We start from the raw sequence: 115,343 nt of genomic DNA on the forward strand, positions 1-115,343 counted from the left end.
ATAATGGAACTGCACTGCAGAAAGCTGGAGCTGGAGGTCGCCCTGGCGCTGTCAATAATCGCGGTACGCTGCGCCTCGGTTATCGGCTCATCGGTGAAGTGGCGAATGGAGCGGTGGGACTGGAGCAGGTCAATCGTTGGTGTCATCTTGTCTCTCTTTGTCTTGCTAAATACGTATGGCAGCCAGTATAGGCAATGATTTGCGCGGTGTAATTGGCGAAACATAGCCTGACTGTATCAAAGCGACAGGCGAAACCTTCTTTAATGGCGGCTGGTTATCGGGCACTATATGTCCTATTCGCCGTCAGGCTTGTTTTTTGAGGAGAGAGAAATGTTTGCAGTAATTTTTGGTCGTCCAGGGTGCCCTTACTGTGTGCGCGCGAAAGAGCTGGCTGAGAAACTGACCGAAGAGCGCGATGACTTCAACTTCCGCTACGTGGATATCCACGCGGAAGGCATAACCAAAGCGGATCTCGAAAAAACCGTCGGCAAGCCGGTTGAAACCGTACCGCAGATCTTCCTCGATCAGAAACACATCGGCGGCTGCACTGACTTTGAAGCTTACGCCAAAGAGCATCTGGGCCTGTTTGCCGCCCAGTAATGCGAAGACGCCCTCACCCTGAGGGCGTTTTTATTTGGGGTGCCGTCGGTGTAGAAGCAGGCTGCGCACAAATAAGTAGCAGAGCGCGCCAAGAGCGCACCAGAATACGGCGCTCATCAACCACGCCAGCTCCTGCCAGAAACTTCTCGTCGACACATACAGCAAGCGCATCAGCAGCAGACACAGCGGCGCAGCCAGTATGGCACCCAGCAGCGGTTTTGCCACCTCCCCTTTACGGGAGAGAAAACTGGCTGCGGCACCCGGTAGCGTAAAAAAGAGCAGCCCCAACTCCGGATGACCGGACGCCCTGAATGCCCCTTTCACATTAAAAGCGAGCGACATGCACACGACGGTGAACAGCAAAAAGCAGCTGATCACCCCTGCCCAGTTTCGTTTAATGTTCAAACTATCCTCCTGACTTATCTCTATCAAATATACCTTCGTCGGGTAGACGCCCAGTCAGATAAAGCAGTGCGGCAATCCTTGCCAAAGTACGCACAGGGTGATGCGATAATCAGTAGCTGTCAGTAGCTAATGCGATTAAACTACACGCCAGCTAATGTTTTAGGGAATAAAGCAGGAAACAGGGAGCGTTAACGCCTTTCCCTGACCCAGAAAACAGTAGCCCAAAAAGTCCTTTCATTCAACAACTTACTGGTAAACAAGAAGTTAGCCTCCGTGAATATAAACGTCGCAGACTTGTTAAATGGGAATTACATCCTGTTATTATTTGTGGTACTGGCGCTGGGCCTTTGCCTGGGTAAATTGCGCCTGGGTTCGGTTCAACTTGGTAATTCCATTGGCGTTTTAGTCGTCTCCTTATTATTAGGCCAGCAGCACTTCAGCATTAACACGGACGCGCTCAACTTAGGTTTTATGCTGTTTATTTTTTGTGTTGGCGTGGAAGCAGGGCCGAACTTTTTTTCAATTTTCTTCCGCGACGGCAAAAATTATCTGATGCTGGCGCTGGTGATGGTCGGCAGCGCGCTGCTGATCGCGTTAGGGCTGGGTAAACTGTTTGGCTGGGATATCGGGTTAACGGCCGGTATGCTGGCAGGCTCCATGACCTCCACCCCCGTGCTGGTGGGTGCCGGCGATACCCTGCGCCATTCCGGCATGGCCGGCACGCAGCTCTCTACCGCCCTCGACCACCTGAGCCTGGGCTACGCCCTGACCTATCTGATTGGTCTGGTGAGCCTGATCGTTGGCGCACGCTACCTGCCAAAACTGCAGCACCAGGATCTGCAGACCAGCGCACAGCAAATCGCGCGCGAGCGCGGTCTCGATACCGATTCCAAACGTAAAGTCTATCTCCCGGTGATCCGCGCCTATCGCGTCGGGCCAGAACTGGTGGCATGGGCTGACGGCAAAAACCTGCGCGAGCTGGGGATTTACCGCCAGACGGGCTGCTACATCGAACGCATCCGCCGCAACGGCATTCTGGCGAACCCGGACGGCGACGCGGTACTGCAGATGGGCGACGACATCGCGCTGGTGGGTTACCCGGACGCCCACGCCCGTCTCGACCCGAGCTTCCGTAACGGCAAAGAGGTGTTCGACCGCGACCTGCTCGACATGCGTATCGTTACCGAAGAGATCGTGGTGAAAAACCATAACGCCGTAGGCCGCCGACTGGCCCAGCTGAAGCTGACCGACCACGGCTGCTTCCTCAACCGCGTGATCCGCAGCCAGATTGAGATGCCTATCGACGACAACGTCGTGCTCAACAAAGGCGACGTACTGCAAGTTAGCGGCGACGCGCGACGCGTGAAAACCGTTGCCGACCGCATCGGCTTTATCTCCATTCACAGCCAGGTCACCGACCTGCTGGCCTTCTGCGCCTTCTTTATCGTTGGCCTGATGATCGGGATGATCACCTTCCAGTTCAGCAACTTTAGCTTCGGCATCGGTAACGCCGCCGGGCTGCTCTTCGCCGGGATCATGCTGGGCTTCCTGCGAGCCAACCACCCGACCTTCGGCTACATTCCGCAGGGCGCACTGAACATGGTGAAAGAGTTCGGTCTGATGGTCTTTATGGCGGGCGTCGGCTTGAGCGCGGGTAGCGGCATTGGCCACAGCCTGGGCGCCGTCGGCTGGCAGATGTTGGTTTCCGGACTTATCGTCAGCCTGGTGCCGGTCGTTATCTGCTTCCTGTTCGGCGCCTACGTGCTGCGCATGAACCGCGCCCTGCTCTTTGGGGCAATGATGGGCGCGCGTACCTGTGCGCCTGCTATGGAAATCATCAGCGATACCGCGCGCAGCAACATCCCGGCGCTGGGCTATGCGGGCACGTATGCTATCGCTAACGTGCTGCTGACGCTGGCGGGTACGCTGATTATCATCATCTGGCCGGGACTCGGATAACTCCTAAGAATGCGCGTGGCGGAAAATATTTTCGTTACGCGCAGAACTTTTTTATCAGGGGGCAGTCATAACTAGTGCCACTGCTTTTCTTTGATGTCCCCAATTTGTGGAGCCCATCAACCCCGCCGTTTTGGTTCAAGGTTGATGGGTTTTTTGTTGCCTGAAATAAACTGCTTTCAGGCCGTTGCTCTGGACTGGCTGTTACATCACGAACGGAGCTTACCATTGCCGCCAGTTTCACCAGTTCAATAGTACGATTGATTATCGGAAGATTTGCCGGACCGTTCATATTATCAGGCGGCAGAACTATCCCGCGTTCAGGACGTTGTTTAGGGCTGGCCGGTTCCGTCCGGGAAGGATTGAGTGTTGCCGCCACCCTTGCCAGATCAGCAGTCCGTTTCCTGCCGGTGACATTGGCAGGCCCATTAACAACCTCAGGGCCATTCTCGCCCACAACGCCGGACTGGCCGCGCGGAATGGTACCGCCGCTGTCGTACATGCAAGCAGAACCGCCTGCGTGTCGTGCCCTGGCACGCCAATAATACGCGGCTTAACACCAAGCCGTGACTGCGCAGGCAAGGATGAGTTTCTGAACATCAAGAACGTGAGCCGAGATGACATGATGGCAGCACACCGTGTTCCGCCACAGATGATGGGGATCATGCCGAGTAATGTTGGTGGGTTTGGGGATATGGAAAAAGCCAGCCGTGACTTTGTCCGCAACGAACTAAATCCACTACAAATAGGTTTGAGCAGTTGAACAAATGGGTTGTTTAGATTTTAATTCGTTTCGAGAAATATGTAATGGATGATTAGATTTAATATTAATCACATTGCATTATGCATCTCAAAATAGAACATTTAATACCTAAGCGTAACTGGTCAAGGATGACTTTCCTTGCTATAGCGGTCAGACCAAAAATTTAAACTCCAAATCATTTCTCAAGTGAGTCATTTAATGGCGGGCTCGAATCCAAGAATGTTTGGCATATAGGAGCAAGATCACTATCTGAATGTACTATTCCTTTCGAAGTTGCATTCAACATTTTTTTGATATAGACGACACATCTTGTATTACGTTCTAATGAATCCCCACCTCCTGTTTGACCAATACACGCAAGAGAGGGCCATATTGAACGTATTTCTCTGTGCTTCCAAGAAAATGTCCTTATCACTATTCGCCTAGAATCAATTATTGTAAAGTCATTTTCATTCCCAACAATATTAAAAATCACTCTCGATAGTTTTCCAGAGTAAGAAGGCCAAGCACTCTTCGCTTTAGCAACAGCCCCTAATTCCACGTCATAAAAACAAATAGGATACTCTACCGCTCTTTTATACGATACAGGTGATTTTTTTTCACAACCACATTTTTCTTTCGAGCCAACCACATCATCATCCGCGTATAGTTGGAATGTAATTAAAAGGCTTATAAAAAAAATAAATAATCTTTTCATTACTAACTCTTTTTAATAGATGAAAGGATTGTGAATGATCCTTTATTACGCCATAATTCAATAAGTTCAAGACCTAGAGTAGATTGGTCTAGCAATTTCATTTCGAATGCAATTTTATTAAGATCAATGTCGATAATGGGAGATACCCTCAATGCAATTAAGCGACAAACATCGTTGCCATCAAAGAATGTTACTGAGTTTTCAGTTGTATCGACGATATGATCATACGAATTTCCTGATGTCCCCCCACTGACAGAACCGAAATCGACTCCAAACGCCCCATATCCTCCACCGCCGCTATAGTTATATGAGGACCATATAGCAGTATCTTCAACTTTCTTGAACTTGTATTTAACCTTCAAACCTCTGACTATAATCATTGAGGATATACAAAGCGCAAGCCTATACGAATATGAAGGATTTTTCTTTAATGCTTCAACTACATATTTATTATTCAAAATAGTGGAACTGAACCAATCTCTTCTACCTACCCAATACTCGCCCATAAAATCACAAGAAATTGAGATACTCTCTAAATTCTGCAATGACTGGCGAAAATGGTGCTCCTCTGATGCATTTGCATTAGCGTGCCACAATCCCCAACCTCCACTTGCGTTACCATGCCATTCTGAATCATGATTGTGTGTTTCTTTAACATCGTGCTTAAAGGTTTCACCTCTTACACCTTTCATGTCAAGTATTTTTGTTAGTGTCCCGCTAGGTAATAATCCCAACTCAGTTTCAAAAGCAAAAATTCCAGAATCCGCCGCCGCACCGATTGTTATAGGATCTAAGCCATATTTCGTTTCTATATTTATGTCTGTAGGTAAAGCTTGTTGGTTATCCTCCGCAATAGTTCGTTCATAAACCTCAGCCAATTCACGCCCAGGAATATCATTCTTAAATACCGAGAGCCATATTGCTTTCTTTTTAGCTTGCGCAGTAATTATTTTCTGCCTTTGATCTTTAATTAGCGATATGTAGGGTTGATAATATTTCGCTCGCTCCAATTCATACGAAGGTGTACCTGGCTGTAGACCTGCTTGTTTAGCATATTCTTGCCAATTGCGATTAGACTCCTGTCGAATACTTTTAATTTCCTCAACTGCTTCCGTAATATTCCCAGAGAAATAATCAATATCCTGCTGTTGTTTAGATGTTAGAGTAGCTTTAGCATAAAGTTCTGAGGCAGCAATATCAATTATCTGCCTATAAACTCTAGAATATCTATCATTTGTATTACCAGCTCCAAAATCTTCCGGCGACACGCTAACCGTACGGTCTGCAAATTGTCTAAAAACATAATTAGTATATAGAGGAGCATCTTTTATGATGTCATGAGTTACGATCGTACTTAGTAATGCTATTTTGTCATTTCCCTTTGGACCAAGCATTTGGATTAACCAGCTATAGTAAAGATCCATAACATTTTTCATTGTGGACTCAGTTGCTGTAACATCCATAACCCCTCCGATGTACAAAAATAATAATGAACTCTTGCCTAAATATAATCACAATACTCCTACAATAAATCACCCATATTTATCATTAAAAAAACACTGATAATATATTTGGTTTAGTCAAATTAGTTCGCCTGCTAGAATGTAAGCCCCTATTTTTTATAATACAAAATCCCCCTCAATAAAATCTATGTTTTCATCTAGTTTTAAGTGTTTCCGCGCGCTCATATCCCCGCCACGCCTGACCGCTTTGTGTAGTGGTTTTCAAGTAGGTTCATGACGGGACGGAAAGCGCGCCAGTTCTAGCGGCCCCACCCGTTGCAATCTTATTTGGATCATGCGAATCCATGCACCATAGACATGCGCAGCACCGTCATGCCGCTGAATACCGTACGGGAGGGAGTTTCCCACGGTGCAAAATCACTAATGCGTACTTTCATACTGCCTTACTCCGTATTCATTTAACTGAGTTGACGCTTTCAACAACCTGACGGTGGGTAATAGCATTCAGCTGAACACCCGAAACAACGCTGGCAGCTACACGTCCGATCTTGGCGATGACTTTCATGACGTACTGAGGCATTTTCACCCGTGCGACTTCATTGGTTGGCACACACGGCAGGCAATGGATCTGCGCCAGAAAACCATCAACCAGCGTTGAGTCTTCGGTGAGATCGGTCAGCAACCAAATATCTGGCGCTGTGAGCTGGTGAGGTTGCTCCGGATTGAGCTTATTACGCAGGGTTTGAACGTTCATGCCTGCACGTTCAGCCAGCTTCGCCATATTGTGGCGCAGCGCGAAAGCACGGCAGGCCTCATTGAAATGGGGATGTTTTGATATGCGATAGTCAAACATAGTCAGTTGCTCCGTGAAGTCTCAAAATGGAACTAATTGATAGTCACGTTGCAATCTGAGAGTGCATCAACGGTTAAAGCAACGATGTTAATCATTACCTTTTCACGCTTCTTATCTTTGCGCAGGCGGTGACGAGGCAACCGACCATCTGCAAGCATGTCGTTGATGGTGTCAACAGGCAGCCCAGTTAGCTCGCTATAACGCTCAATTGTGACGTGTGGCGTATTCAGAGTGATTGAAATATTAGGGGTCATGATGCAACATCTCCTATTGGCTTGTGGTGAGCCGTTTGTAATCGTGACAAGTACCCAATTGGGAACGAAGAAGATACTAGGATTGCATTAGAGATATGTCAACATCAAAGTACCCAAGTGAGATCAAAATAAATCCCAATCAGGGTGGCAAAGCTGCTATCGAGCGTTTAGTCGAAGCTTACGGATTTACGACAAGACAAGCCTTAGCTGACCATCTTGGTGTTTCGAAAAGCACGTTAGCTAATCGATATATGAGAGATACCTTTCCAGCTGACTGGATAATCCAGTGTGCATTAGATACTGGAGTATCCCTTCGTTGGCTGTCGACTGCTGAAGGTCCGATGCGGGTAGATGCAAAAGCTCAAATCATAAGCCTTGTTAAACAGAAAATAAGTGGTGGGAAACTTTTTGAGACCGGGTATCTTTTATTCGATTTAACGTTATTGCCAAAAGATCTTGAAGGTATTTCAGCTATTGAAACAGAGGATGCAACATATCTGGTAAAAAGTAATTTAAATGAAGTAAATGATGGCTTATGGCTAATTTCTATTGATGGCATTCATTCTATACGCAAACTAGTAAGATTACCCAACAATTGCGTAATGCTTGAATCAAAGTCAAGTAAAATAGAATGTAATATCAATGATATCAGTATCATTGCTAAGGTGATCATGACCTGCAAATAATCAACTATTTTTAATGGACGAAAAAAATGATTGTTGGTGTGATTTTAAGAAACTTTAAAAATTTTAGAAATCAACATTACATTCCATTAACCATCAATGGAAATTCTTCATGGCTAATTGGTGAAAATGGAGTAGGTAAAAGTTCTACTCTCCAAGCCATTGATACCGTACTGAATAGAGCCGATATCAATAGATTGGACATTAACAATGATGCTCGTAGTCAAGGGTTTGATACTAGAGAGCCTTTCATTGTTCCAGTTTTTCTTATCCGAAAAGAAAGGGTTAAAGGTAACACTTCAAATTTCAAAACATTAGAAGCTATTAGTGATATAACATGGCAAGTAGAAATTGAGGACTTTCACTCCTCGCAAAGAGCATTAGCAGAAAAATTTATTAATCATAGAACCTATCTTGAATCTCAATATCAAGATCGCGATTATTTTCTGGTGCCCATTGGAATTATAAAAAAAACCGCAGGTGATGCTCCCGTTCCATTCATGTCAATTTTTGAATCAATTGATGATTATAAAAATGAAATTGATGATTTAATACCTGAATCAACTGCATCAAACTCTGCGCAACGAAAGAATTTCTTTCAAACCACTCTATATAAATTACTGGAGTACGTGAGAGAGACTTATAATTATATTTACTTACCAGCAGAAATAACCACATCCGAATATTCTAAAATTGAGAGTGAACTGTTACAATCTCTTCTTGGTGAGAATCTTCAGCAGAGAATCAGTAAAATAATCAAGAAGAAAGACATTACTGAAATAAATCAATATCTAAATGAATTCGTTGAACAATTATCTGAAAAACTAAGTGGGAAATATCATTTCAAAAGACCGACCCAGCGACAAAACTCTTTTACTCAGCGCCATATGATTGCAAAAATAATCGAGTCGTATTTTAGTGATAAAATTCTACATTACATAGATAGTATAAATAGAGATACACCTGTCCACAATCTTAGCTCTGGTGAAAAAAGAAAAGCTCTTCTCGATTTATCTATGGGGTTCTTGAAAGGAAACCCAAAAAAAAACCAGCAATCAACCATCCTAGCCGTAGACGAACCAGAATTATCTTTACATGCGACATCTTGCTTCAAGCAGTTCGAGAAAATTAGAGAGATAAGCGAGTTAGGCATACAGACGATTTGCACTACCCACTGGTATGGTTTTCTTCCAGCTGCTATGAGTGGCAGTGCAACTTATGTATCCCCGAATCAAACATTTATCAAGTGCATAAATCTTGAATACTATAGAGATGAATTATCTGCACTTGTAAAAGAATCTCGTGGTTCATACCTAGATACTTTAGAAGTAAAAAGTAACCATGATTTGGTGCAATCTATAATAACATCAATAACTTCTTCCAATAATTATAATTGGATACTATGTGAGGGGCGAACTGATAAAAAATACATTGAATCTCATTTGGAATTTGAAGAGCTAGATGAAAAAAACATAGTAATTTTGAGTGTCGGTGGCTCATTTGCATTGAAGGATATTTATTCATATCTAGTTTTAGCGCTAAAAGACAGAAGACCGGCCATTAAAGGCAAAGTATTTTGTTTATTAGATACTGACTTAGCGTATGATAAATTTGAGTCTGTAGATAACATCCCGCAAATAAAAATAAGACGTTTACTATTACGTGAAAATTTAAGTGATGTCGATTTACTAAAAACAACTGATAATAGGGTATCTCCGCCAACTGAGATTGAAGATGCTTTAGATGGACTATTTTTCTATGAGACAATCTATCGTATCTACATGAATGGAGAGAAAAGATTTTCATTCATAGAAGATGTTGAAACACTTTCCTCAAACGTAGCAGCTGGAATATTAGATCTAACCACCAGTCAAAAACAAACCATTAAAAATTATTTTGATGAACCAGGAAATAAAAATCTCTTTTGTGACCAATACATAGATGTAATCTATGAGAGTGATGAGGTGCATACTCCAACATGGCTATGCGACATAATCGATTTTTTTGATGAAGAATGAATGTATTTCTGACAAAAATCATACATTGACCACTGTTCAAATATACAGTTAAATTTAGCCCTCAGACATGAGGGCTTTTTTTATGGCAGTACGAAAACTCGACACAGGAAAATGGATTTGTGAATGCTACCCCGCCGGGCGCAGCGGGCGTCGTGTACGCAAGCAGTTCGCCACCAAAGGCGAAGCATTGTCCTTTGAGCGTCACACGATGGATGAGGCAGAGGCTAAGCCTTGGCTGGGTGAATCGGTAGACCGTCGAACTCTGAAAGACGTGGTTGAACTCTGGTTCAAACTGCATGGCAAATCCCTTACCGCTGGCGAGCATGTTTACGACAAGCTGGTCCTGATGGTCGATGCACTCGGAAACCCTCTTGCTACTGATCTCAGCTCGAAATTATTCGCGCATTATCGTGACAAACGCCTGACGGGTGAAATCTATTTCAGTGAGAAGTGGAAGAAAGGAGCCAGCCCGGTAACTATTAACCTTGAGCAAAGCTATCTGAGCGGGGTCTTTAGCGAGCTGGCCCGACTTGGAGAATGGACAGCACCGAACCCGCTGGAGAACATGCGCAAATTCACCATTGCCGAGAAAGAAATGGCCTGGCTGACGCATGAACAGATCACCGAGCTTCTTTATGACTGCCAGCGCCAAAGCGCCCTGCTCGCTCTGGTGGTTAAAATCTGCCTGAGCACCGGTGCACGCTGGCGCGAAGCAGTGAACCTCACTCGCTCCCAGGTCACAAAGTACCGAATCACGTTCGTCAGGACCAAAGGCAAAAAGAACCGAAGCATTCCGATTAGCAAAGAGCTTTACGAGGAAATCATTGCCCTGGACGGGTTCAGGTTCTTTACGGATTGCTACTTCCAGTTTTTGTCTGTAATGGACAAAACCTCCATCGTGCTTCCTCGCGGCCAGCTTACCCACGTTCTGCGCCATACGTTTGCAGCTCACTTTATGATGTCGGGCGGAAACATTCTTGCACTACAAAAAATTCTAGGGCATCACGATATAAAAATGACTATGCGCTATGCTCACCTGGCCCCCGATCACCTTGAAACAGCTTTGAGATTCAACCCTCTTGCAACACTAGAAATGTGATCTGCTTATGCAAAATAACATCATCTCCGCTACCTGAGCTATATAAGTCAGAGTAAACTCTTGTCAATAAATCAGTTCATTTTATTCAATATTTTAAGGAGTTACATGGCTATCGTTAACGTAAAAAAACATACTGTCAAAAGAGCATTATCAATGGGATTTGAAAAAGTGCTTGATGATCGTGGGTATGATTCAGGGGCGTATTACGTCAAAGATGGCAAAAAGTGGATTTTTGATATTGTTGCGCTTAAGCAAAAACAAGGGGTAACTTCAGATGATGAGTTAAAAAACCTTGGATATGATGTTGATACATATAATTTATTAGAAAATGAACCTAATGAGATGGCTCAACTTTATCAAGACATTGCAGTTGAAGACGGTGAACCAATGTATCTTGAAGGTGGAGTGTATTTGTATCCTGATGGTTCAATCCGTTAGCGTGGCGCAAACCGAGTTGTTCCGATGGCGACAAAGTGGCGGCAGCGGTTGGCATTGCCCCGTAATCACCACTCCTTATCACTGACCTAACTCATTGATTATATTGCAAGTCATTGTTTTCACTAACCCATTTACTTAAATGGGTTTTTTGTTGCCTGAAATTCACCTTCCTCTAATCTTTTCTTCTCTCTTGCCACCAAAACACATATGATTAAACATATATAAAATCACATCTACAGGAACACCCATGCTCCACCCGCTCCAGCTCTTCAAAACCCTCTCCGACGAAACGCGGCTGGCCATCGTCATGCTGCTCCGCGAAGCGGAAGAACTGTGCGTTTGCGATCTCTGCTCCGCGACCGCCGAGTCGCAGCCGAAGGTCTCCCGCCACATGGCCCTGCTGCGCGAGTCCGGGCTGGTTATCGATCGTCGCGAGGGGAAATGGGTCCATTACCGTCTCTCTCCCAACATGCCTGCCTGGGCGGCAGTCGTTATCGACAACAGCTGGAACTGCCTGCGGGAAGAGACGCGCATGAAGCTGAAAAACCGACTCTCAGGCTCGTGCTAGGCAAAATACATTCACAAAAACAGATATAACGGAGTAAGCAATGTTTCTGGCAGGGGCTATTTTTCTGTTTACGCTGGTACTGGTCATCTGGCAGCCCAAAGGGCTCAGTATCGGCTGGAGCGCGACGATTGGCGCCGTACTGGCGCTCGCCAGCGGCGTGATTCATGTTAACGATATTCCGGTCGTGTGGAATATCGTCTGGAACGCCACGGCAACGTTCATCGCCGTCATCATCATCAGCCTGCTGCTTGATGAGTCCGGCTTTTTCGAGTGGGCGGCGCTGCACGTTGCCCGCTGGGGGAACGGTCGAGGGCGATTGCTGTTTACTTATATTGTGCTGCTGGGCGCAGCCGTGGCGGCGCTGTTTGCCAATGACGGTGCGGCGCTGATCCTGACGCCTATCGTTATCGCCATGCTGCTGGCGCTGGGGTTCAGCAAGCAGGCCACACTGGCGTTTGTGATGGCAGCAGGTTTTATCGCCGATACCGCCAGCCTGCCGCTGATTGTGTCTAACCTGGTCAACATTGTGTCGGCAGACTTCTTTAAGCTGGGGTTCAGCGAATACGCTTCGGTAATGATCCCGGTTGATATCGCCGCGATTGCCGCAACGCTGGTGATGCTCCATCTCTTCTTCCGCAAGGAAATTCCCCCGAAATATGACCTGGCAAAACTCCGCGAGCCCGCTCGGGCCATTCACGATCTCCCCACGTTCAGAACGGGCTGGATCGTCCTGCTGCTTCTGCTCGTCGGTTTCTTCGTGCTGGAGCCTCTGGGTATTCCGGTCAGCGCCATTGCGACCGCCGGCGCGCTGATTTTGTTCGCTGTCGCAAAACGCGGACATGCAATAAACACCGGAAAAGTGCTGCGCGGCGCACCGTGGCAGATCGTCATCTTCTCGCTGGGAATGTATCTGGTGGTGTATGGCCTGCGCAATGCCGGGCTGACGGAATATCTCTCAGGCGTACTGAACAGCCTGGCCGGGAACGGATTGTGGGCCGCCACGCTGGGAACCGGGTTCATCACCGCGTTCCTGTCATCCATAATGAACAATATGCCCACGGTGCTGATTGGCGCGCTCTCCATTGACGGCAGCACGGCAACTGGGTTGATCAAGGACGCGATGATTTACGCCAACGTGATTGGCTGCGATCTGGGGCCGAAAATCACGCCTATCGGCAGCCTCGCCACCCTGCTCTGGCTCCACGTGCTGGCGCAGAAAAACATGACGATTACCTGGGGCTACTATTTCCGGACGGGCATCATCATGACGCTGCCGGTCCTGTTTGTGACGCTCGCCGCGCTGGCGCTACGTCTCTCCTTCACACTGTAATGAGCCACTGATATGAGCCACATCACCATTTACCACAACCCCGCCTGCGGCACCTCGCGCAACACGCTGGAGATGATCCGCAACAGCGGCACGGAGCCAGAGATTATCCTCTATCTGGAAACCCCGCCATCGCGCGATAAGCTGACCGCCCTGATTGCCGAGATGGGCATTTCGGTGCGGGACCTGCTGCGTAAAAACGTGGAGCCCTATGAACAGTTCGGCCTTGCTGAAGATAACTTCACCGACGACCAGCTTATTGATTTTATGCTGCAACACCCGATCCTGATTAACCGTCCGATCGTGGTGACGCCGCTGGGCACCCGCCTGTGCCGCCCGTCTGAAGTCGTCCTCGACATCCTGCCGGATGCGCAGAAAGGGGCGTTTACGAAAGAGGATGGCGAAGCCGTCGTGGACGCCAGCGGCAAAAAAATCTCGCCAAAGTAACCCGTTGATAATGACGCAGTAAGGCCTTGCAACCGCATACCCCACCCACCAGCCGGGTTGCATCAGCCGAAACCCGGCACATACTTCTGAGGGTTAATCCTGGTGAGGGTATGCAGGTATGGGCTTTAAGAACAAAACCGCCGTCATCTTCGGCGGCAGCGGCGCCATCGGCAGTTCAGTGGCGCACGCTCTGGCGCGTGAAGGGGCGGATGTATACCTCGCCGCGCGTGACCACGCGAGGCTGGAGCAGGTCGCCAGCCGTATTCGCGCCGCCGGAGGGTCTGCCAGCACGTTTGTTTTCGATGCGCTCGATGATTCCTCGCAGCTACCAGACCTTGCCCGCATTGATGTCGTCGTCAACGCTACGGGCTTTATGCACAATCAGGGCAAACGCCTTGAGGCGTTAACGCTTGATGAGTTCAGGCAGGGTTTTGATCCCTTCCTGGCCGCCTACTTTAACGTTGCGAAAGCCGTGTCGCCCCGTATGAGCGGCGAGCATGGCGGGACCATAATTACCCTCGTCGCGCCCGCTGCGAACATGACGATGGCGGGCCACCTCGGGCATATCGTCGGCTGCGCGGGAACGGAAGCCTTGACCCGGGCGCTTGCGGCTGAGCTGGGGACACAAAATATTCGCGTGCTGTGCGTGCGTTCCCACGCGATAGCCGACGCGGTGCAGGCTGGGTCATATGTGGGAGCCATTTTCGCCGACAAGGCGCAGGCGATGGGAATTACGGTTGAGCAGTTTCTCGGCGGTGCCGCGCAAAGCACCCTGACGCATCGTCTGCCGACGCTGGCACAGGTGGCAGACACGATTACGTTTCTGGCCTCAGATGCGGCAGGCGCTATGACGGGAACCACCGTCAATATGACCGCGGGTGTAACCTAGCAGCCGCCCTCGCCCGCAATTCTCCCTACCATCGCCCGAATCTCCTCCCGGCTTAACGGTGCCCGGTCAGTGACATAGTGCAGCGTCATCCCTTCGATAAACGCGTCCAGCGCGCGGGTAGTAACCGGGTCGAACCACTGCTCCAGCGTGGTCTGGCTCATCTTCATCCAGTCCTGCATCACCGTTTTGAGCGCCGCGCTGCGGTGCATAAAGGCGTAAAGCTGATACATCAGCGCCATGTTGTGCGGCGTGGTCACCTGCGAGCTGTGTATCAGCGTGGTGATGGCTTCGCACGCCATTTCCGGCCCGGTGACGCCCGCAAAGAAATCCCGATACTGCTGCGACATCTGCCGGGTGAACCACGTGAAGGCCTCCTCCAGCAGCGGCTCCATGCCGTCGAAATAGTAGGTCATCGACCCCAGCGGCACGCCCGCGCAGGTGGCGATTTTACGGTGCGTGACGGCGTGAATGCCGTGCTCGGCGATGGTATCGAGCGTTGCCTGCAGGATCTTCTCCCGGCGGTGCGGATCGTTCGGTGGTCTGCTCATAAATTCCTCACGTGGTTTGTGTACAAATGTACACAAACTTGCTAGTGTTGTCGCTATTGTTGTACTTCTGGTGCTACCCCAATGACGCTAACCTCTCCCCGTAAAGCCCTGCAGCGACGCCTGTGGGCGCTGTTTATGTTCTTCTTTATTCCCGGCCTGCTGATGGCCTCCTGGGCCACGCGCACCCCCGCCATTCGCGATATTTTGTCCGTTTCTACCGCAGAGATGGGCATCGTGCTGTTCGGCCTGTCGATAGGCTCCATGAGCGGCATTCTCTGCTCCGCGTGGCTGGTAAAGCGCTTTGGTACACGAGCGGTGATCCGCACCACCATGTGCTTTGCCGTGTTCGGGATGGGAATATTAAGCGTGGCGCTGTGGTTTGCCTCGCCGGTGCTGTTCGCCCTGGGCCTGACGGTATTTGGTGGCAGCTTCGGTTCGGCGGAAGTTGCCATCAACGTTGAAGGGGCGGCGGTCGAACGTGAGATGAATAAAACCGTGCTGCCGATGATGCACGGTTTTTACAGCCTCGGCACGCTGGCCGGTGCGGGCGTGGGGATGGCGCTGACGGCCACCGGCGTGAGCGCGAATCTGCATATCCTGCTGGCGGCGCTGGTGTGCATCATTCCGATTCTGACCGGCATACGGGCCATCCCGGACGGCACCGGTAAAAACTCCGCTGACGAACAGCACTCGGCTGAAAAAGGGCTGCCCTTCTACCGCGACTTCCAGCTGATGCTGATCGGCGTGGTGGTGCTGGCGATGGCGTTCGCGGAAGGTTCCGCCAACGACTGGCTGCCGCTGCTGATGGTGGACGGTCACGGCTTTAGCCCGACCTCCGGCTCGCTGATTTACGCCGGGTTTACGCTGGGGATGACCGTGGGTCGCTTCACCGGCGGCTGGTTTATCGACCGCTACAGCCGCGTGGCGGTGGTACGCGCCAGCGCCCTGCTGGGCGGCCTGGGTATAGCGATGATCATCTTTGTCGACGTGGACTGGATTGCCGGGGTCTCGGTGATCCTCTGGGGACTGGGCGCGTCGCTCGGCTTCCCGCTGACCATTTCAGCCGCCAGCGATACCGGCCCGGATGCCCCGACGCGCGTCAGCGTGGTGGCGACCACGGGCTATCTCGCCTTCCTGGTCGGGCCGCCGCTGCTCGGCTTCCTCGGCGAGCACTACGGGCTGCGCAGCGCCATGCTGGTGGTGTTAGGGTTAGTCATTATCGCGGCGCTGGTGGCGCGCGCGGTGGCAAAGCCGGAAACAAATCAAACGACACTGGAGAAGGGATATGAGCGTTAAACTGATCGCCGTCGACATGGATGGTACTTTTCTGAGCGATGCCAAGACCTATAACCGCCCGCGCTTTCTGGCGCAGTATGCCCGCATGAAGGCGCAAGGCATTCGGTTTGTGGTCGCCAGCGGCAACCAGTACTACCAGCTGATCTCCTTTTTCCCGGAGATTGCGCATGAAATTGCCTTCGTCGCCGAAAACGGCGGCTGGGTCGTGAGCGAAGGTGAAGACGTCTTTAACGGCGAACTGTCGAAAGCCCATTTCGAGACCGTCGCGAACGTGCTAAACGAGGTTCCGGGCATTGAGATTATCGCCTGCGGGAAAAGCAGCGCGTACACGCTGAAATGCTATGACGAGGGCTTTAAGGATATCGCGGCGAAGTATTACCACCGCCTCGAAATGGTCAGCGATTTCGACAACCTGAACGATATTTTCTTCAAGTTCGGGCTTAACGTTTCTGACGATGAAATTCCCCGGATTCAGGCGCTGCTGCATGAAAAGCTGAGCGACATCATGGTGCCCGTCACGACCGGCCACGGCAGTATCGATCTGATCATCCCCGGCGTGCATAAAGCCAACGGCCTGCGGATCCTGCAAAAGCGCTGGGGCATTGACGACAGCGAAGTGGTGGCTTTCGGCGACAGCGGCAACGACGTGGAGATGCTGCGTCAGTCCGGGTTCAGCTTTGCGATGGCGAATGCCAGACCGCATATTAAAGCGGCCGCGCGTTTTGAAGCGCCGCACAATAACGATGAAGGCGTTTTAAACGTGATTGAGAAGGTGTTGAACGGGGAGGCACCGTTTAATTGACCGGTGCGGTCTGGTGCCCTCACCCTAGCCCTCTCCCACAGGGAGAGGGGAATGTTCCGTGCTCGCCAACAGGAAGAGGGAATAAACAGCTTAAGGTTGCAGGGCGTTTCCGACGCGTTTGTCTTTCAGGAACACCACCATCAGGCCAACCCACAGCGCGCCGTTGGCGAGGTTAAACAGGCTGAACAGCCCGTTGCCACCCAGCGCGTAGGCATGCTTGCTTACTTCGATACCGACGGTAAAAATCAGCATCTGCAGCATGCCCATCGCCGCGGAGACCGTGCCTTTACTCATCTCGCTGGCAAACAGCGTCAGGCGCACCAGCCCGGCGTTGGCCACGCCAATCCCGAAGGCATAGAGGCTGAGCCCCGCCGTCATCCACAGGTAGGCGTGGGATGACGCGACGGTCGCCACCGCAGCCAGAATCAGCCCTGCCGCAATCGGCCAGCCGCCCATGATAATCAGTGAACGCACGGTGCGTCGTGACGTCAAACGTGCCAGCACCAGGTTGCCGATAATCAGCGCGCCAAAGATCGGCACCTGCAGCAGGCCATACTCGTAGCTGCTGAGCTTTTCACCGCTGATGATTATGACCGGCGACTGCGCGATCCACGCCAGCAGCGGCAGGCTAACGAACCCGGTCGCCAGCGCGCCCGCCACAAAGCGGCCATTCTTCAGCACCTCTTTGTAATCCCGACCCAGCTCTTTCAGCGAGAGTTTCTCACCGATGCGGGTGGCCGTTTCCGGCATCGCCCGGTGCAGCCCAAAGAACGCGAAGGCGGCGAGAACCGCAAAGAGCACAAACATCCCTTCCCACGGCGCAACGTGCACCCACGCGGCACCCACCAGCGGCCCGAGTAAGGGGGCGATCAGCGCGACGTTCGCCATCAGCGCGGTAATCTTGATACACACCGCCTCCTCAAACGACTCCTGAATGGCGGCATACCCCACGGCGCCGATAAAGCACAGGCTCACCCCCTGCAGGAAGCGCAGCAGGGTAAATTGTTCAATGTTTTGCGCCAGCAGCGTGGCGAGACAGGTGACGATAAACCACACCACGCCCGTGAGCATCACCGGACGACGGCCAATACGATCCGACAGCGGGCCTAACAGCCACTGTAAAAACATGCCGCCGGCCAGATAGGCGGTCATTGAGGTCGGCACCCACTCAATACCCGCGTTGTACTGCGCCACAACGGCCAGCATACCGGGCTGGATCATATCGTTGCCGATATAGGTAGAGAATTCGTAGAGCACCAGACACAGGGGGAAAAGCAACGCCTGACGACCCAGACGTGAACCAGAAGAAGAACGGTTTAACATGCAATCTCTTTATAATGACAAAATCGCGACGAGTTTAATGAAATGCCGCAGCCCGAGATAGTGATTTATCGTGGATAAACAGAAATAAAGCACATATCGTCTTCGTTTAAGGTTTCCTTAAGTTGACGCTTTTATGATAGCCCGATTACTCGTCAACGATCCCAAATTATGGCACTCACCTCCAGCCGTTCAGAATTGTCTAACTTACAGACAAATAAGACAAAACGACTTTACCGCTTACCGACCCGCTTTTATGGTTATCAGCTTTTCGTACTGATCGCCCTTGCCGTGGTGTTTACATGGCTATCGCGCAATGAAGCGCTCGACAGGTGGATCATCGGCTTTTGGTATGACGCGGCAACGCAGAGCTTCCCGCTGCAGAAGGACCACCTGCTGGATCTGCTGAACCACCGCCTGGCGAAGTACATCGCCATCGGCTTAGGTGCCGTAGCGCTGTTTTACGGCGCTTACAAGCGCAACGCAAGGCTGGTCACGGCGGCGCTGCTGATGGGCGTTGGCGCGCTGGTGGTAGGCGTGCTGAAAAGCGTGAGCCATCACAGCTGCCCGTGGGATCTGGTGGAATATGGCAGTAAGGCTGTGTCTTATCCCCTGTTCAGCGCCGTCCCTGCCGACAGCGGTCCGGGGCGCTGTTTCCCCGGCGGTCACGCCTCCAGCGGCTTTATGGTGATGGGGCTGTTTTTTGCCTTCTGGCGCGAACGTCCGCGTCTCGCCTGGTGCTTCGTCGCGCTGGGCGTGGTGTTAGGTCTGGCGATGGGCTACGGCCAGGTCATGCGCGGGGCGCATTTTTTCTCTCACAACCTGTGGGCCGGGTGGTGGGTCTGGTTTTCCCAGGTGGTTGTCTACGGACTCATTTCCACCCGGTTTGCTAAAGAGTGATAACGCTATGTTAGAGAATCTGAATTATCAGCTGTTTTATCTGATCAACGCCACGCCAGCCTCGCCTGAGTGGACGATCGATTTTGCCACCTTTCTGGCAAAAGATCTGATCAGTATCGTGCCTGCACTGGCTGCGATTCTCTGGCTGTGGGGTCCCCGCAGCCAGGTGAAGGCGCAGCGCCAGCTGGTGATTAAAGTCGCGATGGCGCTCGGGGTAAGCGTCCTGGTCAGCTACATTCTCGGCCATGCGTTCCCGCACGATCGTCCTTTTGTCGATCACGTCGGCTATACCTTCCTGCACCACGCGCCGGATGACTCGTTCCCGAGCGATCACGGAACGGTGATCTTCACCTTCGCGCTGGCTTTCCTGTTCTGGCATCGCCTGTGGTCCGGCGCGGTCCTGATGGTGGCGGCCCTGGCAATCGCCTGGTCTCGCGTTTACCTGGGCGTTCACTGGCCGCTGGATATGGTGGGCGGTTTCCTGGTCGGGATGATTGGCTGCGTGAGCGCGGCTATCCTGTGGAGCCTCTTCGGTGAAGCGCTTTACCGCACGCTGTCTTCGCTCTATCGCGCCATTTTCGCTATCCCGATCCGCAAAGGCTGGATACGTGACTAACCCCAACCTGACAGGTTACACTTGAACCCCCGCCCTGCGGGGGTTCACTTTTTTATCCCGAGGAACTATGGAAACACGTCGCGATGACCGCATTGCTCAGCTGCTACAGGCGCTGAAGCGCAGCGATAAGCTGCATCTTAAGGAAGCCGCCAACCTCCTCGGCGTCTCAGAGATGACCATTCGTCGGGATCTGAACAGCGAAAGCGCGCCCGTCGTGCTGCTGGGCGGTTATATTGTGCTTGAGCCGCGTAGCGCCAGCCATTATCTGATCAGCGACCAGAAGACGCGCCTGGTGGAAGAGAAGCGCAAAGCCGCCCGGCTTGCGGCCTCACTGGTACAGCCGCACCAGACGCTGTTTTTTGACTGCGGAACCACCACGCCGTGGATTATCGAAGCCATCGACAGCAGCATCCCTTTTACCGCCGTGTGCTACTCCCTGAACACCTTTCTGGCGCTGCAGGAGAAACCCGAGTGCCGGGTGATCCTCTGCGGCGGCGAGTTTCACGCCAGCAACGCTATCTTTAAGCCGCTTAACCTGCAGGATACGCTCAGCAATCTCTGCCCGGATATCGCGTTTTATTCCGCCGCAGGCGTCAACGTGCGTCAGGGTGCGACCTGCTTTAACCTGGAAGAGCTGCCGGTGAAACACTGGGCGTTAAGCGCAGCGCAGTATCATGTGCTGGTGGTCGATCACAGCAAGTTTGGCAAGGTGCGTTCGGCAAGAATGGGCGAGCTGGCGCAGTTTGACGCCATCGTCAGCGACTGCCGCCCGGACGATGAGATTGTGGCCCACGCGAAGGCGCAGCAGGTGAAGTTGATGTATTAAGAGGGGTGCGGTCTGATGCCCGCACCCCGGCACTCTCCCACAGGGAGAGGGAGAAAAACGTAGGCCGGGTAAGCGCAGCGCCACCCGGCAAAAAACTTAGCTAAACCAGCTGCCAAACCACCCGTGGAATTTCATCATCACGAAATCCCACATCCGGCTGAAGAAGCCGCCCTCTTCCACCGCTTCCATCACAATCAGCGGACGCTGTTCAATCGACTTCCCGTTTAGCTGGAAATCAATCGTCCCGACCACCTGGCCTTTTTTCAGCGGAGCCGTGAGCTGCGGGTCGGTCAGGGTATAGCTGGCCTTCAGGTTTTTCAGTTGACCGCGCGGAATGGTCACCGAGCCGCCTTCACCCGCCCCGAGATTGACTTCACTCTTGTCGCCAAACCAGACGCGCTGGCTGACGAACGTGGCATCCGGTTTAATCGGCGTCACGGTTTCATAGAAGCGGAAGCCCCAGGTCAGCAGTTTTTCTGACTCATTAAAGCGAATACGGTCGGTTTTGGTGCCCAGCACCACCGAAATCAGACGCATGTCGCCCTGGGTCGCGGAGGCCACCAGGTTATAGCCCGCGCCCGCCGTGGTGCCGGTTTTCATTCCGTCCACGTTAACGTTGCTGCTCCAAAGCAGGCGGTTGCGGTTCGGCTGGCGGATTTTGTTGAAGGTAAACTCTTTCTCTTTATGGATGGCGTATTCATCCGGCACGTCGTGGATCAGCGCTTTTCCCAGCAGCGCCATGTCGCGCGCGGTACTGAACTGTCCCGGCGAATCCAGACCGTGAACCGTTTTGAACGTAGTGTTGGTTAAGCCCAGTTTCTGCGCGTAGCCATTCATCAGGCCAATGAAAGAATCCTGGCTGCCGGCAACGTAGTCGGCCAGCGCGATGCACGCATCATTTCCCGACTGAATAATTACCCCTTTGTTCAGATCGGAAACGGAGACCTGATCCCCCGGCTTCAGGAACATCACCGAAGAGCCCCGCAGCGCCGGGTTACCGGTCGCCCAGGCATCTTTCCCGATGGTGACCATATCGTCCAGCTTGATCTTGCCCGCTTTCAACGCCTGGCCGACCACATAGCTGGTCATGATTTTGGTCAGGCTTGCCGGATCGAGTTTCTCATCCGCATTCCCTTCCGCCAGCACTTTACCGCTGGAGTAGTCCATCAGGATCCAGGCGCGCGCATCCACAGGCGGCGCTTCGGGCGCAGCCTGTTCAGCTGCGTAGAGCGTTGGTGCAAACAGGAAAAGGAGCGCAGAGCCTGTCGCAAGGCTGCGCAGAGAAGTCATTTTACGCGTCATAAATGCCACCCGAGTGTCCATTCAAAAATTACGTCACATCACCGTGTCGCAAGAAGCGATGAGTAATAGCGCACTAAAACGGTTAAAGAAACCCAACGAGGGTAAAGTTATTAAAGTTTATGCAATAACATTCAGATACGCTTTGATTCAGACGATTTTTTTGTCTTCTGTTGCGTAATTGTTAGGTTTATCTCACCATGGCGAAAGCTGACCCGGATTCACAACTCATCAGGAGTAAATATGATTACGCTTTGGGGCAGGAACAACTCGACCAACGTTAAGAAAGTGCTCTGGACGCTCGAGGAGCTGGATTTACCGTTCAATCAAATCATGGCCGGCATGTCGTTTGGCGTGAACAAAGAGGCCGACTATCTGGCCATGAACCCGAACGGCCTGGTGCCGCTGCTGCGCGATGATGAAACCGACGCAACGCTTTGGGAATCTAACACCATTGTGCGTTACCTCGCCGCCCAGTACGGTCAAGGGCGTCTGTGGGTAGAAAACCCGGCGCAGCGCGCCCAGGGCGAAAAGTGGATGGACTGGGCGAACCAGACGCTTTCGCCAACCCACCGCGTGATCCTGATGGGGTTAGTCAGAACCCCTGAAGCCGAGCGCGACTACCCTGCCATTCATGCCGCTCAGGATGCATGTGAAAATCTGTTCGCCATGATGGATGAAGAACTGGCGAAGCACGCCTGGTTCTCCGGTGAGGCGTTCGGCGTGGGCGATATTGCCGTGGCGCCGTTCGTCTGGAACCTGACCAACCTCGGCCTGAAGTGGACGCCGCGCCCTCACCTTGAGCGCTGGCTTAAACAGCTGAGCGATCGCCCGGCGTACCGCAATGTGGTAATGATCCCGGTCACCTGATTACGCACCGGACGGGCTGACTTTTAACAGCTGCCCGTCCGTCTCGTCGGTCAGCACATATAAATAGCCGTCCGGCCCCACCCGCACATCGCGAATACGTTTATCCCGGTCGCCCAGAATTCGCCCGTCCTCCGTTACTTTATTGCCCTCCACGCTCAGCACGATAACGTCCTTTTCCTTCAGCGCGCCGATAAACAGCTTGTTTTTCCACTGCGGGAAAACGTCGCTGTTGTAGAACGCCATGCCGCTCACGGCGGGCGACACTTTCCAGACGAACAGCGGTTTTTCGGTTCCCTCAACGTGCTCGCCTTTGGCTTCCGGAATTTTCAGACCGCTGTAGTTAATGCCGTGCGTCGCCAGCGGCCAGCCGTAGTTCTTTCCTTTCTCCGGGATGTTGATCTCATCCCCGCCGCGCGGGCCGTGCTCGTTCAGCCACAGCGCGTCGCTCCAGGGATTCATCGCCATCCCCTGCGGGTTGCGAATGCCGTAAGACCAGATTTCGGGTCTCGCGCCGGGGGTATTCACAAACGGGTTATCCGGCGGCACTTTTCCGTCTTCGGTGAGGCGCACCACTTTACCCTGCAATTTATCCAGATCCTGCGCCGTCGGACGCTGGTTATTCTCGCCGAGTCCGATAAAGAGCGAGCCTTTGCCGTCGAACACCAGCCGCCCACCAAAATGGTTACCGGTGGAGAGTTTCGGCATCTGGCGGAACACCACCTGGAAGGCTTCAATGCGCGTAAAATCATCGCTTAACCGGCCATAGCCCACCGCCGTTCCGGCTTTGCCGTCACTTCCTGCTTCGGCGAAGCTCAGCCAGATGCGGCGCGATTTTTCAAAATCCGGGGCGAGGACCACGTCCAGCAATCCTCCCTGACCGTTTGCCCAGACCTTCGGCATGCCGACAATCGGATCGGACAGCCCTTTTCCGGCCTGCCAGCGTTTGAGCTGACCGCCCTTCAGGGTCACCAGCAGGCCTTTATTGTCCGGCAGAAACGCCAGAGACCAGGGATGATCGAGTTTGTTTTGCAGCACCTCGACCTTGACCGTCTCTGGGGCAGCAAGAAGCGAAAACGGAATGAACAGCGCAGGCAGGGAAATTAGCGAGGATCGAGGCATAACGCGCTCCTTTATCGGCATATGGCATAAAGGTTAGCCACTGCATCCGGGCGCGTTACCACTTTTACAAAAGCTTAATCAGAAGGGGGAGTTGCCTCCCCCTGGGTCAGTGCTGTTCAAGCTTCTCGTGCTCGTTCAGGCACATGATGCATAGAGAGAGCGTGGTCAGGCAGTTTTCAAGCTTCTCCGCGTTAACAGCGATAAAATTCGGGCAGTCGTGGCGTCCGTTCATCAAACATACCCCAGCGATGGAAAGCACCTCAGCGGCGCGGCGCAGGGCGATCAGCTCACTTTCGCCGTATTTCACCTTCAGGGTCGGTGCTTTTTCACGCATGAAATTGCAAAGTTCAAACAGGTTATCACGCAGATGTTCGCTTTCGCTGACTGACATATACCCTTTCGCCTTCCTCAACTGCAGGTACGCGGCCAGGTCGATTCGGGCGTTGATCAGCTTGTTAAGCAGATCGCGTTTTAGTCTGTCAACGGTCATGCTCTTTCCTCCTCTGTCAGCCATTGTGCATAGTCAGGATAAGTTCATTTTTTGTACAGTTTAATGCCTGGGATCAATTTTTATTAACTGATTAACATTATTTACAATGTTACAACGTCTGCCCGGCGCATCCGCCTTGCAAAGAGTGTATAAATCCCCCGCGATACGCTGTAAAATCCCGCCCTGACAACTCCATAATTGATGAATTTTTAACCTATGAGCAATGTTACGCACCAGCCGAAAATCGGCTTCGTCTCCCTGGGCTGCCCGAAAAACCTCGTGGATTCCGAACGCATCCTGACCGAACTGCGCACCGAGGGCTATGACGTGGTGCCAAGCTACGACAACGCCGATATGGTGATCGTGAACACCTGCGGCTTTATCGACAGCGCGGTTCAGGAGTCACTGGAAGCCATCGGTGAAGCCCTGACGGAAAACGGCAAAGTGATTGTTACCGGCTGTCTTGGCGCGAAAGAAGATCAGATCCGCGAAGTGCATCCGAAGGTGCTGGAGATCACCGGCCCGCACAGCTACGAGCAGGTGCTGGAACATGTTCATCACTACGTGCCAAAACCAAAGCACAACCCGTTCCTGAGCCTGGTGCCAGAGCAGGGCGTGAAGCTGACGCCGCGCCACTACGCGTACCTGAAAATTTCCGAAGGCTGCAACCATCGCTGCACTTTCTGCATCATCCCGTCCATGCGTGGCGATCTGGTAAGTCGTCCGATTGGCGAAGTGCTGGCGGAAGCTAAACGTCTGGCCGACGCGGGCGTGAAGGAGCTGCTGGTCATCTCCCAGGACACCTCGGCTTACGGCGTGGACGTTAAACACCGCTCCGGTTTCCACAACGGCGAGCCGGTGAAAACCAGCATGGTCGGCCTGTGCGAGCAGCTGTCTAAACTCGGTATCTGGACGCGTCTGCACTACGTCTACCCGTATCCGCACGTTGACGACGTGATCCCGCTGATGGCGGAAGGCAAAATTCTGCCGTACCTGGATATCCCGCTGCAGCACGCCAGCCCGCGGATCCTGAAGCTGATGAAGCGTCCTGGCTCCGTTGATCGCCAGCTGGCGCGCATCAAGCAGTGGCGTGAAATCTGCCCGGATCTGACCCTGCGCTCCACATTCATCGTCGGCTTCCCGGGTGAAACCGAAGAAGACTTCCAGATGCTGCTCGATTTCCTGAAAGAAGCGCGTCTGGACCGCGTAGGCTGCTTCAAGTACAGCCCGGTAGAAGGCGCAACCGCCAACGAGCTGGCGGACCAGGTGCCGGAAGAGGTGAAAGAAGAGCGCTGGAACCGCTTCATGCAGCTGCAGCAGCAGATCTCTGCCGAGCGTCTGCAGGAAAAAGTGGGCCGCGAGATCATGGTGATCGTTGACGAAGTGGACGAAGAAGGCGCGATTGGCCGCAGCATGGCGGACGCCCCTGAAATCGACGGCGCGGTGTACCTGAACGGCGAAACCAACGTTAAGCCGGGTGATATTATTCGCGTGAAGGTTGAAAACGCTGACGAGTATGACCTGTGGGGTAGCCGGGTTTAAACGCCCAGCTTCCCTTTTGTAGGCCGGGTAAGGCGTCGCCGCCACCCGGCACATTCCACTCCCCTACCCCTTAATCCTCGGATCCAGCGCGTCGCGCAGCCCGTCCCCCAGCAGGTTAAACGCCAGCACGGTCAGGAAAATCGCCAGACTCGGGAAGATCGCCACGTGCGGTGCAATCACCATATCCGCCCTCGCCTCGTTCAGCATCGCGCCCCACTCCGGCGTCGGAGGCTGCGCGCCTAGCCCCAGAAACGACAGGCTGGCCGCCGAGATAATCGACACGCCGATACGCATGGTGAAATAGACCACGATGGACGACACCGTACCCGGCAGAATATGACTGAACAGGATGGTGGCATCGCTGGCACCCATGCTGCGGGCGGACTCGATAAAGGTCTGCTGTTTCAGCACCAGCGTGTTGCCGCGCACCAGCCGCGCGAACGCCGGAATCGAAAACACCGCGACCGCAATGATGACGTTCGCCATGCCGCTGCCCATGATCGCCACCACGGCAATCGCCAGCAGAATGCCGGGAAAAGCAAACAGCACGTCGCAGATGCGCATGATGATGCGGTCCCACCAGCCTTCGTAATACCCGGCAACGAGACCCAGCACGGTACCGATGGCCGCGCCGATCAGCACAGCGAACACCCCGGCGGCAAGCGAGATCTGCGCCCCGACCAGCACGCGGCTAAAGATATCGCGCCCGAGTGAGTCCACGCCGAACCAGTGCAGCATCGACGGTCCGTCGTTCAGACGGTCGTAGTCAAAATAGTTTTCCGCATCAAACGGCGCCACCCACGGCGCAATCACCGCCACCGCAATCAGCAGCAGCACAAACAGCCCCGCGGTCATCGCGACCGGCTGACGGCGAAAACGACGCCAGAATTCAGACCACGGGGTGCGGACGTGGTCCGGTTTTAGCCCCGGCATCGCGTTTAAAACGGCCTGGCGTCGCCAGTTCAACAATCGCATCTTACTTGTACCTGATGGCCGGGTTAATGGCGGCGTAGAGCACGTCCACCACTAAGTTGATAAGAATAAACTCCAGCGAGAAAAGCAGGACCTCCGCCTGGATCACCGGGTAGTCGCGCATCTCGACGGAATCGACCAGCAGGCGTCCCAGCCCCGGCCAGTTGAAGACCTTTTCCACGACGATCGAGCCGCCGAGCAGAAAGCCAAACTGCAGCCCCATCATCGTCACCACCGGGATCATCGCATTGCGAAAGCCGTGTTTCAGAATGACCCACTTCTCGCTGACCCCTTTCGCCCGCGCGGTGCGAATATAATCTTCGCTCAGCACGTCAACGAACGAGGCGCGGGTAAAGCGGGCCATTACCGCCGACACGGCAGCGCCCAGCGTCATGGAGGGCAGGATGTAATGCTTCCAGGTATCGGCCCCGACGGTCGGTAGCCAGCCCAGTTCGACGGAGAAGATCTGCATCAGCAGCATGCCCAGTGCGAACGCCGGGAAGGAGATGCCGGTCACCGCCAGCGCCATGCCGAGCTTGTCCGGCCAGCGGTTGCGCCAGACGGCCGCGATAATCCCGGCGCCAAGCCCAAACACGACCGCCCAGCTCATACTGGCAATCGTCAACCAGAACGTCGGCATAAAGCGGCTGGCAATTTCCTCCGACACAGGACGGCGCGACACCATCGAAATACCAAAATCGCCCTGCAGAACGTTACAGATATAGTGGATAAACTGCATATACAGCGGCTGGTCGAGGCCAAGCTGCTTACGCACCATGTCAATGACGGTGGCATCCGCTTCAGGCCCGGCAACCAGACGCGCCGGATCGCCCGGCAGCATATGGACAAACAGAAATACCAGGACCGCCACAATCAGCAGCGTCGGAATAAGCCCCAGCAGGCGTTTACAAACATAATTCAGCATGAGGTTTATTTTAAATCCGCATCGTCAAAGCTAAAGCCCGTGTCCGGCATGATGTAGAACCCGGTCAACGCTTTGTTATGGGCTGACACCAGTTTCTCCACCACCAGCGGCACCCACGGTGACTCTTTCCAGATAATATCCTGCGCGTCTTTGTAGAGGCGCGCCTTCTCTTCCGGTTTGGTGGTTTTCAGGGCATCGGCCAGGTCTTTGTCCACCTGCGGGTTGCTGTAAAACGCGGTGTTGAACAGGGTTGGCGGCCAGTTCTGTGAGGCAAACAGCGGCGACAGCGCCCAGTCGGCTTCACCGGTCGACGCCGTCCAGCCGGTATAGAACATCCGCACGCCGCTCTCTTTCTGCCCTTTCCCCTCTACTTCTGCCGCACGCTGTCCGGCATCCATTGCGGTGACCTGTACCTTGATACCCACCTGCGCCAGCTGCTGCTGGGTAAACTGCAGCACCTTCTGGGCGGTACTGTGATTATGCGAGGACCACAGCGTGGTGCTGAAACCGTTCGGGAAGCCCGCCTCTTTCAGTAGCTCGCGCGCTTTAGCCGGATCGTACGGCCACGGCTGATAGCTTTGCGCATAGGCAATCGCCGGCGGCAGCACGCCGGTGGCCGGAGTGGCATAGCCGGCAAAGGCGACCTTCACCAGCGCCTGACGGTTAATGGCGTAGTTGATGGCTTCACGCACCTTCGGGTTATCGAACGGCTTTTGCGTGACGTTCATGCTGACGTAGCGCTGCATGATCGACGGGCTGGCAACCAGCTCCAGCTTGCTGTTTTTCTGCAAAATGGCGGCCTGCTCATACGGGATCGGGAAGGCAAACTGCGCCTCGCCGGTTTGCAGCATCGCCGCGCGGGTGTTGTTGTCCACCACCGGGCGCCAGGTGATGGTGTCGAGCTTCGGCAGCCCCTGCTGCCAGTAGCCGCTGAATTTCTTCACCTTCACAAAGTCGGTCTGATTCCAGGTCACCAGTTCATACGGGCCGGTACCCACCGGGTGGAAACCAATCTCTTTACCGTATTTTTTCAGCGCGGCAGGAGAAATCATCGCCGTTGCCGGATGCGCCAGAATATTGATAAACGCGGAGAACGGCTCTTTCAGGGTGATTTTTACCGTCGTCGGGTCGACCACCTCGGTGCTGGCGATATTTTTATACAGGTTATAGCGCTTGAGGCTATTTTCCGGATTGCTGGCGCGATCGAGGTTAACCTTCACCGCTTCCGCGTTGAAATCGGTACCGTCCTGGAACTTCACGCCGGTTCTGAGCTTAATGGTATACACCAGCCCGTCGTCGGAGACGGTGTATCCCTCCGCCAGCACGTTTTTGAGCTTCATCTCTTTATCCAGGCCAAAAAGCCCCTGGTAGAAAGATTTCGCCACCGCCTGCGACAGCGTGTCGTTGGCGTCATACGGATCGAGCGTGGTGAAATTAGAGCCGACGGCGACCACCACATCTTTGGCAGCGAACGCGGGGGCAGCGGCCAGGGCTGCCGTCACGCTCGCGGCTAACAACCATCTACGCGCTACAAATGTAACCATTGTGTTCTCCTGCCTGTTGTAAGTTATAACCGCGAAAAAGCGTTGTCCTGACGCGGGGGAGCGACGAAATGACCCGGCTCGACCTCGCGCAGCGTCACGCGCTCCACGGCCTCGCCGCGTTTATGAATATTGCTCGGCATTTCATCCTGCAGCAGCACGCGTTGGCCGTGACGATGCGCGGGGTCGGCTACCGGGACCGCCGCGATAAGCTTGCGGGTGTACGGATGCTGCGGGTTTTCAAACACCGCCCTTCGCGGCCCAACCTCCACGATCTGCCCCATAAACATCACCGCCACGCGATGGCTGATGCGCTCGACCACGGCCATATCGTGCGAGATAAACAGGAAGGCAATGCCCATATCCCGCTGTAAATCCAGCAGTAAGTTGATGATTTGCGCCCGGATAGAGACATCCAGCGCCGAGACGGACTCATCGGCAATCACCACTTTCGGGTTTAGCGCCAGCGCACGGGCGATGCAGATACGCTGCCGCTGTCCGCCGGAAAACTCGTGCGGATAACGCCAGGCGTGCTCCGGCTTCAGGCCGACGCGCTCCAGCAGCCAGGCCACGCGACGCTGGGCCGCTTCGCCGTCGAGCAGGTTATGCACCCGCATCGGCTCCATGATCGAATACCCCACCGTATGGCGCGGATCGAGAGAGGCATACGGGTCCTGGAAAATAAACTGAATATCCCGCCGCACCGCCTGCAGCTTGCTGTCCGGAAGGGTATCAATGCGCTCGCCGTTAAAGGTAATGCTGCCTTCCTGTGATTCCACCAGACGGAGCAACGCGCGCCCGGTGGTGGATTTACCGCAGCCGGACTCTCCCACCAGCGCCAGCGTTTCGCCCGGCCAGAGATCGAAGCTGACGTTTTCCACCGCGTGCACTTCGCGCTTAACGCGGTTCAGTATGCCGCTGCGCAGCGGAAAACGGGTGACCAGATCGCGCACTTCCAGAATGGGCTTACCCGGCACCACGGTGTCCTGCTCGCGCTCATCCTCCTGCTGCTCAGACGCCTCAAGAGAAATCAGGGGGAAGCGGCGCGGCAAATCGCTGCCGTTCATCGCCCCCAGGCGCGGAACCGCCGCCAGCAGCGCTTTGGTGTAAGGATGCACGGGCGCGTGAAAAATCTGCTCGACCGGGCCGGTTTCCACCGCGCTGCCTTTGTGCATCACCAGCACCCGATCGGCGATATCGGCGACTACGCCCATATCGTGGGTGATGAAAATCACCCCCATCTCCATCTCCTGCTGCAGCACTTTAATGAGCTGCAGGATCTGCGCCTGAATCGTCACGTCCAGCGCCGTCGTCGGTTCATCGGCAATCAGCACCGCCGGACGGCAGGAGAGCGCCATGGCAATCATCACCCGCTGGCGCATGCCGCCGGAAAGCTGATGAGGGTAGCGACCCAGAATGGCCTGCGCCTCCGGAATGCGCACCAGCTCCAGCATCCGTCGGGCCTCTTTGAGCGCTTCATCGCCGCTCAGCCCCTGATGCAGGCGGATGGACTCGGCGATTTGCTCCCCGACCGGGAAAACCGGGTTCAGGGAGGTCATCGGCTCCTGGAAGATCATCGCAATATCCGCCCCGCGCACGCCCTGCATCTGCGAACCGCTCAGCTCATTTAAATCAATGACCTGACGGTTACGGCGGCGCAGGAGCATTTTCTCGCTGCTGATTTGCCCGCCCGTCTGTTCCAGCAGGCGCATCAGCGCCAGCGCGGTGACCGATTTACCGGAGCCGGACTCGCCAACAATCGCCAGCGTCTCGCCGCGCCTGAGCGTGAACGATAAATTCTGTACTGCGGGGATGAACTGCCGCTCTTCCTGAAACGCAATATTGAGCTGATGGACAGCCAGCACTTCGCGGTTGTCCAGTTCTTCACTGTGCGGCACGCGCTGCCCCCTTATTCACGATAGATGCCCGTGCTCGGTTCATCACCGGCATAACCCCAGGCGCGATACATGCCTTCGCTGTTGAACGGCAGAGCCACATTGCCCTCACGATCCACCGCAATGAGCCCGCCGACGCCGCCAAGCGCGGGGAGTTTTTCCATTACCACGCGCTCGCAGGCTTCGCTGAGGCTTAAACCGCCGTAATCCATCAGCGCGGTGATGTCGTAGGCCGCGAGGGCGCGGATAAACACTTCCCCGGTTCCGGTACACGACACCGCCGCCGTCGCGTTATTGGCGTAGCAGCCGGCGCCCGGCAGCGGGCTATCGCCGACGCGCCCGGGCAGCTTGTTGGTCATCCCGCCCGTTGAGGTCGCCGCCGCGAGGTTTCCGGCCTTATCCAGCGCCACCGCGCCGACCGTGCCCATTTTGGTGGTTTCATCGAGCGGCGCTGCATGGTCAAGCTGCGTCATGCCCGCCGAACGGGCTTCCAGCAGCTGCTGATAGCGCTCCTCCGTGGAAAACAGATCCGCCGATACCGGTTCCATCCCGTGCTCGAAGGCAAACGCCTCCGCCCCGGCCCCTGTGAGCAGCACGTGCGGACTCGCCTCCATCACCAGACGCGCGGCCAGCACCGGATTGCGCAGATGACTCACGCCCGCCACGGCGCCCGCTTTCAGGGTGACGCCGTCCATCACGCAGGCATCCAGCTCGTGCGTTTCATCCCGGGTAAAAACCGAACCGATCCCCGCATTAAACAACGGGCACTCTTCCAGCAGGCGCACCGCCTCGGTGACCACGTCCAGCGAGCTTTCGCCCGCTTCGAGCATTTTCTGACCCGTTTCCACAATGGCGTACAGCGCGTCGATATAGCGCTTTTCCTGCTCGGGACTGAGCTGTGCTCGGGTGATTGCCCCGGCGCCACCATGAATTGCGATTACCGCATTAACCATTCTCATCACCCGTTAGCCTGATTTGCGGCTTTTTCTATAAATATCATTATCGTCGATGAAACTTCAGATGATTTTTGAATATAGAAAGACGTAACTGTGATGTAAAGCGTACACCCATCGGGTCATACAGTTAGCCGCACTTTTCTGCCATAATGAGCGCTTTCGTTGTTACTCCGCAGGAGCCCACCATGGATTTTACCGCCGGACTGATGCCGCTTGAGACGGCACTCACGCAGATGCTTGACCGAGTTTCCCCGCTGCATGACGTTGAGACGCTGCCCCTCGTGCGCTGTTTTGGCCGTATTGCCGCGCGCGATATCGTCTCTCCGCTTAACGTGCCGGGGTTTGATAATTCCGCGATGGACGGTTACGCGGTACGCCTGGCGGATCTCCTGACGGGTAACGCCCTGCCGGTGGCGGGTAAAGCCTTTGCGGGCCAGCCGTTTAGCGGTGAATGGCCTGCGGGCACCTGCGTGCGCATCATGACCGGCGCGCCGGCTCCGGCCGGCTGCGACGCCGTTGTGATGCAGGAAGAGACAGAACAGACCGACGGCGGCGTGCGTTTTACCGCGAACGTTAAAGCGGGCCAGAACATCCGCCGCACGGGCGAAGATATCACCCTTGGCGCGACGGTCTTTTCTGCCGGGCAGAAGCTGACGGCAGGTGAGCTGCCGGTGCTGGCGTCGCTCGGGGTTGCTGAAATCGACGTTATCCGTAAAGTGCGCGTGGCCGTCTTCTCCACCGGTGACGAACTTCAGCTTCCGGGCCAGCCGCTGCAGGACGGTCAGATTTACGACACCAACCGCCTGGCGGTACACCTGATGCTGGAGCAGCTGGGCTGCGAGGTGATTAACCTCGGCATTATTCCTGACGATCCGGAAAAACTGCGCGCCGCGTTTATCGAGGCGGATAACGCTGCCGACGTGGTCATCAGCTCCGGCGGCGTCTCCGTAGGCGAAGCGGATTACACCAAAACCATCCTCGAAGAGCTGGGCGAAATCGCCTTCTGGAAGCTGGCCATCAAGCCGGGCAAACCGTTCGCGTTTGGCAAACTCCAGCACAGCTGGTTCTGCGGCCTGCCGGGTAATCCGGTCTCGGCGGCTCTCACCTTCTACCAGCTGGTGATCCCGCTGCTGGCGAAGCTTTCCGGCAACAGCGCCAGCCCGCTGCCGGAACGCCAGCGCGTGCGCGCCGCCACGGGCCTGAAAAAATCGCCGGGTCGTCTCGATTTCCAGCGCGGCATTCTGGCGCTCAACGCGGACGGCGAGCTCGAAGTGAGCACCACCGGGCACCAGGGCTCACACATTTTCAGCTCCTTCAGCCAGGGCAACTGCTTTATCGTCCTGGAGCGCGAGCGCGGCAATGTGGAAGCAGGCGAGTGGGTTGAGATCGAGCGTTTTAACCACCTGTTCGGAGGCTGACATGACGGTGGAGCTGAGCGACCCGGAGATGATGCGCTACAACCGCCAGATTGTGCTGCGCGGGTTTGACTTTGAGGGCCAGGAAGCGCTTAAAGCAGCAAGCGTGCTGGTTGTCGGGCTCGGCGGTCTTGGCTGCGCCGCCGCGCAGTATCTTGCGGCGGCGGGCGTGGGCAGGATGACGCTGCTGGATTTTGATACCGTGTCGGTGTCCAACCTGCAGCGCCAGACGCTGCACAGCGACGCGACGGTTGGCCAGCCGAAGGTGGAATCCGCCAGGGCTGCGCTGGCGCGCATCAACCCCCACGTTCAGTTCACCCTGATTGACGCAATGCTGGATGACGAGGCGCTGTTCGCACAGATTGCCCGGCACGACCTGGTGCTGGACTGCACCGATAACGTCACCGTTCGTAACCAGCTGAACGCGGGCTGCTTTGCCCACAAAATCCCGCTGGTCTCCGGCGCGGCGATCCGCATGGAGGGGCAAATCAGCGTCTTCACGTACGCGGAAGGTGAACCTTGCTACCGCTGCCTGAGCCGTCTGTTCGGCGAGAACGCGCTGACCTGCGTTGAGGCGGGCGTGATGGCGCCGCTGGTCGGCGTGATTGGCTCCCTGCAGGCGATGGAAGCGATCAAAGTGCTGGCGCGCTACGGCACGCCTGCCGCGGGGAAAATTGTGATGTATGACGCGATGACCTGCCAGTTCCGCGAGATGAAGCTGATGCGTAACCCGGGGTGTGAGGTATGCGGAGGTTAAAGCAAACGGCAACCTTCAGGTTGCCGTTTTAGTGTTTGCTCCCTCTCCCTGTGGGAGAGGGTTGGAGTGAGGGTATCAGGCCACCCCCCGTCAGATCGACGTCCGTCCAAACGCCCCCTGCCAGTCCTGCTCAAACTTCACAATCGCCGCATCCACGGCCGGAGAAGTAATAAACTGCTGCGCCACGTCCAGCGGCAGCGTGATTGACTCACAGCCTGCCAGCAGGCAGTCCAGCGCCTGACGCGGCGTTTTGAAGCTCGCGGCCAGCACCTTTGACTGCGGGGCGTGCAGCGTCAGCAGCTGCTGCAGTTCAACCACGGTCTGGATCCCGTCCCCGCCCTGCGCGTCCACGCGGTTAACGTAAGGCGCCACATACTCTGCACCCGCCAGCGCGGAGAGCATCCCCTGCGCGGCGCCGTAAACCGCCGTACCCAGCGTCGGGATCCCTTCCGCTTTCAGCATCTTGATCGCCGCCAGCCCTTCGGCGGTCACCGGCACTTTTACTACCAGGTCGTTAATGATGGCACGCAGCTTACGCGCGTCCTCCACCATCCCTTCGGCGGTGGTCGCCATCACCTGGGCGAACAGACGGCCTTTGCCGCCCAGCGCGTCGTGCAGCGCCGGCAGCAGCTCGTCCAGCGGCGTTTTACCTGCCGCCACAATGCTTGGGTTGGTGGTCACGCCCGCCAGCGGGAAGATACGCGCCAGCTTTTTGACTGCCGCAACGTCAGATGTGTCGAGATAAAGTTCCATGATGTCACCCTCAAAATTAGCCTGCACTTACCCTATCACGACAAAACCTGCTCAGTAGTTGACCTGCATCAAGATAACTTTCATTCGAAAGTCATTTAATCTTCATATGCAATATGAGAGGCGAAATCATGATCTTCAATATTCAGCGTTACTCTACCCACGACGGCCCCGGTATTCGAACCGTGGTGTTCCTGAAAGGCTGCTCGCTGGGCTGTCGCTGGTGTCAAAACCCGGAAAGCCGCTCCCGCAGCCGGGACGTGCTGTTTGATGCGCGCCTGTGCCTGGACGGCTGCGACCTGTGCCAGCAGGCGGCGCCGGGCTGCATCGAACGCGCGCTGAATGGCATGGTTATCCACCGCGAGAAGCTTGATGAAGCCGCGCTCAACGCCCTTACCGACTGCTGCCCGACGCAGGCGCTGACCGTCTGCGGTGAAGAACAGCAGGTGGAGGAGATCATGGCGACCGTACTGCGCGACAAACCCTTCTACGACCGCAGCGGCGGCGGGATCACCCTCTCCGGCGGCGAACCGTTTATGAACCCTGAGCTGGCGCACGCCCTGTTTAGAGCCAGCCACGAACAGGGGATCCACACCGCCGTCGAAACCTGCCTTCACGTGCCGTGGCACTATATCGAGCCGTCATTACCCTACGTCGATCTGTTCCTCGCCGACCTGAAGCACGTCGACAGTGAGGTGTTCAAACAGTGGACGGACGGTTCGGCTAAGCGAATCCTGGACAACCTGAAGCGCCTTGCCGCCGCCGGGAAAAAAATCACCATTCGCGTGCCGCTGATCCAGGGCTTTAACGCCGATGAAGCGTCCATAACCGCCATTACCAACTTCGCTGCCGACGAGCTCGGCGTCGACGATATTCATTTTCTGCCGTATCACACGCTGGGCATGAACAAATACACCCTGCTCGGCCAACCCTACTCTGCCCCTGACAAACCGCTGGATAACCCTGCCCTGCTGGACTTCGCGCAGCAGTACGCCTGCCAGAAAGGGTTAACCGCGACCTTACGAGGATAAACCTATGACAACCCTGAATCTCAACACCCTCAGCGAGCGCATTAAGGCGCACAAAATGGCCCTGGTGCATATCGTTAAGCCGCCGGTCTGTACCGAGCGCGCGCAGCATTACACCGAAATGTACCAACAGCACATGGACAAGCCGATCCCGGTACGCCGCGCCCTGGCGCTGGCGCATCACCTGGCGGAACGCACCATCTGGATCAAACACGACGAGCTGATCATCGGTAACCAGGCAAGCGAAGTGCGCGCCGCGCCGATCTTCCCGGAATACACAGTCTCCTGGATTGAGAAAGAGATCGACGATCTGGCGGACCGCCCGGGCGCGGGCTTTGCGGTGAGCGAAGAGAACAAGCGCGTGCTGCACGACATCTGCCCGTGGTGGCGCGGCCAGACGGTGCAGGATCGCTGCTACGGCATGTTCACCGACGAGCAGAAAGGCCTGCTGGAAACCGGCATTATCAAAGCCGAAGGCAACATGACCTCCGGCGACGCGCACCTGGCGGTCAACTTCCCGCTGGTGCTGGAGAAAGGCCTCGACGGCCTGCGCGCTAAGGTGGCCGAGCGCCGCACGCGCATCAACCTGACGGTGCTGGAAGACCTGCACGGCGACCAGTTCCTGAAGGCGATCGATATCGTGCTGGAAGCCGTAAGCCTGCACATCAAACGCTTTGCCAATCTGGCGCGTGAAATGGCGTCCACTGAAACCCGCGAAAGCCGCCGCGACGAGCTGCTGGCGATGGCGGAAAACTGCGACGTGATTGCCCACGAGCCGCCAAAAACCTTCTGGCAGGCGCTGCAGCTGTGCTACTTCATCCAGCTGATCCTGCAGATTGAGTCCAACGGCCATTCCGTCTCCTTCGCGCGTATGGACCAGTATCTCTATCCCTACTACCGCCGCGACGTGGAGCTGAATCAGAGCCTCGAGCGCGAGCACGCCATTGAGCTGCTGCACAGCTGCTGGCTGAAATTGCTTGAAGTGAATAAGATCCGCTCCGGCTCGCACTCGAAAGCCTCTGCCGGCAGCCCGCTGTACCAGAACGTCACCATCGGCGGCCAGAAGCTGGTAAACGGCGAGCCGATGGACGCGGTGAACCCGCTCTCCTACGCGATTCTGGAATCCTGCGGTCGCCTGCGATCCACCCAGCCAAACCTGAGCGTGCGTTACCACGCGGGCATGAGCAACGACTTCCTCGACGCCTGCGTGCAGGTGATCCGCTGCGGCTTCGGGATGCCCGCGTTCAACAACGATGAAATCGTCATTCCGGAATTCATTAAGCTCGGCGTTGAACGAGACGACGCCTACGACTACGCGGCCATCGGCTGTATCGAAACCGCGGTGGGCGGCAAATGGGGCTATCGCTGCACCGGCATGAGCTTTATCAACTTCGCCCGCGTGATGCTGGCCGCGCTGGAAGGCGGGCGCGACGCCACCAGCGGCAAGGTGTTCCTGCCGCAGGAGAAAGCGCTCTCCGCCGGTAACTTCGACAACTTCGACGAAGTGATGGCGGCGTGGGACAGCCAGATCCGCTACTACACCCGCAAATCCATCGAGATTGAGTACGTGGTGGATACCATGCTGGAAGAGAACGTCCACGACATTCTCTGCTCGGCGCTGGTGGATGACTGCATCGAACGCGCGAAAAGCATCAAGCAGGGCGGCGCGAAGTACGACTGGGTCTCCGGCCTGCAGGTGGGTATCGCTAACCTCGGCAACAGCCTGGCTGCGGTGAAGAAGCTGGTGTTCGAGCAGGGCACTATCGGTCAGCAGCAGCTGGCGGCGGCGCTGGCGGATGACTTCGACGGGCTGACCCACGAGCAGCTGCGCCAGCGCCTGATTAACGGCGCGCCGAAGTACGGCAACGACGACGACAGCGTGGACATGCTGCTGACGCGCGCCTATCTGACCTACATCGAAGAGCTGAAGCAGTACCACAACCCGCGCCACGGTCGCGGCCCGATTGGCGGTAACTACTACGCGGGCACCTCTTCCATTTCCGCGAACGTGCCGTTTGGCGCGGCAACGATGGCCACCCCGGACGGACGTAAGGCGCACACCCCGCTGGCGGAAGGGGCAAGCCCGGCCTCCGGTACGGACCACCTCGGCCCGACGGCGGTAATTGGCTCGGTGGGTAAACTGCCGACGGAAGCGATTCTCGGCGGCGTGCTGCTGAACCAGAAGCTGAACCCGTCAACGCTGGAAAACGACAGCGATCGCCAGAAGCTGATGGTGCTGCTGCGCACCTTCTTCGAGGTGCATAAGGGCTGGCATATCCAGTACAACATCGTCTCGCGCGAAACGCTGCTGGAAGCGAAGAAACATCCTGACCAGTATCGCGATCTCGTGGTGCGCGTCGCGGGCTACTCGGCGTTCTTCACCGCCCTGTCGCCGGATGCGCAGGACGATATTATCGCCCGTACTGAGCATACGCTGTAACGGCATATCCCCTCACTCTTGATGGTGAGGGGATATGCGCACGCTGATGCCCTCACCCCAGCCCTCTCCCACGGGGAGAGGTAGAAAATACTAAAAACGGCAACCTCGGTTGCCGTTTTGCTTTTACTTTCGAATGAAATTAAATTTGTGCTCCCCGTCACCTTGTTATTAGAATGTTTCAAAACGCAGTGACCCAGGAGCACAGTATGACCGTTAAAGTTATCGTCACCGATATGGACGGAACTTTCCTTGATGATGCCAAGCAGTACGATCGTGACCGCTTCCAGGCACAGTTTGCTCAGCTTAAGGCCCGCGACATTGAATTCGTTGTCGCCAGTGGCAACCAGTATTACCAGCTCATCTCCTTCTTTCCGGAGCTGAAAGATCGGATCTCCTTCGTGGCGGAAAACGGCGCGCTGGTGTTCGATCGCGGCGAACAGATTTTCCACGGCGAGCTGACGCGTCATGAATCGCAAATCGTGATTGGCGAACTGCTGAAAGATAAAGAGCTGAACTTCGTGGCCTGCGGGCTGGAGAGCGCCTGGGTCAGCGACCAGGCTCCTGAAGAATTCGTGGCGCTGATGTCAAAGCACTATCACCGCTTAAAGCGCATCAGCGATTACCGCGAAATTGACGACGTGCTGTTTAAGTTCTCGCTGAACCTGCCGGACAGCGATATCCCTAATCTGGTGGATAAACTGCACGTCTCCCTGGACGGCATTATGAAGCCGGTCACCAGCGGCTTTGGTTTTGTCGATTTGATTATCCCCGGCCTGCACAAAGCCAACGGCATCAGCCGTCTGCTGAAACGCTGGAAAATCTCCCCGCAGGAGTGCGTGGCCATTGGCGACAGCGGCAACGATGCCGAGATGCTGAAGCTGGTGAAATATTCCTTTGCGATGGGTAACGCGGCAGAGAGCATCAAAGAAATCAGCCGCTACGGCACCGACGACAACAACCATCAGGGTGCGCTGAACGTCATTCAGGCCGTGCTCGACAACCATTCCCCGTTCGACGCCTGATCCTCTCCTTGCCGGAGCGTCGCTCCGGCCTCTCACTCTTTTTCCGTCCTGTGGCTTGCGTCAAGCTTTTAAACTTGCATTAACTTAATTTTAACTTAAAGTATCACTTGTAGACACTTTTACTTTCGAATGAAAGATGCGAGGCAGTTATGACCTTTACCAGTGAAACCTTACCAGCGGATCACAAAGCGGCAATACGTCAGTTGAAACGTGAGCTGCGCGCGCAGATCGGCGACGTGCAGGCGGTGTTTAATAAGCTCAGCGATAAAATTGCCACCCTCGTGGCGGAAATCAACGTTCTTAAGAACAAAGGCGAATCCGTCTGGCCGGTGATTGCGTTTGCGGATGTGAAAAACGGCACAATTACCGACGCCCAGCGCGAGGCCGTTAAACGCCGCGGCTGCGCGGTGATTAAAGGTCACTTCCCGCGCGAGCAGGCGCTGGCGTGGGATCAGTCGATGCTCGACTACCTCGATCTGAACAAGTTTGACGAGGTCTACAAAGGGCCAGGCGATAACTTCTTCGGCACCTTAACGGCCTCTCGTCCGGAGATTTACCCGATTTACTGGTCTCAGGCGCAGATGCAGGCGCGCCAGAGCGAAGAGATGGCGCAGGTGCAGTCGTTCCTGAACCGTTTATGGACGTTCGAGAGCAACGGCAAACAGTGGTTCAACCCGGACGTGAGCGTGATTTACCCGGACCGCATCCGCCGACGTCCGCCGGGAACCACCTCGAAAGGGCTTGGGGCGCATACCGACTCCGGCGCGCTGGAGCGCTGGCTGCTTCCGGCTTATCAGCAGGTATTTGCCCGCGTGTTTGACGGCAACGTCGAGAAATACGATCCGTGGAACGCCGCGCACCGCACCGAAGTGGAAGAATATACCGTCGATAACACCACCAAATGCTCGGTGTTCCGCACCTTCCAGGGCTGGACGGCGCTGTCGGACATGATCCCCGGCCAGGGGCTGCTGCACGTGGTGCCGATCCCGGAAGCAATGGCTTACATTCTGCTGCGTCCGCTGCTGGACGACGTGCCGGAAGACGAGCTGTGCGGCGTGGCGCCGGGGCGCGTGCTGCCGGTTTCAGAGAAGTGGCACCCGCTGCTCATCGAGGCATTAAGCAGCATTCCGGCACTCGAGGCGGGCGATTCCGTGTGGTGGCACTGCGATGTGATCCACTCCGTCGCGCCGGTGGAAAATCAGCAGGGCTGGGGCAACGTGATGTACATTCCTGCCGCGCCGATGTGCGAAAAAAACCTCGCCTATGCCAAAAAGGTCAAGGAAGCGCTGGAAACCGGCGCGTCGCCGGGAGACTTCCCGCGCGAGGATTATGAAAAGAACTGGCAGGACCGCTTTACCGTGAACGATCTCAACATCCACGGCAAGCGCGCGCTGGGCATGGCTTAACTGTCGTACAGCCCTTCTCGCTCCACGGCGGTGCGTCGTTTCCCCTGACCTATCCGCCGTACCGATTCCCGCACGGCCAGCATGCCGTTTAGCAGTAACGTTCCCACCGGCGCGTCCGGGCGCATGAGCCGCTGCTGGAGCATATATACCGCTTCTGTTCCCAGCTCATCGCGCGGAACGTGCACGGCCGTCAGCGGGACATCCTGGATTGCCGCCAGGTTAAACCCGTCAATGCTCATCACCGACACGTCCTGCGGCACGCGCAGGCCGTGGTTTTGTAATGCGCTAATGGTGCCCGCCGCCATAAAGTCGCCGCCGACCAGGAACGCGGTAGGTAAATCCTTCCCCTGCACTTCACTGAGCCAGCTGCTGACCATCTCTTCCGTTTCGCGCGCGCTGAAGCTGGGCACCACCAGCAGATCGCGTTTATCGTTGAATTTCAGGTTGTGAGACTGCCACGCGTCGCGGATCCCCGCCAGGCGCAGCTCCATGGTGTAGCGGCGCAGGCACAGCACGTTCATCACCTCACGGTGTCCCATTTCGAACAGATATTCCGCCGCCCGCTCGCCAATGGCGCGATGATCCGGCGCGACGGCAGGCAGACGCATGTACCGGTCGCGGCAGTTAATCAGCATGCAGGGTTTACCCACGTCAATCGCCAGATCGTGGATATGGGGATCGTCGATGCCAAGAAGGATTGCCGCCTGGGTGTCCGCTTCGTTCATGCGCGCCAGAAACAGCTGGGCGTCGCTGTCGTTCTCCTCCAGCGCGCAGTAGCGAAGGCGCACATCGTGGGACGCCAGGCCTTTACTCACGCTCTGGATCACGCGGTAGTAAAAGATGTCGGACCGCTCGTCGAAGGCGCGCTGCGGGGCAAAAACCACCAGGCTGTTAAGCAGCAGACGCCCTGCCGCCATGCCGTCCATCACCCCCAGCTCCCGCGCGCACGCCAGCACCTTTGCACGCGCTTTTTCACTGGTATTCGCTTTTCCCGCCAGCACCCGCGACACGGTGCTGATCGAGAGCTGCGTTCGGGCGGCAATTTCGGTGATTTTTAGCCTTTTGTCCATTTTGTGATCTGGCTCCATTTGCGAAATGAAAAAATTTTCATAGCGTATCTATCAGGCAATAGCTGACATGAATGTCATCATGCCAGAGCGTTAACGTCAGTTATGAGAAATTTTGCACAAAATCCACTTTTGCCCACTCATTTTCTTCCTTAAGGTGAACTTGTCACACAGCTTCCATACTAGTTGTATACCAACTTAAGCATGTTAAACGGATAGAAATCAAAGGCATAAAAATCCGTGTGACACCTTAACCTCCGTTCCCTTACCGTCCGTCTTGTGGAGAGTAAAATGAGTCAGGACATCAATAACACCGTAGCGACAAGCAAAACCCGTCGCGTCATTAAGAACCTGCGCTGGTACGTGCTGGTACTGTTCTTACTTGGCGTCACCGTTAACTACATCACCCGAAACTCGCTCGGGATCCTCGCCCCGGAACTGAAAGAGAGCCTCGGGATCACCACCGAGCAATACTCCTGGATCGTTGGTGCGTTCCAGATCGCCTATACCATTTTCCAGCCCCTGTGCGGCTGGCTGATTGACGTCATCGGCCTGAAGATTGGCTTTATGGTCTGTGCCGGGATCTGGGCCCTGATGTGTATCTTCCATGCGGGCGCCGGAAGCTGGCTGCACCTCGCTATTCTGCGCTTCTTCATGGGTGCCTCTGAGGCCGCCGCTACCCCGGCGAACGCCAAAACCATCGGCGAATGGTTCCCGAAATCAGAGCGCCCCGTTGCTGCCGGCTGGGCGGGCGTGGGCTTCTCCATCGGCGCGATGCTGGCCCCGCCCATCATCTACTTTGCTCACGCGTCGTTCGGCTGGCAGGGGGCGTTTATGTTTACCGGCGTGCTGGCGTTGCTGTGGGTGATCCTGTGGTGGGCGTTCTACCACAACCCGGAGCAGCACCCGAACCTGAGCAAGGACGAGCTGGCGTTTATCAAGCAGGACAACGAACCGCCTGCGGTGAGACTGCCCTTCCTGACCGCGCTGAAAACCGTCTCGAAAAACAAACGCTTCTACGGTATCGCCATTCCGGCCTTTATGGCGGAACCGGCCTGGGCGGTGCTGAGCTTCTGGGTGCCGCTGTACCTCGCCAAAGAGCACGGCATGGACCTGAAGCAGATTGCGATGTTTGCCTGGCTGCCGTTCCTCGCCGCCGACCTCGGCAGCGTGGCGAGCGGCTACCTGACGCGTCTGTACACTCGCCTGTTTGGCTGCTCGCGCGTTAACTCGGTTGTTGCCAGCTCCGTGACGGGCGCGTTCCTGATGATCTCTCTGGGCATCGTGGCCATTACCCGAGACCCGTATATCACCATCGTACTGATCTCCATCGGCGGCTTCGGGCACCAGATCATCTCCTGCATGCTGAGCGCCCTGGTTGTGGAGTCGTTCGACAAAGGCCAGATGGCGACCGTCAACGGCATGCGCGGCTCTGCGGCGTGGATCGCCAGCTTCCTGTTCTCGCTGTTAATCGGTGTGACCGCCGACAAAATCGGCTTTAACCCGCTCTTTATTGCCATGGGTTTCTTTGACCTGATTGGCGCTGTCTTCCTGGTAGCATTTATTGCTGAACGTCGCGCCAAGCGCGCCTGATAGTGGATGTATTGCATATGAAAACCCTGAAAAACTGGACCATTGATACGCAGTCGGCAAATCATATTGAACTGCTGGTCGATAACCAGCACCGCCTGTGCCTGTACGTGCTGGAAGAGAACCTGTTCCGCGTGCTGATCAAACGCAAAGGCGAGCTGGCGCTTGACCGCACCTGGAGCATCGCGCCGGAAAAAGACGTGCCGTGGGAAGGCCGCCGTCGTGACGATATAAGCGGTTTCTCCTGCCCGGCCTGGACGCTGACGCAGCAAGGCGAGACGCTAACCGTGGCAACCGAACAGCTGCGCGTGACGGTCCACCAGCCGCTGTGGCTGGAGTGGCACTACCGCAATGAAGCGGGCGAGTGGCAGCCGCTGGTCAATGACCGCCCCACCAGCGCCTACCTGCTGAACGCCCACGGCGACGGCGTAGCGCACTACCTCAGCCGTCGTAAGGACGAGCGTTTCTACGGCCTGGGCGAGAAAGCGGGCGATCTGCAGCGCAACGGTAAACGCTACGAAATGCGCAACCTCGACGCGATGGGGTACAACGCGGCCAGCACCGACCCGCTCTACAAGCATATTCCGTTCACTATCGCCCGCCGCGACGACGTCAGCTACGGCCTGTTCTATGACAACCTGAGCAGCTGCTGGCTGGATCTGGGTAACGAAATCGACAACTACCACACCGCCTATCGTCGCTGGCAGGCGGAAGCCGGCGATATCGATTACTACATCTTTACCGGCAAGCGCGTGCTGGACGTCACCAAGGCCTTCGTGCGTCTGACCGGAAAAACGCTGTTCGGACCGAAGTGGAGCCTGGGCTACAGCGGCTCGACCATGCACTACACCGACGCGCCGGACGCCCAGAACCAGCTGATGAACTTCATTCGCCTGTGCGAAGCACATGCCATTCCGTGCGACTCGTTCCAGCTCTCCTCCGGCTATACCTCCATCAACGGCAAGCGCTACGTCTTCAACTGGAACTACGACAAGGTGCCGCAGCCGAAGGTGATGAGTCAGGCCTTTCACGACGCGGGGCTGAAGCTTGCAGCGAACATCAAGCCGTGCCTGCTGCAGGACCATCCGCGCTATAACGAAGTGGCGGAAAACGGCCTGTTCATTCGCGATTCAGAAACCGATGCACCGGAACGTTCCAGCTTCTGGGATGACGAAGGCTCACACCTCGACTTTACCAACCCGCAGACGGTGCAGTGGTGGCAGAACGGCGTGACCACGCAGCTGCTGGAGATGGGCATCGACTCCACCTGGAACGACAACAACGAGTACGAAGTGTGGGACGGGGAAGCGCGCTGCTTTGGCTTCGGCAAGGAGATTGCCATCAAGCACATTCGCCCGGTGATGCCGCTGCTGATGATGCGCGCCTCGCTGGAAGCACAGCAGCGTTTCGCGCCGGAAAAACGTCCGTATCTCATCTCCCGCTCCGGCTGCGCCGGGATGCAGCGCTACGTTCAGACCTGGAGCGGCGACAACCGCACCAGCTGGGACACCCTGCGCTATAACATCCGCATGGGGCTGGGCATGAGCCTGTCCGGGCTGTTCAACGTCGGTCACGACGTAGGCGGTTTCTCCGGCGACAAGCCGGACGCCGAGCTGTTCGTTCGCTGGGTGCAGAACGGCGTGATGCACCCGCGCTTTACCATCCACTCGTGGAACGATGACCATACCGTGAACGAACCGTGGATGTACCCGGGCGTCACGCCCGCCATTCGCGGCGCGGTTGAGCTGCGCTACCGCCTGCTGCCGTATCTCTACACCCTGCTCTGGCAGGCGCATGCCGACGACGAGCCGATGCTGCGCCCGACCTTCCTCGACCACGAGCATGATGCGCAGACGTTTGAGGAGTGCGATGACTTCCTGCTGGGCCGCGACCTGCTGGTGGCCAGCGTCGTCGAAGCCGGGCAGCGCGAGCGCCGCGTCTGGCTACCGGATAACGCCACCGGCTGGTACGATTTTTACACCCACGCGTGGTATGCGGGCGGCCAGTCAATCGTCCTCGACGCGCCGCTGGAAAAACTGCCGCTGCTGGTTCGTGCGGGAGCCGGTCTGCCGCTGAGCGAGCGCATCACGCATGTGAGTGCCGAAAAAGATACGACCCGCGAGCTGAAGCTGTTCCCGGTGAAGGGAGTCGGTACGACCACCGGAATGCTGTTTGAAGACGACGGCGAAAGCTGGGGCTACCAGAACGGCAACGCGCTGTGGGTGGAGTGGGAAATGGTGTGCGACGGCGCAACCATCAACCTGAAGGTCAACGCGCGCGGGGATTATCGTCCGGCGTGGAAATCGCTGAAGGTGTCGCTGCCTGCAGGGGAAAAACGTACGCTGCTGGTGAACGGGGTTGAAGGGGGCGAGTGGGTGATCTAGTGCGGCCTGATGCCCTCACCCTGACCCTCTCCCACTGGGAGAGGGGATAGAACGCAGGCCGGGTAAGGCGAAGCCGCCACCCGGCTTTTTTAGTTCTCGATACCTTTACTGCGCAGGTAATCTTCATAGTTACCGGTGAAGTCCACCACGCGCTCTGGCGTAATTTCGATCACGCGGGTCGCCAGCGAGCTGACGAACTCACGGTCGTGAGAGACGAAGATCAGGGTACCCTGATACATCTCCAGCGCCATGTTCAGGGATTCGATAGATTCCATGTCCAGGTGGTTAGTCGGTTCGTCCATCACCAGGATGTTTGGTTTTTCCATCATCAGCTTGCCGAACAGCATGCGGCCCTTCTCACCACCGGAGAGCACCTTAGCCGGCTTTTTGATGTCGTCCTGGCTGAACAGCAGACGACCCAGAATGCTGCGCACCGCCTGCTCGTCGTCGCCTTCCTGCTTCCACTGGCTCATCCAGTCGAAGACGGTGAGGTCGTTTTCGAACTCGTACTCATGGTCCTGCGCGTAGTAGCCAATCTGCGCGTTTTCAGACCACTTCACGGTGCCGTTGTCCGGCTGCAGTTCGCCGACCAGGGTTTTCAGCATGGTGGATTTACCCACGCCGTTGGCGCCGAGGATGGCAATCTTCTCGCCCACTTCCAGCAGCAGGTTGAATTTTTTAAACAGCGGGCCGTTCTCAAAGCCTTTTGCAAGGGCTTCTACTTCCAGCGCGTTACGGAACAGTTTCTTGTCCTGCTCGAAGCGAATGAACGGGTTCTGACGGCTGGAGGCTTTGACTTCGTCCAGCTTGATTTTGTCGATCTGGCGCGCACGGGAGGTCGCCTGACGCGACTTAGAGGCGTTGGCGCTAAAGCGGCTGACGAAGGACTGCAGGTCAGCAATCTGCGCTTTTTTCTTGGCGTTATCCGCCAGCAGACGTTCACGCGCCTGGGTAGCCGCCGTCATGTACTCGTCGTAGTTGCCCGGGTAAACGCGCAGCTCGCCGTAGTCCAGATCCGCCATGTGCGTACAGACCATGTTCAGGAAGTGACGGTCGTGCGAGATGATGATCATGGTGCTGTCGCGATCGTTCAGCGTCTGCTCCAGCCAGCGGATGGTGTCGATGTCCAGGTTGTTCGTCGGTTCGTCGAGCAGCAGGATGTCCGGGTTAGAGAACAGCGCCTGTGCCAGCAGCACGCGCAGCTTCCAGCCCGGCGCAACTTCGCTCATCGGGCCGTAATGTTGTTCGACAGGAATACCCACGCCCAGCAGCAGCTCGCCCGCGCGTGCTTCCGCAGAGTAGCCGTCCATCTCGCCGTACTGCGTTTCCAGATCGGCCACTTTATAGCCGTCTTCTTCGCTCATTTCGGCCAGCGCGTAGATGCGATCGCGCTCCTGCTTCACTTCCCACAGTTCCCCATGCCCCATGATCACGGTGTCAAGCACGGTGAACTCTTCGAAGGCGAACTGATCCTGACGCAGCTTACCGATACGCTCGTTAGGGTCGAGCGATACGTTGCCGAGCGTCGGCTCCAGGTCACCGCCGAGGATCTTCATAAAGGTGGATTTTCCGCTACCGTTGGCACCAATCAGGCCGTAACGGTTGCCGCCGCCAAATTTGACGGAAATGTTTTCGAACAGCGGCTTACTGCCAAACTGCATAGTGACGTTGCTGGTAACTAACACGGGGAGATTCCTGCGAAAAGTGTGATAAACACGGCATTATGCCACAATTCCGAATTGAGATCCCGTGTTGCGGCAATCCACTAAACTTTAGCAAAATCGAAAAAAATGTGATTTCGTACACATCTGAATTCCCTGTTAGCGGGAATGCACATATAATGCGCTCCCATCACAGATTCAGACTTATCAACTCATCGCCAGAATGGCTTAGATACCTCGCACAACATGAACATGAAATTAACAACGCTTTTAGCGGCGGCGTTAGCCGTAGTAGGTTTTTGTAAGACCGCGTCTGCGGTGACGTATCCCCTGCCAACAGACGGTAGCCGTCTGGTAGGCCAGAACCAGGTTGTGACGGTACCAGAAGGTAACTCTCAGCCGCTGGAGTATTTCGCTGCGCAGTACCAGCTGGGCCTGTCTAACATGCTGGAAGCGAACCCGGGCGTTGACCCGTATCTGCCTAAAGCGGGTACCGTGCTGAATATCCCTCAGCAGCTGATCCTGCCGGATACCGTTCATGAAGGTATCGTGATTAACAGCGCCGAAATGCGTCTCTATTACTACCCGAAAGGCACCAACACCGTTATCGTGCTGCCAATCGGTATCGGCCAGCTGGGTAAAGACACTCCGCTGAACTGGACCACCAAAGTTGAGCGTAAGAAAGCGGGCCCAACCTGGACGCCGACCGCCAAAATGCACGCGGAATACATCGCTGCGGGCGAACCGCTGCCAGCCGTTGTACCGGCAGGCCCGGATAACCCGATGGGTCTGTACGCGCTGTACATTGGCCGCCTGTACGCTATCCACGGTACCAACGCCAACTTCGGCATCGGCCTGCGCGTAAGCCACGGCTGCGTGCGCCTGCGTAACGACGACATCAAATTCCTGTTCGAAAACGTGCCGGTCGGTACGCGCGTGCAGTTCATCAACGAACCGGTGAAGGCGACCTCAGAGCCAGACGGCAGCCGCTACATTGAAGTGCACAACCCGCTGTCTACCAGCGAAGACCAGATCAACAATAACGAAGTCGTTCCTGTTACGCTGAACAGCGCGGTGCAGGCGGTGACTTCTCAGCCAGACGTAGAAACGGCGATTGTTGACCAGGCCGTGCAGAACCGCTCCGGTATGCCGGTGCGTTTGAACTGATAGAGAAGCATTAAAAAAGCGGGCCTCGTTGCCCGCTTTTTTTTATCCGTTATTCACGATGACTATCCCGCCGTGGTCGTACCGATAGTGGCAGTGGGCATACTCCAGCGGCGTGCCGTCCTCCAGATAAATAACCTGCTCCACCTCCAGCACCGGATCGGTTTCCTCGCAGACCAGATGCTCCCTGTCCAGCGCGCTGGGCTTAAGCGCCCGCACCACCCGGTATGACCCCATAATTTTCAGCCCCAGCGTCTCCTGCACGTACTGGAACACCGAACCTTCAAGATGGGTTTTCGTCAGGCCCGGCACCAGATTCATCGGCATCACGGTGGAATCCAGCGACATAGGTTCGCCGTTCAGCAAGCGTAGACGAATGAAGTCATAGATCGGCGCGTCGGCGTTAATCATCAGCGACGCCTGCTCTTTGTCGTTCGGGAAGCGCAGCTCGAAATGCACCACCCGGCTGGTCACCGTGCCCAGATGTTCCCAGGTTTTGGTCGCACCAAAGTAGTCGTTGCCGGAGAGATCCCACTGCGAGAGCTGAAGGAAGTTTTTACGGATGAACGTGCCCTGCCCCTGGCGGGTATAGACCAGACCTTCGACGATCAGCTGGCGCATAGCCTGCTGAATGGTCATCCGACTGGAGTTGAACTCCGCCGCCAGCGCAAACTGGTCCGGCAGGGGTTCATTGGCGGCGTACTGCTGGCTGATAATGCGTTTCTTAATTTCCCGCGCTATGGTGATGTACTTCGCCGCCATCGTCCTTCCTTTCAGTTAGTTTTCTATCCCGCTGTTTTTCAAGGCCACTCGCTCGGCAATTTTGAGGAAAGGCAGGTAGAAGAATACACCAAATACGATGATTGCCAACTGCACCACCACCGCCCGCCAGTCTCCCGCCGTGGCCAGCCAGGCGCTGAGAATGGGCGGTGTGGTCCACGGGATCATCACCACGCAGCGCGACATTAACCCCAGGGTGGTGCAGAGCCAGGCGAAGTAAATGCCGATGGCGGGCAGCAGCACAAACGGGATCATCAGCGGCAGGTTAAACACGATCGGCAGGCCAAAAATCACCGGCTCGTTGATGTTGAATAAACCGGGCGCCAGCGACAGACGCGCCACCTGCTTCGCCGACTTTTGTCGGGAGAAGATAAAGATGGCAATCAGCAGCGAGATCGTGCTGCCCGTGCCGCCCACCATGCCGAACGTCGGCACGAAGATGTTGTTGATGATATGCGGAATTGGCTGGCCGTTGGCGAAGGCCAGCATGTTCTCGTTGGTGTTGATCAGCAGGAACGGCTCCAGCACCACGCTGTTGACGACAGACTGATGAATACCAAGCGTGAACAAGAAGTTACCGAAGCTGTAGATGAAAATCGTTCCCGGCAGGCTGGTGTTGATTAGCCGCAGCGGCTGCTGGATAAAGGTAGTAATAAGATGGATCAGGTCCGTGTGCAGCACGTTTGCCAGTATCGCCGCCAGCACCGCGAACAGGGAGAGCGTGAGGATAGTCGGGATCAGCGCGGTAAAGGATTTGCTCACCGCCGGAGGCACGTTTTCCCCGAGGGAAATGTGCAGCGCCTTCAGGCGCGAAATGGCGATAAACACTTCCGTTGAGAGCAGCCCGATCAGCACCCCGGCGAAAATCCCGGTTGAGCCGATATTGGCGAACGTCAGCACCTGGGTGACGTTCACCGCGGAATCGCTGCCGACGGGCGTAATCTGCAGGCGCATCGGCATCATGATGATGAAGCTGCTGACGGCGATGACCACTGCCGAGACCGGATTGTCGAAATCTTTGTTGCGCGCCAGCGACCAGGCAATCATCGGGGCCAGCAGCAGCGCGGCGATGTTCAGCGTTCCGTTGATAATCGCCTCGCCCCACACCTTAAACTGCGCGAGCGTGTCGCCATGAAAAATCCACGGAAATACCACGTTGTTCACCAGCACCGCCAGACCGGCGAGGATGAAAATGGGCATTACCGTGGCGAAGGCGTCGCGCAGGGAGCGAAGGTGCACCTGATTAGCCAGGCGCGCCGAGAACTCAACAAACTTATCGACAAAAGACTGCATGTGCGGTGTTATTTTTGTTTCAGACATAGCGGATAGTTCCCATCAATCAGTCACAAAAACGGCCCGGCAGCGTACGGCTTACATCTCGCGTCCGTTGGTATGGATAACCTGTTTTAACCACGCGTAGCTCTTCTTCGGCACGCGCTTCAGGTCTTTCAGGTCGTGGTTTTCCCGGTTGACATAGACCACGCCGTAGCGCTTACGCATGTCGCCCTGGGAGCTGAGAATGTCGATCAACCCCCAGCCGAGGTAGCCGATTACCTCTGCCCCGTCCTCGAACATCGCCTCCTTCATGGCATTGATATGCGCCCGGTGGTAGTCGATGCGGTAGGTGTCCTCGATCGGATTGACGCCGTCCCAGGACTCAATCACCCCGATGCCGTTTTCGATCGGGAAGACCGGCATCCGCCAGTCGTTGGCGTAGCGGGTGATGATGGTGCGAAAGCCCAGCGGATCGATCTGCCAGTTCCACTCGGTGGCCTTCAGGTACGGGTTGTTTTTCTCGCCGTGCAGCAGGTAATAGTTCACCGGCGTGCCTTCCGGGATCGCATCGCTGTCCAGCGTTTTGCTGGCGTAGTAGCTGAAGGCCATATAGTCGTTTTTAGTCCGCGCCAGCAGCGCTAAATCCTCAGCGCGGTAGATATCGCCAAAGCCTTCCTGCTCCACCACCGCCATCACCGCCGGGCTGTAGCCCTGCCCTGCGAAGACGCGCAGCAGGTTCTGGTTGAGGAACTCGTCGTACTGCTGGGCGCAGAATATATCGCGCGGTTTGCAGGTGGCCGGGTAGATCAACTGGTGCGCCAGCATGCCGCCCATCAGCTGGCCAGGTCTGGTCTGGTGCAAATATTCGGTCAGCGCCATGTGCGCCACCATCGTATGGTGCTGCAGCTCGTACAGCTCGCGCAGGGTTTTCTCGCCGTGCATATAGCCGGAAATGCGGAACGCTTCCGGCATATGGAAGATGTTCTGCTCATTGAAGGTCAGCCAGTACTTCACGCGGTCGCTATAGCAGTCGATCATCTTTTTGCCGTAGCGGATAAAGGCCTCCATCACGCGGCGGTCGTTGAAGCCGTTGTACTCCTGCGCCAGCACCAGCGGCATATCGAAGTGGTACAGGCAGACCATCGGCTCGATACCGCGGGCGATCAGATCGTCGATAAAACGGTCGTAAAACGCGATGCCCTCGTCGTTGAACGCGCCGTCGCCCTGCGGGCAAACGCGGCTCCAGGAGATCTGGAAGCGGTAGCAGTTCATGCCCAGGTCCTGCATCAGGTCGAAATCTTCCCGGTAGCGGTGGTAGGAGTCGGTCGCCACTTTCCAGTCGGAGACGTTCTCCCCGGCTTCACGAATGTCATACACCGACATCCCCTTCCCGCCCTCGTTCCAGGCCCCCTCCGTCTGCATGCTTGACACCGAGTTGCCCCATAAAAAATTGGCCGGCAGCGAATTGTTCATGCTTTCTCCCTATATGACTAGTCATTTTAAATATCATGACTAGTCATATAGGCGAAGATGAAAGGACGATCAAAGAGGAGGATCGTTTTTTGTGAGGTATGTTGGAAAGAAGAAGCCGGGCAGGAAAATGTATCGCGCAAATCCTGTTCCTGAGGCCGGAGCGTTAGCCTATGCAAAATCACATTTCCCGATCGTGCCACTGGCTGGCCTCAAAAAATCATTATTTACTTAATGAGCATGAACCCAGGCCCTGGCCAGAAAATAAAAATCTCAACCCTATCAAATGGAAAATGACGCTCATGAAGATATCTACTAGCCGTATCGCATTCGCTCTCAGCTTAGCGTTGTCATGCTCAATGACTCATGCGGCAACGGTGTATACGGGTGATAAGGTGCAGGGAATACCTGTTATCTCGACTCTGGATGTAGCTGACCTGACAGCAGGACAACATCGCTTCATGTTCGAGGGGGTTGAGACAGGAACGGGACAGCGATGGTATGTCCCCATAATGGTGGCAAAAGGAAAAACGGACGGGAAGAAAGTTCTGCTTCAGGCGGGCGTCCACGGGGATGAGCTAAACGGAGTGCGCATCGTACAAAAAGTGATGGAACAACTGGACCCCGCCACAATGAAAGGAAGCGTTATTGGTATTATTGGCCCAAACCGTTCTGGCCTTGAAAGGGTTTCCCGGACATGGTCTGTTTCAACCGATGGTGGTGAGACCATCGACTACAACCGCGTACATCCAGGAAAAGAAACGGGTAACTCTGCTGAGCGTCAGGCATGGATGATGTGGAATAAGGTTTACAAGGGAAATGTAGACCTGGCGATTGACTATCACACCCAGTCTACCGGAACGGCTTATCCGCTGTTCATTTATGCCGACTACCGCAATGCGGATGCCCGGACGATTGCAGAACTTTTTCCGGCCGATCAAATTAAGAAAGATCCCGGCGAAGCCGGCTCAATGGAGACAACTTTTATTCAAAATGGTATCCCCGCGATAACGGCCGAGACGGGAGAACCGAGGATTTACCAGCAGGATATGATTGCCCGTGGTTTAGAAGGTGCCCTCAATGTACTGATCCACTACAAGGTTATTGAAGGCAAAATCGGCGCAACCGCCAGCAGCAATAAAACGTATATTGGTAATGCTATCAGTTCAATACGTGCAACCACAGGTGGGTTTGCGGAAGTTTTCGTTAAACCCGGCGACACGGTAAAAGCAGGACAAGAGGTCGCCGTGCAGCGAAATGCATTCGGTGATGTTGTCGCGAAGTATTCAGCAGAAAGGGACGGCAAAGTACTGTCAATTGGAACAGATGTAGTTCGAGAACCCCGAGCCCTGCTGGTAAGAGTCCTTGAGCAAAATCCAGCGGCAACCTGCAAAGACGGTTGCTGATTGCCGCCACAGCCCATCGTTGAATCGGCAAAAGCATGCTCAATGGAATAAAATGCTTTCGCCGATTTCTGTACCGATGGGCAAAGAAATTTAAAATCACCTCGACAGATTTTTAAAATATCCAATACCGATCGTCTTACGGAAACGCCAGTCCTGCCATTGAGGCCATAAAACGTGGGCGATCATCGCGATAGCTATCCATCGGAACCAGGTGGCAAACGTATTACTGTGTCCCTGAGGCTCTTTATATCCCTTCACCCATCCATCATACCCTCGCTCGCCAAGTAAGGTGTCCGGGAATCCACCATCCTCGTTCTGGAAGTCCAGCAATTTCACGAGCATGCTGCGGAGCCAATGCTCAATTTCATCGCTGCGATATGGGCAACGCGCGTGGCCGTGCGCCAGAATATCGATAATATCGACATCAATACAGCTGCTGCGAATGGCTAGTGGTTGTTCCAGGCAACGGCTTATCGACTGGTTAAAATAGGGAATATTTTCATCGAGTGCATAAAATACATGTAAATTATGTGTCGCACCGCAGAGCGCAAATAGTAAAGCTTCCTGGCTGTACTGCTGACCCGGCCCCCAAAAACCTGAATAGGGTTCGCTTTGCTGATTATGCCAGAAGATCATATCCTGCAAACGTTGAGCCGCAGGACCGTTCGGTTCTCTCTGCTGTTCGAGTAACAGAAAACTTCCGATATTGACGATATTATTACCTTCCAGCCAAGGATCGCGCATATCACGTTGACCTAACCATGCCCAAAAATACTGAGCGTCGAGGTAAGGTTTCAAAAATGGCAGCTCGATTCTATCCAGTTGGTCCAGCACTTCCAGCGTCCCCATACAGTAATTGGTTGTATGAAAACGCATGTACTGGCACGTTTTTTCAGCATCCGGCCCTTTCCATGTTTCGTTCCAGCACAATCCCGGCAACTGGAAAAAACCGTCCTCCCCCTGATGACCCAATATCCAGTCCGCAAGCGCTTCTTTCCCGGCGATCTCATCCCCCAATAAAACGCGAGCCATCGTGCCATCATAGGTTCCCGGCAGAAGCATTTGCGGCCATTGCTCGGGCTGGTGAAGTTCGCTAACGCGTAATACGCCTGCCGTTGCGTTGGGGAGTTGCATTTTATTTAGCCAAAGAAGACTTTTCTCTCTGGCTGCCAAAATACGTTCCTTTAACAGACTATCGGTAAATGTCATGTTCTGTACCTGTATAGTTAATATTATTTAAATTTAGCTGCAGACATTGCTGGAATTAATAAATGCATTATCATGAAACCTAGAAGATAGGCAAAACCACCCATCAGGAAAATAGACCAATAGCTTCCAGTTGCCTGTAAAATATGTCCTGTGGCCTGCGTAAAAAGAATTGAACCGAGAGAACCAATCAGGCAACCAATACCAACAACAGCCCCTACCGCCTGTTTTGGGAACATATCGGATACGCTGGTATAAAGATTGACCGACCAGCCCTGATGCGCTGCGACAGCAAGCCCAATCAGCAGTACAGCGCACCAAAGATTGGAAACATTCGAGACCAGTAAAATAGGAAGCACGCAGGTAGCGCATAACAATAATGTCGCTTTACGCGCTTTATTGACGGCCATACCACGGTTTACCATCCATGCAGGGAGATAACCACCTGCAAGACCGCCCATCGTTGCCAGAATATTGATTAATACCAGGGGCATCGCCATATGCGCCATATCAATACCGCGAGCGTCATGCAGCCACTTCGGTAGCCAAAAAAGGAAGAACCAGAAAATCGGGTCAGTAAGAAATTTGCAAATGGCGAATGCCCAGGTCTGCTTATACTTTAGCAAACCCAACCAGCTGATTTTTTGAGTTGTTTGTGCTGTAATATCGGCGTCATCATCCTGATTAATCCAGGTTAATTCTTCTTTATTTACCTTCTTAATTTTCTCCGGCTTTCCGTATAATATTAACCAGAAAGCAATCCAGATAAACCCTACGGCACCGGTTACGATGAATGCTTCACGCCAACCCCACTGTAATGCTATCCATGGAATAATAACAGGAGCAAAAATATTACCAATATTGGAACCCGAATTAAAAATACCCGTTGCGAAAGCACGCTCTCGTTTCGGGAACCACTCTGCGGCAACCTTCACAGCTGAAGGGAAGTTGGCACTCTCCCCCAGCCCAAGGAAGATTCGCGCATAGATAAATCCTATAACAGTACCGACCATTCCGTGAGCCATCGCAGCTAAACTCCAGATTGCCAGTGCGACAGGTAAAACCAGGCGTGCGCCATAAACATCAACAAAACGTCCGCACAGGAATAAACCTAAGGCATAGGCAGCCTGAAATGCCGTCACTATATTACCGTATTCAATTTCATTCCAGCCAATATCTTTTTGTAATATTGGGGCGAGCAACCCTAATATAGATCTGTCGAGATTATTTATGGTGACAGAAAAAAAGAGCAACGCGCAAATCGTCCATCGATATCGACTGGTTGTAGAACCAATATTTACAGCTTCATTACTGACACCACCCTGCAACTGACCCATCGTATTTCCTCCGTCACGATTTAATAATCGTATCCAAACAGACCCATAGTAATTAATTTCAACCAGTGTACGTTACCCGGCCTGAATGCATGACGGATAAGAAACAGAAGTGAGATCCCTGAAGTCCTGCCATAATTTTATGTGAGTCATATCGCGCCTCAGGGTTGCAGATGTGATCAAAATCACCATAGTAAAAGCAATTATGAGATGTGCATCACATTAGAATCCTGTCGTTATTCGACCTCCATCACATTTACATGTTTTTATCACTTAACTTTCCTTCTGTTTATGAGGAGCAGCTCCAGCGTCTGAATTCGAGCCGTTATTCTACAGAAACACCTCTTTTATGAAGGATATCTCATGTTGGAAAAATCGGACCTGGCTGAAAATGCCGTTGAATGCTTACATAACGAGCAATATGACCAACCGTATAATAAGCAGAATCTCAATCATACTAATCTGTTATTCACGGGTGGCCGAGACCGTGAAAGCCTGAGTGGCGAATGGCGCTTTACGTTGGATCTTCACGACACAGGATTAAGGCAAAAATGGTATCTCTTAGAGAAAAGCGACGCTGAAACACGTCGCGATCCTTACGATTACGATCCTTTTGCCGGGGATACCGTTCCGGTGCCGGGATGCTGGCAAATGATGAAAGAAAAATGGTTTTATTTTGAAGGGAGTGCGTGGTACAGCCGGGAGATTGATTACCTCAAACAGGACGCGGATGAACGTATTTTCTTACGCATTGGCGCAGCCAATTACGATTGCAAACTTTTTGTTAATCATCAGTTTATAGGCAACCACTATGGGGGCTCAACCCCATTTTGCGCTGAATTAACGTCTGTATTACTGCCAGGAAAGAATGTGGTGATGTTATGTGTGAATAACACCCGCACTACTGACAGGCTACCCTTGAGAAATAACGACTGGTTCAACTATGGCGGGATATACCGTGAAATTGATATTATTCGAACACCGCAAACTTATATCAGGGATCTGTTCGTTTATTTAGTTCCAGACGGCAAATATAATAAAATAGCCGTGAGAATAGCAGTGGAAGGCGATGCGCGAGAGGTGAATTTCTCTCTCGCTGAACTTGACATCTCCGTTACTCTTCCGGTGGTGAATGGCATTGCTGAAGCTAACCTGTCTGCTGAACCGCAAATTTGGTCTCCTGAACACCCTAAATTGTATCGCGTTATGGCATCGCTGGGGCGCGACTGTGTCAGCGACCGCGTGGGTTTCAGGCAAATTGACGTTGTGGGTACGGATATCCGTCTCAACGGTAAATCGCTCTATCTACGCGGCATAAATTGCCACGAAGATGATGTATTATTAGGAAAAATGACCAACGAAGCGGATATCCGCCGCCGTTTTCATGATGCTAAAGAGCTCAACTGCAACTACCTGAGACTGGCGCATTACCCCCACCATGAGATGGTCGCGCGTATTGCGGATGAGGTCGGTTTGTTGCTCTGGGAAGAAATTCCAAACTACTGGGCGATAGATTTTAAAAATCCGACAACGCAACGCGATGCACATAACCAGTTGATGGAGCTAATCTATCGTGACCGAAACCGTGCCAGCGTAATTATCTGGTCAGTGGGTAATGAAAATGCAGATACCGATGAACGCCTGGATTTTATGAGCATGTTGATTGATGCAGCCCGAAAGGCCGATCCCAGCCGTTTGATTTCTGCCGCTTGCCTTGTCAATCATGCAAAAATGAAGATTGAAGATCGTCTGGCAGATTATCTTGATATTATCGGTCTGAATGAGTATTACGGCTGGTACGAAGAGAATTTTGACGATTTGATTGTGCTCGGTGAAAACTCGTCGCCAACAAAGCCTGTTGTCATCACTGAAACTGGTGCCGAGGGCGTTCCGGGCGAACATGCGCCTCAGTCGGGGCCATTCTCGGAAAACTATATGGCGGATGTTTATCGCAAACAGACCGAGTGTCTGCCAAAACTCAATTATGTGCGCGGTTTTACCCCATGGTTGTTGTATGACTACCGTACAGAAAGACGTCAGAACCCCTATCAGAAAGGATTCAATTGCAAGGGACTGATTACCGCAGATAAAATAACGCGCAAAAAAGCATTTTATGTATTGCGCGATTTTTATCAGCAATTAAAAAATGTCGGGTCATAATTGTTCAATTTTCTGTCAAACTTTCTGCCAGGCTAAGTAGCCTGGCAGGATCAAATAGCATAGCCAGATAATGTGGCTGTTGTTGTTCTTCTTTATCTATCCACCCAGAAATTCGAATCGCCAGAAGGCGCAGTTCATTAATTTCATTATTTAATTCAAATGAAGATATACCACTCTGATGGCCGTAACGATCGACCATCATTTTCATAGCGACACTTCGTGCGACTCTGTTGAACATTTCAGTATAGTACGGGACGCGGTCCCAGACGCGTTTGAATAAATCCTTTTTCTTATCCGACATCTCAATGGAGTGTATTATTTGAAAGAGCCGGTTACGGGAGTCTTGTGCCAAAAACATAGCTCGTTCTTTCTCTAACACTAATTGCTGGAACTGTTCGCGTCCGGCATCGGGATCGTTTATCGGGAACAAGACCGTCGCAGCATAATCATCAGATTTAAGCAAATGAAACTGCAGTTGTTTTACGGCTTGTGCATAGCTTACCGGTACCTGGCTGAAATGGTGCAAAACATGTCCCAGGATATAGGGGGTCTTTCTCATCCATTCATAGCTACTGGCGTACAATTGATGAAAGATATTTAATTCAGCCGCCTCCACCTTACGCTCAAGCATATCCGTGAGCCAGCAATGAAACGCCTGTTTCTCAGACATAAATATTTCACGGCCAAACATCGCTAAGCCATGCAGGTTCACTGAATTTACGGAGTTAATCAGGGAGCTGTTAGAGATCCATTCCCAACTAAGCCGTCCCGTAATCGCTTCCAGTTCCTCACCAGCCATACTTTCAACCCAGCTAAGACGGCCCTGAATTTCCTCTAATAAGTAGCACGGTAGTAGAGTCCAGCCGTACTCCAGCCCCCACATATCAAACTCAATCCACTTGACCCGACCTTCAAGCTGAGTCAATAAAGGGTTATTGACAAAACCCGGGCGATAACCATGAGCAACTGCTTTTATTGACACCCTCACATCCGGAGGTAATACCTGCAACGCATTGACTAATTGCCACGATGCTGCCTCATCCTCCATGTAGTCACGCAGGACCATTTTTTTTCCCAGGCTTCGCAGGGTTTGGTAGAGAAAAGGGATTGTCGAGACCCAGCTGGCTTTATAGGGTTGATGTCGGTGAAGATTAACAATCATTCCATCAATGCCGGATAGCTGTTCCAGGGCTTCAAAGAGTGCGTGCTGATAAAAGTTTTTCCAGAAAATTTCATCTGCGCTAATATTATCAATCAAAGCATATTCTGGATATTTTTCTTGTATTTTTCCATCCCGCGGTAGCGCTTCTCCTTGCAACCAAACGCCAATGCCCGACGCCTGACAATAACGGCATAATCGCTGCAAATACAATAAATGCTCCTGATACTCACGCATCAGATTTTCACGACCATGTTGACAATATTTTGAGGGAGGGACTAATAAAGACAATAAATTCTGCTGATTAATAACAAGTCCATTAAATTGGTCCCGTACCATCACTGCAATAACACTCTGCAAGTATGGCCAGTGCCAGATCAGCGAAGAGTTTACTTCTAGTAAACGAAGCGGAATTGAGCTCTGCACTTAGAGAAACCACACCAGGAACGTTAGCCATGACCTGCATTTTATAGCTTTTATTTTTCATTCACCACATTTCTTTGTTCATAGACATCCTGAAGTCCTAATTACAATAGTGATACAGTTTGCCTTTAAAAAAGCATCATCTCGTCATTTACTTTTATCTCATCCCCGGCAGGCGATGCGCTTACCGGGGATAAGGAAGGTTACTGCTGCGCGAGCTGATTGCGGCGATACTCACCCTGCCGCTCCAGCATCCAGCCAGGATATTCCCGCGGCAGCGCGCTCACCGCATCAAGCTGCTGAAGCTCGTCTTCGCTGAGACGGATCCCGGTGGCGGCAATGTTGTCGTCCAGCTGTTCAACGCGTTTCGCGCCAATGATGACGCTGGTCACCGCTTTCTGATGCAGCAGCCACGCCAGCGCAATTTGCGCGACGGAGACGCCCTTGCTTTCGGCGATAGTGCGCATCACGTCCACGCAGTCGAAAGCGCGATCTTTATTCACTGGCGGGAAGTCAAACTCCAGACGGCGACCGCCGGCTTCGCTCTGCCCGTCGCGCCCATATTTTCCGCTCAGCAGACCGCCCGCCAGCGGGCTCCAGACCATCAGCCCGACGCCTTCGCTCTGCATCATCGGCACCAGCTCGCGCTCCAGATCGCGCCCGGCAATGGTGTAATACGCCTGCAACGACGCGAAACGCGCCAGCCCGAGACGCTCGGAAATGCCCAGCGCTTTGGCAATCTGCCACGCCGCCCAGTTCGAGACGCCGATGTAACGCACGTGGCCGTGCTGCACCAGGTTATCCAGCGCATAGAGCATTTCTTCAATCGGTGTTGCGGGGTCGAAGCCGTGAAGCTGGTAGAGATCGATATGATCGAGCTGCATGCGGCGCAGGCTCTCCTTCACGCTGCTGATGATGTGATAGCGCGAGCTGCCGCGCGAATTCACTCCTGCCGTTCCCGTTTCGCCGAACACTTTCGTGGCGACAACCACGTTCTCGCGCGGGATTTTCAGGTTTTTCAGCGCCTGACCCGTGATCTCCTCCGAGCGCCCTTCAGAGTAAACGTCCGCGGTGTCGATAAAGTTGATCCCGGCATCCAGCGCGCGGCCCACCAGCTGCTCGGCCTCACTTTGCTGAAGCTGGCCAATCTTGCCCCACATGCCGCCCTCGCCGCCGAAGGTCATGGTGCCGAGGCAGAGTTCAGAAACGAACAGTCCGGTATTGCCCAGTTTTTGATAACGCATAACGCTTTCCTCGCATGTCGATTGGGTGTCTGTTAGTTATACCCGCCCCTCAGCCATCGCGAATGTGGTGTTCCTGTCCGTTTCTTGCCCAATCCTCTGAAAGTTTATCCGCGCGGGGCGTCGCCAAAGACGCTGTAGTCCGGTAATTGCACCTGCTGATATGGCTCCCAGCCGCCGCCGAGGGCCTTGTAGAGCGCCACCAGATCGAGCGCGCTCTGCACCTGCGCCTGCGCGCGCTGCTGCTGGGCCTGCGCCAGCTGACGCTGGGCGTCCAGCACGTCGATAAAGCTGGCGATCCCCTGGCGGTAGCTGTCGCTGGCTAAATCAAAGGCGTTTTGCAGCGCGTCGATGGTTTTTGCGAGACCTGCTTCACGCTGCTGGTCGGTGCGGTAGCTCACCAGCGCATTTTCGACATCGCCAAGCGCGGTGAGCACAGTCTGGCGATAGTCCAGCACCGCCGCCCCCTGCTGCGCGCGCGCCACCTTGACGCTGGAGACCAGCCGACCGCCCTGAAAAATGGGGATGGAGACCTGCGGGCCGAAGCTGTAGAAATGGCTGCTCCAGTCGGTCAGCCAGTTGGTTTCGCTGTTGCGCAGGCCGAACTGTCCGGAGAGGGTGAAGCTCGGGAACAGCTCGGCTACCGAGACGCCAATTTGCGCCGTAGCGGCATGAAGATTCGCCTCCGCTTCGCGCACGTCCGGACGGCGTCGCGCCAGCGTGGATGGAATGCCCGTTTGCACAATATCCGGCAGGGCAGGCATCGGCTGCACGCTTTGCAGTTCCGCATCCAGCGCCCCCGGCGGCTTGCCGAGCAGGATCGCCAGGCCGTTCATCGCCTGCCGCTCCTGCGCCTGATATTGCGGAAGCTGTGCTTCAAGGTTGCCTAACTGCGCCCGGGCGTTTTCCACGTCCATCTGCGGAGACAGCCCCCCGCGCTGGCGGCTTTCGGTGAGATCCAGCGTCTGCTGCGCGCTTTTAATCTGGGTAATGAGCGTGGCGATTATGCTCTGCGCCCCGCGCAGCTGGAGCCACGCGCGCGCCACTTCGGCTTCCAGCGACACCAGCGCGTCGTTACGCTGCTCGATAGCCGCTTTCTGCTGCGCTTCGGCGGCTTCCACCTGACGACGCACCTTGCCCCAGAGATCGATTTCCCATTGGGCGTCGAAGCTGCCCTGATAGAGATTAATCGGCTGCGTCAGCGGCCCCAGCGCGCCCTTCAGGTCTGGATCGATGCTATCCACCTGGTCATACACGCCGTGGGATTTCAGCTCCCCTTCCAGCCCGAGCTGCTGGCGCGTCGCCTGCAGATTGCCGTTGACCGACGGATAAAACGCCCCGCCCGCCTGGTTAATCTGCTCACGGGCCCCGGCGATGCGCAGCACCGTCTGCTGCAGCGTCAGGTTCCCGGCGATGGCGCGCTCAACCAGGCTGTCGAGCTGCGGCGAGCCGAAGGTTTTCCACCAGAGCGGATTGGTCGCGGCGGAGGTGGTTTGCGATTTCACCGCGCTGTCGCCCTTATCGTTCCAGTGCGTAACGGCGGGCGGCGCAGGCTGTTGGTAGTCCGGCCCTACGGCGCAGCCCGCCAGCAGCATCATTATCATCAGAGGGTGTAAACGTCTGTGTATCATCAATGTGCTCCTGCACTCCCCTCGCTCTTAACCGGCGAGAGCAACAAACAAAACGGGATCAGTAACAAGGCCACGGCGCTCAGGATGGTGAAGACGTCGATGTAGGCCAAAAAGCGCGACTGCTCGATCATGGTCTGGTACATGCGTCCGGTGGCGATGCCGGTGGGGTCTCCCACCTGGGTGGTGAAGTTCTGGATCGCCTGCGCGCTTTCGCGTATCGCCAGCTGGAACTGCTCGTTAAACGGCGAGGCGTGGTACGCCAGATGCGCGCTGTGCGCCTGAGATCGTTCGGTGATGGCCGCCGTCGACAGCGAGATCCCGACCGAACCCGCAACGTTACGGAACATGGTGAACAGCGCTGCCGCATCGGCGTTGAGCCGCCTCGGTATCGAGATAAAAGCAATGGTAGTCAGTGGTACAAACAGGAACCCCAGCCCTATCGACTGGGCGCTGCGGAACAGGACCAGGGTTTCGAAGTCGATATCCGGCGTCAGCGTGCGCGACCAGAAGAACGACACCGCCAGGCAGGTAAAGCCAAAAGCAATAATCCAGCGCGTCTGCACCACCGGCATCAGCTTCAGCACCAGCGGTATAGTCAATACGATCAGCACCGCCCCAGGCGACAGCACCAGCCCGGACCAGGTGGCGGTATAGCCCAGGTCCTGCTGCGCCAGCTGCGGGATCACCACCGAGCTGCCGTAGAGGATCATCGCCATCCCCGCCATCAGCAGGCTGGAGATGGCAAAGTTGCGGTCCTTCATGCAGTGCAGATCCACCACCGGCTTTCTGGCATACACCAGCCAGTAGATCGCGCCGATAATGCCGATAAGCGTTAATACGGCGAAGGTACGAATAAAGTTCGAGTAGAACCAGTCCTCATCTTCCCCCCGGTCAAGCATCACCTGCAGACAGCCCAGCCCCAGCGCGATCAGGCCGATCCCCGTCCAGTCGATACTCAGCTTCTCTTTTGATTTGCTCTCCCACGGCGGATCTTCCAGCAGCTGGTAGATCGCCAGAACCGTCACAATCCCCACCGGAATGTTGATAAAGAACACCCAGCGCCACGAGTAGTTATCGGTGATCCAGCCACCCAGCGTCGGGCCGAGGACCGGCGCAACGATAATCGCAATGGAGGACAGACCAAACGCTTTGCCCCGGTCTTCGGGCTTGAAGTAGTCGAGCAGCACCGACTGCTGCGTGGGCTGCAGCCCGCCGCCAAAGAAGCCCTGCATAACGCGGAACAGGATAATCTGCCACAGCTCGGTGGCGATCCCGCACAGGAACGAGCAGACGGTAAACATCACGATGCAGATTAAGAAGAACTGCTTGCGGCCAAACACCCGGCTCAGAAACGCCGAGATGGGGAGCACGATACCGTTCGCGACCAGATAGCTGGTTAACACCCAGGTGGATTCGTCATAGCTGGACGAGAGCGAGCCAGCCACGTGGGGCAGCGCCACGTTGACGATGGTGGTGTCCAGAATTTCCATAAACACCGCCAGGGTGACGACAATCGCCACCGCCCACGGATTGCTGGCGGGTTTCCAGTTGTCGTGGCTGTGATCCGTCATTCCACCGTTACCTTCGGTGCCACCGATAGCCCCAGCGGCAGCGGTTTATTCGGGTCGAGTCCCTTATCAATCACGATTTTAACCGGCACGCGCTGCACAATTTTGACGAAGTTGCCGGTGGCATTTTCTGCCGGGAAGGCTGAGAAGCGTGAGCCGCTGCCCTGCTGAATACTGTCTACGTGGCCCTCAAGCTCCATATCCGGCCACGCGTCGACGGACACGGTGACCTTATCGCCCGGCTTCATGCGCTCAAGCTGCGACTCTTTAAAGTTCGCGACCACCCACACGTTCGGGGAAACCAGCGAGAACAGCGCCGTTCCCGCCTGCACCAGCGTGCCGGGCTGCACGTTGCGTTTGGTGACAAAGCCGTCAAACGGGGCGCGGACTTCGGTATAGGAGAGATTAAGGTTGGAGGTTTCCAGCTGCGCTTTAGCCTGATCGACCTGACGCTCGCGCGCTTCAACGTTGGTTTCCTGCTGGCGGATTTGCAGCTGGACCTGCTCCGCCACTTCCAGCTGCGCCTGGGCGCTCGCCAGCCCTGCCTGTGCGCTACGCAGCTGAGCGTTCGCAGAATCAATACTTTGCTGAGTGGTCGCACGCGGGTCGACGCCGCGCTGGCGACGGTACTCTGCCTGCGCGTTCGCCAGATCGGCCTGCGCTTTCAGCACCTGCGCTTTGGCTTCGTCACGCTGGGAGGGATACTGGACTTTTGAAAGCGCCAGCTGCGCCTGGGCCTGATGCAGCTGCGCGATAGCCAGCCCAAGCTGGGCCTGAGCCTGATCGCGCTGCGCGGTGGTGTCCCGCGGATCGATAACCACCAGCAGATCGCCCTTTTTCACGCGCTGGTTATCGCGCACGCGCAGCTCTGTAACGTAGCCCGCCGTTTTGGGGGCAATCGTCACCACGTCGCCGTCGGTAAAGGCGTCGTCGGTCGTCTCTTCGTTACGGGTTAAAAACCACCAGACCAGCGCCACGACCACCATTACCACCACGACAATGCCGAGGATAATTAACGGTTTCTTGCCCGGGCGCTTACGCTCATTATTGTTTTTGTCCTGCTCGTCAGCAGGCGGGTTTTGATCTTCAGCCATAGTTCAGCAACGGTCCTGTCAGTGAGCGGCATCACACTATGCCGTTCACTAAAGCTAGGACGTTGCTATACGTTTGCCAGGAAAAACTGACAAATTGCGCACTATATGAGAAGGAATATTCCGAAACCAATCGCCGCGGCCCAAACCAGCATCGGAATCGACCAGACGTGGAAACGCCACCAGATACGACGGTCGTTGGCCATACGCAGGGCAATCAGGTTTGCCAGCGAGCCGGGCAGCAGCCCAAACCCGCCGATGTTCACCGCCCAGGCCAGAAGCGTATCGGGCGGAACATAGTTGAGCAGCAGAATAGTGGACGGTACGTTGCTGATAAACTGCGACAGGCCAATCGCCGTCAGCCACAGTCCCGGCTGAGACAGCGTGCTGACGCTGTGCAGAACGTTTTGCAGCACCGGAAGCTGGATAAGAAGATGCACATCAATAAACATCGCCATAAAGACCAGCAGGAGCGTCCAGTCCACGCTTACCAGCACGCGACGCGCCAGGACGACAAACCCCGCGGCAACGAGCAGGACGCCCGCCAGCTCATACTTCAGCTCCAGCGCGAACAGAAAGACGATGTATAACCCGAGACAGCTCCACACCAGACGAGGCTGCCACTGTGGACCCGTGGTGCCGCTGTGGTACTGCAGTTTTTTATCAGGAAACGCAAACCAGCACACCGCCATCAGCGACAGCATCATCACCAGCGCCAGAGGGGCCATCTGCCAGGTAAAGGCGGCGAACGACAGACCGGAACGTCCCCACAGAAGGATATTTTGCGGGTTGCCAATTGGCGTCAGAAGCGAGCCTGCATTGACGGCAAGCGCTTCAAAGATGATCAGCCGGCTGACCGGGATCTCGCACAGCTTACGCAGCGTGAGCGTGAGGGGCACGATGATAAACAGCGCCACATCGTTGGTCAGAAACGTCGACAGCACCGCGGCGGAGAACACCATAAACAGGGACAGCCTGCGCTCGGTGGCAAAGCGGCGCACCATTTTACGGCCCAGAACGTCAAAATAGCCGCTCAGCTCGACCCCTTTGGTGAGCATCATCAAGCCGCTCAGGGTAATGATGGTGCGCCAGTCAATTGCGGCGAGCCAGGCGTGTGGCGCAAACGGCACAAAGGGGCTTAACCCTGCGCCAATGATTAATAAGAGATGGAAGAAACGATCGCGTGCCAGGGCCTGCAGTCCGGGGATTTTCATTCAGCGGAGGGACCATATTTAAGGGTAAATTCGCGAAACTTCACCAGCGTCTCTTCGCTGACGTGGTGTTCCATGCCTTCCGCATCCCGGCGGGCGATCTCCGGGCTGACGCCCAGCACCAGTAAAAAATTCTCGACAAGCTGATGGCGCTCGCGGCTCTCCTGCGCGAGTTTCTCCCCTTCCGGCGTCAGAAAAACACCGCGCCAGGGGATCATTTCAATTAAGCCCACGGAGGCCAGGCGTTTTAACATTTTAGCGACAGTTGGCTGTGAAACCCCCAGCCTGGCGGCCATATCAACCTGGCGCGCTTCACCAACCTCACGGATCAGATCGGAAATGAGTTCAACATAATCATCAATCAGTTCACGCCGGTGCGCTTCACGGACCTGGCGAAAACCTTCGACATGTTCTTCAACATTCACCAGTTGCGTCGTTTTCCTCATTGTCGGATGACCTGCGCGACGGTTCATTGTACTTCCTCAGTGGGGTGACGCTTCCAGCGCCCGGTTTGGAGAGCGCACATTGTAAACCATAGCTCCGCAAGCACAAAAAATTAACGAAATAGCCATAGCTATACAATATAGCCTATGCTATATCTGTATGTAATGCAGTCACCCTTCACGGATCGAAGGGATCAAAACTCAGGAGGTCTTATGAACGAATTCAAGAGGTGCATGACCGTGTTTACCCACTCTCCCTTTAAAGTGCGCTTAATGCTGTTGAACATGCTGTGCGATATGTTTAACAACAAACCGCATCAGGACGACAAACCTTCCCACTAAGCGGCGTTGCGGTACGCCGCTTCATTTTCCCGTCACAATCTCGCTGTAAACTGGCTTCCAGCCGCCTTATTCCCGATCTTTTTTACGGATTTGCAATCCCCTTCGCAAAACATCTGCTTAGCAACTGTTGATATTATTTAGCGCTCGCACTATCTTCTTGCAGCCCTGCACAATTTGCGGCTCGCTGAAGCGGACCCTCATTCCCTCTCCACGCACTGTCAGGCAGGTTATGACCCTTGACGCCAGGGTGAGCACATGGCGTTTTCATCCATGATAGTGACCTATGAATGTAACCCTGATAGATACCGTTGTGACCCGCAGCCGGGCCTTAAGCCCGTGGACGGGTTTTTACTTTTTGCAGTCATTACTGATTAACTTTGCGCTGGGTTATCCCTTTAGTTTGCTCTACGCGGTGGCTTTCACCTGCGTTCTGCATGTGCTGTGGCGAACCGCACCGCGCGTGCAAAAAGCATTAATCGGGATCTGCTCGCTGGTCGCTGCACTCTATTTCCCGTTTGGCCAGGCTTACGGCGCGCCAAACTTTAATACCCTGCTGGCGCTGCACTCGACCAATATGGAAGAGTCAACGGAGATCCTGACGATCTTCCCGTGGTACAGCTACGTGGTCGGGATCTTTATCTTCGCGTTGGGCGTTATCGCCATCCGCCGTCAGCCGGGCGAGAAAAAATCCTGGGGTAAGATCGAAATACTCTGTCTGGTGTTCAGCATTGCCGTGGCGTTTGTCGCCCCTATCCAGAATATTCCCTGGGACGGTAAGCTAAGGCTCACCAATATCGGCTATCCGGTTTTCCGCTTCGTGAAGGACGTCGTTGTCAATAATAAAGAGGTTCTCGACGAGCAGGCGCGCATGGCTGAGCTTTCCAATATGAAAGACACCTGGAACGTGCTGGCCGTTAAGCCGAAGTATCACACCTATGTGGTGGTGATTGGGGAAAGTGCCCGTCGCGATGCTATGGGAGCCTTCGGCGGACACTGGGATAACACACCGTTTGCCAGTTCGGTCAAAGGCACGCTGTTCACCGATTATGTCGCGGCCAGCGGCTCGACGCAGAAATCGCTCGGCCTGACGCTTAACCGGGTCGTCGACGGCAAACCTCAGTATCAGGATAATTTTGTCACCCTGGCAAACCGCGCGGGTTATCAGACCTGGTGGTTCTCCAATCAGGGGCAAATTGGCGAATACGATACGGCCATCGCCAGTATCGCCAAACGTGCCGACGAAGTGCAGTTCCTGAAGAACGGCGACTTTGAAGCCGACAAAAATACCAAAGACGAAGCGCTGTTGAAAATGACGGCTCAGGTCTTCGCCACCCCGCGCACCCAGCCTCAGCTGATCGTCCTGCACCTGATGGGGTCGCACCCGCAGGCCTGCGATCGGACCGGCGGGAAGTACGCGGAGTTCGTGCAGTCCAAAGAGACCTCTTGCTATCTCTACACCATGACGCAAACCGACGACCTGCTGAGCAAGCTGTACGATCAGCTACGCAATACGGGCGATAGCTTCTCCATGGTCTATTTCTCGGATCACGGACTGGCGTTTAAAGAGCGTGGTAAAGAGGTGCAGTACCTGGCGCACGATGACAAGTTTCAGCAGAACTTCCAGGTGCCGTTTATGGTGCTGTCGAGTGATGATAAAACGCATCGCGTGATTAAAGCGCGCCGTTCGGCAAATGATTTCCTGCAGTTCTTCTCGCAGTGGACGGGGATTACAGCCGAGCAGATAAAAACGGCTTACCCGTTTGTCTCTAACAAGAAAGCTCCCCCAGTGTACGTTACCAACTTCAAGTTACAGAAAGTTGACTATAACCATCTGGGAACGGATATTTTCGATATTAAGAGTAAGTAGCGGTCCGATACCCTCACCCTGACCCTCTCCCACGGGGAGAGGGAACATCACTAAAAACGGCAACCTGGGGTTGCCGTTTTGCTTTTACTTTCCACAAAAAAAATCCGCCACATTGGGCGGATTTTTTATTAGCTCACCGGAGTGATTAGAAGCGGTAACCTACGCCCGCGATCCAGGTGCCAACGTCAACGTTGCGGATACGGCTCTGCTCATAGGAGAAGTCCAGAGCAACGTCCTGGATTGGGTTGAACTGCAGGCCTGCGCCATAGGAGAAACCGTAGTCGCTGTTGCTTGCAGTGCGGCTTTCGCTCTGGTTTTCAGTCTGCTGGAATTTACCGTAGCCAACACCTACAACACCGTAGATGCTCGCCCAGTCATTCAGACGGTAAGCTGGACCAGCGGTGATGCCGTAGTACTGGCCTTTGTTGTATGCGCCGTTTTCAGAACGATCTTTCTCGGTGTAGGTGAAAGAACCGATCACGCCCAGTGGGTTGTTATCCTGCTCGTAGCGATACTTCAGGTTGAAACCGTTAGCTTTGTTCATCACGCCCTGATAGTCGCTCTGAGCGTAACCACCAGTAACAGTAGAAGTAGCAGCTACAGCGGTACCTGCGGAAACAGCCAGTACAGCGGCCAGTGCTGAAAGACATGCAATTTTTTTCATAACCACCTCAAATGTGCTTCAAGTAAGTCCGTAAGTTTTAAATATATCAAAAAAATTTGCGAAACTCTTTGTGATTCGTGATGTCTAATGAAACCTTTCCTGTAACAGAACGTTTCCAGCGTCAGCTATCTCTTTCAAATCACATGTAATTTTCACTACTAAATGCGCATAGTGCGCGCAAGCGCCGTTACATTCATCCAGATTATTCCTAATCTATCAGGCGATAAATCCACCAGCGCTTAACCATTTTACGGATTTCACGAGGTTTTTTTTCAACAGCACCTCAACCGTTGCCGCTTATTTCCTTTACACTGCAACCTTTACCTCATTTGACATAAGCTGACAGGAGAAAGGATGCCTGGGTTATCCCGCACGTCGTCGGTCTGGTTGCCGGTAGCAGTCATACTCATTGCCATGTTGTCCATTCAAAGCGGTGCTTCGCTTGCAAAATCACTTTTTCCGCTGGTCGGTGCGCCTGGGGTGACTGCCCTGCGTATCGTGCTGGGCACGGCGATACTGGTGGTCATTTTCAAACCCTGGCGTCTGCGATTCAAAAAGGAGCAGCGTTTACCCCTGCTGTTTTATGGACTCTCCCTTGGGGCAATGAACTATCTGTTCTATCTCTCTATTCAGACGATACCGCTGGGGATCGCCGTCGCGCTGGAGTTTACCGGCCCGCTGGCGGTGGCGCTTTTCTCTTCGCGACGTCCGGTCGATTTTATCTGGGTCGTGTTAGCCGTTCTGGGTTTATGGTTCCTGCTGCCGCTGGGCCAGAGCGTCGCTGAGATCGATCTGACGGGTGCAGCCCTGGCGCTGGGTGCAGGCGCCTGCTGGGCTGTCTATATACTCACGGGCCAGCGTGCAGGAGAAGAGCACGGTCCGGCGACCGTCGCGTTAGGTTCCCTGATCGCAGCCATCGTCTTCGTGCCTATCGGCATGGCGCAGGCGACCGAATCTATCTGGCAATGGTCCGTCATGCCCATAGGACTGGCGGTCGCGATCCTCTCTACCGCACTCCCCTATTCTCTGGAGATGATTGCCCTTACGCGTCTGCCGACGCGCATATTTGGCACGCTGATGAGCATGGAGCCTGCGTTAGCCGCCATTTCCGGGATGGTGTTTCTCGGCGAAACCCTCACGTTGACCCAGACGCTGGCGCTCTGCTCGATTATCGCGGCATCAATGGGCTCGACGCTCACCATGCGCCCTGAACCTAAAGTTGAGAAAATTGATATTAGCTAAGGCCATATATTCTGCATGGCTTCCATGCCATGCAGAATAAAGGCCAGAAAGACAGACGTTATAATTTCTTACACACTTTGCGCTAATTTCGAAATATCCCTCTGCGTTTACATCCCCAACCAGCAATTAAGATTGATCTGTATCAATTTTAAAATTACCCATTAATTTCAAAAAATTAAATTCTCAGCCCACTTTTCGCTATTAAACCGATAGGCATAGCCAAACCGCAGAGAAAAAATCCGGTGCTATACTTAGTTCCGTAATTACCTGGGACATAAACATCAAGAGGATATGAGATTATGAGTACCGCTAAACTGGTGAAAACGAAAGCGTCTAATCTGCTTTATACCCGTAACGATGTATCGGATAGCGACAAAAAGGCGACCATTGAGTTGCTGAATCGCCAGGTGATCCAGTTCATCGATCTTTCGCTGATCACCAAACAGGCCCACTGGAATATGCGCGGTGCAAACTTTATTGCCGTTCATGAAATGCTGGATGGCTTCCGCACAGCACTGGTGACCCATCTCGATACGATGGCTGAACGTGCCGTTCAGCTAGGCGGCGTGGCGCTGGGTACCACGCAGGTGATCAACAGCAAAACGCCGCTGAAGAGTTATCCGCTGGATATCCATACCGTTCAGGATCACCTGAAAGAGCTGGCGGACCGCTACGCGATTGTGGCCAATGACGTGCGCAAAGCGATCGGCGAAGCCAAAGACGAAGATACCGCAGACATTTTCACCGCCGCCTCCCGCGACCTGGACCAGTTCCTGTGGTTTATCGAATCTAACATCGAATAATTCATACGAATTTTCTATCAAACCCTCGCCCTCCGGTGAGGGTTTTGCACATCTATGGTGCACAGTTTTTGTCTGCACACCTGCAAAAGTGAACAAAATGTAATAATCACCTCACACAACCGTTAACGGAAGATTGTTTTTTCGTCAGAATTTACGCTAAATATCTCCCCGTCAGTTGAGCCAAACGAAGCGCACCAAAACGGTGCTCCAGTTTGGTGCAATAACACCTCATTGCCCCATTTATTGTGCAATGCATGACATCATCCCCTTTGCAAAACAATAGCTTGTAAAGTTGGCACGATTTTTTCATTGTGCCACCTGTTCTCGCAGGGGATCGCCCCGTGGATATAAAAGGAAATGCTATGAAGTCTGTATTAAAAGTTTCACTGGCTGCACTTACCCTGGCTTTTGCAGTGTCCTCTCAGGCTGCCGACAAACTGGTTGTGGCGACCGACACGGCGTTCGTTCCGTTTGAATTCAAACAGGGTGATAAATACGTTGGTTTTGATGTGGATCTGTGGGCCGCTGTCGCAAAAGAACTCAAGCTGGATTACACCCTGAAGCCTATGGACTTCAGCGGCATCATCCCGGCACTGCAAACCAAAAACGTTGATCTGGCGCTGGCAGGCATCACCATTACCGATGAACGTAAAAAAGCGATCGACTTCTCTGACGGTTACTACAAAAGCGGCCTGCTGGTCATGGTCAAAGCCGATAATAACGACGTAAAAAGCGTGAAAGATCTCGACGGCAAAGTGGTGGCAGTGAAGAGCGGCACCGGTTCTGTTGATTACGCGAAAGCAAATATCAAAACCAAAGACCTCCGTCAGTTCCCGAACATCGACAACGCGTACATGGAACTCGGCACCAACCGTGCTGACGCTGTTCTGCACGACACACCTAACATCCTGTACTTCATTAAGACAGCCGGTAACGGCAAGTTCAAAGCCGTTGGCGAGTCTCTGGAAGCGCAGCAGTACGGTATCGCATTCCCGAAAGGCAGCGACGACCTGCGCACGAAAGTTAACGGCGCGCTGAAAACGCTGAAAGAGAACGGCACCTACAACGAAATCTACAAAAAATGGTTCGGTACCGAGCCTAAATAATAAGACGTAAAAATGACGTTCACTCGGGGGCGACCTTTCGCCCCTGCTATTTTTGAAACACGGTAACAGTAACAGGAAATTATCATGCAGTTTGACTGGAGCGCCATCTGGCCTGCCATTCCTATCTTGCTTGAAGGCGCTAAAATGACCCTGTGGATTTCGGTCCTGGGTCTGGTTGGTGGGTTGATTATCGGTCTTGTCGCCGGTTTCGCCCGCACCTACGGCGGCTGGATCGCAAACCACATCGCACTGGTTTTCATCGAAGTGATCCGCGGCACGCCAATTGTCGTGCAGGTCATGTTCATCTACTTCGCCCTGCCTATGGCGTTCACCGACCTGCGCATCGACCCGTTCAGCGCGGCCGTCGTCACCATTATGATCAACTCAGGCGCCTACATTGCGGAAATCACCCGCGGTGCGGTGCTGTCGATTCATAAAGGTTTCAGTGAAGCCGGTCTGGCGCTAGGTCTTTCTCGTCGCGAAACGATCCGCCACGTTATTCTGCCGCTGGCACTGCGTCGCATGCTGCCGCCGCTCGGTAACCAGTGGATCATCAGCATTAAAGATACGTCGCTGTTCATTGTTATCGGCGTGGCAGAGCTGACCCGTCAGGGGCAGGAGATCATTGCTGGCAACTTCCGCGCGCTGGAAATCTGGAGTGCGGTAGCCGTTGTCTACCTGATCATTACTCTGGTTCTGAGCTTCGTTCTGCGTCGTCTTGAAAGAAGGATGAAAATCCTGTGATTGAATTTAAAAACGTTTCCAAGCACTTTGGCCCAACCCAGGTGCTGCACAATATCGATCTCAACATCAAACAGGGTGAAGTGGTGGTGATTATTGGGCCATCCGGCTCCGGTAAATCCACCCTGCTGCGCTGCATCAACAAGCTGGAAGAGATCACCAGCGGTGATCTGATCGTCGACGGCCTGAAGGTAAACGACCCAAAAGTGGACGACCGTCTGATTCGTCAGGAAGCGGGCATGGTGTTCCAGCAGTTCTACCTGTTCCCGCACCTCACGGCGCTGGAAAACGTGATGTTTGGCCCACTGCGCGTGCGCGGTGCCAGCAAAGCGGCGGCGGAAGCGCTGGCAAAAGATCTGCTGGCGAAAGTTGGCCTGGCAGAACGTGCGCACCACTACCCTTCCGAGCTGTCCGGCGGTCAACAGCAGCGTGTGGCGATTGCCCGCGCCCTGGCTGTCAAACCGAAAATGATGCTGTTTGATGAGCCTACGTCCGCACTCGACCCGGAGCTGCGCCACGAGGTGCTGAAAGTCATGCAGGATCTGGCGGAAGAAGGGATGACGATGGTTATCGTGACCCACGAAATCGGCTTTGCTGAAAAAGTGGCGTCCCGCCTGATCTTTATTGATAAAGGCCGTATCGCGGAAGACGGTAACCCGCAGGAGCTGATTGCGAACCCGCCGAGCCAGCGTTTACAGGAGTTCCTGCAGCACGTCTCCTGATTGTTCGCTTCAAACGTAAGCCGGGCATGCCCGGCTTTTTTACGCCAGATTGTTCCCAAAAATCCCCCTCCTCGCCTCGACTTCTATACTTATCATTTTGTTCGACATTTTCACCGGAGGACGCCGTGCCGTGGATCCTATTGCTGTTGATTAGCCTGTTTAGTGCGCCATCGTTCGCCGTCTCGATCCCCGGAGTGACCACCGGAAACACAGCTACCCAGCAAAGTACGCCGCCTCCGGAACCCGATGTTGAACAGAAAAAAGCCGCCTACGGTGCGCTTGCCGACGTCCTTGAAAACGACACCTCCCGGCAGGAGCTCATTGGCCAGCTGCGCAAAGCCGCCGCCACGCCGCCGCAGGAGTCGGTGCCAACCCTCACCCCTCCGCAGGCTGAGGAGCAAAAAACGGTGCTGGAAAACGTCACCGACGTGAGCCGCCACTATGGGGAAGCGCTCTCCTCACGCTTCGCTCAGCTTTACCGCAACCTGATTGGCTCGCCGCATAAGGCATTTAACCCGCAAACATTTACCGCCGCCGCCACGCAGTTCCTGATGCTGGCGGGGGCGGTGTTTCTTTTTTACTGGCTGGTGCGCCTGTGCGCGTGGCCGCTGTACCGCAAAATGGGACAATGGGGACGCAGGAAGAATCAGCATAAAAGCAGCTGGCTGCACCTGCCGTTGATGATAGCCTCAGCGTTTATCATCGATTTACTGCTGCTGGCGTTGACGCTGTTTTTAGGCCAGATGCTGGCCGACAGGCTGAATGCAGGCAACAAAACCATCGCCTTCCAGCAGTCGCTTTTTCTGAATGCCTTTGCCCTGATTGAGTTCTTCAAGGCCCTGCTGCGGTTACTCTTTTGTCCGCACGTGCCGGAGCTGCGGCCTTTCTCCATTCGGGATGCGAGCGCGAAGTACTGGGCGCTGCGACTGAGCGTGCTCAGCGGGCTGATTGGCTACGGCCTGCTGGTTGCCGTGCCGATCATTTCCAACCAGGTGAACGTCCAGTTTGGCGCGCTGGCAAACGTGCTGATCATGATCTGCATTACCGTCTGGTCGCTGTTCCTTATCTTCCACAATAAAAAAACCATTACCCAAAGCCTGCTGAATCTGGCCGATCGCTCCCTCTCGTTCTTTAGCCTCTTTATTCGCGCGTTCGCCCTAGTGTGGCACTGGCTGGCAAGCGCTTACTTCATCGTACTGTGCTTCTTCTCGCTGTTTGACCCGGGCAATAGCCTGAAATTTATGATGGGGGCGACGTTCAAAAGCCTGGCCATTATCGGCATCGCGGCATTCGTGTCGGGGCTGCTGTCGCGCTGGATCTCGAAAACCATCACCCTGTCGCCGCAGGTGCAGCGTAATTACCCGGAACTGCAAAAACGGGTAAACGGCTGGATGTCGGTATCGCTCAAAGTGGCGCGCATTCTCACCGTCTGCGTGGCGATAATGCTGCTTCTGAATGCCTGGAGCCTGTTTGATTTCTGGAACTGGCTGCACAACGGTGCGGGTGAAAAAACGGTCGACATCCTGATTCGCATCGCGCTGATTTTATTCTTCTCCGCCGTCGGCTGGACGCTGCTGGCGAGCCTTATTGAGAACCGCCTGGTATCGGATATTCACGGCAGGCCCCTGCCCAGCGCGCGGGCAAGAACGCTGTTAACCCTGTTCCGCAACGCGCTGGCGGTGATTATCAGCACCATTACCATCATGATCGTGCTGTCGGAAATCGGGGTGAATATCGCCCCGCTGCTGGCGGGTGCCGGTGCCCTGGGGCTGGCCATCTCCTTCGGCTCACAAACGCTGGTGAAGGATATTATTACCGGCATCTTCATTCAGTTTGAAAACGGGATGAACACGGGCGATCTGGTGACCATCGGGCCGTTAACCGGCACCGTGGAGAGGATGTCCATCCGTTCGGTTGGCGTGCGTCAGGACACAGGCGCCTACCACATCATTCCCTGGTCTTCGATTACCACCTTCGCCAACTTTGTGCGCGGGATTGGTTCCGTTGTGGCGAACTACGATGTGGATCGCCACGAGGATGCGGACAAAGCGAAGCAGGCGCTGCGCGATGCGGTAGAAGAACTGATGGAGATGGAGGATATTCGCGGGCTGGTGATCGGAGAGCCGTCATTTGCCGGCATTGTCGGGCTGACGAACACAGCCTTTACCCTGCGCGTGTCGTTCACCACCCAGCCGCTGAAGCAATGGACGGTGCGCTTTGCGCTCGACAGCATGGTGAAAAAACACTTTGATCTGGCGAACGTGCGGATGCCCGTGCAGACGTATCAGGTATTGCCGTCGCCCGCATCGCCGCTCCCTCCGCAGGAGCCGACGCTGTAACCTGGTTGCCGGGTAGCGGCTTCGCCTTACCCGGCCTACGACAGGGTGCTATTTGCGACGTTTGCTATTGTCCATAAACGTCCAGGCGATAAAGCGGCTCTGTTTCTGGCCCTGCGCCATCTCTTTTTTCACCACTTTTACGGCGCCCGCTTCGGTCAGCGCGCGGTAGAGCGGCGGCAGGTTATCCCCGCGGGAAACCAGCGTCGTAAACCACTTCACCTGACGGCCAAACTGTTTGCTTTCCGCAATCATGCGCAGGATAAACGCCACTTCGCCCCCTTCACACCAGAGCTCCTGCTGCTGACCACCGAAGTTCAGCGCCGCATCTTCAGCCTGACCCAGGTTACGGCGCTTGCGCTCGCTGCCCGCACGGGCCGATGCCGCCGAATCATGGAACGGCGGATTGCACATCGTGGCGTCATAGCTTTCGTTTTTGTGAATAATGCCGTTGAAGATCGACCCTGCATCTTTCTGACGACGCAGGCGAATGGCGCGGCTCAATCCCGGGTTAGCGCTCATAATCGCCTGGGCGCTGGCAAAGGCCTCGTCACCGATTTCGCTTCCGGTAAAGCGCCACTGATATTCATGCGCGCCGATCAGCGGGTAAATCAGGTTCGCCCCGGTGCCAATATCCAGAATGGTAGCCTGCTGTGGAACGACACCCTCATTGCCTTCGGCAAGAAGGTCGGCAAGGTGATGAACGTAATCCGCGCGGCCCGGCACAGGCGGGCAGAGAAAGCCTTCCGGAATATCCCAGTGAGCCACACCGTAAAAATGCGCCAGCAGGGCTTTGTTCAGCATTTTAACCGCCTGCGGGTCAGCAAAGTTGACCGAGGGTTCACCCGCTGGGGTCTGAACAAGATAGTCCTGCAGCGGCGGGCAGCTCAGGCATAACGCGTTCATGTCGTAGCGGCTGCGGTGGCGATTTCGCGGGTGCAATCCCGGCTTTTGGGCAGTCATGGCATTCTCCTTTAAACAGCGGCGTAAGATACCCTTTGCTGGCCCAGCGGTAAATCTTTCTCTGCGGCGTTCAAAAAGTCGCCATAAATCAAACACCTTTATGTCTATGATCCGTCAGCGAATTGTCAATTTATATCGTTCAAAAAATAAGCAGATCATCATCAAATATTTGCGCTAAGTCACACTCGTCAGGCTTCTAAACTTAAAGGGAATCACCTGTTGTTTCCTCATGAGGATGTGATTATGAAAAAGTACCTGACCCTTGCTGTTATCGCAGCCGCCCTGGCGACCGCGTCCTTCTCTGCCATGGCCGTTCAGTCACTCACCCAGAGTACCGATACGAGCCAGCTACGTCCTGCAGGCACCGTTTCGGTAAGCCGTGCCAGTAACCTTGACGATCTACAGGCTAAGCTCGCCGAAAAAGCCCGTCAGGAAGGCGCAAAAGGATTCGTAGTGAACTCCGCTGGCGGAGATAACCATATGTACGGCACTGCAACTATCTATAAATAACCTGTCTCTTCCGCAAGACTGCATCTGCCCAACGGGTGCAGTTCTCTTCTCCCTTCGCCTTGATTGTTCATTTTTCAACCCCATAGTAAACGTATGGCCTAAACCGATATCAGGAGGACGCTATGGCTTCCGGCTGGGCAAATGACGACGCTGTTAACGAACAGATCAACAGTACAATTGAAGATGCGGTTGCGCGTGCCCGCGGTGAAATTCCGCGCGGTGAAAGCCTAACGGAATGCGAAGAATGCGGAGAACCCATTCCGGAGGCGCGCCGAAAAGCCATTCCCGGCGTGCGGCTTTGCATTACGTGCCAGCAGCATAAAGATTCAAAAAATGCATCACATTCGGGATATAATCGCAGAGGTTCGAAAGACAGCCAGTTACGTTGACTTTGCTTTACCAAAGCTAACCGAGCGCGCGCGTTCCTTTACGCTCACGGTTCTTAGCCAGACGCGTAGCAAAACGTGCCCTTCGTATCGCTTCTGTAAAGCGCATCCGCAAGAAGTGTAAAGGGGTGCTTTGAATTTATTAATATTCAATAAGTTATTTGTCATTCAATTTTTTTGAGCAACCACGTCAATTCTCTTCGATTTTATCACTCGCAAAAAACCGTGATACTTATCACATCGACGGAACATCGTCCCCTTAACAGAAACATCTGCGAGAGATTAATTATGAAAACCATCAAATATGCTGTAGCTGCTGTTGCCCTGTCCGCTCTGTCTTTCGGCGCTTTCGCTGTCGAGCCTGTCTCTTCTACTCAGGCACAGAACATGAACAAAGTCGGTGTGGTGAGTGCTGATGGCGCAACCACCCTGGATGGTCTGGAAGCCAAACTGGCAGAGAAAGCCGCTGCTGCCGGTGCAAGCGGATACACCATTACCTCCGCTAACGGCAATAACAAGCTGAGCGGTACCGCGGTTATCTACAAATAATCGACTGAATGAATGCTGTACCCTCGCCATACCCTCTGGTGAGCTGCTCCACCCTCATTGACCCTGTTGTTGTTACCCTTGCTTGCCCGTCCGCCACTGGACGGGCTTTTTTTTGTCTAAAACGCCTGTGCCACGCGTTCAAGGCCGGCCTGCACGGATTCCACCTCTCCGGTTGCCAGCAAACAGCAGGCCATCTGCAGTTTGATCGAATGCGGAACAGGAACATTTCCGGCAAGGCACTGCTCAATCCAGTGGGCTGTGGTATGAGGATCTTTTGCCTCAGGCAATATCACACCGGCATTCTCTTCCCCGCGTTCCAGAATGGCGCGCGTACCTGCAGAATCAATCAGCATCACCTGCGGGCAGCGCTGCGGGTTCGCATAAACCTCACCTTCCGTGCCGTGCATCAGCAACGCCCTTCCGCCAATAGCCTCAAAAAATTGCCCCACGCGCGCCACGTATTCCGGGTGCGAGACGCTGGAGAGACGCAGGGCGGCATCTTCGCCAAACGGCGTGGCCAGTTTCGCCAGCGTGTGCGCGCTGTTGCGCACGCCCATGCGCCAGCGCATATCGAGCTGCTTTTCCAGCGGCGGACAGAGCGTGCCGACCGGGATATAAACAGGCTGATGGCCATCCAGCTTCGCCTGCGCCTGACCGGCATGACGCGTTGGCTCGATGCCCAGCATCCCGAAAATGGTCTCCGTCAGCACGCGGGTGGGATCTTCGCTTACACCGTGCACCACCACCGGGAACCCCAGCTTGTGTAACAGGATAGCGAGCAGTGGGGTTAAATTTGCCTGCTTGCGCGCGCCGTTATAGCTCGGGATCACGATCGGCATTGGTTTTGCCACCGGCGGCGTTAAGCGCAGCGTTTGCGCCTGCATGGCTTCATAGAAGCCGCGCATCTCCGCTTCACCTTCGCCTTTAATGCGCAGCGCAATAAGGATACCGCCCAGCTCCAGCTCCGGTACCTCGCCGTTAAGCATACGGGTGTAAAGCGCGCGCGCGGTTTCATGGTCCAAATCGCGGGCGTGGTTTTTGCCTCTGCCTACCTCTTTGATAATCTTGCGATAATCCACGGCATCACTCCTGAAAAAATCATCTTGTTAACAATATAGCCCTGTTGAATATCCGGAGGTTAGTTTTTTCTCCAGAATCAAGGTCCTGTTTTCATGATAAAAAAAATAACATGCTGGACTTATTTCAAGTATTTGCGGGTTCTACAGGAGATTCTTAACGCTTCATTATTTGTTTAAATAAAGAGTGGGAAGTCATTAAGGGTCGCGATGAAATATACAGGCAATATTCTTACCCGGCTTCAAAGCAGTCTGTCACCGTGTATACACCGTCTCAGCAATATCCATTGCACGCTGGTTAGCACTCTGAAGTTCGGCGAACGTTATCCCCAAAACGGGGACCGTAATTATCGCAGGCCCCGCTTCGTCTGGACCGACCTTTACCTGCGCCCCCTGGAACGGATGCTTTTCTTGCGCCCGGCGGTCAGTTTGACCGGCTGTTTTTTTACCTCAGGCACCTCCGGCTGTTCGATCGGGAAGATCGGCAGCGCGTTAAGGAGCCGTTGACCGTAATTTTTGGTGAGCAGACGTTTATCGTAAATCACCACTTCGCCCCAGCAGCCGTGGCTTCGAATCAAACGCCCCACCTGCTGAATCAGGTTAAACGATGCCGCAGGCAGGCTCTGCACCTCAAATGGATAGCGGTTAAGGCTTTTCAGCCATTCGCCCTCGGTGATCACCACCGGGCTGTCGATGGGTGGGAAGGCAATTTTATGAATGTGCACCTGCGTCAGGTAGTCGCCTTTCAGGTCGAGACCTTCCGCGAAAGACTGCAATCCCACCAGCACGCTGCGCTCGCCGTTATCAATGCGCTTACGATGGGTTTCCACCAGCCTGTAACGCGGCTGGTCACCCTGCACCAGCAGGAGTAAACGCAGATCGGTGACGTGCTCCAGAAAACGCTGCATGGCGCGTCCACTGGCAAACAGCACCAGCATGCCGGGGTATTTTTTACTCTCGACCTGTTCGCGGAAATAGGCCGCCATTTCAGCGATGTGCTGCTCTTCGTTGTCGATAAGCGGCTCGAATTTCATGCGCGGAATGACCAATTTGCCCTGCTCGCAGTGGTTAAACGGCGAGTCCAGCGCCACGAAACGGTCGCCCGCTTTCTCTTTTAGCCCGCTCATCTCCTGCAGCCTTGAGAAACTGTTCAGGGAGCGCAGCGTTGCAGAGGTGACAACCACGTGCGGCACGCTGCGCCAGATCAGCTTTTCCAGCTGATCGGCCACGCGAATCCCCACGCAGTGGAAGAACAGGTGCACCTGCCCGTCCCGGACTTCGCGGGTGGCCCATTTGGTGACCGGCGCTCCGGACGCCTGCGCCATTGAGGCCAGCCGCCAGAGCTTGCTCTGCGCTTCGAACATCCCCAGCGCGCGGTTCATCTGCAGCAGAACGCGGTGCAGACGCACCACGTCATGCGAGCCGGTTTTCTCGCTCAGATCGTTTAAGAACATCTCCGCCAGCCCGCGCAGCTTTTCCAGATGCTTCGCCAGCTGCTGGCAGATCTCCATCACCTCTTCCGGTAGCTCACCCATCGCAAAGCGGTGTTCGGCTTCCTGGGCTGCCGGAAGATAAAGATTCAGGATGTTGTTCAGGGACGAAATGAGGCTATAGACCTCTTCACAGTGGTCGCTCAGCCGCTCCGGCACCGCCAGCGGCGGCGTGGTTTTCGGGCGGAACTGCTCCATGCAGGTCGCCACCAGCTTGCAGAAGAGATCCAGCTGCAGGCGGAACCACGGGGCGGTGATTTCGGCGCTCATCTCCAGCGCATCCCGCGCCACGTCCGGCAGATGGTGGCCTTCATCAAGCACCAGCAGCAGGTTTTTAGGCTCCGGCAGCACCGCTTCGCTCTCAAGCGCCGCCATTACCAGCGCGTGGTTTGCCACAACCACTTCCGCTTCCTGAATCTCACGACGGGCGACAAAGAACGGGCATTCGCGGTAGTAGTGACAGTTGCGGTTCAGGCAGCTGGCTTTGTCGGTGCTGAGCCTGCGCCACAGGTCGTCGCTGATGGACTGGCTGGTGTGATCCCGCAGGCCGTCCCACTTATAGCCGTCAAGCTCGGCTTTGAGTTTTGCACACTGCTCCTGCTCGGCCTTATTGTTTGGCGTTAGCTCGTCATCCAGAAACGCGAGCAGATCCTGTTGATTCGGCTCGCTGCTGGCAAGTGCGGCCAGGTTACGCGGGCACACGTAACGCCCGCGCCCAAAGGCTGCCGTAAACCGCAGGTCGGGGATGATTTTGCGCAGCAGGGGTAAATCCTTGCTGAAGATCTGGTCCTGCAGCGCCACGTTGGCGGTGCTGACCACCAGCGTTTTGTCCTCTTCCCGCGCAATCGCGATGCCGGGAATGAGATACGACAGGGTTTTCCCGACGCCGGTCGGGGCTTCAATCGCCAGATGTCGCCCGTCGTCCCCGGCGAGCGTTTTTGCCACGTCAGCAATCATCTGCCGCTGCGGCGCTCGGGGGATAAAATCGGGGATCTGCTGTTGTAGCGCCTTATACCATGCGCCAATTTGCGCCTTGAGCGCAGCGGTTAAAGCCATCGGAAAACCTGAAACACTGTATAAACAGCCACTATTGTGGCACTTTCTCTTCGCTGCCGCAAAAAGAAAAGCCCGGCTTTACTACCGGGCTTCCAGATTACTGCGGGTTAGCAGGCTTGCGCGGGCGGCGTCGACGCTGCCCTTCTCCTGCCGGTTTCCCTTCGCCGCTGCGCCACGGGTTTTCACCCGCCGGTTTGCTGTCGTTGTTACGACGCGGCGGTTTGCCGGATGATTTAGGCGCGCCGCCTTCGGCACGACGCGGCTGCTGACCGCGACCGCCGCCGCCCTGACGACCGTTCTGAATCGGCTCGGCTTTGATCGACGGGTCCACTTCGTAGCCCGGGGTTTCGATGCGCGGGATCTCTTTCTTCAGCAGGCGCTCGATGTCGCGCAGCAGCTTGTGCTCGTCCACGCAGACCAGAGAGAGCGCTTCACCGGTTGCCGCCGCGCGGCCGGTACGGCCGATACGGTGAACGTAATCTTCCGGCACGTTTGGCAGCTCGTAGTTCACCACGTGCGGCAGCTCTTCAATGTCGAGGCCACGGGCGGCGATGTCGGTCGCCACCAGCACGCGGATGTCGCCGGATTTGAAGTCCGCCAGCGCACGGGTACGCGCGCCCTGGCTCTTGTTACCGTGAATGGCGGCGCTGCGGATGCCGTCTTTATTCAGCTGTTCCGCCAGGTGGTTGGCGCCGTGCTTGGTGCGGGTAAAGACCAGCACCTGCTGCCAGTTGCCCTGGCCGATCATCTGGGAAAGCAGTTCCCGCTTGCGCTTTTTATCCACAAAGTGAACGTGCTGCGTCACCTGCTCGGAGGCGGTGTTGCGGCGTGCCACTTCCACTTCCAGCGGGTTATGCAACAGCTTTTCCGCCAGCGCCTTGATCTCGTCGGAGAAGGTCGCGGAGAAGAGCAGGTTCTGACGACGCGCGGGCAGCTTGGCCAGCACGCGGCGAATGTCGTGAATAAAGCCCATGTCGAGCATGCGGTCGGCTTCGTCCAGCACCAGAATTTCGATGCCATCGAGCTTCACCGCGTTCTGGTGTTCGAGATCCAGCAGACGGCCCGGCGTTGCTATCAGCACGTCCACGCCGCCGCGCAGCTTCATCATCTGCGGGTTGATGCTGACGCCACCGAAAACCACCAGCGAGCGGATGTTGAGATAGCGGCTATAGTCACGCACGTTCTCACCAATCTGCGCCGCCAGCTCGCGGGTTGGGGTCAGGATCAGGGCACGCACCGGACGACGGCCTTTGGCGTGCGGCTGGTTTTTTACCAGCAGTTCCAGCAGCGGCAGGGTAAAGCCCGCGGTTTTGCCGGTACCGGTCTGGGCGCTCGCCATCAGGTCACGGCCCTGAAGAACGGCGGGGATTGCCTGCTGCTGGATTGGGGTTGGCTCAACGTAGCCCTGCTCTGCGATCGCGCGCAGAATTTCCGGGTTCAGGCCAAGGGAATCAAAAGACATAAAAACTCCGAACCGCCCCGACCATCACAGGTGTAGTTTTCAGGGAGATATGACGAATAGGGGAGGACAAAAACCACAATGTCGCGAAGGAGCGGAGTGTAGCAGCTTTTGTGACGTAGCGCATAAATATCCCTCAGCGTTCCCTCGACGTTAACGGGAATCAGGCATAATATTAATCAATCGATTGATTAATTCTTAATGCCGCCATGAATACGACACCCACAACAACCAAAGGTGAACAGGCCAAAAATCAGCTTATCGCCGCCGCGCTGGAGCAGTTTGGTGAGTACGGGCTGCATGCAACCACGCGCGATATTGCCGCGCTGGCCGGGCAGAACATTGCGGCGATTACCTACTATTTTGGCTCAAAAGAGGATTTATACCTCGCCTGCGCCGAGTGGATCGCCGATTTCATCGGCACGCAGTTTCACCCGCACGTTGAGGAAGCCACCGCGCTGCTCGGCCAGCCCTCGCCCGATCGCGCCGCCGTTCGCCAGCTTATTCTCAATGCCTGCCACGATATGATCCGCCTGCTGACGCACGACGATACGCTCAACCTGAGCAAGTTTATCTCCCGGGAGCAGCTCTCCCCGACCGTCGCCTACCAGCGGGTACACGATCGGGTGATTGAGCCAATGCACTCGCACCTGACCCGGCTGATCGCCGCCTATACCGGGCGGGATGCCAGTGATACCGAGACAATTTTGCATACCCATGCCCTGCTGGGTGAAATTCTTGCCTTCCGTCTGGGCAGGGAAACCATCCTGTTACGCACCGGCTGGACACAATTTGATGAGGATAAAGCCGCGCAGATTAGTAAGGTCATCGCCTGTCACGTCGATCTGATCCTGCAAGGCTTAACGCAAAGGAGCCTGAAGTCATGAAAAAATCTGTCGCCATCATTCTGGTGGTTGTTGTTCTGCTTGCCGCCGGAGTCGGTGGATGGCTGTGGTATCAGAGCCATCAGGATAAAGGCCTGACGCTGTACGGTAACGTGGATATTCGCACGGTGAACATGAGCTTCCGCGTGGGCGGACGTCTCGCCTCGCTGAGCGTGGACGAAGGCGATGCCATTAAAAGCGGGCAGACGCTGGGGATGCTGGATAAAGCGCCCTATGAGAATGCGCTGCTGCAGGCCAAAGCGGGCGTGTCCGTCGCCCAGGCGCAGTATGACCTGATGCTGGCAGGCTATCGCGACGAAGAGATCGCCCAGGCCGCCTCTGCCGTTAAGCAGGCGCAAGCCGCCTATGACTACGCGCAGAACTTCTACGCGCGCCAGCAGGGGTTGTGGAAAAGCCGCACTATTTCTGCCAACGATCTGGAAAATGCGCGCTCGTCCCGCGACCAGGCGCAGGCCACGCTGAAGTCCGCGCAGGATAAATTAAGCCAGTACCACACCGGTAACCGCCCGCAGGATATCGCCCAGGCGAAAGCCAGCCTTGAACAGGCACAGGCGCAGCTGGCTCAGGCGGAGCTGGATTTGCGCGACACCATCTTAATCGCCCCATCTGACGGCACGCTGATGACCCGCGCCGTGGAGCCGGGCAGCATGCTCAGCGCGGGCAGCACCGTCTTAACGCTCTCCCTGACCCGCCCGGTCTGGGTACGCGCCTACATTGATGAGCCAAACCTCGGCCAGATGCAGCCGGGCCGCGAGCTGCTGCTCTATACCGACGGTCGCCCGGACAAGCCGTATCACGGCAAGGTGGGCTTTGTCTCCCCTACCGCCGAATTCACGCCGAAAACCGTTGAAACACCGGACCTGCGTACCGACCTCGTGTATCGCCTGCGCATCATCGTGACCGATGCGGACGACGCGCTGCGTCAGGGCATGCCCGTCACCGTAAAAGTAGACAGCGGGGAACGACATGAATGACGCGGTTATTCAGCTCAACAATCTGGTTAAACGCTTCGCGGGAATGGACAAACCGGCCGTCGCGCCGCTGAACTGCACCATTCAGAAAGGCTATGTGACCGGGCTGGTCGGTCCGGACGGCGCGGGGAAAACTACCCTGATGCGGATGCTTGCGGGGTTGCTCAAGCCGGACGAAGGCACGGCCAGCGTGCTCGGTCTTGACCCGATCGAGGATGACGGAGCCCTTCACGCCATGCTCGGCTATATGCCGCAGAAGTTTGGCCTGTATGAAGACCTGACGGTGATGGAAAACCTGAACCTGTACGCCGACCTGCGCAGCGTCACCGGCGAAACGCGGCAGAAAACCTTCGCTCGCCTGCTGGAGTTTACCTCCCTCGGCCCGTTTACCGACCGGCTGGCGGGCAAGCTCTCCGGCGGGATGAAGCAGAAGCTGGGGCTGGCCTGCACGCTGGTCGGCGAGCCGAAAGTGCTGCTGCTGGACGAGCCCGGCGTCGGCGTAGATCCGATTTCGCGCCGTGAACTGTGGCAGATGGTGCACGAGCTGGCGGGCGACGGGATGCTGATCCTCTGGAGCACCTCCTACCTCGACGAAGCGGAACAGTGCCGGGACGTGCTGCTGATGAACGAAGGCGAACTGCTTTATCAGGGCGAGCCGACGACGCTGACGCAGAGCATGGCCGGGCGGAGCTTCCTGCTGCACAGCCCGCAGGAGTCCAACCGCAGGCTGCTGCAGCGGGTGCTCAGGCTGCCGCAGGTCAGCGATGGGATGATCCAGGGCCGCTCGGTACGGGTGATCCTCAAAAAAGAGGCCACCGTCGACGATATTCGCCGCGCGTCCGGCATGCCTGAGATCGAGATGGAAGAGACCGCGCCGCGCTTTGAGGACGCGTTTATCGACCTGCTGGGCGGCGCGGGTACGTCAGAGTCGCCGCTTGCCGCCATTCTGCATACGGTGGAAGGCACGCCGGGCGAGACGGTGATTGAAGCCAAATCCCTCACCAAAAAGTTCGGGGATTTCGCCGCCACCGATAACGTCAATTTCGCGGTTAAACGCGGGGAGATTTTTGGCCTGCTCGGGCCGAACGGCGCGGGAAAATCAACCACCTTTAAGATGATGTGCGGCCTGCTGGTGCCCACGTCCGGCAAGGCGCTGGTGCTGGATATGGACCTGAAGGTCAGCTCCGGCAAGGCGCGCCAGCATCTGGGGTATATGGCGCAGAAGTTTTCGCTGTATGGCAACCTGACGGTCGAGCAGAATTTGCGCTTTTTCTCCGGCGTATATGGCCTGCGCGGGCGGGCGCAGAACGAGAAAATCCGGCGCATGAGCGACGCCTTCGCCTTAACCAACATTGCCTCCCACGCCACCGACGAGCTGCCGCTCGGCTTTAAGCAGCGGCTGGCGCTGGCCTGCTCGCTGATGCACGAGCCGGATATTCTGTTTCTTGATGAGCCGACTTCAGGCGTTGACCCCATTACCCGCCGCGAGTTCTGGCTGCACATCAACAGCATGGTGGAAAAAGGGGTGACCGTGATGGTGACCACCCACTTCATGGACGAGGCGGAGTACTGCGACCGCATCGGGCTGGTGTATCGCGGCAAGCTGATTGCCCACGGCACCCCGGACGACCTGAAAAACCAGGCCGCCGATGATGAAGTTCCGGACCCGACCATGGAGCAGGCGTTTATCACCCTCATCCACGACTGGGATAAGGAGAATGCCCATGCGCAGTAATGTCATTTCCTGGCGCAGGGTGCGCGCGCTGTGCATTAAAGAGACGCGGCAGATCGTGCGTGACCCCAGCAGCTGGCTGATTGCGGTAGTGATCCCCCTGCTGCTGCTGTTTATCTTTGGCTACGGCATTAACCTGGACTCCAGCAAGCTGCGGGTAGGGATTTTGCTGGAGCAGCAGAGTGAAGATGCGCTGGACTTTACTCACGCCATGACCGGATCGCCCTACATTGACGCCACCATCAGCGATAACAGGCAGGAGTTGATTCAGAAAATGCAGGCCGGGAAAATTCGCGGTCTGATCGTCATTCCGGTGGATTTCGCCGCCAATATGGCGCGGGCGAATGCCGATGCGCCGATCCAGGTGATTACCGACGGCAGCGAGCCGAACACCGCCAACTTCGTGCAAGGCTACGCGGAGGGGATCTGGCAGCTCTGGCAGATGCAGCGCGCGGAAGATCGGGGTGAAGAATTTAAACCGCTCATCGACGTGCAGACGCGCTACTGGTTTAACCCCGCTGCCATCAGTCAGCACTTTATTATTCCGGGCGCGGTGACGATTATCATGACGGTGATTGGCGCGATCCTGACCTCGCTGGTGATCGCCCGCGAGTGGGAGCGCGGGACCATGGAGGCACTGCTTTCTACCGAAGTGACGCGGGTCGAGCTGCTGCTGTGTAAGCTCATCCCCTACTATTTCCTCGGCATGCTGGCGATGCTGCTCTGCATGCTTGTCTCGGTCTTTATCCTCGGCGTGCCGTATCGCGGCTCGCTGGTGGTGCTGTTTTTTATCACCAGCCTGTTTTTACTCAGCACGCTGGGCATGGGGCTGCTCATCTCCACCATCACCCGCAACCAGTTCAACGCCGCGCAGGTGGCCCTCAACGCCGCCTTTTTACCGTCGATTATGCTGTCCGGGTTTATCTTCCAGATAGACAGTATGCCTGCGGTGATCCGCGCCGTGACCTATGTTATTCCGGCGCGCTACTTTGTGAGCACGCTGCAAAGCCTGTTCCTGGCGGGGAATATTCCGGTGGTGCTGATCGTCAACACGCTGTTTTTAATGGCGTCAGCGGCGATGTTTATTGGGTTGACGTGGATGAAAACCAAACGGCGGTTAGATTAAGGAGCGAACATGTTTCACCGATTATGGACGTTGATACGCAAAGAGCTGCAATCCCTGCTGCGTGAGCCGCAAACCCGCGCCATTCTGGTCTTACCGGTGCTGATCCAGGTTTTACTGTTCCCGTTTGCCGCCACCCTTGAGGTGACCAACGCCACCATTGCCATTTACAACGAAGATAACGGCAAACATTCCGTCGAGCTGACGCAGCGCTTTGCCCGTGCAAAAGCCTTTACCCACATCCTGCTGCTGAAAAGCCCGCAGGAGATCCAGCCCACCATTGACACGCAAAAAGCGCTGCTGCTGGTGCGGTTCCCGGCGGATTTCTCCCGCAATCTGGATACCTTCCAGACCGCGCCGATGCAGCTGATCCTCGACGGGCGTAACTCCAACAGCGCCCAGATTGCCGCCAACTACCTGCAGCAGGTGGTGAAGGATTACCAGCAGGAGCTGATGGAGGGCAAACCGAAGCCCAACAACAGCGAGCTGGTGGTGCGTAACTGGTACAACCCGAACCTGGACTACAAGTGGTTCGTGGTGCCGTCGCTGATCGCCATGATTACCACTATTGGGGTGATGATCGTGACTTCCCTTTCCGTCGCCCGCGAGCGCGAACAGGGCACGCTGGACCAGCTGCTGGTCTCCCCGCTCGCCACCTGGCAAATTTTCGTCGGCAAAGCGGTCCCGGCGCTGATCGTCGCGACGTTCCAGGCCACCATCGTGCTGGGGGTGGGAATTTGGGCCTACCAGATCCCGTTCGCCGGTTCGCTGGCGCTGTTTTACTTCACTATGGTGATTTACGGGCTGTCGCTGGTGGGATTTGGACTGCTGATCTCGGCGCTCTGCTCGACGCAGCAGCAGGCGTTTATCGGGGTATTCGTCTTTATGATGCCCGCGATTTTGCTCTCGGGTTATGTTTCACCCGTCGAGAACATGCCGGTGTGGCTACAGGATCTGACGTGGGTAAACCCGATTCGGCACTTTACGGACATCACCAAGCAAATCTATCTGAAGGATGCGAGTCTGGATATTGTCTGGGGAAGTTTGTGGCCGCTACTGATCATAGCGGCCACGACGGGCTCAGTGGCGTACGCGATGTTTAGACGCAACATTGCGTAGCTTTTTCTCTTTGGTCAGCAGCGAGACCACCGCAGGCCCTGCGAGGATAGCCAGACCCGCGAGGGCCAGCAGCAGGTTGTTTTGCAGCACGCGCGACAGCAGCCAAAGCACAATCATCGCCGCACCAAAATACCAGGTGGTGGTGAGCTCTTCGAGCACATCACCCACCTCGCGCCAGCGCGCTTCATGGTGGCGCTGTAAGAACAGCATCGACAGCACGGTGACGCCATAAAGGACGCATAGCCCCAGGCCAACACGCACCAGCGTGCCGCTCATCCAGCCCATCACCAGTACGGCCACGACCAGTAAATGCAACATTATCTGCCAGCAACTCAGGCCAGTTGCGACACGAACACGTTGTTGCCACTTCATGGCTTCTCTCCTGAAGGATTTTTCTCTGCTTAATCAGACTACCGCACTTTACGGAAAATTCCGTAACGCCGCATCTTTTTGTGACGACGACTACACTTTATTTTCATTGGGATAGTCACTCAGGAAGGAGCTTATGACTCAAAAAATGCAGCATTTCTCGCTTAAGGTGCTGACGATAAACATTCATAAGGGCTTCACAGCATTTAACCGCCGCTTCATTTTACCGGAGCTGCGCGACGCGGTACGCACCGTTAGCGCGGATATTGTCTGCCTGCAGGAGGTGATGGGCGCACACGAAGTGCATCCGCTCCACTTTGAGAACTGGCCCGACACGCCGCACTATGAGTTTCTGGCCGACACCATGTGGAGTGATTACGCCTACGGCCGCAACGCGGTCTATCCGGAAGGGCATCACGGCAACGCGGTGCTGTCCCGTTATCCCATTGAACATTACGAGAACCGCGACGTTTCCGTCGGGGAGAGCGAAAAACGCGGCCTGCTTTACTGCCGTATTACCCCGCCCGACCTTGAGCTGCCCATCCATGTCGGCTGTGTTCACCTGGGACTGCGCGAAGCCAATCGTCAGGCGCAGCTGAAAATGCTGGCCGAATGGGCCAATGCGCTTCCCGAAGGTGAACCGGTGGTGGTGGCGGGCGATTTCAACGACTGGCGACAGCGGGCAAACCATCCGTTGAAAGTGGATGCCGGGCTGGAAGAGATTTTTACTCGCGCCAACGGCAGGCCTGCGCGCACCTTCCCGGTCCGTTTCCCGCTGCTTCGGCTTGACCGCATCTACGTGAAAAATGCCCACGCCAGCAGCCCGACCGCACTGGCGCTTCTTAACTGGCGACATCTTTCCGACCATGCCCCGCTCAGCGCGGAGATCCATCTATGAAATGTTCCTGGCAGGAAGGCAACCGAATCACGCTGCTGGTCAACGGGGACGAGTATTATCCGGCCGTATTTAAAGCGATTGACCATGCACAGCAGAAGGTGATCCTCGAAACCTTTATCTGGTTCGAAGACGACGTGGGCAAGCAGTTGCACAGCGTGCTGCTACGGGCCGCCCAGCGCGGCGTCAAAATTGAAGTATTGCTTGATGGCTATGGCTCGCCGGATCTCAGCGATGCGTTTGTGAATGAATTGACCTCCGCGGGCGTGGTGTTCCGCTACTACGATCCCGGCCCTCGCCTGTTCGGCATGCGGACCAATCTTTTCCGCCGGATGCACCGCAAAATTGTGGTGGTGGATGAGACGGTGGCGTTTGTCGGCGGCATTAACTACTCCGCTGAGCATATGTCCGACTACGGCCCGGAGGCGAAGCAGGACTACGCCATTCGCATTGAAGGCCCGGTAGTGCAGGACATCTTACTGTTTGAGCTGGAGAACCTGCCGGGTAAAGAGGCCGTTCGCCGCTGGTGGAGACGCCGCAATCGCCCGGAAGAGAACCGGAAGCCCGGCGAAGCGCAGGCCCTTTTCGTCTGGCGGGATAACGGCGAGCACCGGGACGACATTGAACGTCATTATCTCAAGATGCTCGCCAACGCGAAGCGCGAAGTGATTATTGCTAACGCCTACTTTTTCCCGGGCTATCGCCTGCTGCACGCCATGCGCAGTGCGGCCCGACGCGGGGTACGCGTGAAGCTGATTGTGCAGGGCGAGCCGGATATGCCGATTGTCAAAGTGGGCGCACGCCTGCTGTATAACTATCTGGTGAAGGGCGGCGTACAGATCTACGAATATCGCCGCCGACCGCTGCACGGCAAGGTCGCGCTGATGGACGATCACTGGGCCACCGTGGGTTCCAGCAATCTCGATCCGCTGAGCTTATCGCTCAATCTCGAGGCTAACCTGATCATTCACGATCGCCAGTTTAACCAGACCCTGCGGGATAATCTGCAGGCGTTGATCGTTAACGACTGCGTGCGCGTGGACGAATCCATGGTTCCCAAACGCACCTGGTGGAACCTGGGCATCAGCGTGGTGGTGTTCCACTTTCTGCGCCATTTCCCGGCCATGGTCGGCTGGCTGCCGGCCCATACGCCGAAGCTTGCGCAGGTGGACCCGCCGGTGCAACCCGAAATGGAAACCCAGGACCGTGTTGAAGCGGAAGATGGAGGCAAACCCTGATGTCGAAATCGCATCCGCGCTGGCGGCTGGCAAAAAAGATCCTGACCTGGCTGTTTTTCATTGCGGTCGCGGTTCTGCTGGTGGTCTACGCGCAGAAAGTTGACTGGGAAGAGGTGTGGAAAGTTATCCGCAACTATAACCGGATGGTGCTGCTGGGCGCTGTGGGGCTGGTTATTGTCAGCTACCTGATGTACGGCTGCTATGACCTGCTGGGCCGAGCTTACTGCGGCCACAAGCTGGCCAAACGTCAGGTTATGCTGGTGTCGTTTATCTGCTACGCCTTTAACCTGACGCTGAGCACCTGGGTCGGCGGCATCGGCATGCGCTATCGCCTTTATTCGCGGCTCGGCCTGCCGGGCGGGACCATCACGCGCATTTTCTCGTTAAGCATCACCACCAACTGGCTGGGCTATATTCTGCTCGGCGGGGTGATCTTCACCATCGGCGTGGTGCAGCTGCCCGCGCACTGGTATATCGACGAGGCCACGCTGCGCATTCTCGGCATCGTACTGCTGCTGATCATCGCCGTTTATCTGTGGGCCTGCGCGTTTGCTAAACGCCGCCATATGACCATCAAAGGGCAAAAGCTGGTACTGCCCTCATGGAAGTTTGCGGTGCTGCAGATGGCCGTCTCCAGCGCCAACTGGATGGCGATGGGGGCCATTATCTGGCTGCTGATTGGCGAGGACGTAAATTACTTCTTCGTGCTGGGCGTGCTGCTGGTGAGCAGCATTGCGGGCGTAATTGTGCATATTCCGGCGGGGATCGGCGTACTGGAGGCGGTGTTTATCGCGTTGCTGGCCGGGGAGCATGTCTCTCAGGGAACGATTATCGCGGCCCTGCTGGCATACCGCATGCTGTATTACTTCCTGCCGCTGGCGCTGGCAACGGTCTGTTATCTGGTGCTGGAGAGTCGGGCGAAAAAGCTGAGAGCGAAGAACGAGAAGGCGTTAGCGAAATAAAAGCAAAACGGCAACCTTGTTGCCGTTTTTAGTGTTTGTTCCCTCTCCCGTGGAGAGGGTCAGGGTGAGGGCACCAGACCGCCCCGCCCCCCGGCAAAACAACCTTAGCGACGGTTGCCTAAAATCCGCAGCAGCATCAGGAACAGGTTGATGAAGTCCAGATACAGCGTCAGCGCGCCCAGAATCGCGTATTTGCGCAGGTTCGAACTGTCGCGTACGTCGATCTGCTCGCCGATGTTTTTCAGCTTCTGGGTGTCATACGCCGTCAACCCAACAAAGATCACCACCCCGATGTAGGTCACGGCCCACATCAGCGCGTCGCTCTTCAGCCACAGGTTCACCAGTGACGCCAGCACAATCCCAATCAGCCCCATAAACAGCATGCTGCCGAAGCCGCTCAGATCGCGCTTCGTAGTGTAACCTTACAGGCTCATCGCGCCGAACATCCCGCCGGTCACCACAAAGGTGCTGGCGATGGAGGAGTAGGTGTAGACGATGAAAATACTGGAAAGCGTCAGCCCGGTCAGCGCCGAATAGAGCATAAACAGCGTGGTCGCCATTCCGGCACTGAGCTTTTGCACCAGACCAGAAAGCACAAACACCAGCGCCAGCTGCGCGATAATCAGCCCAAAGAAGGTAATTTTGCTGGAGAAGATAAACATCATCAGTTCAGGCGTGTTCGCCGCATACCACGCGATAAACGCGGTAAGCAGCAGGCCAACCGTCATCCAGCCGTACACCTGAGCCATATACGTCTGCAGGCCGCTACGGGTCTGCTGTACTATTGAATCGGAACGCGGAAATCGGTCCATGATTCACTCCTGATTAAGATTAAGTAGACACACACGTTAAGATTAACACATCCACGTAAACCGACTACCAACGGCTTGCGGCTTGTTTATCGCTGTCGCGAGACTCCACCCAGCGATCGCCTTCCGGCGTGGCTTCGCGCTTCCAGAACGGCGCTTTGGTTTTGAGGTAATCCATAATGAACTCCCCTGCCGCAAACGCGCTGCTGCGGTGCGCGCTGGTCACACCCACAAAGACAATCTCTTCACCAGGCCACATCTCGCCGATGCGGTGGATCACCGTAACGCGCCCGAGCGACCAGCGGCCTCGCGCCTCGTCGACAATCTCCGTCAGCGATTTCTCGGTCATCCCCGGATAGTGCTCCAGCGTCAGCGCCTTCACGCTGTCACCGAGATTGTGGTTGCGCACTTTGCCGGTGAAGGTGACGACCGCGCCGTCTTCATCGCGTTCCGCCAGCCAGCTGTACTCTGTCCCTACGTTAAAACGCTCGGGGCTCACCAGAATTCGGGTTTCAGCCATCTTAGCCTCCCGTAACCGGCGGGAAGAAGGCCACTTCATCCCCTGCGTTCAGCGGATGGGTGAACTCCACCAGCGTCTGGTTAACGGCGGCCAGCAGCTTGCCTTCGTCCAGCGCCAGCGCCCAGCGGTCGCTTTGTGCCGCCAGATGCGCGCGCAGGGCCGCGACGTTTTCGAAGGACGCGTCCAGCGTCAGGCTGTCGGTATTCACCAGCTCGCGCACCTGCGCAAAAAAGAGCACCTTAATCATGGCCATCCACCTTAAAATCACCGGATTTGCCGCCGCTTTTTGCCAGCAGGCGAACCGGGCCAATCACCATATCTTTCTGCACCGCTTTGCACATGTCGTAGATGGTCAGCGCGGCGACTGAGGCCGCCGTCAGCGCCTCCATCTCCACGCCGGTTTTGCCGGTTAAGCGGCAGAGTGACTCAATGCGCACGCGATTATGTTCCGGCTGCGCCTGCAGGTTCACTTCCACCTTGCTCAGCATCAGCGGATGGCACAGTGGAATGAGATCCCAGGTCCGTTTGGCGGCCTGAATACCGGCGATGCGGGCGGTGGCAAAGACGTCGCCCTTGTGATGGCTGCCGTCGATAATCATCGCCAGGGTCTCCGGCAGCATGGTGACAAACGCTTCCGCGCGCGCCTCGCGCACCGTTTCCGCTTTGGCGGAGACGTCCACCATATGCGCTTCGCCGGCGGCGTTAATGTGGGTCAGTTGTGACATAGCTTATTTCTTTAAATGGGGATGGAAATTACACGGACGGGTACGGGCGTCCAGCTGCGGGGCGATGATGTTTTCCCACGCGGTGCGGCAGGCTTTGGTCGAGCCCGGCATAGCGAAAATCAGGGTTTTGTTAGCCACCCCGGCAACGGCGCGCGACTGGAGCGTGGAGGTACCAATCTCTTCAAAGGAGAGCATGCGGAACACTTCGCCGAAGCCTTCCACCTCGCGGTCAAACAGCGGGATCAGCGCTTCAGGGGCCTGATCGCCTGCGGTAAAGCCGGTGCCGCCGGTGATCAGCACCACCTGCACCTCATCGCTGGCAATCCACTGCGAAACCTGAGCGCGAATGGCGTAGCGGTTCTCCTTCACGATCGCTTTATCGACGATGTGATGCCCCACGTCATGGGCCGCCTCGCGCAGCCAGTGGCCAGAGGTATCATCCTCTTCGCCACGGCGGTCGGAAACGGTAAGGATAGCAATGCGTGTCGGGATAAATTCTGCGCTTACCTGACTCATCTTCTGATTCCTTCTTAAGCCTGATTACCCGCCGATGTAGGACAGGTTCTGAGTAATACCGGTATTGCCCTGATGCAGGAAGTGGGTCTGTTTTTTATGCGTCAGCGCGTCAGAAATGCGTGCTTCAAGCGCGGCCAGCTGTGCATCGTCTTCCAGCAGATCGCGAAGGTCCACGCCGCCGTCGCCGAACAGGCAAAGATGGAGCTTGCCAACGGAGGAGACGCGCAGGCGGTTGCAGCTGGCGCAGAAGTCTTTCTCATAAGGCATGATAAGCCCAATCTCACCCTCATAATCCGGGTGACAGAAGACCTGCGCCGGGCCGTCGCTGCGCTGGCGGATTTGATGGATCCAGCCGCGTTTCAGCAGCGCGTCGCGCAGCACCATGCCGGAGATGTGATGGCGACGGAACAGCTCGCTGCCCTCGCCGGTTTCCATCAGCTCAATAAAACGCAGCTGAATGGGGCGTGATTTAATCCACGCCAGGAAGGTGTCCAGCTGATGGTGGTTCACATCACGCATCAGTACCGTGTTGACTTTGACTTTTTCGAAGCCCGCCGTGAACGCGGCGTCGATGCCGTCCATGACCTGCTGAAATTTATCCTGGCCGGTAATGGCGTGGAACTGACGGGCGTCCAGGCTATCGACGCTGACGTTGATCGCCGTCAGCCCCGCATCGCGCCAGTTCGCCACGTCGCGCGCCATGCGGTAACCGTTGGTGGTCACCGCAATCTGGCGGATACGTTCGTTTTCACGCACGGCGGCAATGATGTCGGGGAAATCGCGGCGCAGAGAGGGTTCGCCGCCGGTCAGACGCACTTTTTCGGTGCCGAGCTCAGAGAAGGCGCGCGTGACGCGGCGCACTTCATCCACGGAGAGAAAGCCGTTATTGGTGACGCTGCCCGGTTTGTAGCCATCGGGCAGGCAGTAGGTGCAACGGAAGTTGCACACATCGGTAATCGACAGACGTAAGTAATAAAACTTACGCGCGAAAGCATCAGTAAGTTGTGAAGCCATGTACACCTTTCCAGATCGGGAGGCACAGTCATTTCTTTCTGTACCCTGGTGGCAAATTCGCCACGGCCAGAGCGCCATATCTTTCGACACAGGCACAAGGGCTAGAGTGTATGTTTTCAATTTTGAAAACGTGGTTAGGGCGATAGTAGCGCGGAAATTCTCACGACGCCATTATCGCCTTTCGCTATATAGTTACGTATATAGCGAATCAATCCTGCATTTTCGCTACAGAATACCTAAAAACCGCATTTTCACATTGATATACGTCATTTTGCGTCGGGTGAGGCATCGTCTTTTAGGGGTAGTTAGGTTACTGTTACGCGATCGAACGTGATAAGGAATACGTATGCGCAATCGCACTTTTGCGGATCTTGACCGAGTGGTCGCTCTTGGCGGAGGACACGGCTTAGGCCGGGTTATGTCCTCTTTGTCGTCACTCGGCTCAAGGCTGACAGGGATAGTAACTACCACCGACAACGGCGGCTCAACCGGACGCATTCGTCGTGCCGAAGGCGGTATTGCCTGGGGAGACATGCGCAACTGCCTGAACCAGTTAATTACCGAGCCAAGCGTCGCGTCGGCGATGTTTGAGTACCGTTTTGGCGGTAATGGCGAACTTTCCGGACATAACCTCGGAAATTTGATGTTAAAGGCGCTCGATCACCTGAGCGTAAGGCCTCTGGAAGCCATCAACTTAATCCGTAATCTGCTCAAAGTGGACGCATTCCTGATCCCCATGTCTGAACAACCGGTTGACTTGATGGCCATCGACGCCGAAGGGCATGAAGTTTACGGCGAGGTGAATATCGACCAGCTCATCCTGCCGCCCACGGAGTTAATGACCTATCCGAGCGTACACGCCACGCGAGAAGCGGTGGAGGCCATCGGAGAAGCGGATCTTATCCTGATCGGTCCGGGCAGTTTTTATACCAGCCTGATGCCCATTCTGCTGGTGAAAGAGCTGGCGCAGGCGCTGCGCCGCACCCCTGCCCCGATGGTTTACATCGGTAACCTGGGGCGTGAACTGAGTCCGGCGGCGGCGAGCCTGTCGCTGGCAGATAAACTTGAATTAATGGAGCAGTACGTCGGTAAAAAAATTATCGACGGCGTCGTGGTCGGGCCGAAGGTGGATGTGTCGGGTATTGGCGACCGCGTGGTGGTGCAGGAGCCGCTGGAAGCGAGTGACATTAAGTATCGCCATGACCGTCACCTGCTGCGCGAGGCGCTGGAGAAGGCGATTCAGGCGCTGGGCTAGGTTCGTTTTGTGCGGCCTGATGCCCTCACCCCGGCCCTCTCCCACAGGGAGAGGGAGAAAACAACGCTTTACTCACGATGCCGCGATGAAAAGATCCCGCAGCTGATGAAGCTGGTCGCGGATCTGCGCCGCCTCTTCGAACTCCAGGTTCTGCGCGTGCTGCATCATCTGCCCTTCCAGCTCGTGGATTTTCTGCTGCAGCGCTTTCGGCGTCAGCACGACGGTATCCTCTTCCACCACTGAACGCGCCTTGCCGCGACCTTTCGCTTTGGTTTTGGCAATGTTCTGACCCAGCGCCAGAATATCCACCACCTTCTTGTTCAGCCCCTGCGGGGTAATGCCGTGCTCTTCGTTGTAGCGCTGCTGCTTCTCGCGGCGGCGCTCCGTTTCGCCAATCGCTTTCGCCATCGACGGGGTGATTTTGTCACCGTACAGAATCGCTTTCCCGTTGACGTTACGCGCGGCGCGGCCAATGGTCTGGATCAGCGAACGCTCGGAACGCAGGAAACCCTCTTTGTCCGCATCCAGAATCGCCACCAGCGAGACTTCCGGCATGTCCAGACCTTCTCGCAGCAGGTTGATCCCCACCAGCACGTCAAACTCGCCCAGACGCAGATCGCGAATAATCTCCATGCGCTCCACGGTGTCGATATCCGAATGCAGATAGCGCACCTTCTCGCCGTGCTCTTCGAGATACTCGGTGAGGTCTTCCGCCATACGCTTGGTGAGCGTGGTCACCAGCACGCGCTCGTTGATGGCGGAACGGGCGCGAATTTCAGAGAGCAGATCGTCCACCTGCGTAGCCACTGGACGAACTTCAATAATTGGGTCGAGCAACCCGGTCGGACGCACAACCTGATCGACAACGTCTTCACCGGATTTCTCCAGCTCGTAGTTGCCCGGCGTGGCCGAGACATAAATGGTTTGCGGCGCTAATGCCTCAAACTCTTCAAACTTCATCGGACGGTTATCCAGCGCTGACGGCAGGCGGAAGCCGTACTCCACCAGCGTCTCTTTACGCGCCCGGTCACCGCGGTACATCCCGCCGATCTGCGGGATCGTGACGTGGGATTCGTCGATTACCAGCAAACCGTCTGCCGGAAGGTAATCAAACAGCGTCGGCGGCGGCTCGCCCGGCCCGCGTCCGGAGAGGAAGCGCGAGTAGTTTTCAATGCCGGAGCAGTAGCCGAGCTCGTTCATCATCTCAAGGTCGAACTGGGTACGCTGGCTGAGACGCTGCTCTTCCAGCAGCTTATTGTTCGCCAGCAGCACCTTACGGCGCTCGGCCAGCTCCACTTTGATCTCTTCCATCGCCTGCACGATACGCTCGCGCGGCGTCACGTAGTGCGTTTTCGGGTAGATGGTGAAGCGCTGGATCACTGATTCAATGTGTCCGGTCAGCGGGTCGAAGAGCGACAGGCGTTCAACCTCTTCGTCAAACAGCTCGACGCGCAGCGCCATATCGTCCGATTCCGCCGGGAAGATGTCGATCACTTCACCACGCACCCGGAAAGTCCCGCGCTGGAACGCCTGATCGTTACGGGCGTACTGCAGCTCTGCCAGACGACGGACGATGGCGCGCTGGTCGATGATCATCCCCTGCGTCAGGTGCAGCATCATCTTGAGATAGAGATCCGGATCGCCCAGACCGTAGATCGCGGAAACCGACGCGACGACGACCACATCGCGACGCTCCAGAAGCGCCTTCGTGGCCGACAGACGCATCTGCTCGATGTGTTCGTTCACCGAGGCATCCTTCTCGATGAAGGTGTCAGAGCTCGGCACGTAGGCTTCAGGCTGGTAGTAGTCGTAGTAGGAGACGAAATACTCCACCGCGTTTTCCGGGAAGAACTCTTTCATCTCGCCGTAAAGCTGTGCGGCCAGGGTTTTGTTGGGTGCCAGCACCATCGTTGGACGCTGGAGATCCGCAATCACGTTGGCGATGGTGAACGTTTTACCCGAGCCGGTTACCCCCAGCAGCGTCTGGTGCGCCAGCCCGTCTTCCAGCCCCTCTTCCAGACGACGGATCGCCTCAGGCTGATCGCCAGATGGACGGAAAGCAGAATTCAATTTGAACGGTTTACTCATGGGCGACAACCTGATGACGTTATAAGCGGCAGGTGAGTAATTTTACTCGTTGTTGCCAGGAATGCCAGTAAAAAATACTGGATGAAAAACCAGTGACATGTCAGGATATTTAGCATAGCGCCTGAATGATTAGCGCGATAGCGGCCAAAATTTGGACTGTGACAATATAAAACACCAGTCAGATCAGGTTATCCCCAGAACTTTTTCTTTTTTAACATTTGTCAAGCCAGGTAATGATAGTTTTGTGGCAACGGGTGACACTTTCATGACGGGAATTGCTTTTATCTAAGCATTTAAATAATAAACGATATTTTCTAAAGCCGCGTTTCGCGCCAATTTGGGCGTAAGCCGCGTCTTCTCTCGCTTATCGCGTGTTTTCTAACTCTAATGCACATGGTTATCCACAGGAATAGTGGATAACTGCTTCCAGCCCATACAGACTGGCGCTCGGCAAATTCCCGGTTTTTCCCACGAGACGGCAGTAAAAAATTTTTATAGCTATTTTTTGATGATTAACAGTTGCGTCATTCATAACCAACCGATGGGATCTTGTTCACATTTTCATCATTTCGGGTTCTGCACCACAACTCACCACCTCCAGCACCGTCGGTGTGCAATTCCCTTTTTTCTCAGCCCCTCTCTGGTGACTTATTCCTAAAAAAGCCGTTTTTTTGAACACTTTTCGGTTTCTGGCAGGGGTTTTGCAGATTCAAACACGAGCCTCACCTACACACATTTTTAAGGAGAAAAAGATGTTGAGTCTGCGTGCTGTGAATCAGTTTTACGGAAGCCAACATACGCTATGGAACGTGAATTTGGATTTTCCGCGAGGGATGTGTACAGGCGTCGTTGGCCTGCCGGGGATGGGGAAAACCACCCTTATGAATTGCATCGCCGGGAGAGTGCCCGTTGAAAGCGGCAGCATCATCTGGCACGAGGCGGGCGCGCCGCCGCGAGACTTGCTTAACCTGCCGCCAGAACAGCGCTCAGGACCGGGGATAGGCTATGTCCCTCAGGACAGGCGGATCTTCTCCCAGTTAACGATTGAGGAGAATCTGCATATCGCCATGCGGGCGATGGGGAAACCCAACCCGGAAGCGAAAAGTGACGTTTACGACCTGTTTCCGGCGCTCTACGCATTGCGACAGGCCCGTGCGAACACGCTCTCTCCGGACGACCAGTACCAGCTGGCGCTGGCTAATGCGCTGGTGAACCGTCCGCACCTGCTGATCCTCGATGAGCCTCTGCACGGCGCAGGACACAGCTTCGCCCAGAAGCTGGGGCAGCTGCTGGTGCGCTTAAACCGGGAGTTAGGTATGACGGTGCTATTAGCGGAGCAGCAGCTGTCGTTTATCCGCCGGGTTGCGGACCGTTTCTGCATGCTCTATCGCGGGCGTAACGTGGCGCAGGGCCACGTTAACGAGCTGGATGACGAGCTTATCGCGCACTGGATGTCGCGGGAAGCAAGACGCTGAGATCGAGATAACGCCCGGTGTCGGCATTTTCCACGCCGTCAGCAAGCCAGGGAATTTCCCCGAGGCACGGGGCGGGAAGTACGCGCCTGAGCGTCGCCAGATACTCCTGGTGTCGTTTCCCCGGCGCAACCACGTCGTTGGCTATCCAGCCCGCCAGGGGCAATCCCGCCTGCTGAATGGCCTGTGCGGTCAACATGGCATGGTTAATACAGCCCAGCTTCACGCCAACGACAAGGATAACCGGAAGCTGCTCGGCCTGCACCCAGTCAGCAAACGTCTGCGTGTCCGAAAGCGGCGTAAACCAGCCGCCTGCACCTTCCACCAGCACCCAGTCGGCCTGGCTTTCCAGCGTCCGTAACCCGGCTGACAGCACGGTGAAATCAATCGGACGACCTTCGTCAGCGCTGATGATGTGCGGCGAGGTCGGCTCGGCAAAAGTGTACGGATTGACCGCTGAATAGGCAAGTTCACGCGTGCTGTTACGCTGGAGCGCCAGCGCATCGGTGTTGCGTAACCCTTCCGCCGTCATCTCGCTGCCGGAAGCAACCGGCTTATATCCGGCGGTGTTTTTCCCAAGCTTTCGCGCCGCCTGCAGCAGCGCCGAGCTGGCCACCGTTTTGCCCACTTCCGTATCCGTTCCGGTGACAAAATAACGTTCACTCACGTTCGATAATCCCATGAAAAAGTTGATAAGAGAGCGGGAAATGACCCCGCTGCTGCGGCCAGGCCAGCTCCAGACGCTGCAGCTGGCCGCGGGTCAGCGGTTTTTTTTCCCGCCCGGCATGCAGGTGCGTGGCCCCGATGCCCTTCAGCGAGCGCATCGCGCTGAACGCATCGCTAAAATTGAGGGTGATGGTCTGCACCGTGCTGCGGTAGCGCCAGCCTGACAGCGCCTGCGTCACCTGGTCATGCGATAAAAAGCGGTTAGCGTGCGGCTGCTCATCCACCGCTTTCCACGCCTGATTCAGCTCCGGCAGCGAACTTTCCAGCAGGGTAGTAAAGGCCACCTTCCCGCCCGGTCGCGCCACGCGATAAAGCTCGCGCAAGGCCTGCGGCAGGCTGCTGCACCACTGGACCGCCAGATGACTCCAGACCAGATCGAACTGCGCATCCGCCAGCGGGATCGCCTCGATATCCGCCAGCAGATAGCGATCCGCTGCCTGCCTCTGACGCGCCTCGTCGAGCATCTGCTCTGAGAGGTCGATAGCCGTGACCTGGCTTCCCGCCCCGCGCCAGTAGCGGCTGTTGCTGCCGGGACCACAGCCGGCGTCCAGCACCTGCGGAAAACGGTTCTCGCCAAGCGCGGCCAGAAGCCCCTGCGCGCTCTGACGCTGCAGCTCATCGTGCTGCGAATAGCTCTGCGCGGCCCGGCCAAATGCCGCCGCAACAGCCTGCTTATTCACCGGCGTCATGGAGCGCCTCCAGCAGCGTCTGGATATCCCGAGCCTCATGCGCCGCCGTCAGGGTTAAACGCAGCCGCGCGGTGCCCGGCGGGACCGTTGGCGGGCGAATGGCGGTCACCCACATGCCGCGCTCGCGCAGCGCCTGTGCCAGCGCCAGCGCGCGGCCGTTTTCGCCGACAATCACCGGCTGGATGGCGCTTTGCGAATCGAGGCTGTGGAAGGGCAGCGCCGCTAACCCCTTGCGGAAGCGGGAGATATGCTCTGCCAGCCGCTGACGACGCTCATCCCCTTCCGCGCTGCGGATCACCGCCAGCGACGCAGACAGCGCCACGGCCTGCGCCGGGGGCATGCTGGTGCTGTAGATCAGGTGTCGGGCAAACTGCAGCAGATAGTCGGCGACGGACTCGCTGCACAGCACGGCGGCGCCGCTGACGCCAAAGCCTTTGCCGAATGTGACAATCAGCAGCTCCGGCTTTACGTTCTGCTGATGCGCGCTGCCGCGACCTTCGTCACCCATTACGCCAATGCCGTGGGCATCGTCAACCAGCAGCCAGGCGTTTTGCCGCTTTGCGGCCTCGTGCAGCGCGGCAAGCGGCGCGCTGTCGCCGTCCATGCTGAACACGCCTTCGGTGACCGCCAGCTGCTGTCCGTCGCAGGGTTTATCCAGCAGCGCGGCGAGTTGCCCCGCATCGTTATGGGCAAAGCGGCGCAGCTGTGCCAGGCTTAAATTTGCCGCCTCCAGCAGCGAGGCGTGGCTCAGGCGGTCGGCGACAATACGGTCCTCTTTTCCCATGAGTGCGGTAATGACCGCCTGGTTGGCGGCAAAGCCGGAGATGAACAGCAGCGCGCGCGGGTAGCCGAGCCAGTCGGCAAGCGCCTCTTCCAGCGCCTGATGCGCGGTGGTATATCCGCTGACGTGTCCCGAGCCGCCGCTGCCCACGCCAAACCGCTCCGCACCCTGCTGCCAGGCGCGGATGATGGCAGTATGCTGGCTCAGCCCGAGATAGTCGTTGCTGGAGAAATTACAAAACTGCCGCCCCTCGCGGGTAAGAAAACGGCCCGCGCCGTTTTCCACCACCCTGCGAACGCGAAAAGCCTCTGCCGCCCGGCGTTCGTCCAGCGCGGTATTAATGCGTGCCTGCCAGGTCATACGGCTGCCGCGTTGTAGAACTGGTCGGTGTCGGCGTTGAAAATCTGCTGCTCCAGCTGCTGCTGTTGCTCGTTATCGCCCGTCAGCACTTCGGTCTGATGTGGGTTAAGCCCCAGCTTGCGGAACAGCTGAACGTCTTTGTCCTCTTCCGGGTTCGGTGTGGTCAGCAGCTTGCAGCCGTAGAAGATGGAGTTGGCTCCGGCCATAAAGCACATCGCCTGGGTCTGCTCGTTCATCTGCTCGCGACCAGCAGAGAGGCGCACGAAAGAGGTCGGCATCATGATGCGCGCCACCGCGATGGTGCGGATAAAATCAAACGCATCCACGTCGTCGTTGTCCGCCAGCGGCGTTCCCTTAACCTTCACCAGCATGTTGATCGGCACGCTTTCCGGCGGGGTCGGCAGGTTTGCCAGCTGCAGCAGCAGGCCCGCGCGGTCTTTCACCGTTTCGCCTAAGCCGACAATTCCGCCCGAGCAGACCTTGATCCCCGCGTCGCGCACCTTATCCAGCGTGTCCAGACGCTCCTGATAGGTCCGCGTGGTGATGATGTTGCCGTAAAATTCCGGCGAGGTGTCGAGGTTATGGTTGTAGTAGTCCAGCCCTGCGGCGGAGAGGCGCTGCGCCTGCTCCTCGTTCAGCGTGCCGAGCGTCATACAGGCTTCGAGGCCCATCTCCTTCACGCCCTTCACCATCTGCTCCAGATACGGCATGTCGCGGTCGTGCGGGTTCTTCCACGCTGCGCCCATGCAGAAGCGGGTTGAACCGGCGTTTTTCGCCTTGCGAGCGGAGTCGAGCACCTGCTCCACTTCCATCAGCCGTTCGGACTCCAGGCCGGTTTTGTAGCGCGCGCTCTGCGGGCAATATTTGCAGTCTTCAGGACAGGCACCGGTTTTGATCGACAGCAGCGTGCTGACCTGAACATGGCGCGGATCGAAGTGCTGACGATGCACCTGTTGGGCTTCGAACATCAGCTCAAGGAAAGGTTTATTGAATAATTCAGTGACTTGCGACATCGTCCAGCGTGCGTGGTGAGCCATCGGGCTTCTCCAAAGGGTTTTGTTAATTTTCGGTTCGGTTTATACTCGTAAACCTAAAACTTTTCAAAATGGTTTACAAGTCGATTATGACCCAGGACGATCTCGCCTTCGACAAGCAGCATATCTGGCACCCTTACACCTCCACTACCCGCCCTCTTCCCGTTTATCCGGTGGCCTCGGCCCACGGCTGCGAGCTGCACCTCGCCAGCGGCGAACAGCTCGTTGACGGGATGTCTTCGTGGTGGGCGGCCATTCACGGGTACAACCACCCGCGTCTGAATGCGGCGATGAAGGCCCAGATTGACCAGATGTCGCACGTGATGTTTGGCGGAATCACCCATCAGCCCGCGGTAGATTTATGCCGTCGCCTGGTGGCGATGACGCCTGAATCGCTGGAGTGCGTTTTCCTGGCCGATTCCGGCTCCGTGGCGGTGGAAGTGGCGATGAAAATGGCGCTGCAGTACTGGCACGCGAAGGGTGAAACGCGCCAGCGCTTCCTCACCTTCCGCAACGGCTATCACGGGGATACCTTCGGGGCGATGTCGGTGTGCGATCCGGACAACTCCATGCACAGCCTGTGGAAGGGCTACCTGCCGGAAAACCTGTTCGCCCCGGCCCCGCAGAGCCGTTTCGGCGGCGAGTGGAACGAGATGGACATGATCGGTTTCGCCCGGCTGATGGCGGCGCATCGCCATGAAATCGCCGCCGTGATCCTGGAGCCGATTGTGCAGGGCGCAGGCGGAATGCGGATGTACCATCCGGAATGGCTGAGACGCATTCGCAGGATGTGCGACCGCGAGGGCATTCTGCTGATTGCCGATGAGATCGCCACCGGCTTTGGCCGCACCGGCAGGCTGTTTGCCTGCGAGCATGCGGGTATCGCCCCGGATATTCTGTGTCTGGGTAAAGCGCTGACCGGCGGCACCATGACGCTCTCCGCCACGCTCACGACCCGTCAGGTTGCCGACACCATCAGCGACGGCGAGGCGGGCTGCTTTATGCACGGCCCGACGTTTATGGGCAACCCGCTGGCCTGCGCCGTCGCAAGCGAAAGCCTCGCCATTCTGGAGAGCGGCGAGTGGCAGACGCAGGTTGCGGCGATTGAGGCGCAGCTGAAAGACGAGCTGAGCGCCGCCTCGGGCGCGAATTTCGTGGCGGACGTGCGCGTGCTGGGCGCCATCGGCGTGATTGAAACCACCCATCCGGTGAATATGGCGGCGCTGCAGCGCTTCTTCGTTGAGCAGGGCGTCTGGGTGCGGCCTTTCGGCAAGCTTATCTACCTGATGCCGCCGTACAGTATAACGCCTGAGCAGCTTCGAAAATTAACCGACGCGGTTGTAACAGCCGTTAACATTCCCGCGCATTTCACGATGTAACCCTATGCATTACACTTGCTGAACGAGCGATCAACGAGGGTAAACCGTATGAAAATCATCAGTAAAGATCTGCGCGACGGTGAAAAACTGCCGGAACGCCACGTATTCAACGGCATGGGGTATCAGGGAGACAATATCTCCCCGCACCTGGCGTGGGACGAGGTTCCGGCCGGAACCAAAAGCTTTGTCGTGACCTGCTACGACCCGGATGCGCCTACCGGCTCCGGCTGGTGGCACTGGATTGTGGCGAACCTGCCTGCCGACACGCGCGTCCTGCCGCAGGGCTCCGGTTCAGGCCTGGTTGCCCTGCCTGAAGGTGCCATTCAGACGCGCACCGATTTTGGTAAAGCGGGCTACGGCGGCGCGGCGCCGCCAAAAGGGGAAACCCACCGCTATATCTTCACGGTGCACGCGCTGGATGTGGAGAAGATTGAGGTCGATGAAGGGGCGAGCGGCGCGATGGTGGGCTTTAACGTGCATTTCCATTCGCTTGGCAGCGCGTCGATTACGGCGATGTATTCATAATAGTGCGGGCTGATGCCCTCACCCCGGCCCTCTCCCACAAGGAGAGGGAGAAAACCGGGCAATTCCCTCTCCCTGTGGGAGAGGGTTAGGGCAAAAAATCACAGCACTGAAGGTAGCAGTCCTACAAGGCTTCCCTCTTCCAGAAGCTGCATCGCCTTATCAATATCCGGCGCAAAGAAGCGGTCGTCATCGTAGTGCGATACGTGCTCGCGCAGCGCATGACGCGCCTGCTCCAGCAGCGGGCTGGATTTTAGCCCTTCACGCAGATCGACACCCTGACATGCCGCCAGCCACTCCACAGCCAGCACGCCGCGGGTGTTGGAGGCCATTTCCCAGAGACGACGTCCGGCAGCCGGTGCCATCGAAACGTGATCTTCCTGGTTAGCTGACGTTGGCAGGCTGTCCACGCTGTGCGGGTGCGACAGGGCTTTGTTCTCGCTCGCCAGCGCCGCCGCGGTCACCTGGGCAATCATAAAGCCCGAGTTGACCCCGCCGTTACGCACGAGGAACGGCGGCAGCTGGGACATATGTTTATCCATCATCAGCGCGATGCGGCGCTCGGACAACGCGCCGACTTCGGCAATCGCCAGGGCGATATTATCCGCCGCCATTGCCACCGGCTCGGCGTGGAAGTTGCCTCCGGAAACCACCTCGTTTTCCTGGGCGAACACCAGCGGGTTGTCGGACACCGCGTTGGCCTCCACCAGCAGCACTTCTGCCGCCTGACGCAGCTGCGTCAGACACGCGCCCATCACCTGCGGCTGGCAGCGCAGGGAATAGGGATCCTGCACCTTTTCGCAGTTGTGGTGTGAATCCGCGATCTCGCTGGTGTCGGTAAGCACGTGACGGTACATCGCGGCGGCATCAATCTGCCCGCGCTGACCGCGCACCTCGTGGATGCGGGCATCGAACGGGCGACGCGAGCCCAGCACGGCTTCGGTGGTCAGCGCACCGCACACCACCGCCGAGGCAAACAGATCTTCCGCTTCAAACAGGCCGCGCAGCGCGAAAGCGGTCGATGCCTGCGTGCCGTTCAGCAGCGCCAGCCCCTCTTTCGCCGCCAGGGTGATTGGGTTTAACCCGGCTTTTTTCAGCGCCTCTTTCGCAGGAAACCACTCGCCCTGCCAGCGCGCTTTGCCTTCCCCCAGCAGCAGCAGCGACATGTGCGCCAGCGGCGCAAGATCGCCGGATGCGCCGACGGAACCTTTTGCCGGGATCCACGGATAGACTTCCGCATTGACCAGCGCCATCAGCGCCTGAATCACGCTCAGTCGAATGCCTGAGAAGCCGCGGGCCAGGCTGTTGATTTTGAGCACCATCATCAGACGGACAATCTCATCATCCAGCGGCTGACCCACGCCCGCCGCGTGTGACAGCACCAGCGAACGCTGTAAGTTTTCCAGATCGTGTGTCGCGATGCGGGTCTGCGCCAGCAGGCCAAAGCCGGTGTTAATCCCGTAGGCCGTGCGCCCTTCGGCAACGATGGCTTCGACGCAGGCGACGCTGTCGTTAATGGCGGCGTGGGCACTTGCATCCAGCGAAAGGGTGACCGGTTTACGCCAGACGTTACGCAGCTGCTTGAGCGTCAGCGAGCCGGGAGTGAGTGTTAATGCGTTCATTAATGCTTTCCTTGTGTGGCAGGGATCATCGGCAGGTTAAGGCCCTGCTCTTTGGCACAGTCAATGGCAATTTCGTAACCCGCATCCGCGTGACGCATCACGCCGGTTGCCGGGTCGTTGTGCAGTACGCGAGCGATACGCGCGGCGGCTTCATCGGTTCCGTCGCAGACGATGACCATCCCGGAATGCTGGGAGAAGCCCATCCCCACGCCGCCGCCGTGGTGCAGCGACACCCAGGTCGCGCCGCTGGCGGTATTCAGCAGAGCGTTCAGCAACGGCCAGTCGGAGACCGCATCCGAGCCGTCGCGCATGGCTTCGGTTTCGCGGTTCGGGCTGGCGACGGAGCCGGAGTCCAGGTGGTCGCGGCCGATGACGATCGGCGCGGAGACTTCACCGCTGCGCACCATTTCGTTGAAGGCGAGGCCGAGTTTTTGCCGCCACTCCAGCCCTACCCAGCAGATACGCGCCGGCAGGCCCTGGAAGTTAATGCGCTCGCGAGCCATGTCCAGCCAGCGATGCAGGTGTTCGTCGTCGGCGACGATCTCCTTCACTTTGGCGTCAGTTTTGTAGATGTCCTCCGGGTCGCCGGACAGGGCAACCCAGCGGAACGGACCGATGCCGCGGCAGAACAGCGGGCGAATATAGGCAGGAACGAAGCCCGGGAAGTCAAAGGCGTTATTCACGCCCATCTCTTTCGCCATCTGGCGGATGTTGTTGCCGTAGTCAAAGGTCGGAATGCCCATCTGGCTGAAGGCCAGCATGGCGGAGACGTGCTCGGCCATGGAGCGTTTCGCGGCAAGCACCGTGCCTTCCGGGTCGGTTTCCGCTTTTTGCTGATATTCTTCCCACGTCCAGCCTTTTGGCAGATAACCGTGCAGCGGGTCATGGGCGCTGGTCTGGTCGGTGACCAGATCCGGACGTACGCCGCGGGCGACGAGCTGCGGGAGAATGTCCGCCGCGTTGCCGCACAGGGCAATCGACACCGCTTTGCCTTCGGAGGTGTATTTTTTGATGCGAGCCAGCGCATCGTCCAGATCGGTTGCCTGCTCATCGACGTAGCGGGTACGCAGACGGAAATCAATGCGGCTCTGCTGGCACTCAATGTTCAGCGAGCACGCGCCGGCAAGCGTGGCGGCCAGCGGCTGCGCGCCGCCCATGCCGCCAAGACCCGCGGTCAATACCCAGCGGCCTTTCAGCGAGCCGTTGTAGTGCTGGCGACCGGCTTCCACGAAGGTTTCGTAGGTGCCCTGCACGATCCCCTGGCTGCCGATGTAGATCCAGCTCCCCGCGGTCATCTGGCCATACATCGCCAGCCCTTTCGCGTCCAGTTCGTTGAAGTGTTCCCAGGTAGCCCAGTGCGGCACGAGGTTAGAGTTAGCGATCAGCACGCGCGGCGCGTTTTTGTGCGTTTTGAACACGCCAACCGGCTTGCCGGACTGTACCAGCAGGGTTTCGTCGTTTTCGAGTTCGGTCAGGGATTTTACAATTGCGTCATAGCATTCCCAGTTACGCGCGGCGCGGCCTATGCCGCCGTAGACCACCAGCTCGTGGGGGTTCTCCGCCACCTCAGGGTCGAGGTTGTTCATCAACATGCGCAGCGGGGCTTCGGTGAGCCAGCTTTTGGCGGTAAGCGTGGTGCCGCGCGCGGCGCGGACGTCCTGCTGGCGGTATTTACCTGACGACATTGTGTGCTCCTCATAGGGGACAGATGATGCATTTAGATATACTTGTATAGACAAGCACACACAAGGTCAGATTTAACAAAAAAGATACAATTTTGTTATATTGCGTTAGCGATCACGCTTATAAAACTTATGACATGAAGTGGCCCTGCAGCCGGTAGCGATTCCCCGGGAAAAGCAGTCGGGCATGCGACACAATGTGCGACGAGGACCAGGTTCGGCGGCGGATCAGCAGGCACGGATCGTGCTCTTTAATGCGTAGCCTTTCGCATTCCTGCGGCGTGGCGCGCACGGCCTCCACAATGTGCTCCCCTTCCGTCAGCGGTGCGACGAGCGAGAGATAGGCATGCGGCGTGGTCTGGGTGTAATCCTGGTTCAGATAGTCCGGTATCCGCTCAGCGTTAACGCAGCGATCTTCAATCTGCACCGGAATGTCGTTTTCGAAATGCACCATCACGGAGTGGAAAATGCGGCTTCCCTCCTTGACGTTAAGCTCCGTGGCCTGCTCGGCGCTGGCCTGGGTCTCTTCGAGCACCAGCACCTCACAGCGGTGCTGATGATTACGCGCGGCTATCTCGTCCGCAATGCTGCGGATTTCAAACAGCGCCGACTGTCCTTTCGGTTCCGCCACAAACGTCCCCACGCCCTGCAGGCGCACCAGAAGCCCTTCGTCGGTCAGCTCGCGCAGCGCCCGGTTGACGGTCATCCGGCTAAAACCAAACTGCGCCACCAGCTCGGCCTCCGAAGGAATGCGATCGTGCGGCCGCCAGACGCCGGTAGCGATTTTTTCGCTAATTGCCTGCTTCACCTTTTCATAGAAAGGCGCGGGAGGGCTCGACTGCGGCAGAGGTGAGCGTGAAAACATCGTGACTCCTTGAATAGTGTTATGCCCACCAGTGAGCAATTTGCCAGGCCAGGCGGGCGGCGAGCTTAGCGCCCTGCCCGTCCCGATCGTACTGCGGGTTAAACTCTACCAGATCGGCGGCCTGTAGCTTACCGCTACGGCAGATTTGTTCGATAACCGGGAGAAGATCCAGCGCCGGTATGCCTAACGCAGCCGGTGCGGACACGGCAGGCATTTCGCTGGCGGGCAGGACGTCAAGGTCGATCGTCAGATAGATACGATCGGCCTGCGCCAGCACCCTTTCCAGCGCGGATAGCGCATCGCGCCTGAAATGGAGATCTTCCACCAGCGTGACGTTCAGGCGTTCGGCCTCATCCCACAGCGCCAGCGTGTTCGCCGCCCGGCTCACGCCAAGGCAGGCATAGTGAAATTCCCGCCCGCGCTCATCGCAGTAGCGCGCCAGCTGGCGAAACGGGGTGCCGGATGTGGCCCGGTCAGCCTTGCGCAGATCGAGATGGGCATCAAGGTTGATAATGACAACCCGCTCGTTCGGGAAGGCGTCCAGCACGCCGCGACCGTGCGCCCAGGCGGTTTCGTGCCCGCCGCCAAACACCAGCGTCCGCATCCCGGACTGCTGACAGGCGGTGACGGCATCGCTTAACGCCCGCTGCGCCGCTTCCAGCTCGCCGCCTTCAACGTACACCGAGCCCATATCCGCCAGCCGGTCATGCCCCTGATGGCTTGCCATATTTGCCAGCGCTTTTCGCAGCATATCCGGTGCATGCACTGCGCCGGGCCTGCCCTGATTGCGTTTTACCCCTTCATCACATTCAAAGCCTATCAGCGCGATGCCGGATGAAAGCGGCGTGAACTGGCCCTGCTGCTTTATCGTCTGGAAAATGCGCTTTGCACTGCTGGCCTCGGCGCTGTCGTCGCGCCCCTGCCAGACGGTTTTAGCTACGGGCCGCCATAACCTCATACTGCCTCCCCACGGAAAATACGTTGATACAGCGGATTGCGTCCCGGCTCGTAGACCATCTCAACCGGATGATGAGCATCCCAGACGATAAAATCAGCGACAAACCCTTCCCGCAGCTGCCCGTGGGTTGCGCCACGGCCCAGCGCCTGCGCGGCATTGCGCGTGACGCCAGCCCAGGCTTCTTCCGGGGTCAGGCCAAACTGGACGCAGGCCATGTTCATCGCCAGGTGCAGGCTCGCAAACGGGCTGGTGCCGGGGTTATAGTCGGTGGCGACAGCCATCGGCACACCCTGTTTTCTGAGCTGTTCAACCGGCGGGCGCTGGCGCTCCTGAAGAAAATAGAACGCACCCGGCAACAGGACGGCAACCGTGCCGCTTTCCGCCATTGCCTGAACGCCTGCGTCGTCGAGATACTCAATATGATCGGCGGAAAGGCCCTTATACTGGCTGACCAGCGCCGCGCCGCCCTGATTCGACAGCTGTTCGACATGCCCTTTCACCGGGATACCCAGCGCGGCGGCGGCCTTGAAGAGGCGTTCGGTTTGCGACGGGGTAAAGCCGACGTTTTCACAAAACACGTCGACTGCTTCATATAACTCTTTTTGCCACAGCATGGGCAGTATCTGCTCGCAGACCAGCGTGAGGTAGGCATCCGGATCCTGCCGGTATTCCGGCGGAACCGCATGGGCCGCCAGCAGCGTTGGGCTGATATCGATCGGATTATTGAGGCCCAGCTGGCGGGCAACCTGCAGCATCTTCTCTTCGGCCTCGGCGTTAAGCCCGTATCCCGATTTGATTTCAACGGTCGTTACGCCTTCATTCATGAGACGCTGGAGCCGCTGCTGCGCCAGTTTCAGCAAGGTTTCGGCTGAGCTGCTGCGCGTCGCCGTCACGGTAGCGTTAATCCCGCCCCCCTGGGCGCTGATGGTTTGATAAGAGACGCCGTTCAGACGCTGCTCCCACTCCGCCGCGCGGTCGCCGCCAAATACCAGGTGGGTGTGGCAGTCAATCAGGCCAGGCGTGACCAGACGTCCCTGAAGATCGACACAGTGACGGTGTCCGGAAGGAATTTCAGATTCAGGGATCGCGGCCAGAATAGTGTGGCCGCGCACGACCAGGGCGTGTTGCTCTTTCAGTCCATAAGGCGCAGGTATGTCCGGCGCCATCGTAGCCAGTCGCGCATTTCGCCATATTACATCGTCGGGATGAATCTGCTGCATGGGGCATTCCACTTGTCTTAGGTTGTATAGACATTTATTTGCATCCACCGTCTACTGTCAACCGCCTTGACTGAAAATGTTATTTATTTGTGATCACTTACCTGCCGCTCCGGGGCTAAAAATGCAACTTTTACCCTTTTTATCTTCCCGTTTCGCTCAACTTAGTATAAAAAAGCAGGCTATTTCGTCTATCCCGTTTAAGACTTGCATACCCAGGAGCTCTACCTTGAACATTTCCAGGATTTCCCGTCTGGCGTTAGCACTCGCCTTTGGCGTGACCTTATCCGCATGCAGTTCAACACCACCGGATCAGCGCCCTTCTGAGCAGGTTGCGCCCGGTACCGCCTCCCGCCCGATTTTGTCCGCTGATGAAGCGAAGAACTTCGATCGTGCGCACTACTTCTCGGCGATGGATCCTAACGCTGCGCCGTGGACACCGTCTTCTATCAATCTCCCTAAACAGCCGGACTTCGTGGTTGGCCCGGCGGGTGCGCAGGGCGTAACGCATACCTCTATTCAGGCTGCGGTTGATGCTGCCATCACTAAACACAGCGCGTCTCGCCAGTACATCGCGATCCTGCCGGGTGAATATGAAGGCACCGTGTATGTTCCGGCGGCCCCTGGCAGCATTACGCTTTACGGTCTGGGCGAAAAAGCGATCGACGTAAAAATTGGCCTGGCGATTGATTCCGAAATCGACAGCAACACCTGGCGTCACCTGGTGAACACGGCCGGTAAATATATGCCGGGCAAACCGGCGTGGTATATGTTTGATAACTGCCAGAGCAAGCGTTCCGCCACCATTGGCGTGATGTGCTCGGCGGTGTTCTGGTCTCAGAATAACGGTCTGCAGCTGCAGAACCTGACCATTCAGAATACCCTGGGCGACAGCGTGGATGCCGGAAGCCACCAGGCCGTTGCGCTGCGTAGCGATGGCGATAAGGTGCAGATTAATAACGTCAACATTCTGGGCCGTCAGAACACCTTCTTCGTGACCAACAGCGGTGTGCAGAACACCCTG

General features: G+C 56.0%; 103 protein-coding genes, 5 pseudogenes and 1 riboswitch (2 of these 109 only partly in view). Of the genes and pseudogenes, 53 read left to right on the forward strand and 55 right to left on the reverse strand.

The window, feature by feature from the left end:
* Positions 1-146, reverse strand: the beginning of a protein-coding gene (gene nfsA, locus UTM25_RS15355; RefSeq protein ID WP_194399930.1) for a nitroreductase NfsA. 577 nt of this gene lie to the left of the window's left edge; 146 of the gene's 723 nt are visible here — the first part of the coding sequence; its start codon is at positions 144-146; its stop codon lies beyond the left edge, outside the window.
* Positions 147-330: 184 nt separating this feature from the next.
* Here nfsA and UTM25_RS15360 point away from each other — a divergent pair, with 184 nt between their 5' ends.
* Entirely contained in the window at positions 331-600 is a 270-nt protein-coding gene (locus UTM25_RS15360; RefSeq protein ID WP_006809455.1) for a GrxA family glutaredoxin, read from the forward strand.
* Positions 601-630: 30 nt separating this feature from the next.
* Here UTM25_RS15360 and UTM25_RS15365 read toward each other — a convergent pair whose 3' ends face one another.
* Entirely contained in the window at positions 631-1,005 is a 375-nt protein-coding gene (locus tag UTM25_RS15365) for an inner membrane protein YbjM (protein WP_023335059.1), read from the reverse strand.
* A 273-nt stretch (positions 1,006-1,278) separates the two neighbouring features.
* Between UTM25_RS15365 and UTM25_RS15370 the strand changes: the two genes are divergently transcribed.
* Entirely contained in the window at positions 1,279-2,964 is a 1,686-nt protein-coding gene (locus tag UTM25_RS15370; RefSeq protein ID WP_023335058.1) for an aspartate:alanine antiporter, read from the forward strand.
* Positions 2,965-3,331: 367 nt separating this feature from the next.
* On the opposite strand, the pseudogene UTM25_RS15375 reads toward UTM25_RS15370, so the two are convergent.
* Both UTM25_RS15375 and UTM25_RS15380 read right to left on the reverse strand, forming a co-directional pair.
* Positions 3,332-3,469, reverse strand: a pseudogene (locus UTM25_RS15375) (hypothetical protein); the annotation flags it as partial.
* 2 nt (positions 3,470-3,471) lie between these two features.
* Positions 3,472-3,585 (reverse strand): annotated as a pseudogene (locus UTM25_RS15380) (hypothetical protein); the annotation flags it as partial.
* On the opposite strand from UTM25_RS15380, the pseudogene UTM25_RS15385 reads away from it, so the two are divergent.
* Positions 3,536-3,741 (forward strand): annotated as a pseudogene (locus tag UTM25_RS15385) (Presumed portal vertex protein); the annotation flags it as partial. The pseudogenes UTM25_RS15380 and UTM25_RS15385 overlap by 50 nt on opposite strands.
* Positions 3,742-3,899: 158 nt before the next feature.
* Here the strand turns inward: UTM25_RS15385 and UTM25_RS15390 are convergent.
* The 4 genes and pseudogenes from UTM25_RS15390 to UTM25_RS15405 form a co-directional block, all read right to left on the reverse strand.
* Positions 3,900-4,421, reverse strand: a complete 522-nt coding sequence (locus UTM25_RS15390; protein ID WP_194399929.1) for a hypothetical protein — start codon at positions 4,419-4,421, stop codon at positions 3,900-3,902.
* A gap of 2 nt (positions 4,422-4,423) precedes the next feature.
* A complete protein-coding gene (locus tag UTM25_RS15395; RefSeq protein WP_194399928.1) occupies positions 4,424-5,884 on the reverse strand; it encodes a hypothetical protein in 1,461 nt (486 codons plus the stop codon).
* Between the two features lie 460 nt (positions 5,885-6,344).
* Positions 6,345-6,737, reverse strand: a pseudogene (locus UTM25_RS15400) (phage regulatory CII family protein); the annotation flags it as partial.
* Positions 6,738-6,769: 32 nt separating this feature from the next.
* Positions 6,770-6,991, reverse strand: coding sequence for a hypothetical protein (locus UTM25_RS15405; protein WP_012016743.1), 222 nt, complete (start codon positions 6,989-6,991; stop codon positions 6,770-6,772).
* A 95-nt stretch (positions 6,992-7,086) separates the two neighbouring features.
* Between UTM25_RS15405 and UTM25_RS15410 the strand changes: the two genes are divergently transcribed.
* The 8 genes from UTM25_RS15410 to UTM25_RS15445 all read left to right on the forward strand — a co-directional run bounded on the left by UTM25_RS15410 (position 7,087) and on the right by UTM25_RS15445 (position 14,460).
* Positions 7,087-7,677, forward strand: coding sequence for a phage repressor protein CI (locus UTM25_RS15410; protein ID WP_194399927.1), 591 nt, complete (start codon positions 7,087-7,089; stop codon positions 7,675-7,677).
* Positions 7,678-7,703: 26 nt separating this feature from the next.
* Positions 7,704-9,692 carry an AAA family ATPase gene (locus UTM25_RS15415; RefSeq protein WP_194399926.1) on the forward strand — a complete coding sequence of 663 codons (1,989 nt, stop codon included), beginning with the start codon at positions 7,704-7,706 and terminating at the stop codon, positions 9,690-9,692.
* Positions 9,693-9,774: 82 nt separating this feature from the next.
* Positions 9,775-10,791, forward strand: coding sequence for a tyrosine-type recombinase/integrase (locus UTM25_RS15420; RefSeq protein WP_194399925.1), 1,017 nt, complete (start codon positions 9,775-9,777; stop codon positions 10,789-10,791).
* A gap of 105 nt (positions 10,792-10,896) precedes the next feature.
* Positions 10,897-11,229: a hypothetical protein gene (locus UTM25_RS15425; RefSeq protein WP_320715009.1), complete on the forward strand. Its 333-nt coding sequence runs from the start codon at positions 10,897-10,899 to the stop codon at positions 11,227-11,229.
* Positions 11,230-11,476: 247 nt separating this feature from the next.
* Positions 11,477-11,797 (forward strand): metalloregulator ArsR/SmtB family transcription factor, encoded by a 321-nt coding sequence (locus UTM25_RS15430; RefSeq protein WP_194399923.1) that lies wholly within the window; start codon positions 11,477-11,479, stop codon positions 11,795-11,797.
* Positions 11,798-11,837: 40 nt separating this feature from the next.
* A complete protein-coding gene (locus UTM25_RS15435; protein ID WP_194399922.1) occupies positions 11,838-13,127 on the forward strand; it encodes an arsenic transporter in 1,290 nt (429 codons plus the stop codon).
* A 12-nt stretch (positions 13,128-13,139) separates the two neighbouring features.
* On the forward strand, positions 13,140-13,571 hold the full coding sequence (gene arsC, locus UTM25_RS15440; protein ID WP_194399921.1) for a glutaredoxin-dependent arsenate reductase: 432 nt from the start codon (positions 13,140-13,142) through the stop codon (positions 13,569-13,571).
* Positions 13,572-13,689: 118 nt separating this feature from the next.
* Positions 13,690-14,460 (forward strand): SDR family NAD(P)-dependent oxidoreductase, encoded by a 771-nt coding sequence (locus tag UTM25_RS15445; protein ID WP_194399920.1) that lies wholly within the window; start codon positions 13,690-13,692, stop codon positions 14,458-14,460.
* Here UTM25_RS15445 and UTM25_RS15450 read toward each other — a convergent pair.
* Complete coding sequence (locus UTM25_RS15450; protein ID WP_194399919.1) at positions 14,457-15,008, reverse strand: TetR/AcrR family transcriptional regulator; 552 nt, start codon at positions 15,006-15,008, stop codon at positions 14,457-14,459. The genes UTM25_RS15445 and UTM25_RS15450 overlap by 4 nt on opposite strands.
* An 81-nt stretch (positions 15,009-15,089) precedes the next feature.
* On the opposite strand from UTM25_RS15450, the gene UTM25_RS15455 reads away from it, so the two are divergent.
* Both UTM25_RS15455 and UTM25_RS15460 read left to right on the forward strand, forming a co-directional pair.
* Entirely contained in the window at positions 15,090-16,304 is a 1,215-nt protein-coding gene (locus UTM25_RS15455; protein WP_023310922.1) for an MFS transporter, read from the forward strand.
* Positions 16,294-17,106: a Cof-type HAD-IIB family hydrolase gene (locus tag UTM25_RS15460; protein ID WP_058842146.1), complete on the forward strand. Its 813-nt coding sequence runs from the start codon at positions 16,294-16,296 to the stop codon at positions 17,104-17,106. Before UTM25_RS15455 ends, UTM25_RS15460 begins: the two co-directional genes overlap by 11 nt.
* Positions 17,107-17,196: 90 nt before the next feature.
* On the opposite strand, the gene UTM25_RS15465 is transcribed toward UTM25_RS15460, so the two are convergent.
* Positions 17,197-18,429: an MFS transporter gene (locus UTM25_RS15465; protein WP_194399918.1), complete on the reverse strand. Its 1,233-nt coding sequence runs from the start codon at positions 18,427-18,429 to the stop codon at positions 17,197-17,199.
* A gap of 168 nt (positions 18,430-18,597) precedes the next feature.
* On the opposite strand from UTM25_RS15465, the gene UTM25_RS15470 reads away from it, so the two are divergent.
* From UTM25_RS15470 to deoR, 3 genes are all read left to right on the forward strand, one after another.
* On the forward strand, positions 18,598-19,326 hold the full coding sequence (locus tag UTM25_RS15470) for a phosphatase PAP2 family protein (RefSeq protein ID WP_194399917.1): 729 nt from the start codon (positions 18,598-18,600) through the stop codon (positions 19,324-19,326).
* A gap of 7 nt (positions 19,327-19,333) precedes the next feature.
* The gene (ybjG, locus tag UTM25_RS15475) at positions 19,334-19,942 is read left to right on the forward strand and encodes an undecaprenyl-diphosphate phosphatase (protein ID WP_109845968.1); all 609 of its coding nucleotides are present in this window, start codon (positions 19,334-19,336) and stop codon (positions 19,940-19,942) included.
* A 67-nt stretch (positions 19,943-20,009) separates the two neighbouring features.
* A complete protein-coding gene (deoR, locus tag UTM25_RS15480; protein ID WP_008503427.1) occupies positions 20,010-20,768 on the forward strand; it encodes a DNA-binding transcriptional repressor DeoR in 759 nt (252 codons plus the stop codon).
* Between the two features lie 96 nt (positions 20,769-20,864).
* On the opposite strand, the gene dacC is transcribed toward deoR, so the two are convergent.
* Positions 20,865-22,070, reverse strand: coding sequence for a serine-type D-Ala-D-Ala carboxypeptidase (dacC, locus tag UTM25_RS15485; RefSeq protein WP_032661393.1), 1,206 nt, complete (start codon positions 22,068-22,070; stop codon positions 20,865-20,867).
* A gap of 240 nt (positions 22,071-22,310) precedes the next feature.
* On the opposite strand from dacC, the gene UTM25_RS15490 reads away from it, so the two are divergent.
* Positions 22,311-22,937, forward strand: a complete 627-nt coding sequence (locus UTM25_RS15490) for a glutathione S-transferase family protein (RefSeq protein ID WP_194399916.1) — start codon at positions 22,311-22,313, stop codon at positions 22,935-22,937.
* On the opposite strand, the gene UTM25_RS15495 is transcribed toward UTM25_RS15490, so the two are convergent.
* Positions 22,938-24,056 carry a PQQ-dependent sugar dehydrogenase gene (locus UTM25_RS15495; RefSeq protein WP_194399915.1) on the reverse strand — a complete coding sequence of 373 codons (1,119 nt, stop codon included), beginning with the start codon at positions 24,054-24,056 and terminating at the stop codon, positions 22,938-22,940.
* 106 nt (positions 24,057-24,162) lie between these two features.
* Positions 24,163-24,546 (reverse strand): biofilm formation regulator BssR, encoded by a 384-nt coding sequence (gene bssR / locus UTM25_RS15500; protein ID WP_194399914.1) that lies wholly within the window; start codon positions 24,544-24,546, stop codon positions 24,163-24,165.
* A gap of 216 nt (positions 24,547-24,762) precedes the next feature.
* Between bssR and rimO the strand changes: the two genes are divergently transcribed.
* Positions 24,763-26,088 carry a 30S ribosomal protein S12 methylthiotransferase RimO gene (gene rimO / locus UTM25_RS15505; protein WP_023310913.1) on the forward strand — a complete coding sequence of 442 codons (1,326 nt, stop codon included), beginning with the start codon at positions 24,763-24,765 and terminating at the stop codon, positions 26,086-26,088.
* A gap of 63 nt (positions 26,089-26,151) precedes the next feature.
* On the opposite strand, the gene gsiD is transcribed toward rimO, so the two are convergent.
* Genes gsiD through iaaA form a run of 5 tightly spaced genes read right to left on the reverse strand, consistent with a single transcriptional unit; the run spans position 26,152 to position 32,374 of the window.
* On the reverse strand, positions 26,152-27,063 hold the full coding sequence (gene gsiD / locus UTM25_RS15510; RefSeq protein ID WP_024908682.1) for a glutathione ABC transporter permease GsiD: 912 nt from the start codon (positions 27,061-27,063) through the stop codon (positions 26,152-26,154).
* Between the two features lies 1 nt (position 27,064).
* On the reverse strand, positions 27,065-27,985 hold the full coding sequence (gene gsiC / locus UTM25_RS15515) for a glutathione ABC transporter permease GsiC (RefSeq protein ID WP_029739934.1): 921 nt from the start codon (positions 27,983-27,985) through the stop codon (positions 27,065-27,067).
* A gap of 5 nt (positions 27,986-27,990) precedes the next feature.
* A complete protein-coding gene (gene gsiB, locus UTM25_RS15520) occupies positions 27,991-29,529 on the reverse strand; it encodes a glutathione ABC transporter substrate-binding protein GsiB (protein WP_194399913.1) in 1,539 nt (512 codons plus the stop codon).
* Between the two features lie 23 nt (positions 29,530-29,552).
* Positions 29,553-31,424, reverse strand: coding sequence for a glutathione ABC transporter ATP-binding protein GsiA (gene gsiA, locus UTM25_RS15525; RefSeq protein ID WP_194399912.1), 1,872 nt, complete (start codon positions 31,422-31,424; stop codon positions 29,553-29,555).
* Between the two features lie 11 nt (positions 31,425-31,435).
* Entirely contained in the window at positions 31,436-32,374 is a 939-nt protein-coding gene (gene iaaA / locus UTM25_RS15530) for a beta-aspartyl-peptidase (RefSeq protein WP_194399911.1), read from the reverse strand.
* Between the two features lie 188 nt (positions 32,375-32,562).
* On the opposite strand from iaaA, the gene moeA reads away from it, so the two are divergent.
* Together moeA and moeB are read left to right on the forward strand one after the other, a co-directional pair.
* Positions 32,563-33,795 (forward strand): molybdopterin molybdotransferase MoeA, encoded by a 1,233-nt coding sequence (gene moeA, locus UTM25_RS15535; RefSeq protein WP_194399910.1) that lies wholly within the window; start codon positions 32,563-32,565, stop codon positions 33,793-33,795.
* A 1-nt stretch (position 33,796) separates the two neighbouring features.
* On the forward strand, positions 33,797-34,549 hold the full coding sequence (gene moeB / locus UTM25_RS15540; protein WP_194399909.1) for a molybdopterin-synthase adenylyltransferase MoeB: 753 nt from the start codon (positions 33,797-33,799) through the stop codon (positions 34,547-34,549).
* 90 nt (positions 34,550-34,639) lie between these two features.
* Here the strand turns inward: moeB and fsa are convergent, their stop codons facing one another.
* Positions 34,640-35,302: a fructose-6-phosphate aldolase gene (gene fsa / locus UTM25_RS15545; RefSeq protein ID WP_023326972.1), complete on the reverse strand. Its 663-nt coding sequence runs from the start codon at positions 35,300-35,302 to the stop codon at positions 34,640-34,642.
* A 128-nt stretch (positions 35,303-35,430) separates the two neighbouring features.
* Here fsa and UTM25_RS15550 point away from each other — a divergent pair, with 128 nt between their 5' ends.
* From UTM25_RS15550 to UTM25_RS15565, 4 genes are all read left to right on the forward strand, one after another.
* Entirely contained in the window at positions 35,431-36,330 is a 900-nt protein-coding gene (locus tag UTM25_RS15550) for a glycyl-radical enzyme activating protein (RefSeq protein ID WP_194399908.1), read from the forward strand.
* Between the two features lie 4 nt (positions 36,331-36,334).
* The gene (locus UTM25_RS15555) at positions 36,335-38,767 is read left to right on the forward strand and encodes a formate C-acetyltransferase/glycerol dehydratase family glycyl radical enzyme (RefSeq protein WP_194399907.1); all 2,433 of its coding nucleotides are present in this window, start codon (positions 36,335-36,337) and stop codon (positions 38,765-38,767) included.
* 206 nt (positions 38,768-38,973) lie between these two features.
* Positions 38,974-39,789: a Cof-type HAD-IIB family hydrolase gene (locus UTM25_RS15560; protein ID WP_194399906.1), complete on the forward strand. Its 816-nt coding sequence runs from the start codon at positions 38,974-38,976 to the stop codon at positions 39,787-39,789.
* A gap of 149 nt (positions 39,790-39,938) precedes the next feature.
* Positions 39,939-41,195 carry a DUF1479 domain-containing protein gene (locus UTM25_RS15565; protein WP_194399905.1) on the forward strand — a complete coding sequence of 419 codons (1,257 nt, stop codon included), beginning with the start codon at positions 39,939-39,941 and terminating at the stop codon, positions 41,193-41,195.
* Here UTM25_RS15565 and UTM25_RS15570 read toward each other — a convergent pair.
* Positions 41,192-42,265 carry a LacI family DNA-binding transcriptional regulator gene (locus UTM25_RS15570; RefSeq protein ID WP_320715017.1) on the reverse strand — a complete coding sequence of 358 codons (1,074 nt, stop codon included), beginning with the start codon at positions 42,263-42,265 and terminating at the stop codon, positions 41,192-41,194. The genes UTM25_RS15565 and UTM25_RS15570 overlap by 4 nt on opposite strands.
* A gap of 288 nt (positions 42,266-42,553) precedes the next feature.
* On the opposite strand from UTM25_RS15570, the gene UTM25_RS15575 reads away from it, so the two are divergent.
* Positions 42,554-43,855, forward strand: coding sequence for an MFS transporter (locus UTM25_RS15575; protein ID WP_023335029.1), 1,302 nt, complete (start codon positions 42,554-42,556; stop codon positions 43,853-43,855).
* Positions 43,856-43,872: 17 nt separating this feature from the next.
* Positions 43,873-46,236 carry a glycoside hydrolase family 31 protein gene (locus tag UTM25_RS15580; protein WP_194399903.1) on the forward strand — a complete coding sequence of 788 codons (2,364 nt, stop codon included), beginning with the start codon at positions 43,873-43,875 and terminating at the stop codon, positions 46,234-46,236.
* An 89-nt stretch (positions 46,237-46,325) separates the two neighbouring features.
* On the opposite strand, the gene UTM25_RS15585 is transcribed toward UTM25_RS15580, so the two are convergent.
* The gene (locus UTM25_RS15585) at positions 46,326-47,921 is read right to left on the reverse strand and encodes an ABC-F family ATPase (RefSeq protein ID WP_047061448.1); all 1,596 of its coding nucleotides are present in this window, start codon (positions 47,919-47,921) and stop codon (positions 46,326-46,328) included.
* A gap of 222 nt (positions 47,922-48,143) precedes the next feature.
* Between UTM25_RS15585 and ldtB the strand changes: the two genes are divergently transcribed.
* Entirely contained in the window at positions 48,144-49,064 is a 921-nt protein-coding gene (ldtB, locus tag UTM25_RS15590; protein ID WP_194399902.1) for a L,D-transpeptidase, read from the forward strand.
* A gap of 42 nt (positions 49,065-49,106) precedes the next feature.
* On the opposite strand, the gene UTM25_RS15595 is transcribed toward ldtB, so the two are convergent.
* The 3 genes from UTM25_RS15595 to UTM25_RS15605 are packed head-to-tail and all read right to left on the reverse strand — an operon-like array spanning position 49,107 to position 52,589.
* A complete protein-coding gene (locus UTM25_RS15595; protein ID WP_194399901.1) occupies positions 49,107-49,823 on the reverse strand; it encodes a GntR family transcriptional regulator in 717 nt (238 codons plus the stop codon).
* A 15-nt stretch (positions 49,824-49,838) separates the two neighbouring features.
* Positions 49,839-51,161 carry a PTS sugar transporter subunit IIC gene (locus UTM25_RS15600; RefSeq protein WP_194399900.1) on the reverse strand — a complete coding sequence of 441 codons (1,323 nt, stop codon included), beginning with the start codon at positions 51,159-51,161 and terminating at the stop codon, positions 49,839-49,841.
* A 51-nt stretch (positions 51,162-51,212) separates the two neighbouring features.
* Positions 51,213-52,589, reverse strand: a complete 1,377-nt coding sequence (locus UTM25_RS15605; protein WP_194399899.1) for a glycoside hydrolase family 1 protein — start codon at positions 52,587-52,589, stop codon at positions 51,213-51,215.
* Between the two features lie 170 nt (positions 52,590-52,759).
* On the opposite strand from UTM25_RS15605, the gene UTM25_RS15610 reads away from it, so the two are divergent.
* Positions 52,760-53,992, forward strand: coding sequence for a succinylglutamate desuccinylase/aspartoacylase family protein (locus UTM25_RS15610; protein WP_233469376.1), 1,233 nt, complete (start codon positions 52,760-52,762; stop codon positions 53,990-53,992).
* 96 nt (positions 53,993-54,088) lie between these two features.
* Here UTM25_RS15610 and UTM25_RS15615 read toward each other — a convergent pair whose 3' ends face one another.
* Positions 54,089-55,201, reverse strand: a complete 1,113-nt coding sequence (locus UTM25_RS15615; protein WP_194399898.1) for a hypothetical protein — start codon at positions 55,199-55,201, stop codon at positions 54,089-54,091.
* 23 nt (positions 55,202-55,224) lie between these two features.
* Entirely contained in the window at positions 55,225-56,535 is a 1,311-nt protein-coding gene (locus UTM25_RS15620; protein ID WP_194399897.1) for an MFS transporter, read from the reverse strand.
* A 360-nt stretch (positions 56,536-56,895) separates the two neighbouring features.
* Here UTM25_RS15620 and UTM25_RS15625 point away from each other — a divergent pair, with 360 nt between their 5' ends.
* The gene (locus UTM25_RS15625) at positions 56,896-58,692 is read left to right on the forward strand and encodes a glycoside hydrolase family 2 protein (RefSeq protein WP_194399896.1); all 1,797 of its coding nucleotides are present in this window, start codon (positions 56,896-56,898) and stop codon (positions 58,690-58,692) included.
* Positions 58,693-58,696: 4 nt separating this feature from the next.
* Here the strand turns inward: UTM25_RS15625 and UTM25_RS15630 are convergent, their stop codons facing one another.
* From UTM25_RS15630 to mntR, 7 genes are all read right to left on the reverse strand, one after another.
* Entirely contained in the window at positions 58,697-60,277 is a 1,581-nt protein-coding gene (locus tag UTM25_RS15630; protein WP_194399895.1) for a hypothetical protein, read from the reverse strand.
* A gap of 200 nt (positions 60,278-60,477) precedes the next feature.
* Positions 60,478-61,518, reverse strand: a complete 1,041-nt coding sequence (locus tag UTM25_RS15635) for an aldo/keto reductase (RefSeq protein WP_194399894.1) — start codon at positions 61,516-61,518, stop codon at positions 60,478-60,480.
* Positions 61,519-61,622: 104 nt separating this feature from the next.
* Positions 61,623-63,146: an efflux transporter outer membrane subunit gene (locus tag UTM25_RS15640; RefSeq protein WP_194399893.1), complete on the reverse strand. Its 1,524-nt coding sequence runs from the start codon at positions 63,144-63,146 to the stop codon at positions 61,623-61,625.
* Positions 63,146-64,717, reverse strand: coding sequence for a DHA2 family efflux MFS transporter permease subunit (locus UTM25_RS15645; RefSeq protein ID WP_194399892.1), 1,572 nt, complete (start codon positions 64,715-64,717; stop codon positions 63,146-63,148). Before UTM25_RS15645 ends, UTM25_RS15640 begins: the two co-directional genes overlap by 1 nt.
* Positions 64,714-65,808, reverse strand: a complete 1,095-nt coding sequence (locus UTM25_RS15650) for an HlyD family secretion protein (RefSeq protein ID WP_194399891.1) — start codon at positions 65,806-65,808, stop codon at positions 64,714-64,716. Before UTM25_RS15650 ends, UTM25_RS15645 begins: the two co-directional genes overlap by 4 nt.
* Positions 65,809-65,909: 101 nt before the next feature.
* Positions 65,910-67,019, reverse strand: coding sequence for an anion transporter (locus tag UTM25_RS15655; protein ID WP_194399890.1), 1,110 nt, complete (start codon positions 67,017-67,019; stop codon positions 65,910-65,912).
* A complete protein-coding gene (gene mntR / locus UTM25_RS15660; RefSeq protein ID WP_023310887.1) occupies positions 67,016-67,489 on the reverse strand; it encodes a manganese-binding transcriptional regulator MntR in 474 nt (157 codons plus the stop codon). Before mntR ends, UTM25_RS15655 begins: the two co-directional genes overlap by 4 nt.
* 183 nt (positions 67,490-67,672) lie before the next feature.
* On the opposite strand from mntR, the gene mntS reads away from it, so the two are divergent.
* Both mntS and UTM25_RS15670 read left to right on the forward strand, forming a co-directional pair.
* A complete protein-coding gene (mntS, locus tag UTM25_RS15665; RefSeq protein ID WP_014831181.1) occupies positions 67,673-67,801 on the forward strand; it encodes a manganase accumulation protein MntS in 129 nt (42 codons plus the stop codon).
* Positions 67,802-68,084: 283 nt separating this feature from the next.
* Positions 68,085-69,668 (forward strand): phosphoethanolamine transferase, encoded by a 1,584-nt coding sequence (locus tag UTM25_RS15670; protein ID WP_194399889.1) that lies wholly within the window; start codon positions 68,085-68,087, stop codon positions 69,666-69,668.
* A gap of 145 nt (positions 69,669-69,813) precedes the next feature.
* On the opposite strand, the gene ompX is transcribed toward UTM25_RS15670, so the two are convergent.
* Complete coding sequence (ompX, locus tag UTM25_RS15675) at positions 69,814-70,332, reverse strand: outer membrane protein OmpX (RefSeq protein WP_023310884.1); 519 nt, start codon at positions 70,330-70,332, stop codon at positions 69,814-69,816.
* 354 nt (positions 70,333-70,686) lie between these two features.
* On the opposite strand from ompX, the gene rhtA reads away from it, so the two are divergent.
* From rhtA to ybiO, 6 genes are all read left to right on the forward strand, one after another.
* Positions 70,687-71,574: a threonine/homoserine exporter RhtA gene (gene rhtA, locus UTM25_RS15680; RefSeq protein WP_194399888.1), complete on the forward strand. Its 888-nt coding sequence runs from the start codon at positions 70,687-70,689 to the stop codon at positions 71,572-71,574.
* Between the two features lie 299 nt (positions 71,575-71,873).
* On the forward strand, positions 71,874-72,377 hold the full coding sequence (gene dps, locus UTM25_RS15685; RefSeq protein ID WP_010428924.1) for a DNA starvation/stationary phase protection protein Dps: 504 nt from the start codon (positions 71,874-71,876) through the stop codon (positions 72,375-72,377).
* 362 nt (positions 72,378-72,739) lie between these two features.
* Positions 72,740-73,483, forward strand: coding sequence for a glutamine ABC transporter substrate-binding protein GlnH (glnH, locus tag UTM25_RS15690; RefSeq protein WP_023310880.1), 744 nt, complete (start codon positions 72,740-72,742; stop codon positions 73,481-73,483).
* Positions 73,484-73,567: 84 nt separating this feature from the next.
* Positions 73,568-74,227: a glutamine ABC transporter permease GlnP gene (glnP, locus tag UTM25_RS15695; RefSeq protein ID WP_014169254.1), complete on the forward strand. Its 660-nt coding sequence runs from the start codon at positions 73,568-73,570 to the stop codon at positions 74,225-74,227.
* Positions 74,224-74,946: a glutamine ABC transporter ATP-binding protein GlnQ gene (gene glnQ / locus UTM25_RS15700; protein WP_023310879.1), complete on the forward strand. Its 723-nt coding sequence runs from the start codon at positions 74,224-74,226 to the stop codon at positions 74,944-74,946. The genes glnP and glnQ overlap by 4 nt, the downstream gene beginning before the upstream one ends.
* 125 nt (positions 74,947-75,071) lie before the next feature.
* Entirely contained in the window at positions 75,072-77,285 is a 2,214-nt protein-coding gene (gene ybiO, locus UTM25_RS15705) for a mechanosensitive channel protein (RefSeq protein ID WP_194399887.1), read from the forward strand.
* Positions 77,286-77,333: 48 nt separating this feature from the next.
* Here the strand turns inward: ybiO and rlmF are convergent, their stop codons facing one another.
* Positions 77,334-78,245: a 23S rRNA (adenine(1618)-N(6))-methyltransferase RlmF gene (gene rlmF / locus UTM25_RS15710; protein WP_320715024.1), complete on the reverse strand. Its 912-nt coding sequence runs from the start codon at positions 78,243-78,245 to the stop codon at positions 77,334-77,336.
* Between the two features lie 243 nt (positions 78,246-78,488).
* Here rlmF and mcbA point away from each other — a divergent pair, with 243 nt between their 5' ends.
* From mcbA to ybiJ, 3 genes are all read left to right on the forward strand, one after another.
* A complete protein-coding gene (gene mcbA, locus UTM25_RS15715) occupies positions 78,489-78,755 on the forward strand; it encodes a DUF1471 family periplasmic protein McbA (RefSeq protein WP_032661263.1) in 267 nt (88 codons plus the stop codon).
* A gap of 122 nt (positions 78,756-78,877) precedes the next feature.
* Positions 78,878-79,144: a DksA/TraR family C4-type zinc finger protein gene (locus UTM25_RS15720; protein ID WP_029739810.1), complete on the forward strand. Its 267-nt coding sequence runs from the start codon at positions 78,878-78,880 to the stop codon at positions 79,142-79,144.
* A 285-nt stretch (positions 79,145-79,429) separates the two neighbouring features.
* A complete protein-coding gene (gene ybiJ / locus UTM25_RS15725; RefSeq protein ID WP_023310874.1) occupies positions 79,430-79,690 on the forward strand; it encodes a DUF1471 family protein YbiJ in 261 nt (86 codons plus the stop codon).
* 116 nt (positions 79,691-79,806) lie between these two features.
* Here ybiJ and ybiB read toward each other — a convergent pair whose 3' ends face one another.
* The 3 genes from ybiB to rhlE all read right to left on the reverse strand — a co-directional run bounded on the left by ybiB (position 79,807) and on the right by rhlE (position 84,774).
* Positions 79,807-80,769, reverse strand: a complete 963-nt coding sequence (ybiB, locus tag UTM25_RS15730; protein WP_194399885.1) for a DNA-binding protein YbiB — start codon at positions 80,767-80,769, stop codon at positions 79,807-79,809.
* A 377-nt stretch (positions 80,770-81,146) separates the two neighbouring features.
* Entirely contained in the window at positions 81,147-83,312 is a 2,166-nt protein-coding gene (gene dinG / locus UTM25_RS15735; RefSeq protein WP_320715026.1) for an ATP-dependent DNA helicase DinG, read from the reverse strand.
* Positions 83,313-83,409: 97 nt separating this feature from the next.
* A complete protein-coding gene (gene rhlE / locus UTM25_RS15740; protein ID WP_023310866.1) occupies positions 83,410-84,774 on the reverse strand; it encodes an ATP-dependent RNA helicase RhlE in 1,365 nt (454 codons plus the stop codon).
* 206 nt (positions 84,775-84,980) lie between these two features.
* Here rhlE and cecR point away from each other — a divergent pair, with 206 nt between their 5' ends.
* From cecR to UTM25_RS15765, 5 genes are read left to right on the forward strand one after another with little or no spacing between them, the layout of a single operon-like run.
* Positions 84,981-85,658 (forward strand): transcriptional regulator CecR, encoded by a 678-nt coding sequence (cecR, locus tag UTM25_RS15745; RefSeq protein ID WP_194399883.1) that lies wholly within the window; start codon positions 84,981-84,983, stop codon positions 85,656-85,658.
* On the forward strand, positions 85,655-86,650 hold the full coding sequence (hlyD, locus tag UTM25_RS15750; RefSeq protein WP_194399882.1) for a secretion protein HlyD: 996 nt from the start codon (positions 85,655-85,657) through the stop codon (positions 86,648-86,650). The genes cecR and hlyD overlap by 4 nt, the downstream gene beginning before the upstream one ends.
* A complete protein-coding gene (locus UTM25_RS15755) occupies positions 86,643-88,382 on the forward strand; it encodes an ATP-binding cassette domain-containing protein (RefSeq protein ID WP_194399881.1) in 1,740 nt (579 codons plus the stop codon). The genes hlyD and UTM25_RS15755 overlap by 8 nt, the downstream gene beginning before the upstream one ends.
* Entirely contained in the window at positions 88,372-89,505 is a 1,134-nt protein-coding gene (locus tag UTM25_RS15760) for an ABC transporter permease (protein WP_194399880.1), read from the forward strand. The genes UTM25_RS15755 and UTM25_RS15760 overlap by 11 nt, the downstream gene beginning before the upstream one ends.
* Before the next feature lie 9 nt (positions 89,506-89,514).
* Positions 89,515-90,621 carry an ABC transporter permease gene (locus UTM25_RS15765; protein ID WP_320715029.1) on the forward strand — a complete coding sequence of 369 codons (1,107 nt, stop codon included), beginning with the start codon at positions 89,515-89,517 and terminating at the stop codon, positions 90,619-90,621.
* Here the strand turns inward: UTM25_RS15765 and UTM25_RS15770 are convergent.
* Positions 90,583-90,993 (reverse strand): YbhQ family protein, encoded by a 411-nt coding sequence (locus tag UTM25_RS15770; RefSeq protein WP_014883088.1) that lies wholly within the window; start codon positions 90,991-90,993, stop codon positions 90,583-90,585. The genes UTM25_RS15765 and UTM25_RS15770 overlap by 39 nt on opposite strands.
* A gap of 133 nt (positions 90,994-91,126) precedes the next feature.
* On the opposite strand from UTM25_RS15770, the gene UTM25_RS15775 reads away from it, so the two are divergent.
* Genes UTM25_RS15775 through UTM25_RS15785 form a run of 3 tightly spaced genes read left to right on the forward strand, consistent with a single transcriptional unit; the run spans position 91,127 to position 94,085 of the window.
* On the forward strand, positions 91,127-91,888 hold the full coding sequence (locus UTM25_RS15775) for an endonuclease/exonuclease/phosphatase family protein (RefSeq protein ID WP_320715030.1): 762 nt from the start codon (positions 91,127-91,129) through the stop codon (positions 91,886-91,888).
* Positions 91,885-93,123, forward strand: a complete 1,239-nt coding sequence (gene clsB / locus UTM25_RS15780; RefSeq protein WP_194399877.1) for a cardiolipin synthase ClsB — start codon at positions 91,885-91,887, stop codon at positions 93,121-93,123. The genes UTM25_RS15775 and clsB overlap by 4 nt, the downstream gene beginning before the upstream one ends.
* Positions 93,123-94,085, forward strand: coding sequence for a lysylphosphatidylglycerol synthase transmembrane domain-containing protein (locus UTM25_RS15785; protein WP_023310857.1), 963 nt, complete (start codon positions 93,123-93,125; stop codon positions 94,083-94,085). Before clsB ends, UTM25_RS15785 begins: the two co-directional genes overlap by 1 nt.
* Positions 94,086-94,189: 104 nt before the next feature.
* Here UTM25_RS15785 and UTM25_RS15790 read toward each other — a convergent pair.
* The 6 genes and pseudogenes from UTM25_RS15790 to moaA form a co-directional block, all read right to left on the reverse strand.
* Positions 94,190-94,897: pseudogene (locus tag UTM25_RS15790) on the reverse strand (Bax inhibitor-1 family protein).
* Between the two features lie 64 nt (positions 94,898-94,961).
* Positions 94,962-95,414, reverse strand: a complete 453-nt coding sequence (gene moaE / locus UTM25_RS15795) for a molybdopterin synthase catalytic subunit MoaE (protein WP_194399875.1) — start codon at positions 95,412-95,414, stop codon at positions 94,962-94,964.
* Between the two features lies 1 nt (position 95,415).
* Positions 95,416-95,661, reverse strand: coding sequence for a molybdopterin synthase sulfur carrier subunit (moaD, locus tag UTM25_RS15800; protein ID WP_023310854.1), 246 nt, complete (start codon positions 95,659-95,661; stop codon positions 95,416-95,418).
* A complete protein-coding gene (gene moaC / locus UTM25_RS15805) occupies positions 95,654-96,139 on the reverse strand; it encodes a cyclic pyranopterin monophosphate synthase MoaC (protein WP_194399874.1) in 486 nt (161 codons plus the stop codon). The genes moaD and moaC overlap by 8 nt, the downstream gene beginning before the upstream one ends.
* Before the next feature lie 3 nt (positions 96,140-96,142).
* Positions 96,143-96,655 (reverse strand): molybdenum cofactor biosynthesis protein B, encoded by a 513-nt coding sequence (gene moaB / locus UTM25_RS15810; RefSeq protein WP_194399873.1) that lies wholly within the window; start codon positions 96,653-96,655, stop codon positions 96,143-96,145.
* 24 nt (positions 96,656-96,679) lie between these two features.
* The gene (gene moaA / locus UTM25_RS15815) at positions 96,680-97,669 is read right to left on the reverse strand and encodes a GTP 3',8-cyclase MoaA (RefSeq protein WP_194399872.1); all 990 of its coding nucleotides are present in this window, start codon (positions 97,667-97,669) and stop codon (positions 96,680-96,682) included.
* A riboswitch (molybdenum cofactor riboswitch) is annotated at positions 97,657-97,790 on the reverse strand. (Overlaps the previous gene by 13 nt.)
* 225 nt (positions 97,791-98,015) lie before the next feature.
* Here moaA and yvcK point away from each other — a divergent pair.
* Positions 98,016-98,924 carry a uridine diphosphate-N-acetylglucosamine-binding protein YvcK gene (gene yvcK / locus UTM25_RS15820; RefSeq protein WP_194399871.1) on the forward strand — a complete coding sequence of 303 codons (909 nt, stop codon included), beginning with the start codon at positions 98,016-98,018 and terminating at the stop codon, positions 98,922-98,924.
* Positions 98,925-98,996: 72 nt separating this feature from the next.
* On the opposite strand, the gene uvrB is transcribed toward yvcK, so the two are convergent.
* A complete protein-coding gene (gene uvrB, locus UTM25_RS15825; protein WP_109846300.1) occupies positions 98,997-101,012 on the reverse strand; it encodes an excinuclease ABC subunit UvrB in 2,016 nt (671 codons plus the stop codon).
* Between the two features lie 752 nt (positions 101,013-101,764).
* Here uvrB and UTM25_RS15830 point away from each other — a divergent pair.
* Positions 101,765-102,487, forward strand: coding sequence for an ABC transporter ATP-binding protein (locus UTM25_RS15830; protein ID WP_194399870.1), 723 nt, complete (start codon positions 101,765-101,767; stop codon positions 102,485-102,487).
* Here UTM25_RS15830 and bioD read toward each other — a convergent pair.
* From bioD to bioB, 4 genes are read right to left on the reverse strand one after another with little or no spacing between them, the layout of a single operon-like run.
* Positions 102,450-103,151, reverse strand: a complete 702-nt coding sequence (gene bioD / locus UTM25_RS15835; RefSeq protein WP_194399869.1) for a dethiobiotin synthase — start codon at positions 103,149-103,151, stop codon at positions 102,450-102,452. The genes UTM25_RS15830 and bioD overlap by 38 nt on opposite strands.
* Positions 103,144-103,899: a malonyl-ACP O-methyltransferase BioC gene (gene bioC / locus UTM25_RS15840; RefSeq protein WP_194399868.1), complete on the reverse strand. Its 756-nt coding sequence runs from the start codon at positions 103,897-103,899 to the stop codon at positions 103,144-103,146. The genes bioD and bioC overlap by 8 nt, the downstream gene beginning before the upstream one ends.
* Positions 103,883-105,040, reverse strand: a complete 1,158-nt coding sequence (bioF, locus tag UTM25_RS15845) for an 8-amino-7-oxononanoate synthase (RefSeq protein ID WP_194399867.1) — start codon at positions 105,038-105,040, stop codon at positions 103,883-103,885. The genes bioC and bioF overlap by 17 nt, the downstream gene beginning before the upstream one ends.
* On the reverse strand, positions 105,037-106,077 hold the full coding sequence (gene bioB / locus UTM25_RS15850) for a biotin synthase BioB (RefSeq protein ID WP_033144975.1): 1,041 nt from the start codon (positions 106,075-106,077) through the stop codon (positions 105,037-105,039). Before bioB ends, bioF begins: the two co-directional genes overlap by 4 nt.
* Positions 106,078-106,163: 86 nt before the next feature.
* Between bioB and bioA the strand changes: the two genes are divergently transcribed.
* Together bioA and UTM25_RS15860 are read left to right on the forward strand one after the other, a co-directional pair.
* On the forward strand, positions 106,164-107,453 hold the full coding sequence (gene bioA, locus UTM25_RS15855; protein ID WP_414146755.1) for an adenosylmethionine--8-amino-7-oxononanoate transaminase: 1,290 nt from the start codon (positions 106,164-106,166) through the stop codon (positions 107,451-107,453).
* A 48-nt stretch (positions 107,454-107,501) separates the two neighbouring features.
* Entirely contained in the window at positions 107,502-107,978 is a 477-nt protein-coding gene (locus UTM25_RS15860; RefSeq protein WP_010428810.1) for a kinase inhibitor, read from the forward strand.
* 98 nt (positions 107,979-108,076) lie between these two features.
* Here UTM25_RS15860 and hutH read toward each other — a convergent pair whose 3' ends face one another.
* From hutH to hutI, 5 genes are all read right to left on the reverse strand, one after another.
* On the reverse strand, positions 108,077-109,597 hold the full coding sequence (gene hutH, locus UTM25_RS15865; protein ID WP_194399865.1) for a histidine ammonia-lyase: 1,521 nt from the start codon (positions 109,595-109,597) through the stop codon (positions 108,077-108,079).
* Positions 109,597-111,282, reverse strand: a complete 1,686-nt coding sequence (gene hutU / locus UTM25_RS15870) for a urocanate hydratase (protein ID WP_194399864.1) — start codon at positions 111,280-111,282, stop codon at positions 109,597-109,599. Before hutU ends, hutH begins: the two co-directional genes overlap by 1 nt.
* 127 nt (positions 111,283-111,409) lie before the next feature.
* Positions 111,410-112,144 (reverse strand): histidine utilization repressor, encoded by a 735-nt coding sequence (locus UTM25_RS15875; protein ID WP_023310841.1) that lies wholly within the window; start codon positions 112,142-112,144, stop codon positions 111,410-111,412.
* Positions 112,145-112,163: 19 nt separating this feature from the next.
* Entirely contained in the window at positions 112,164-113,102 is a 939-nt protein-coding gene (gene hutG / locus UTM25_RS15880) for a formimidoylglutamase (protein ID WP_194399863.1), read from the reverse strand.
* The gene (gene hutI / locus UTM25_RS15885; protein ID WP_194399862.1) at positions 113,099-114,322 is read right to left on the reverse strand and encodes an imidazolonepropionase; all 1,224 of its coding nucleotides are present in this window, start codon (positions 114,320-114,322) and stop codon (positions 113,099-113,101) included. The genes hutG and hutI overlap by 4 nt, the downstream gene beginning before the upstream one ends.
* A 226-nt stretch (positions 114,323-114,548) precedes the next feature.
* On the opposite strand from hutI, the gene UTM25_RS15890 reads away from it, so the two are divergent.
* Positions 114,549-115,343: the 5' portion of a putative acyl-CoA thioester hydrolase gene (locus UTM25_RS15890; RefSeq protein ID WP_194399861.1), read on the forward strand. The gene runs 489 nt beyond the window's last position; only the first 795 of its 1,284 coding nucleotides appear in the window; it begins with the start codon at positions 114,549-114,551; the stop codon falls past the right edge of the window.

The organism is Enterobacter sp. 61D5, assembly GCF_034107965.1.
Taxonomy (GTDB): domain Bacteria; phylum Pseudomonadota; class Gammaproteobacteria; order Enterobacterales; family Enterobacteriaceae; genus Enterobacter; species Enterobacter cloacae_M.

What these genes read in the sequence shown, in the direction of transcription:
- UTM25_RS15360 (WP_006809455.1), top strand. Translation starts at nt 331, where the DNA reads ATGTTTGCAGTAATTTTTGGTCGTCCAGGGTGCCCTTACTGTGTGCGC.
- UTM25_RS15390 (WP_194399929.1), bottom strand. Translation starts at nt 4,421, where the DNA reads ATGAAAAGATTATTTATTTTTTTTATAAGCCTTTTAATTACATTCCAA.
- UTM25_RS15395 (WP_194399928.1), bottom strand. Translation starts at nt 5,884, where the DNA reads ATGGATGTTACAGCAACTGAGTCCACAATGAAAAATGTTATGGATCTT.
- UTM25_RS15405 (WP_012016743.1), bottom strand. Translation starts at nt 6,991, where the DNA reads ATGACCCCTAATATTTCAATCACTCTGAATACGCCACACGTCACAATT.
- UTM25_RS15410 (WP_194399927.1), top strand. Translation starts at nt 7,087, where the DNA reads ATGTCAACATCAAAGTACCCAAGTGAGATCAAAATAAATCCCAATCAG.
- UTM25_RS15415 (WP_194399926.1), top strand. Translation starts at nt 7,704, where the DNA reads ATGATTGTTGGTGTGATTTTAAGAAACTTTAAAAATTTTAGAAATCAA.
- UTM25_RS15420 (WP_194399925.1), top strand. Translation starts at nt 9,775, where the DNA reads ATGGCAGTACGAAAACTCGACACAGGAAAATGGATTTGTGAATGCTAC.
- UTM25_RS15425 (WP_320715009.1), top strand. Translation starts at nt 10,897, where the DNA reads ATGGCTATCGTTAACGTAAAAAAACATACTGTCAAAAGAGCATTATCA.
- UTM25_RS15430 (WP_194399923.1), top strand. Translation starts at nt 11,477, where the DNA reads ATGCTCCACCCGCTCCAGCTCTTCAAAACCCTCTCCGACGAAACGCGG.
- UTM25_RS15435 (WP_194399922.1), top strand. Translation starts at nt 11,838, where the DNA reads ATGTTTCTGGCAGGGGCTATTTTTCTGTTTACGCTGGTACTGGTCATC.
- arsC (WP_194399921.1), top strand. Translation starts at nt 13,140, where the DNA reads ATGAGCCACATCACCATTTACCACAACCCCGCCTGCGGCACCTCGCGC.
- UTM25_RS15445 (WP_194399920.1), top strand. Translation starts at nt 13,690, where the DNA reads ATGGGCTTTAAGAACAAAACCGCCGTCATCTTCGGCGGCAGCGGCGCC.
- UTM25_RS15450 (WP_194399919.1), bottom strand. Translation starts at nt 15,008, where the DNA reads ATGAGCAGACCACCGAACGATCCGCACCGCCGGGAGAAGATCCTGCAG.
- UTM25_RS15455 (WP_023310922.1), top strand. Translation starts at nt 15,090, where the DNA reads ATGACGCTAACCTCTCCCCGTAAAGCCCTGCAGCGACGCCTGTGGGCG.
- UTM25_RS15460 (WP_058842146.1), top strand. Translation starts at nt 16,294, where the DNA reads ATGAGCGTTAAACTGATCGCCGTCGACATGGATGGTACTTTTCTGAGC.
- UTM25_RS15465 (WP_194399918.1), bottom strand. Translation starts at nt 18,429, where the DNA reads ATGTTAAACCGTTCTTCTTCTGGTTCACGTCTGGGTCGTCAGGCGTTG.
- UTM25_RS15470 (WP_194399917.1), top strand. Translation starts at nt 18,598, where the DNA reads ATGGCACTCACCTCCAGCCGTTCAGAATTGTCTAACTTACAGACAAAT.
- ybjG (WP_109845968.1), top strand. Translation starts at nt 19,334, where the DNA reads ATGTTAGAGAATCTGAATTATCAGCTGTTTTATCTGATCAACGCCACG.
- deoR (WP_008503427.1), top strand. Translation starts at nt 20,010, where the DNA reads ATGGAAACACGTCGCGATGACCGCATTGCTCAGCTGCTACAGGCGCTG.
- dacC (WP_032661393.1), bottom strand. Translation starts at nt 22,070, where the DNA reads ATGACGCGTAAAATGACTTCTCTGCGCAGCCTTGCGACAGGCTCTGCG.
- UTM25_RS15490 (WP_194399916.1), top strand. Translation starts at nt 22,311, where the DNA reads ATGATTACGCTTTGGGGCAGGAACAACTCGACCAACGTTAAGAAAGTG.
- UTM25_RS15495 (WP_194399915.1), bottom strand. Translation starts at nt 24,056, where the DNA reads ATGCCTCGATCCTCGCTAATTTCCCTGCCTGCGCTGTTCATTCCGTTT.
- bssR (WP_194399914.1), bottom strand. Translation starts at nt 24,546, where the DNA reads ATGACCGTTGACAGACTAAAACGCGATCTGCTTAACAAGCTGATCAAC.
- rimO (WP_023310913.1), top strand. Translation starts at nt 24,763, where the DNA reads ATGAGCAATGTTACGCACCAGCCGAAAATCGGCTTCGTCTCCCTGGGC.
- gsiD (WP_024908682.1), bottom strand. Translation starts at nt 27,063, where the DNA reads ATGCGATTGTTGAACTGGCGACGCCAGGCCGTTTTAAACGCGATGCCG.
- gsiC (WP_029739934.1), bottom strand. Translation starts at nt 27,985, where the DNA reads ATGCTGAATTATGTTTGTAAACGCCTGCTGGGGCTTATTCCGACGCTG.
- gsiB (WP_194399913.1), bottom strand. Translation starts at nt 29,529, where the DNA reads ATGGTTACATTTGTAGCGCGTAGATGGTTGTTAGCCGCGAGCGTGACG.
- iaaA (WP_194399911.1), bottom strand. Translation starts at nt 32,374, where the DNA reads ATGGTTAATGCGGTAATCGCAATTCATGGTGGCGCCGGGGCAATCACC.
- moeA (WP_194399910.1), top strand. Translation starts at nt 32,563, where the DNA reads ATGGATTTTACCGCCGGACTGATGCCGCTTGAGACGGCACTCACGCAG.
- moeB (WP_194399909.1), top strand. Translation starts at nt 33,797, where the DNA reads ATGACGGTGGAGCTGAGCGACCCGGAGATGATGCGCTACAACCGCCAG.
- fsa (WP_023326972.1), bottom strand. Translation starts at nt 35,302, where the DNA reads ATGGAACTTTATCTCGACACATCTGACGTTGCGGCAGTCAAAAAGCTG.
- UTM25_RS15550 (WP_194399908.1), top strand. Translation starts at nt 35,431, where the DNA reads ATGATCTTCAATATTCAGCGTTACTCTACCCACGACGGCCCCGGTATT.
- UTM25_RS15555 (WP_194399907.1), top strand. Translation starts at nt 36,335, where the DNA reads ATGACAACCCTGAATCTCAACACCCTCAGCGAGCGCATTAAGGCGCAC.
- UTM25_RS15560 (WP_194399906.1), top strand. Translation starts at nt 38,974, where the DNA reads ATGACCGTTAAAGTTATCGTCACCGATATGGACGGAACTTTCCTTGAT.
- UTM25_RS15565 (WP_194399905.1), top strand. Translation starts at nt 39,939, where the DNA reads ATGACCTTTACCAGTGAAACCTTACCAGCGGATCACAAAGCGGCAATA.
- UTM25_RS15570 (WP_320715017.1), bottom strand. Translation starts at nt 42,265, where the DNA reads ATGGACAAAAGGCTAAAAATCACCGAAATTGCCGCCCGAACGCAGCTC.
- UTM25_RS15575 (WP_023335029.1), top strand. Translation starts at nt 42,554, where the DNA reads ATGAGTCAGGACATCAATAACACCGTAGCGACAAGCAAAACCCGTCGC.
- UTM25_RS15580 (WP_194399903.1), top strand. Translation starts at nt 43,873, where the DNA reads ATGAAAACCCTGAAAAACTGGACCATTGATACGCAGTCGGCAAATCAT.
- ldtB (WP_194399902.1), top strand. Translation starts at nt 48,144, where the DNA reads ATGAACATGAAATTAACAACGCTTTTAGCGGCGGCGTTAGCCGTAGTA.
- UTM25_RS15595 (WP_194399901.1), bottom strand. Translation starts at nt 49,823, where the DNA reads ATGGCGGCGAAGTACATCACCATAGCGCGGGAAATTAAGAAACGCATT.
- UTM25_RS15600 (WP_194399900.1), bottom strand. Translation starts at nt 51,161, where the DNA reads ATGTCTGAAACAAAAATAACACCGCACATGCAGTCTTTTGTCGATAAG.
- UTM25_RS15605 (WP_194399899.1), bottom strand. Translation starts at nt 52,589, where the DNA reads ATGAACAATTCGCTGCCGGCCAATTTTTTATGGGGCAACTCGGTGTCA.
- UTM25_RS15610 (WP_233469376.1), top strand. Translation starts at nt 52,760, where the DNA reads ATGCAAAATCACATTTCCCGATCGTGCCACTGGCTGGCCTCAAAAAAT.
- UTM25_RS15615 (WP_194399898.1), bottom strand. Translation starts at nt 55,201, where the DNA reads ATGACATTTACCGATAGTCTGTTAAAGGAACGTATTTTGGCAGCCAGA.
- UTM25_RS15620 (WP_194399897.1), bottom strand. Translation starts at nt 56,535, where the DNA reads ATGGGTCAGTTGCAGGGTGGTGTCAGTAATGAAGCTGTAAATATTGGT.
- UTM25_RS15625 (WP_194399896.1), top strand. Translation starts at nt 56,896, where the DNA reads ATGTTGGAAAAATCGGACCTGGCTGAAAATGCCGTTGAATGCTTACAT.
- UTM25_RS15635 (WP_194399894.1), bottom strand. Translation starts at nt 61,518, where the DNA reads ATGCGTTATCAAAAACTGGGCAATACCGGACTGTTCGTTTCTGAACTC.
- UTM25_RS15640 (WP_194399893.1), bottom strand. Translation starts at nt 63,146, where the DNA reads ATGATACACAGACGTTTACACCCTCTGATGATAATGATGCTGCTGGCG.
- UTM25_RS15645 (WP_194399892.1), bottom strand. Translation starts at nt 64,717, where the DNA reads ATGACGGATCACAGCCACGACAACTGGAAACCCGCCAGCAATCCGTGG.
- UTM25_RS15650 (WP_194399891.1), bottom strand. Translation starts at nt 65,808, where the DNA reads ATGGCTGAAGATCAAAACCCGCCTGCTGACGAGCAGGACAAAAACAAT.
- UTM25_RS15655 (WP_194399890.1), bottom strand. Translation starts at nt 67,019, where the DNA reads ATGAAAATCCCCGGACTGCAGGCCCTGGCACGCGATCGTTTCTTCCAT.
- mntR (WP_023310887.1), bottom strand. Translation starts at nt 67,489, where the DNA reads ATGAACCGTCGCGCAGGTCATCCGACAATGAGGAAAACGACGCAACTG.
- mntS (WP_014831181.1), top strand. Translation starts at nt 67,673, where the DNA reads ATGAACGAATTCAAGAGGTGCATGACCGTGTTTACCCACTCTCCCTTT.
- UTM25_RS15670 (WP_194399889.1), top strand. Translation starts at nt 68,085, where the DNA reads ATGAATGTAACCCTGATAGATACCGTTGTGACCCGCAGCCGGGCCTTA.
- ompX (WP_023310884.1), bottom strand. Translation starts at nt 70,332, where the DNA reads ATGAAAAAAATTGCATGTCTTTCAGCACTGGCCGCTGTACTGGCTGTT.
- rhtA (WP_194399888.1), top strand. Translation starts at nt 70,687, where the DNA reads ATGCCTGGGTTATCCCGCACGTCGTCGGTCTGGTTGCCGGTAGCAGTC.
- dps (WP_010428924.1), top strand. Translation starts at nt 71,874, where the DNA reads ATGAGTACCGCTAAACTGGTGAAAACGAAAGCGTCTAATCTGCTTTAT.
- glnH (WP_023310880.1), top strand. Translation starts at nt 72,740, where the DNA reads ATGAAGTCTGTATTAAAAGTTTCACTGGCTGCACTTACCCTGGCTTTT.
- glnP (WP_014169254.1), top strand. Translation starts at nt 73,568, where the DNA reads ATGCAGTTTGACTGGAGCGCCATCTGGCCTGCCATTCCTATCTTGCTT.
- rlmF (WP_320715024.1), bottom strand. Translation starts at nt 78,245, where the DNA reads ATGACTGCCCAAAAGCCGGGATTGCACCCGCGAAATCGCCACCGCAGC.
- mcbA (WP_032661263.1), top strand. Translation starts at nt 78,489, where the DNA reads ATGAAAAAGTACCTGACCCTTGCTGTTATCGCAGCCGCCCTGGCGACC.
- UTM25_RS15720 (WP_029739810.1), top strand. Translation starts at nt 78,878, where the DNA reads ATGGCTTCCGGCTGGGCAAATGACGACGCTGTTAACGAACAGATCAAC.
- ybiJ (WP_023310874.1), top strand. Translation starts at nt 79,430, where the DNA reads ATGAAAACCATCAAATATGCTGTAGCTGCTGTTGCCCTGTCCGCTCTG.
- dinG (WP_320715026.1), bottom strand. Translation starts at nt 83,312, where the DNA reads ATGGCTTTAACCGCTGCGCTCAAGGCGCAAATTGGCGCATGGTATAAG.
- rhlE (WP_023310866.1), bottom strand. Translation starts at nt 84,774, where the DNA reads ATGTCTTTTGATTCCCTTGGCCTGAACCCGGAAATTCTGCGCGCGATC.
- cecR (WP_194399883.1), top strand. Translation starts at nt 84,981, where the DNA reads ATGAATACGACACCCACAACAACCAAAGGTGAACAGGCCAAAAATCAG.
- hlyD (WP_194399882.1), top strand. Translation starts at nt 85,655, where the DNA reads ATGAAAAAATCTGTCGCCATCATTCTGGTGGTTGTTGTTCTGCTTGCC.
- UTM25_RS15755 (WP_194399881.1), top strand. Translation starts at nt 86,643, where the DNA reads ATGAATGACGCGGTTATTCAGCTCAACAATCTGGTTAAACGCTTCGCG.
- UTM25_RS15760 (WP_194399880.1), top strand. Translation starts at nt 88,372, where the DNA reads ATGCGCAGTAATGTCATTTCCTGGCGCAGGGTGCGCGCGCTGTGCATT.
- UTM25_RS15765 (WP_320715029.1), top strand. Translation starts at nt 89,515, where the DNA reads ATGTTTCACCGATTATGGACGTTGATACGCAAAGAGCTGCAATCCCTG.
- UTM25_RS15770 (WP_014883088.1), bottom strand. Translation starts at nt 90,993, where the DNA reads ATGAAGTGGCAACAACGTGTTCGTGTCGCAACTGGCCTGAGTTGCTGG.
- UTM25_RS15775 (WP_320715030.1), top strand. Translation starts at nt 91,127, where the DNA reads ATGACTCAAAAAATGCAGCATTTCTCGCTTAAGGTGCTGACGATAAAC.
- clsB (WP_194399877.1), top strand. Translation starts at nt 91,885, where the DNA reads ATGAAATGTTCCTGGCAGGAAGGCAACCGAATCACGCTGCTGGTCAAC.
- UTM25_RS15785 (WP_023310857.1), top strand. Translation starts at nt 93,123, where the DNA reads ATGTCGAAATCGCATCCGCGCTGGCGGCTGGCAAAAAAGATCCTGACC.
- moaE (WP_194399875.1), bottom strand. Translation starts at nt 95,414, where the DNA reads ATGGCTGAAACCCGAATTCTGGTGAGCCCCGAGCGTTTTAACGTAGGG.
- moaD (WP_023310854.1), bottom strand. Translation starts at nt 95,661, where the DNA reads ATGATTAAGGTGCTCTTTTTTGCGCAGGTGCGCGAGCTGGTGAATACC.
- moaC (WP_194399874.1), bottom strand. Translation starts at nt 96,139, where the DNA reads ATGTCACAACTGACCCACATTAACGCCGCCGGCGAAGCGCATATGGTG.
- moaB (WP_194399873.1), bottom strand. Translation starts at nt 96,655, where the DNA reads ATGAGTCAGGTAAGCGCAGAATTTATCCCGACACGCATTGCTATCCTT.
- moaA (WP_194399872.1), bottom strand. Translation starts at nt 97,669, where the DNA reads ATGGCTTCACAACTTACTGATGCTTTCGCGCGTAAGTTTTATTACTTA.
- yvcK (WP_194399871.1), top strand. Translation starts at nt 98,016, where the DNA reads ATGCGCAATCGCACTTTTGCGGATCTTGACCGAGTGGTCGCTCTTGGC.
- uvrB (WP_109846300.1), bottom strand. Translation starts at nt 101,012, where the DNA reads ATGAGTAAACCGTTCAAATTGAATTCTGCTTTCCGTCCATCTGGCGAT.
- UTM25_RS15830 (WP_194399870.1), top strand. Translation starts at nt 101,765, where the DNA reads ATGTTGAGTCTGCGTGCTGTGAATCAGTTTTACGGAAGCCAACATACG.
- bioC (WP_194399868.1), bottom strand. Translation starts at nt 103,899, where the DNA reads ATGACGCCGGTGAATAAGCAGGCTGTTGCGGCGGCATTTGGCCGGGCC.
- bioF (WP_194399867.1), bottom strand. Translation starts at nt 105,040, where the DNA reads ATGACCTGGCAGGCACGCATTAATACCGCGCTGGACGAACGCCGGGCG.
- bioB (WP_033144975.1), bottom strand. Translation starts at nt 106,077, where the DNA reads ATGGCTCACCACGCACGCTGGACGATGTCGCAAGTCACTGAATTATTC.
- bioA (WP_414146755.1), top strand. Translation starts at nt 106,164, where the DNA reads ATGACCCAGGACGATCTCGCCTTCGACAAGCAGCATATCTGGCACCCT.
- UTM25_RS15860 (WP_010428810.1), top strand. Translation starts at nt 107,502, where the DNA reads ATGAAAATCATCAGTAAAGATCTGCGCGACGGTGAAAAACTGCCGGAA.
- hutH (WP_194399865.1), bottom strand. Translation starts at nt 109,597, where the DNA reads ATGAACGCATTAACACTCACTCCCGGCTCGCTGACGCTCAAGCAGCTG.
- hutU (WP_194399864.1), bottom strand. Translation starts at nt 111,282, where the DNA reads ATGTCGTCAGGTAAATACCGCCAGCAGGACGTCCGCGCCGCGCGCGGC.
- UTM25_RS15875 (WP_023310841.1), bottom strand. Translation starts at nt 112,144, where the DNA reads ATGTTTTCACGCTCACCTCTGCCGCAGTCGAGCCCTCCCGCGCCTTTC.
- hutG (WP_194399863.1), bottom strand. Translation starts at nt 113,102, where the DNA reads ATGAGGTTATGGCGGCCCGTAGCTAAAACCGTCTGGCAGGGGCGCGAC.
- hutI (WP_194399862.1), bottom strand. Translation starts at nt 114,322, where the DNA reads ATGCAGCAGATTCATCCCGACGATGTAATATGGCGAAATGCGCGACTG.